Origin of the sequence: Pelomonas cellulosilytica (genome assembly GCF_021353265.1) — a bacterium.
In the GTDB taxonomy this organism is placed as follows: domain Bacteria; phylum Pseudomonadota; class Gammaproteobacteria; order Burkholderiales; family Burkholderiaceae_C; genus Pelomonas; species Pelomonas cellulosilytica.
In genome coordinates this window covers 364,684-476,776 of sequence record NZ_JAJTWU010000004.1, presented here as the reverse complement: position 1 = coordinate 476,776, position 112,093 = coordinate 364,684, and the positions used below count along the sequence as shown (strand labels likewise).

The 112,093-nt window shown below is 68.3% G+C and carries 102 protein-coding genes, 2 tRNA genes and 7 pseudogenes (2 of these 111 running past the window's edge); 52 read left to right on the top strand and 59 right to left on the bottom strand.

Annotated features, from left to right (window positions below; translation table 11 throughout):
- The 4 genes from LXT13_RS13050 to paoC all read left to right on the top strand — a co-directional run.
- Positions 1-249, top strand: partial view of a gamma-glutamyltransferase family protein gene (locus LXT13_RS13050; RefSeq protein ID WP_233372354.1) — the 3' end only. The gene continues 1,521 nt to the left of window position 1, outside the view; 249 of the gene's 1,770 nt are visible here — the last part of the coding sequence; its start codon lies off the left edge, out of view; its stop codon occupies positions 247-249.
- Between the two features lie 87 nt (positions 250-336).
- A complete protein-coding gene (paoA, locus tag LXT13_RS13045) occupies positions 337-978 on the top strand; it encodes an aldehyde dehydrogenase iron-sulfur subunit PaoA (RefSeq protein WP_233372353.1) in 642 nt (213 codons plus the stop codon).
- Complete coding sequence (locus tag LXT13_RS13040) at positions 975-1,931, top strand: FAD binding domain-containing protein (protein WP_233372352.1); 957 nt, start codon at positions 975-977, stop codon at positions 1,929-1,931. Before paoA ends, LXT13_RS13040 begins: the two co-directional genes overlap by 4 nt.
- Positions 1,928-4,126: an aldehyde oxidoreductase molybdenum-binding subunit PaoC gene (gene paoC / locus LXT13_RS13035; protein ID WP_233372351.1), complete on the top strand. Its 2,199-nt coding sequence runs from the start codon at positions 1,928-1,930 to the stop codon at positions 4,124-4,126. Before LXT13_RS13040 ends, paoC begins: the two co-directional genes overlap by 4 nt.
- On the opposite strand, the gene LXT13_RS13030 is transcribed toward paoC, so the two are convergent.
- From LXT13_RS13030 to LXT13_RS12995, 8 genes are read right to left on the bottom strand one after another with little or no spacing between them, the layout of a single operon-like run.
- Positions 4,083-5,396 (bottom strand): MSMEG_0569 family flavin-dependent oxidoreductase, encoded by a 1,314-nt coding sequence (locus LXT13_RS13030; RefSeq protein ID WP_233372350.1) that lies wholly within the window; start codon positions 5,394-5,396, stop codon positions 4,083-4,085. The two genes, paoC and LXT13_RS13030, sit on opposite strands and share 44 nt — an antisense overlap.
- Before the next feature lie 15 nt (positions 5,397-5,411).
- A complete protein-coding gene (locus tag LXT13_RS13025; RefSeq protein ID WP_233372349.1) occupies positions 5,412-5,702 on the bottom strand; it encodes an MSMEG_0570 family nitrogen starvation response protein in 291 nt (96 codons plus the stop codon).
- Positions 5,703-5,711: 9 nt separating this feature from the next.
- A complete protein-coding gene (locus LXT13_RS13020) occupies positions 5,712-6,902 on the bottom strand; it encodes an MSMEG_0565 family glycosyltransferase (RefSeq protein ID WP_233372348.1) in 1,191 nt (396 codons plus the stop codon).
- Positions 6,899-7,918: a sll0787 family AIR synthase-like protein gene (locus tag LXT13_RS13015; protein WP_233372347.1), complete on the bottom strand. Its 1,020-nt coding sequence runs from the start codon at positions 7,916-7,918 to the stop codon at positions 6,899-6,901. The genes LXT13_RS13020 and LXT13_RS13015 overlap by 4 nt, the downstream gene beginning before the upstream one ends.
- A complete protein-coding gene (locus LXT13_RS13010) occupies positions 7,915-8,502 on the bottom strand; it encodes an MSMEG_0567/Sll0786 family nitrogen starvation N-acetyltransferase (protein WP_233372346.1) in 588 nt (195 codons plus the stop codon). Before LXT13_RS13010 ends, LXT13_RS13015 begins: the two co-directional genes overlap by 4 nt.
- A gap of 16 nt (positions 8,503-8,518) precedes the next feature.
- Positions 8,519-9,619 (bottom strand): MSMEG_0568 family radical SAM protein, encoded by a 1,101-nt coding sequence (locus LXT13_RS13005; protein ID WP_233372394.1) that lies wholly within the window; start codon positions 9,617-9,619, stop codon positions 8,519-8,521.
- Between the two features lie 28 nt (positions 9,620-9,647).
- Positions 9,648-10,640 (bottom strand): Nit6803 family nitrilase, encoded by a 993-nt coding sequence (locus LXT13_RS13000; RefSeq protein ID WP_419964670.1) that lies wholly within the window; start codon positions 10,638-10,640, stop codon positions 9,648-9,650.
- Between the two features lie 5 nt (positions 10,641-10,645).
- On the bottom strand, positions 10,646-11,128 hold the full coding sequence (locus LXT13_RS12995; protein ID WP_233372345.1) for an MSMEG_0572/Sll0783 family nitrogen starvation response protein: 483 nt from the start codon (positions 11,126-11,128) through the stop codon (positions 10,646-10,648).
- Positions 11,129-11,418: 290 nt separating this feature from the next.
- On the opposite strand from LXT13_RS12995, the gene LXT13_RS12990 reads away from it, so the two are divergent.
- Positions 11,419-12,807 carry an aminotransferase-like domain-containing protein gene (locus LXT13_RS12990; protein WP_233372344.1) on the top strand — a complete coding sequence of 463 codons (1,389 nt, stop codon included), beginning with the start codon at positions 11,419-11,421 and terminating at the stop codon, positions 12,805-12,807.
- Here the strand turns inward: LXT13_RS12990 and LXT13_RS12985 are convergent.
- Positions 12,794-13,288 carry a disulfide bond formation protein B gene (locus LXT13_RS12985; RefSeq protein ID WP_233372343.1) on the bottom strand — a complete coding sequence of 165 codons (495 nt, stop codon included), beginning with the start codon at positions 13,286-13,288 and terminating at the stop codon, positions 12,794-12,796. The two genes, LXT13_RS12990 and LXT13_RS12985, sit on opposite strands and share 14 nt — an antisense overlap.
- Complete coding sequence (locus LXT13_RS12980; RefSeq protein WP_233372342.1) at positions 13,288-13,755, bottom strand: RidA family protein; 468 nt, start codon at positions 13,753-13,755, stop codon at positions 13,288-13,290. The genes LXT13_RS12985 and LXT13_RS12980 overlap by 1 nt, the downstream gene beginning before the upstream one ends.
- A gap of 225 nt (positions 13,756-13,980) precedes the next feature.
- On the opposite strand from LXT13_RS12980, the pseudogene LXT13_RS28800 reads away from it, so the two are divergent.
- From LXT13_RS28800 to LXT13_RS12965, 3 genes and pseudogenes are all read left to right on the top strand, one after another.
- Positions 13,981-14,259, top strand: a pseudogene (locus tag LXT13_RS28800) (transposase); the annotation flags it as partial.
- A gap of 142 nt (positions 14,260-14,401) precedes the next feature.
- Positions 14,402-14,524 (top strand): annotated as a pseudogene (locus LXT13_RS12970) (transposase domain-containing protein); the annotation flags it as partial.
- 91 nt (positions 14,525-14,615) lie between these two features.
- The gene (locus LXT13_RS12965; protein WP_233372341.1) at positions 14,616-15,080 is read left to right on the top strand and encodes a hypothetical protein; all 465 of its coding nucleotides are present in this window, start codon (positions 14,616-14,618) and stop codon (positions 15,078-15,080) included.
- Positions 15,081-15,399: 319 nt separating this feature from the next.
- Here the strand turns inward: LXT13_RS12965 and mltB are convergent, their stop codons facing one another.
- The 5 genes from mltB to LXT13_RS12940 all read right to left on the bottom strand — a co-directional run bounded on the left by mltB (position 15,400) and on the right by LXT13_RS12940 (position 21,495).
- Entirely contained in the window at positions 15,400-16,479 is a 1,080-nt protein-coding gene (gene mltB / locus LXT13_RS12960; protein WP_233372340.1) for a lytic murein transglycosylase B, read from the bottom strand.
- Between the two features lie 47 nt (positions 16,480-16,526).
- Positions 16,527-17,501: an ankyrin repeat domain-containing protein gene (locus tag LXT13_RS12955; RefSeq protein WP_233372339.1), complete on the bottom strand. Its 975-nt coding sequence runs from the start codon at positions 17,499-17,501 to the stop codon at positions 16,527-16,529.
- A 427-nt stretch (positions 17,502-17,928) separates the two neighbouring features.
- Entirely contained in the window at positions 17,929-18,243 is a 315-nt protein-coding gene (locus tag LXT13_RS12950) for a hypothetical protein (protein WP_233372338.1), read from the bottom strand.
- 229 nt (positions 18,244-18,472) lie between these two features.
- Positions 18,473-20,515 (bottom strand): transglutaminase TgpA family protein, encoded by a 2,043-nt coding sequence (locus tag LXT13_RS12945; RefSeq protein ID WP_233372337.1) that lies wholly within the window; start codon positions 20,513-20,515, stop codon positions 18,473-18,475.
- Positions 20,512-21,495: a DUF58 domain-containing protein gene (locus LXT13_RS12940; RefSeq protein WP_233372336.1), complete on the bottom strand. Its 984-nt coding sequence runs from the start codon at positions 21,493-21,495 to the stop codon at positions 20,512-20,514. The genes LXT13_RS12945 and LXT13_RS12940 overlap by 4 nt, the downstream gene beginning before the upstream one ends.
- A 53-nt stretch (positions 21,496-21,548) precedes the next feature.
- Here LXT13_RS12940 and LXT13_RS12935 point away from each other — a divergent pair, with 53 nt between their 5' ends.
- The gene (locus LXT13_RS12935; RefSeq protein WP_233372335.1) at positions 21,549-22,262 is read left to right on the top strand and encodes a FadR/GntR family transcriptional regulator; all 714 of its coding nucleotides are present in this window, start codon (positions 21,549-21,551) and stop codon (positions 22,260-22,262) included.
- 23 nt (positions 22,263-22,285) lie between these two features.
- Here the strand turns inward: LXT13_RS12935 and LXT13_RS12930 are convergent, their stop codons facing one another.
- Positions 22,286-23,221: an AAA family ATPase gene (locus tag LXT13_RS12930; RefSeq protein ID WP_233372334.1), complete on the bottom strand. Its 936-nt coding sequence runs from the start codon at positions 23,219-23,221 to the stop codon at positions 22,286-22,288.
- A 29-nt stretch (positions 23,222-23,250) separates the two neighbouring features.
- On the opposite strand from LXT13_RS12930, the gene LXT13_RS12925 reads away from it, so the two are divergent.
- From LXT13_RS12925 to LXT13_RS12915, 3 genes are read left to right on the top strand one after another with little or no spacing between them, the layout of a single operon-like run.
- Positions 23,251-24,186 carry a histone deacetylase family protein gene (locus LXT13_RS12925; RefSeq protein ID WP_233372333.1) on the top strand — a complete coding sequence of 312 codons (936 nt, stop codon included), beginning with the start codon at positions 23,251-23,253 and terminating at the stop codon, positions 24,184-24,186.
- Positions 24,187-24,204: 18 nt separating this feature from the next.
- A complete protein-coding gene (locus LXT13_RS12920) occupies positions 24,205-25,497 on the top strand; it encodes a mechanosensitive ion channel family protein (RefSeq protein ID WP_233372332.1) in 1,293 nt (430 codons plus the stop codon).
- Positions 25,498-25,513: 16 nt separating this feature from the next.
- Positions 25,514-27,400 carry a DUF3857 domain-containing transglutaminase family protein gene (locus LXT13_RS12915; protein WP_233372331.1) on the top strand — a complete coding sequence of 629 codons (1,887 nt, stop codon included), beginning with the start codon at positions 25,514-25,516 and terminating at the stop codon, positions 27,398-27,400.
- A gap of 10 nt (positions 27,401-27,410) precedes the next feature.
- Here LXT13_RS12915 and LXT13_RS12910 read toward each other — a convergent pair whose 3' ends face one another.
- Entirely contained in the window at positions 27,411-27,875 is a 465-nt protein-coding gene (locus LXT13_RS12910; RefSeq protein WP_419964669.1) for a GNAT family N-acetyltransferase, read from the bottom strand.
- A complete protein-coding gene (locus tag LXT13_RS12905; RefSeq protein WP_233372330.1) occupies positions 27,872-29,413 on the bottom strand; it encodes a fumarate hydratase in 1,542 nt (513 codons plus the stop codon). The genes LXT13_RS12910 and LXT13_RS12905 overlap by 4 nt, the downstream gene beginning before the upstream one ends.
- A gap of 85 nt (positions 29,414-29,498) precedes the next feature.
- Here LXT13_RS12905 and fumC point away from each other — a divergent pair, with 85 nt between their 5' ends.
- Positions 29,499-30,884 (top strand): class II fumarate hydratase, encoded by a 1,386-nt coding sequence (fumC, locus tag LXT13_RS12900; protein ID WP_233372329.1) that lies wholly within the window; start codon positions 29,499-29,501, stop codon positions 30,882-30,884.
- A gap of 27 nt (positions 30,885-30,911) precedes the next feature.
- Here the strand turns inward: fumC and LXT13_RS12895 are convergent, their stop codons facing one another.
- The gene (locus tag LXT13_RS12895; RefSeq protein WP_233372328.1) at positions 30,912-31,544 is read right to left on the bottom strand and encodes a TIGR00645 family protein; all 633 of its coding nucleotides are present in this window, start codon (positions 31,542-31,544) and stop codon (positions 30,912-30,914) included.
- 118 nt (positions 31,545-31,662) lie between these two features.
- Here LXT13_RS12895 and acs point away from each other — a divergent pair, with 118 nt between their 5' ends.
- Entirely contained in the window at positions 31,663-33,624 is a 1,962-nt protein-coding gene (gene acs, locus LXT13_RS12890; RefSeq protein ID WP_233372327.1) for an acetate--CoA ligase, read from the top strand.
- 57 nt (positions 33,625-33,681) lie between these two features.
- Here the strand turns inward: acs and LXT13_RS28970 are convergent.
- The 3 genes and pseudogenes from LXT13_RS28970 to LXT13_RS12880 all read right to left on the bottom strand — a co-directional run.
- Positions 33,682-33,780: pseudogene (locus LXT13_RS28970) on the bottom strand (FxDxF family PEP-CTERM protein); the annotation flags it as partial.
- A gap of 81 nt (positions 33,781-33,861) precedes the next feature.
- Positions 33,862-34,947: pseudogene (locus tag LXT13_RS12885) on the bottom strand (esterase-like activity of phytase family protein); the annotation flags it as partial.
- A 284-nt stretch (positions 34,948-35,231) separates the two neighbouring features.
- Entirely contained in the window at positions 35,232-35,528 is a 297-nt protein-coding gene (locus LXT13_RS12880) for a c-type cytochrome (RefSeq protein ID WP_233372325.1), read from the bottom strand.
- A gap of 58 nt (positions 35,529-35,586) precedes the next feature.
- Between LXT13_RS12880 and LXT13_RS12875 the strand changes: the two genes are divergently transcribed.
- From LXT13_RS12875 to LXT13_RS12850, 6 genes are all read left to right on the top strand, one after another.
- Entirely contained in the window at positions 35,587-35,847 is a 261-nt protein-coding gene (locus LXT13_RS12875) for a TIGR04438 family Trp-rich protein (RefSeq protein WP_233372324.1), read from the top strand.
- A gap of 76 nt (positions 35,848-35,923) precedes the next feature.
- Positions 35,924-36,742, top strand: a complete 819-nt coding sequence (lgt, locus tag LXT13_RS12870) for a prolipoprotein diacylglyceryl transferase (RefSeq protein WP_233372323.1) — start codon at positions 35,924-35,926, stop codon at positions 36,740-36,742.
- The gene (dnaQ, locus tag LXT13_RS12865; protein WP_233372322.1) at positions 36,739-37,464 is read left to right on the top strand and encodes a DNA polymerase III subunit epsilon; all 726 of its coding nucleotides are present in this window, start codon (positions 36,739-36,741) and stop codon (positions 37,462-37,464) included. Before lgt ends, dnaQ begins: the two co-directional genes overlap by 4 nt.
- A 52-nt stretch (positions 37,465-37,516) precedes the next feature.
- Positions 37,517-37,591: transfer RNA gene (locus LXT13_RS12860), tRNA-Val, on the top strand.
- Between the two features lie 37 nt (positions 37,592-37,628).
- Positions 37,629-37,703: transfer RNA gene (locus LXT13_RS12855), tRNA-Val, on the top strand.
- Positions 37,704-38,354: 651 nt separating this feature from the next.
- Entirely contained in the window at positions 38,355-38,846 is a 492-nt protein-coding gene (locus LXT13_RS12850; protein ID WP_233372321.1) for a helix-turn-helix domain-containing protein, read from the top strand.
- Here the strand turns inward: LXT13_RS12850 and LXT13_RS12845 are convergent.
- Positions 38,835-39,188: a hypothetical protein gene (locus LXT13_RS12845; protein ID WP_233372320.1), complete on the bottom strand. Its 354-nt coding sequence runs from the start codon at positions 39,186-39,188 to the stop codon at positions 38,835-38,837. The two genes, LXT13_RS12850 and LXT13_RS12845, sit on opposite strands and share 12 nt — an antisense overlap.
- A gap of 592 nt (positions 39,189-39,780) precedes the next feature.
- Here LXT13_RS12845 and LXT13_RS12840 point away from each other — a divergent pair.
- Together LXT13_RS12840 and LXT13_RS12835 are read left to right on the top strand one after the other, a co-directional pair.
- Positions 39,781-40,116 (top strand): helix-turn-helix domain-containing protein, encoded by a 336-nt coding sequence (locus tag LXT13_RS12840; protein WP_233372319.1) that lies wholly within the window; start codon positions 39,781-39,783, stop codon positions 40,114-40,116.
- Positions 40,117-40,134: 18 nt separating this feature from the next.
- A complete protein-coding gene (locus tag LXT13_RS12835) occupies positions 40,135-41,346 on the top strand; it encodes a type II toxin-antitoxin system HipA family toxin (RefSeq protein WP_233372318.1) in 1,212 nt (403 codons plus the stop codon).
- 309 nt (positions 41,347-41,655) lie between these two features.
- On the opposite strand, the gene LXT13_RS12830 is transcribed toward LXT13_RS12835, so the two are convergent.
- The gene (locus LXT13_RS12830) at positions 41,656-44,259 is read right to left on the bottom strand and encodes an NHL domain-containing protein (protein ID WP_233372317.1); all 2,604 of its coding nucleotides are present in this window, start codon (positions 44,257-44,259) and stop codon (positions 41,656-41,658) included.
- A 355-nt stretch (positions 44,260-44,614) separates the two neighbouring features.
- Here LXT13_RS12830 and LXT13_RS12825 point away from each other — a divergent pair, with 355 nt between their 5' ends.
- From LXT13_RS12825 to LXT13_RS12815, 3 genes are all read left to right on the top strand, one after another.
- Entirely contained in the window at positions 44,615-46,939 is a 2,325-nt protein-coding gene (locus LXT13_RS12825) for a discoidin domain-containing protein (RefSeq protein ID WP_233372316.1), read from the top strand.
- Between the two features lie 139 nt (positions 46,940-47,078).
- Positions 47,079-47,249, top strand: a complete 171-nt coding sequence (locus LXT13_RS12820; RefSeq protein ID WP_233372315.1) for a hypothetical protein — start codon at positions 47,079-47,081, stop codon at positions 47,247-47,249.
- A gap of 21 nt (positions 47,250-47,270) precedes the next feature.
- A complete protein-coding gene (locus LXT13_RS12815; protein ID WP_233372314.1) occupies positions 47,271-48,065 on the top strand; it encodes a DUF6338 family protein in 795 nt (264 codons plus the stop codon).
- Here the strand turns inward: LXT13_RS12815 and LXT13_RS12810 are convergent.
- The 8 genes from LXT13_RS12810 to LXT13_RS12775 all read right to left on the bottom strand — a co-directional run bounded on the left by LXT13_RS12810 (position 48,059) and on the right by LXT13_RS12775 (position 56,909).
- Positions 48,059-48,637 carry a DUF4337 domain-containing protein gene (locus LXT13_RS12810; RefSeq protein ID WP_233372313.1) on the bottom strand — a complete coding sequence of 193 codons (579 nt, stop codon included), beginning with the start codon at positions 48,635-48,637 and terminating at the stop codon, positions 48,059-48,061. The genes LXT13_RS12815 and LXT13_RS12810 overlap by 7 nt on opposite strands.
- A 3-nt stretch (positions 48,638-48,640) precedes the next feature.
- Positions 48,641-49,135: a dihydrofolate reductase gene (locus LXT13_RS12805; RefSeq protein ID WP_233372312.1), complete on the bottom strand. Its 495-nt coding sequence runs from the start codon at positions 49,133-49,135 to the stop codon at positions 48,641-48,643.
- Positions 49,132-49,938, bottom strand: coding sequence for a thymidylate synthase (locus LXT13_RS12800; protein ID WP_233372311.1), 807 nt, complete (start codon positions 49,936-49,938; stop codon positions 49,132-49,134). The genes LXT13_RS12805 and LXT13_RS12800 overlap by 4 nt, the downstream gene beginning before the upstream one ends.
- A gap of 37 nt (positions 49,939-49,975) precedes the next feature.
- Positions 49,976-50,578, bottom strand: coding sequence for a TetR/AcrR family transcriptional regulator (locus LXT13_RS12795; RefSeq protein WP_233372310.1), 603 nt, complete (start codon positions 50,576-50,578; stop codon positions 49,976-49,978).
- A 14-nt stretch (positions 50,579-50,592) separates the two neighbouring features.
- Positions 50,593-52,050, bottom strand: a complete 1,458-nt coding sequence (locus LXT13_RS12790) for an efflux transporter outer membrane subunit (protein WP_233372309.1) — start codon at positions 52,048-52,050, stop codon at positions 50,593-50,595.
- Between the two features lies 1 nt (position 52,051).
- The gene (locus LXT13_RS12785) at positions 52,052-55,207 is read right to left on the bottom strand and encodes an efflux RND transporter permease subunit (RefSeq protein ID WP_233372308.1); all 3,156 of its coding nucleotides are present in this window, start codon (positions 55,205-55,207) and stop codon (positions 52,052-52,054) included.
- A gap of 18 nt (positions 55,208-55,225) precedes the next feature.
- Positions 55,226-56,422, bottom strand: a complete 1,197-nt coding sequence (locus tag LXT13_RS12780; protein WP_233372307.1) for an efflux RND transporter periplasmic adaptor subunit — start codon at positions 56,420-56,422, stop codon at positions 55,226-55,228.
- A 211-nt stretch (positions 56,423-56,633) separates the two neighbouring features.
- Positions 56,634-56,909, bottom strand: coding sequence for a hypothetical protein (locus LXT13_RS12775; protein ID WP_233372306.1), 276 nt, complete (start codon positions 56,907-56,909; stop codon positions 56,634-56,636).
- 197 nt (positions 56,910-57,106) lie between these two features.
- Between LXT13_RS12775 and LXT13_RS12770 the strand changes: the two genes are divergently transcribed.
- Positions 57,107-57,607: an endonuclease V gene (locus LXT13_RS12770; RefSeq protein ID WP_233372305.1), complete on the top strand. Its 501-nt coding sequence runs from the start codon at positions 57,107-57,109 to the stop codon at positions 57,605-57,607.
- Positions 57,608-57,698: 91 nt separating this feature from the next.
- On the opposite strand, the gene LXT13_RS12765 is transcribed toward LXT13_RS12770, so the two are convergent.
- Positions 57,699-58,229, bottom strand: coding sequence for a GyrI-like domain-containing protein (locus tag LXT13_RS12765; RefSeq protein ID WP_233372304.1), 531 nt, complete (start codon positions 58,227-58,229; stop codon positions 57,699-57,701).
- Between the two features lie 216 nt (positions 58,230-58,445).
- Between LXT13_RS12765 and LXT13_RS12760 the strand changes: the two genes are divergently transcribed.
- Positions 58,446-59,156, top strand: a complete 711-nt coding sequence (locus LXT13_RS12760) for a PEP-CTERM sorting domain-containing protein (protein ID WP_233372303.1) — start codon at positions 58,446-58,448, stop codon at positions 59,154-59,156.
- A 25-nt stretch (positions 59,157-59,181) separates the two neighbouring features.
- Here the strand turns inward: LXT13_RS12760 and LXT13_RS12755 are convergent, their stop codons facing one another.
- From LXT13_RS12755 to mutL, 7 genes are all read right to left on the bottom strand, one after another.
- Positions 59,182-60,981, bottom strand: a complete 1,800-nt coding sequence (locus LXT13_RS12755; RefSeq protein WP_233372302.1) for an ABC transporter transmembrane domain-containing protein — start codon at positions 60,979-60,981, stop codon at positions 59,182-59,184.
- A gap of 58 nt (positions 60,982-61,039) precedes the next feature.
- The gene (locus tag LXT13_RS12750) at positions 61,040-62,086 is read right to left on the bottom strand and encodes a lipocalin-like domain-containing protein (protein ID WP_233372301.1); all 1,047 of its coding nucleotides are present in this window, start codon (positions 62,084-62,086) and stop codon (positions 61,040-61,042) included.
- Positions 62,086-64,644: an ABC transporter permease gene (locus LXT13_RS12745; RefSeq protein WP_233372300.1), complete on the bottom strand. Its 2,559-nt coding sequence runs from the start codon at positions 64,642-64,644 to the stop codon at positions 62,086-62,088. Before LXT13_RS12745 ends, LXT13_RS12750 begins: the two co-directional genes overlap by 1 nt.
- Positions 64,645-65,256: 612 nt before the next feature.
- Complete coding sequence (locus LXT13_RS12740; RefSeq protein WP_233372299.1) at positions 65,257-65,913, bottom strand: ABC transporter ATP-binding protein; 657 nt, start codon at positions 65,911-65,913, stop codon at positions 65,257-65,259.
- Complete coding sequence (gene miaA / locus LXT13_RS12735; protein ID WP_233372298.1) at positions 65,910-66,839, bottom strand: tRNA (adenosine(37)-N6)-dimethylallyltransferase MiaA; 930 nt, start codon at positions 66,837-66,839, stop codon at positions 65,910-65,912. The genes LXT13_RS12740 and miaA overlap by 4 nt, the downstream gene beginning before the upstream one ends.
- Positions 66,824-68,134 carry a pseudouridine synthase gene (locus LXT13_RS12730; RefSeq protein WP_233372297.1) on the bottom strand — a complete coding sequence of 437 codons (1,311 nt, stop codon included), beginning with the start codon at positions 68,132-68,134 and terminating at the stop codon, positions 66,824-66,826. The genes miaA and LXT13_RS12730 overlap by 16 nt, the downstream gene beginning before the upstream one ends.
- A 1-nt stretch (position 68,135) precedes the next feature.
- Positions 68,136-70,001, bottom strand: a complete 1,866-nt coding sequence (gene mutL / locus LXT13_RS12725; protein ID WP_233372296.1) for a DNA mismatch repair endonuclease MutL — start codon at positions 69,999-70,001, stop codon at positions 68,136-68,138.
- A 59-nt stretch (positions 70,002-70,060) separates the two neighbouring features.
- Here mutL and LXT13_RS12720 point away from each other — a divergent pair, with 59 nt between their 5' ends.
- The 4 genes from LXT13_RS12720 to LXT13_RS12705 are packed head-to-tail and all read left to right on the top strand — an operon-like array spanning position 70,061 to position 73,169.
- The gene (locus LXT13_RS12720) at positions 70,061-70,708 is read left to right on the top strand and encodes a DedA family protein (RefSeq protein ID WP_233372295.1); all 648 of its coding nucleotides are present in this window, start codon (positions 70,061-70,063) and stop codon (positions 70,706-70,708) included.
- A gap of 21 nt (positions 70,709-70,729) precedes the next feature.
- Complete coding sequence (locus LXT13_RS12715; RefSeq protein ID WP_233372294.1) at positions 70,730-72,091, top strand: cache domain-containing protein; 1,362 nt, start codon at positions 70,730-70,732, stop codon at positions 72,089-72,091.
- Positions 72,088-72,720 (top strand): response regulator transcription factor, encoded by a 633-nt coding sequence (locus LXT13_RS12710; RefSeq protein WP_233372293.1) that lies wholly within the window; start codon positions 72,088-72,090, stop codon positions 72,718-72,720. The genes LXT13_RS12715 and LXT13_RS12710 overlap by 4 nt, the downstream gene beginning before the upstream one ends.
- Positions 72,717-73,169: a DUF4124 domain-containing protein gene (locus tag LXT13_RS12705; protein ID WP_233372292.1), complete on the top strand. Its 453-nt coding sequence runs from the start codon at positions 72,717-72,719 to the stop codon at positions 73,167-73,169. Before LXT13_RS12710 ends, LXT13_RS12705 begins: the two co-directional genes overlap by 4 nt.
- Positions 73,170-73,181: 12 nt before the next feature.
- On the opposite strand, the gene LXT13_RS12700 is transcribed toward LXT13_RS12705, so the two are convergent.
- The gene (locus LXT13_RS12700) at positions 73,182-73,568 is read right to left on the bottom strand and encodes a hypothetical protein (protein WP_233372291.1); all 387 of its coding nucleotides are present in this window, start codon (positions 73,566-73,568) and stop codon (positions 73,182-73,184) included.
- A gap of 140 nt (positions 73,569-73,708) precedes the next feature.
- The gene (locus LXT13_RS12695; RefSeq protein WP_233372290.1) at positions 73,709-74,605 is read right to left on the bottom strand and encodes a LysR family transcriptional regulator; all 897 of its coding nucleotides are present in this window, start codon (positions 74,603-74,605) and stop codon (positions 73,709-73,711) included.
- Between the two features lie 96 nt (positions 74,606-74,701).
- Here LXT13_RS12695 and LXT13_RS12690 point away from each other — a divergent pair, with 96 nt between their 5' ends.
- The 4 genes from LXT13_RS12690 (at position 74,702) to LXT13_RS12675 (ending at position 79,285) form a co-directional block, all read left to right on the top strand.
- Positions 74,702-75,511 carry a substrate-binding domain-containing protein gene (locus LXT13_RS12690; protein WP_233372289.1) on the top strand — a complete coding sequence of 270 codons (810 nt, stop codon included), beginning with the start codon at positions 74,702-74,704 and terminating at the stop codon, positions 75,509-75,511.
- A gap of 68 nt (positions 75,512-75,579) precedes the next feature.
- Positions 75,580-76,875, top strand: coding sequence for an MFS transporter (gene tcuC / locus LXT13_RS12685; RefSeq protein ID WP_233372288.1), 1,296 nt, complete (start codon positions 75,580-75,582; stop codon positions 76,873-76,875).
- Positions 76,876-77,022: 147 nt separating this feature from the next.
- A complete protein-coding gene (locus LXT13_RS12680; RefSeq protein WP_233372287.1) occupies positions 77,023-79,089 on the top strand; it encodes a carbon starvation CstA family protein in 2,067 nt (688 codons plus the stop codon).
- Positions 79,082-79,285, top strand: coding sequence for a YbdD/YjiX family protein (locus LXT13_RS12675; RefSeq protein ID WP_233372286.1), 204 nt, complete (start codon positions 79,082-79,084; stop codon positions 79,283-79,285). The genes LXT13_RS12680 and LXT13_RS12675 overlap by 8 nt, the downstream gene beginning before the upstream one ends.
- 274 nt (positions 79,286-79,559) lie before the next feature.
- Here the strand turns inward: LXT13_RS12675 and LXT13_RS12670 are convergent, their stop codons facing one another.
- Entirely contained in the window at positions 79,560-80,945 is a 1,386-nt protein-coding gene (locus LXT13_RS12670) for an N-acetylmuramoyl-L-alanine amidase (protein ID WP_233372285.1), read from the bottom strand.
- Positions 80,942-81,331, bottom strand: a complete 390-nt coding sequence (gene tsaE / locus LXT13_RS12665; protein WP_419964668.1) for a tRNA (adenosine(37)-N6)-threonylcarbamoyltransferase complex ATPase subunit type 1 TsaE — start codon at positions 81,329-81,331, stop codon at positions 80,942-80,944. Before tsaE ends, LXT13_RS12670 begins: the two co-directional genes overlap by 4 nt.
- 81 nt (positions 81,332-81,412) lie before the next feature.
- Between tsaE and queG the strand changes: the two genes are divergently transcribed.
- From queG to LXT13_RS12630, 7 genes are all read left to right on the top strand, one after another.
- Positions 81,413-82,492, top strand: a complete 1,080-nt coding sequence (gene queG / locus LXT13_RS12660) for a tRNA epoxyqueuosine(34) reductase QueG (RefSeq protein ID WP_233372284.1) — start codon at positions 81,413-81,415, stop codon at positions 82,490-82,492.
- A 51-nt stretch (positions 82,493-82,543) separates the two neighbouring features.
- Entirely contained in the window at positions 82,544-83,857 is a 1,314-nt protein-coding gene (locus tag LXT13_RS12655; protein WP_233372283.1) for an NYN domain-containing protein, read from the top strand.
- A 74-nt stretch (positions 83,858-83,931) separates the two neighbouring features.
- Positions 83,932-84,540, top strand: a complete 609-nt coding sequence (locus LXT13_RS12650) for a chalcone isomerase family protein (RefSeq protein WP_233372282.1) — start codon at positions 83,932-83,934, stop codon at positions 84,538-84,540.
- A 34-nt stretch (positions 84,541-84,574) separates the two neighbouring features.
- Positions 84,575-85,540, top strand: a complete 966-nt coding sequence (locus tag LXT13_RS12645) for a tripartite tricarboxylate transporter substrate binding protein BugE (RefSeq protein ID WP_233372281.1) — start codon at positions 84,575-84,577, stop codon at positions 85,538-85,540.
- Complete coding sequence (gene xerD, locus LXT13_RS12640) at positions 85,533-86,408, top strand: site-specific tyrosine recombinase XerD (RefSeq protein ID WP_233372280.1); 876 nt, start codon at positions 85,533-85,535, stop codon at positions 86,406-86,408. Before LXT13_RS12645 ends, xerD begins: the two co-directional genes overlap by 8 nt.
- Positions 86,409-86,723: 315 nt before the next feature.
- Positions 86,724-89,090, top strand: a complete 2,367-nt coding sequence (locus LXT13_RS12635) for a TonB-dependent receptor plug domain-containing protein (protein ID WP_233372279.1) — start codon at positions 86,724-86,726, stop codon at positions 89,088-89,090.
- Positions 89,091-89,114: 24 nt separating this feature from the next.
- Complete coding sequence (locus LXT13_RS12630; protein ID WP_233372278.1) at positions 89,115-89,717, top strand: MarC family protein; 603 nt, start codon at positions 89,115-89,117, stop codon at positions 89,715-89,717.
- A 28-nt stretch (positions 89,718-89,745) separates the two neighbouring features.
- Here LXT13_RS12630 and LXT13_RS12625 read toward each other — a convergent pair whose 3' ends face one another.
- Positions 89,746-89,892 (bottom strand): hypothetical protein, encoded by a 147-nt coding sequence (locus tag LXT13_RS12625; protein ID WP_233372277.1) that lies wholly within the window; start codon positions 89,890-89,892, stop codon positions 89,746-89,748.
- Between the two features lie 40 nt (positions 89,893-89,932).
- Positions 89,933-90,484 (bottom strand): GNAT family N-acetyltransferase, encoded by a 552-nt coding sequence (locus tag LXT13_RS12620; RefSeq protein ID WP_233372276.1) that lies wholly within the window; start codon positions 90,482-90,484, stop codon positions 89,933-89,935.
- A 272-nt stretch (positions 90,485-90,756) separates the two neighbouring features.
- Here LXT13_RS12620 and aceA point away from each other — a divergent pair, with 272 nt between their 5' ends.
- From aceA to LXT13_RS12600, 4 genes are all read left to right on the top strand, one after another.
- Positions 90,757-92,055 (top strand): isocitrate lyase, encoded by a 1,299-nt coding sequence (gene aceA, locus LXT13_RS12615; RefSeq protein WP_419964667.1) that lies wholly within the window; start codon positions 90,757-90,759, stop codon positions 92,053-92,055.
- A 122-nt stretch (positions 92,056-92,177) separates the two neighbouring features.
- Entirely contained in the window at positions 92,178-93,017 is an 840-nt protein-coding gene (locus LXT13_RS12610) for a hypothetical protein (protein WP_233372275.1), read from the top strand.
- A gap of 54 nt (positions 93,018-93,071) precedes the next feature.
- On the top strand, positions 93,072-94,001 hold the full coding sequence (locus LXT13_RS12605; protein WP_233372274.1) for an alpha/beta hydrolase: 930 nt from the start codon (positions 93,072-93,074) through the stop codon (positions 93,999-94,001).
- Entirely contained in the window at positions 93,998-94,855 is an 858-nt protein-coding gene (locus LXT13_RS12600; RefSeq protein WP_233372273.1) for a GNAT family N-acetyltransferase, read from the top strand. The genes LXT13_RS12605 and LXT13_RS12600 overlap by 4 nt, the downstream gene beginning before the upstream one ends.
- A 201-nt stretch (positions 94,856-95,056) precedes the next feature.
- Here LXT13_RS12600 and LXT13_RS12595 read toward each other — a convergent pair whose 3' ends face one another.
- Together LXT13_RS12595 and LXT13_RS12590 are read right to left on the bottom strand one after the other, a co-directional pair.
- On the bottom strand, positions 95,057-95,533 hold the full coding sequence (locus LXT13_RS12595; RefSeq protein ID WP_233372272.1) for a GNAT family N-acetyltransferase: 477 nt from the start codon (positions 95,531-95,533) through the stop codon (positions 95,057-95,059).
- A gap of 15 nt (positions 95,534-95,548) precedes the next feature.
- Positions 95,549-96,331, bottom strand: a complete 783-nt coding sequence (locus LXT13_RS12590) for a sulfite exporter TauE/SafE family protein (RefSeq protein WP_233372271.1) — start codon at positions 96,329-96,331, stop codon at positions 95,549-95,551.
- 189 nt (positions 96,332-96,520) lie between these two features.
- Here LXT13_RS12590 and LXT13_RS12585 point away from each other — a divergent pair, with 189 nt between their 5' ends.
- Positions 96,521-96,964, top strand: a complete 444-nt coding sequence (locus LXT13_RS12585; protein WP_233372270.1) for a hypothetical protein — start codon at positions 96,521-96,523, stop codon at positions 96,962-96,964.
- 7 nt (positions 96,965-96,971) lie between these two features.
- Here the strand turns inward: LXT13_RS12585 and tnpC (LXT13_RS12580) are convergent, their stop codons facing one another.
- From tnpC (LXT13_RS12580) to LXT13_RS12570, 3 genes are all read right to left on the bottom strand, one after another.
- Positions 96,972-98,465, bottom strand: coding sequence for an IS66 family transposase (gene tnpC, locus LXT13_RS12580; protein WP_233372390.1), 1,494 nt, complete (start codon positions 98,463-98,465; stop codon positions 96,972-96,974).
- A gap of 103 nt (positions 98,466-98,568) precedes the next feature.
- Entirely contained in the window at positions 98,569-98,901 is a 333-nt protein-coding gene (gene tnpB / locus LXT13_RS12575; RefSeq protein WP_255719436.1) for an IS66 family insertion sequence element accessory protein TnpB, read from the bottom strand.
- The gene (locus tag LXT13_RS12570; RefSeq protein ID WP_233372268.1) at positions 98,898-99,110 is read right to left on the bottom strand and encodes a hypothetical protein; all 213 of its coding nucleotides are present in this window, start codon (positions 99,108-99,110) and stop codon (positions 98,898-98,900) included. Before LXT13_RS12570 ends, tnpB (LXT13_RS12575) begins: the two co-directional genes overlap by 4 nt.
- A gap of 61 nt (positions 99,111-99,171) precedes the next feature.
- On the opposite strand from LXT13_RS12570, the gene LXT13_RS12565 reads away from it, so the two are divergent.
- From LXT13_RS12565 to tnpC (LXT13_RS12555), 3 genes are all read left to right on the top strand, one after another.
- Positions 99,172-99,594, top strand: a complete 423-nt coding sequence (locus tag LXT13_RS12565) for a transposase (RefSeq protein ID WP_233372267.1) — start codon at positions 99,172-99,174, stop codon at positions 99,592-99,594.
- 7 nt (positions 99,595-99,601) lie between these two features.
- A complete protein-coding gene (gene tnpB, locus LXT13_RS12560) occupies positions 99,602-99,943 on the top strand; it encodes an IS66 family insertion sequence element accessory protein TnpB (protein WP_233372266.1) in 342 nt (113 codons plus the stop codon).
- Between the two features lie 95 nt (positions 99,944-100,038).
- Complete coding sequence (gene tnpC / locus LXT13_RS12555) at positions 100,039-101,730, top strand: IS66 family transposase (protein WP_233372265.1); 1,692 nt, start codon at positions 100,039-100,041, stop codon at positions 101,728-101,730.
- A gap of 127 nt (positions 101,731-101,857) precedes the next feature.
- Here the strand turns inward: tnpC (LXT13_RS12555) and LXT13_RS12550 are convergent, their stop codons facing one another.
- From LXT13_RS12550 to LXT13_RS12530, 5 genes and pseudogenes are all read right to left on the bottom strand, one after another.
- Positions 101,858-102,052, bottom strand: coding sequence for a transposase (locus LXT13_RS12550; RefSeq protein ID WP_233372264.1), 195 nt, complete (start codon positions 102,050-102,052; stop codon positions 101,858-101,860).
- A gap of 158 nt (positions 102,053-102,210) precedes the next feature.
- A pseudogene (locus LXT13_RS12545) lies at positions 102,211-102,324 on the bottom strand (transposase domain-containing protein); the annotation flags it as partial.
- Positions 102,325-102,489: 165 nt separating this feature from the next.
- The gene (locus LXT13_RS12540) at positions 102,490-105,981 is read right to left on the bottom strand and encodes a patatin-like protein (protein WP_233372263.1); all 3,492 of its coding nucleotides are present in this window, start codon (positions 105,979-105,981) and stop codon (positions 102,490-102,492) included.
- Between the two features lie 121 nt (positions 105,982-106,102).
- A pseudogene (locus LXT13_RS12535) lies at positions 106,103-106,711 on the bottom strand (IS3 family transposase); the annotation flags it as partial.
- A gap of 413 nt (positions 106,712-107,124) precedes the next feature.
- Positions 107,125-108,369, bottom strand: a complete 1,245-nt coding sequence (locus tag LXT13_RS12530; protein ID WP_233372262.1) for an IS4 family transposase — start codon at positions 108,367-108,369, stop codon at positions 107,125-107,127.
- Between the two features lie 189 nt (positions 108,370-108,558).
- On the opposite strand from LXT13_RS12530, the gene LXT13_RS12525 reads away from it, so the two are divergent.
- Both LXT13_RS12525 and LXT13_RS12520 read left to right on the top strand, forming a co-directional pair.
- Positions 108,559-109,824 (top strand): hypothetical protein, encoded by a 1,266-nt coding sequence (locus LXT13_RS12525; RefSeq protein ID WP_233372261.1) that lies wholly within the window; start codon positions 108,559-108,561, stop codon positions 109,822-109,824.
- Positions 109,825-109,839: 15 nt separating this feature from the next.
- Positions 109,840-110,418, top strand: a complete 579-nt coding sequence (locus LXT13_RS12520; RefSeq protein WP_233372260.1) for a hypothetical protein — start codon at positions 109,840-109,842, stop codon at positions 110,416-110,418.
- 4 nt (positions 110,419-110,422) lie between these two features.
- Here the strand turns inward: LXT13_RS12520 and LXT13_RS12515 are convergent.
- From LXT13_RS12515 to ygfZ, 3 genes and pseudogenes are all read right to left on the bottom strand, one after another.
- Positions 110,423-110,908: pseudogene (locus LXT13_RS12515) on the bottom strand (fumarylacetoacetate hydrolase family protein); the annotation flags it as partial.
- Positions 110,909-111,164: 256 nt separating this feature from the next.
- Positions 111,165-111,413: a DUF4936 family protein gene (locus tag LXT13_RS12510; RefSeq protein ID WP_233372259.1), complete on the bottom strand. Its 249-nt coding sequence runs from the start codon at positions 111,411-111,413 to the stop codon at positions 111,165-111,167.
- A gap of 2 nt (positions 111,414-111,415) precedes the next feature.
- Positions 111,416-112,093: the 3' portion of a CAF17-like 4Fe-4S cluster assembly/insertion protein YgfZ gene (ygfZ, locus tag LXT13_RS12505; protein WP_233372258.1), read on the bottom strand. Its footprint extends 219 nt past the window's final position; the window shows 678 of its 897 coding nt (coding positions 220-897); its start codon lies beyond the right edge, outside the window; the stop codon is at positions 111,416-111,418.

Below are 112,093 nucleotides of genomic sequence, written 5' to 3'. Positions count from 1 at the left end.
GGCGCGTTGGCCTGGGGGCTGCCCGTTCAGCAGGCGGTGGATCTGCCGAACTTCGGCAACTTCAACGGCGCAGCGCTGATCATCGAGCGCGGGGCATTGACTGCGTCGCAGTTGGCCGACTTGCGCGCGCGGGGCCACGCCGTCAACGAGGCTGACCTGACCAGTGGCCTGCAGGTGCTGATGCGCGTGAAGGGCGGCTGGGTGGGCGGCGCGGACCCGCGGCGCGAGGGCGTGGTGCTGGGCGAGTAGCGCGCTCACGCACGGATGGCGCGTTGTCCGACGAAACGGCCCGCATCCCGACCCCTACGCTGCAACGGTTTGCAGCAGGGGTGCACCATGGAAGACTTCGTCGGCAACTTGTCCCGCCGGGAGGTGCTGATCGCCAGCGCCGGCACCGCGGCGTTCAACCTGGCCGACGCGGCCTCACCGGAGCGACCCATGACCGCTGCCCCTGACCTGCCACCGACGATGGGTCGCGTGACGCTGGAGGTCAACGGCAAGACGCAGACCGTCGATGTCGACACCCGCACGACGCTGCTGGACCTGCTGCGCGAGCAGCTGCAGCTGACCGGCACCAAGAAAGGCTGCGACCACGGCCAGTGCGGCGCGTGCACCGTGCTGGTCGACGGCCGTCGCATCAACAGCTGTCTGATGCTGGCCGTCATGGCGCCGGACGCCCAGGTAACCACCATCGAAGGCCTCGGCGCGCCCGAGCGGCTGCACCCGCTGCAAGCCGCCTTCATCAAGCATGACGGCTACCAGTGCGGCTACTGCACGCCGGGGCAGATCTGCTCCGCAGTGGGCATGCTGGACGAGCTCAAGCGCGGCATGCCCAGCCATGTGACGCACGACCTCGCGGTGAAGCCCTTGCTGTCGGCCGACGAGCTGCGCGAGCGCATGAGCGGCAACCTGTGCCGCTGCGGCGCGTACTCAAACATCGCCGAGGCGATCACCGAAGCGGCCGGAGGTGCGGCATGAAGGCTTTCAGCTTCGAGCGTGCCCGCACGCCGGCCGAGGCGGCCGCCGCCGTGGCACAGCGGCCCGATGCGCGGTTCATCGCCGGCGGCACCAACCTGCTGGACCTGATGAAGCTGCAGATCGAGACACCCGGCCACCTGGTGGACGTCAACGGCCTGCAGCTGGACCGCATCGAACCCACGCGCGACGGCGGCCTGCGCGTCGGGGCGCTGGTGCGCAACAGCGACCTCGCAGCCGACGCCACAGTCAGGCGCGACTACCCCGTGCTGTCGCGTGCGCTGCTGTCGGGCGCCTCCGGCCAACTGCGCAACCGCGCAACAACGGCCGGCAACCTGCTGCAGCGAACCCGCTGCCCGTACTTCTACGACACCGCCCAGCCGTGCAACAAGCGCCGGCCCGGCAGTGGCTGCGGCGCGCTGGACGGCGTCTCGCGCTCGCTGGGCGTCATCGGCACCAGCCGCGCCTGCATCGCCCAGCACCCCAGCGACATGGCCGTGGCGATGCGCGTGCTGGACGCCGAGGTCGAGACCGTGAAGCCCGATGGCCAGGCGCGGCGCATCCCCATCGCCGACTTCCACAAGCTGCCCGGCGACACGCCGCACATCGAGCATGGGCTCGCGCCGGGCGAGCTGATCACGTCGGTCCTCCTGCCACCGCCGGTTGCGGGTGTGCACGTCTACCGCAAGGTGCGCGACCGCGCGTCTTACGCCTTCGCGCTGGTGTCGGTCGCGGCTGTCCTGCCGCCGGGTGGCGGCGGGCGCATCGCCTTCGGCGGCGTGGCGCCCAAGCCGTGGCGCATGGAGGCGGCCGAGGCGTCGCTGGCCCAAGGCGTGCACGGCTACTTCAGCCAGGCGTTCGCCGGCGCGAGGCCGACGCAGGACAACGCTTTCAAGCTCCAGCTGGCTGAGCGCACGCTGGCGGGCATCTTCAAGGACTCGGGAGCCAAGGTATGAGATTCGACCAACCCGCCACCACCAACCCCATCGACCAGGGCAAGGTCGTTGGCTGGCCCACGCCGCGCATCGACGGCAAGCTCAAGACGACCGGCACGGCGCCCTATGCGTACGAGCACCACGACGTGTCGCCGCGGCCGGCGGTGGGCTTCGTCGTTGGTGCCGGCATCGCCAAGGGGCGCGTCGCCGGCATGGACCTGAAGGCCGCGCGGGCCGCGCCGGGCGTCATCGCCATCGTCACCGCGCAGAACGCCGGCAAGCTCGCCAAGGGCAGCAAGAACACCGCCAGGCTGCTGGGCGGCCCGGAGGTGGAGCACTACCACCAGGCGTTGGCCGTCGTCGTGGCCGAGACCTTCGAGCAGGCGCGCGCCGCGGCGGCGCTGGTCGACATCCGCTACGAAGCAGCACCCGGCCGCTTCGACCTCGCCGCGCAGAAGCCCGGCGCGCCGATGGCCAAGAGCGACGGCATGGGTGGCAAGGGCGAGACGCGGCACGGCGACTTCGAGGCCGCGTTCGCCAAGGCGCCCGTGCAGCTGGACGCCACCTACACGACGCCCGACCAGGGCCACGCGATGATGGAGCCGCACGCCACCATCGCCTGGTGGGAGGGGCGCAAGCTCACCGTGTGGACGTCCAACCAGATGATCGGCTGGGCCGTGGGCGACCTGGCCAGGACGCTGGGCATCGCCAAGGAAGACGTGCATGTCAAGTCGCCCTATATCGGCGGCGGCTTCGGCGGCAAGCTGTTTCTGCGGGCCGACGTGCTGCTGGCCGCGCTTGGTGCGCGTGCCGCCAAACGGCCTGTCAAGATCGCGCTGCAACGGCCGCTCATCTTCAACAACACGACGCACCGGCCGGCCACGATCCAGCGCATCCGGCTGGGCGCCGGGCGCGATGGCCGCATCACGTCGGTGGCCCACGAGAGCTGGTCTGGCGACCTGCCTGGCGGAGGTCCGGAGACGGCTGTCAACCAGACGCGCCTGCTTTACGCCGGCGAGCATCGCTACACCGCGATGCGGCTGGCGACGCTGGACCTGCCCGAGGGCAACGCGATGCGCGCGCCGGGCGAGGCATCCGGGATGATGGCGCTCGAGGTCGCGATGGACGAGATGGCAGAGAAGCTCGGCCTGGACCCGGTGGAGTTCCGCATCCGCAACGACACGCAGGTGGACCCCGAGAAGCCGCTGCGCCCGTTCTCGCAGCGGCGCTTTGTCGAGTGCCTGAAGCAGGGTGCCGAGCGCTTCGGCTGGAACAAGCGGTCGGCCAAGCCGGCGCAGGTGCGCGACGGCCGCTGGCTCGTCGGCCTGGGCATGGCAGCGGCCTTCCGCAACAACATCGCGATGAAGTCCAAGGCCCGCGTCCGGCTGGACGGCGAGGGCCGCGTTGTCGTCGAGACGGACATGACCGACATCGGCACCGGCAGCTACACCATCATTGCCCAGACGGCGGCCGAGGTGATGGGCGTTGCGCTGGAGCGCGTGCTGGTGCGGCTGGGCGACTCCGAGTTCCCCGTCTCCTGCGGCTCCGGCGGCCAGTGGGGCGGCAACAACTCCTGCGCCGGCGTGTACGCCGCTTGCATGAAGCTGCGCGCGATGGTCGCCGAGAAGGGCGGCTTCGGCGGGGACGCTACCTTTGCGAACGGTGAGGTGCGGGGCGGCGGCAAGACCGCGCCTCTGGAGTCGTTCTCGGGCCTCGTCGCCGAGGACGGCATCGAGTACGGCGACCTCGACAAGCGCTACCAGCAGTCCACCTTTGGCGGCCATTTCGTCGAGGTGGCGGTGGACGCCTTCACCGGCGAGGTCCGCGTGCGCCGCATGCTGGCGGTGTGCTCGGCCGGTCGCATCCTGAACCCGATTTCGGCGCGCAGCCAGGTGATCGGCGCGATGACGATGGGCGTCGGCGCGGCGCTGATGGAGGAACTGCACGTGGACACGCGCCGCGGCTTCTTCGTCAACCACGACCTCGCAGGCTACGAGGTTCCCTCGCATGCCGACATCCCGCACCAGGAGGTCGTGTTCCTCGACGAGGTGGACCCGATCTCCTCGCCGATGAAGGCCAAGGGCGTGGGAGAGCTGGGCATCTGCGGCGTCGCCGCCGCTGTGGCCAACGCGATCTACAACGCCACCGGCGTGCGCGTGCGGGACTATCCCATCACGTTGGACAAGCTGCTGGCCGGGCTGCCGGCCGTGGCGTGACTGCGGCGGCTTCGGCCCGCGCGTCGCCCGCCAGCTCCTGGCCGGCGATGTGCTCCACGATGAAGGCCGCATCCCGGGCCACTCCGGAGAAGCGGCCCGAGCCCCAGGTGTGCAGCCACGGCAGGCCGATGAAGTAGAGCCCTGGCACCTGAGTGACGCCGCGCTCGTGCACCGGGTGGCCGCGGCCATTGAAGACGGGAGCGTCCAGCCAGCGGAAGTCCGGCGCGAAGCCAATGCACCAAACGACCGACGTGATGCCCGCCTCGCGCAGCGACAGCGCCGTGCGCTCTTCGGGTGGCTCCCACACGGGCGTGTAGACGCTGGCCGGCGGCGCCTGCAGGCCGCGCTCGGAGATGTGGCGGTCGATGGCAGCGTTGATGCCGTTGTAGGTCGCATCGGCCTGGTCTAGTGATTTCTTGAGGCCGGGGCGGAAGTGCAGCGTGTCGCCGTCCAGCGCCTCCAGCGCGCCGTAGAGGGCCATGCCTTCCTTGGCGAAGCGGCGCAGGTCGATGTCGCGCCCGCCGTCGCGGCCGGTGACGTAGTGGTTGGTGTTGTCGCGCACGCCTTCGCGCAACGGGTGCTGCGTCACCGGCATGTCGTAGTAGCCCATGTCGGCTAGCCAGTCCACCACGTCGCGACCGCGGTAGAAGCGGGCGCAGCGCGGCGCGTCTCCCACGGCCAGCACGACCTCGCGGCCGGCCAGGTGCAGGTCCTCGGCGATTTGCGCGCCGCTCTGGCCCGAGCCCACCACCAGCACCTTGCCGGGCGGCAGCTGCGCGGCGTTGCGGTAGTCGGCTGAGTGAATCTGCGTCACGTGAGCTGGCAGCCGCTCGGCCAGGCGCGGAACGATAGGCTGGTGGTAGCCGCCGGAGGCGACGACGACATGACGCGTAAGGTATTCGCCGTCGGTCGTCTTGACAGCGAAGCCGCCAGTGGACAGGGGTTGCACGCGCTCCACGGCCACGCCTTCACGCAGCGGCGCATTCACGCGCGCTTTGAAGCCGTCCAGGTAGGCAAGGATCTCGTGCTTGCGCATGAAGCCGTGCGGCTCCGCGCCGTTGTACGAATGGCCGGGCAGGGTGCATTGCCAGTTGGGCGTGACCAGACAGAAGTTGTCCCAGCGCTGTGTGGACCAGGCATGCAAGGCGCGGTGCTTCTCCAGCACGACATGGTCGATGCCGTACTGCTGCAGGTAGTGGCTGATGGACAGGCCGGCCTGTCCGCCGCCAACGATGACGACCTGGTGGTCGAAGGAGGAGGGTTGCGTCATGGAATGCTCCAGGGTTCAGGCGGGCGAGAAGCCCAGCACGCGGATGCGGGCGTCGGGTTGGTGGGCGAAGGCTGCGGCCCGCTTGGTGGTGTCGGCGAGCTGGTCGTTGGCGCGCGAGCAGACAAAGCCGAACTTGGCCTGCACGCGTTCGTTGGCGATGCGGGTCGCTTCGTTCACCCGGCGAAGGAAGTCGTCGACGACGTAGTCCTGGCCGACTTCCAGGAAGTCCTGGATGGCGAGCGACGGCGAGTAGCTGAGGGTTTCGCTGGCATCGGGCCAGCGCAAGCGGTAGTGGATGGCGGGCATGTTGAGAGATCAGGTGAAGGCGGCTTCAGCCGGCTCGGCGTGGGTGGCGAGCGTGCGGCGGTACCAGTCAGCGTGCAGCGCAGCGCTGCGAGCCCAGCTGTGCTCGGTGCAGACGGCAGGCGGCTCGGACAGCTTGGGCCGGGTGGCGGCATGGCGCAGGCCCGTGGCGATTGAGTCGATGGCCTCCGGGTCGCACCACGCCACGCCGGGCACGCCGGCCAGGTGCTCAGTGAAGGGCCGGCGTTGCGAGACGAGGACCGGCGTACCGCAGGCGAGCGCCTCCAGCGCGGCCAGGCCGAAGCCCTCAACCAGGGAAGGCATGGCCAGCAGCGTCGCGCGGCGCATCAGCGCGGGCAAGGCGGCATCTGGCAGCGGGCCGGTGCGCACCACGGGCCGACCGGGGCCTTCGACCAAGCCCAGCTCGGCGAGGGAAGCCTGCCAGGCGAAGCGGGCGGCGCTGTGGTCCAGCATGCTCGCGCCGCCGGCGATCACCAGACGTGCGTTGCTCCAGTCCGGGTCATCGTCGCGCAGGCGGGCGAAAGCGTGAAGCAGCCGCACGGTGTTCTTGCGCGCTTCGACGCCACCCACGAGCAGGCACACGGGGCCGCTGTCGGAAGGCAGGCCCAGGGCCTGAACCGCGGCCGCGTCGCTTGAGGCTGGCTGCTTGCAAAAGCGCGCAAGGTCCACACCGTTGAACATGCGTTCGGCGGCCACGCCGAGCTCGTCGCGGAAGTGCGCGCACCAGCTGTCGCTGACGCAGGCCATACCGTCGGCGGCGCGCCAGGCGCGATCCTGCCAGTCGTTGAGCACCGGCTCGTCGAACCGGTCCAGGTGGTGGACCGTGCGCAGCCACGGCGGCATGCGCTGGCCTGCGGCGCGCAGGCGGGCGAGGGCGTTGCCGCTCAAGCTGTCCTGGGCGTGGATCAGGTCGTAGCTCCCACGTGCGAGCACGGCCGGCAACGCCTGCACCAGGGCCTCGATGCGCTGGCGCACCTGTTCAACGAGCCCGCCGGTGAGCACGGGCAGCGGCACCAGCTCGACCGGCACGTCGACCGGGCGGAACAGCCGCTCGTTCTGCTCCACCGAGGCCACGACCGTGACAGCATGGCCCTCACGCGCGAGCTGGTGCGCCAGCTCCAGCGTGTGTACGACGCCGCCGCGCGGGCGCACCGAGTGCGTGAGCAAAGCGATGCGCATCATGCGGCGTGCCCCAGCGGAGCGGGCGCGGCACCGGCGCCGATGAAGGGCTGCTCGGCCAGGTCCCACAGCGGCGTGCACTCGGCGCCCAGCTGCACATCCAGCCGGGTGCCGGGCACCACGGTGCCGATGTCCGCGCAGGCGATGCCGCGGGCCTCGAAGCGGCGCATCACTGCCTGGGCGTTGGCTTCCCGCACGCTCAGCACGAAGCCGTAGCTCGGGAATGCGGACAGCCAGCGCAGCTGCGAGGCAATGGCGTCGCCGGAGTCGTCCAGCCAGGAGGGCGCGGCATGCGGCCGCGGCAGCTTGGCGAGGTCTACGCGGGCGCCGACACCGGAGCACTCCAGCAACATCAGCAGCGTGCCCAGCACTCCAGCCATGCTGATGTCCTTGCCGGCGTCGCACAGGCCTGCCTCGGCCAGCAGCGGGAGCAGCGCAAGATCGTCGCGCAGGCGTTGCGGCGGAGCGTCCGTGGAGGCGTTCCAGAACGGCCGATCCGCCTGCCATGTGCCGCGCAGGTCCACGGCCATCAGCAGGCGGTCGCCCTCGCGGGCGGCAAAGCTGCTGATGAGGCGGTTGGCCCGCCCCATCACTGCCACGGCGAGCTGGCCGCTGCGGCTTTGCAGGTTGGTGTGGCCGCCCACCAGGGGCACGCCGTAGCGCTCGCAGGCATCCCGCATGCCGGCCACCAGCTGGCCGGCAGTGTCTTCCTCGGCGGCCCAGAGGGCATCCACCACGGCGAGCGCGCGGCCGCCCATGGCGGCGATGTCGCTGAGGTTCACCATCACGCCGCTGTAGCCGGCGAACCAGGGCATGGCCTTGACGAAGTCCTGCATCAGTCCCTCGATGGCGAACAGCAGGTGGCCTCCGTGGCCGTCGGGCAGAACGGCGCAGTCGTCGCCGTTGGGCACGGTCGTCGCGCCTGGCGCAATTCGCGGCAGCACGCTGGCGATGTCGCGCTTGTGGCGAAAGCCCCGGCCGGTCCGAAGGCCGAGGGCAAGCTGCTCCAGATGGCTCATGATGGCCGGCCTCCTATCAGCACGAAGCCGGCGTACGGGGTGGGACAGGGTGGGTAGTGGGCGAGGTCCGCCCGCATCAGCGCATGCGGGTGGCCGTGCAGCGTCTTGGTTTCCAGAACGCGCCAGTTCAGGCGCTCGAACAACGATACGTTCTGCATCTGGACATGGGCGAGGAAGTCCTCGCAGTCCAGCGCACGGGCGCTGCAGACGGCCAGGCGGATGAGGCTGCTGCCGAGCTTGCGGTGTTGGCGCCAGTGGGCATGCACGGCCAGCCGCGAGCCCCACCAAACCCCCGCCGCGGCGCGGTGGATGCGCACGGTACCTACCAGTTCGTCGGCCTGGCCGGCAATGCACGAGAGGGCCACGAGGTTACGCGTCGTCGGCTCGCCGCGGTCGATGGCGTCGCGGTCGTCACCGTTGAACAGCGCCTGCTCCTGGCAGAACACCTGGCGGCGTAGCGCGTAGGCCTGGCGGTTCATCCACGGGTCGCTGGCCCACTGGATGCGGAACTCCGGCTCCGGCTGGTACGCCAGTTCGCACCAGGGCAGCGAAGTGAGCGGGTGGACGTGGGCAGTGGCAGTCATGGCGGGCTCCCGGTTGTCAGGCAGCAAGGGCGGGCGCTTGCGTCGGTGCGTCTTCGTATCGCGACAGCGTGGAGCACGCGGCGCACTTGCCGCAGCCGGCCTTGATGTCACTGGCCCGCAGGCCCGCGGTAGCCAGGCGCGCGCCCAGTGGCTCCAGCACGCTTTGCATGAACGCCGTGCTAGGGGCGGGGTGATCTTCAAGCGGCGTGCCGCTGATGGGCACGAAGGGAACGACGAAGGGGTAGATGCCCAACGCCAGCAGACGGTCGGCCGTGGACAGCAGCAGCTCAGGGCTGTCGCCCAGGCCGGCCAGCAGGTAGGTGCTGACCTGGCCGCGGCCGAAAACCTCCACGGCGGCAGCGAAGGCATCCCAGTAGCGCGCCATCGGCACCTCGGCCTTGCCAGGAAGGATCTGCCGGCGCAGCTCCTCGCCGACGACTTCCAGGTGCATGCCCAACGTGTCGATGCCGGCATCCTTCATGCGGCGAAACCACGCGTCATCGTCCGGCGGCTCGCACTGGCCCTGCAGCGGCAGGTCCACCGAGGCGCGGATGGCCTTGGCGCTGTCGCATAGCACCTTCGCGCCGCGGTCCGACCCCGGCGGCGTGCCGGTAGTCATCACCATATGCTTGACGCCGTCCAGCTCGACGGCGGCTCGGGCCACCTCGGCCAGCTGTGCGGGCGTCTTGTGCGCGATGGTGCGGCCGGCGGCGAGCGACTGGCCGATGGCGCAGAAGCGACAGGCCTTGCGCCGGCTCTCGTAGCGGATGCAGGTCTGCAGCACGGTGGTGGCCAGCACGTCGGCGCCATGCAGTGTGGCGATGTGCGAGTAGGGAATGCCATCGGCCGTGCTCAGCCCGTAGAAGCGCGGCTGGCGCGGGAAGGCGATGCTGGCAATGGGGATGCTGCCGCGGCGCAGCACGCTGCGGCCATCCGGCCCCGGTGTGTCGGCCACAAAAGGCGAGCTGAACGCGCCATGCGTGTGAACCGGCACCATCAGCGTCACACCGTCCACCGTCACGGCCTTGTGGTCCGACGGGCCGGCGCCGCCGCGGCGGCTGGGGGCTCCGGCGCCCGGGTCCTGCAGACGCAGGCCGGTCGATTGCAGCTCGGTCATCAGCGCGCGGCTGGGTTCGGGCAAGTGGTCAAGCATGGTCGGCTCCCAGCGCCGGCCCGGCCAGCGCTTCGGTGTCGGCGCTCAGTGGCCGGGTAGTGCTGGCAGGGTCGCGGCGGATCGCCAGGCTCAGCAGCTCCGGCCGGGCGTAGTGGCCGACCGAATCCATCATGCGTTTGCGCTTGGCGATGAGTGCCATGTCCAGGTCCGCGATGACGAGGCCTTCACCCTCGGTCAGCGGCTCGGCCAGGTACTTGCCCTCGGGCGACACGATGGCCGCATGGCAGCCGCCGCGCAAGGCGCTCTGCAGCTTGTCGTCGGTCGTGATGGACTTGATCTGCTCCGGGCGGAGCCAGCCGGTCGCATTGACGACGAAACAGCCGGACTCCAGCGCGTGGTGGCGGATCGTCACTCCCATTTGCTCGGCAAAGATCGGCCCGACGAGCGAGCCGGGGAACTGCGCGCAGTGGATCTCCTCGTGCTCGGTCATCAGCGCGTAGCGAGCCAGCGGGTTGTAGTGCTCCCAGCAGGCCAGCGCGCCCACCCGGCCGACGCGCGTGGCCACGGTGCGCAGCCCGGCGCCATCACCCTGGCCCCAGACCATGCGCTCGTGGTAGGTCGGCGTGATCTTGCGGCGCTTCAGCAGCAAGCTGCCGTCGGCATCGAAGATGAGCTGCGTGTTGTAGAGGCTGCCGTGGTCGCGTTCGTTGATGCCCAGCACGACGACCATGCCGGCCTCGCGGGCGGCTGCGGCCACCTGCTCGGTCGTCGGGCCGGGCACGGTGGGCGCGCGCTCCATCAGCAGCAGGTGCGCGGGGCCCTGCTGCACGGGCGGCTGCACGAACGAGAAGTACGGGTAGTAGGGCAGAAAAGTCTCCGGAAAGACGATCAGCTCCACGCCCTGACGCGCCGCGTCGCGGATGGTCTCCAGCACGCGTGACAGCGTGCCGGTGTCGGACTCAAGGTCCGGCGCGATCTGCGCCGCGGCGGCGCGCACCGTCTTTCTCGTCGTGGGGGCAGCCATGGCGGTCAGAGGGTCCAGGTGTCGAGGATGAACGCGCCGGCCTTGCGGTGCAGCAGCACAATGTCCAGCACATCCAGCGGGTTGATCGGCCGCACGCCTTCGATCAGTGCGCCTTCGCCGTGGCCGTACAGCGCTTGCAGCGCGAAGCGGCAGGCGTAGACTTTGCCGCCCTCGGCGATGAACTTGGTGATCTGCTCGTTGAAGTTCTGGTGGCCGGGGAAGGCAGCGTCGCCCAGCTTGGGGAAGCCGCGTTTCACGCCCAGCGTCACGCCCGGGCCGTAGAGCAGGATGGATGTCTCGAAGCCCTTGCGCTGCAGGCGGGTGGCCTGCAGCAGGTTCACGAAGCCGATGGAGCCTTCGAACGCGACGGTGTGGAAGGTCACGAGCGCCTTCTCGCCCGGATCGGCCTTGACGTCCTCGAAGACCTTCTCTTCGTAGTCGACCAGGAAATCGCCCTTCTGGGCGGCGGGATGGGTCACTTTCGGCATGTCGTTCCTCACGAGGGGCTAGGGCTTCCGGCGGCTTGCCGGACGCAGCTGTCATTGCGAGGCACGTGCCACCGGGCGGCGCGGCCGGCCGATCAAGGGCCGATCAAAGGGGCGTCGGCGGCCTCGAGTCGTCGCACGACCCGCCACGCATCGTCAGCGCGTCCATTCGGCCTGCGCACCACGGCGGCGACCATCCAATGCAATCAATGCACCCGATCAATGGAGTCACCGCACCGCTTCAGCGCCGCGTCAGGCCGCACGGCGGAGGTGTTCTTCGGCACACTGCCGCCATGCCGTTTACGCACTGGATCTCGCGCATCAAAGGCAGCGCCCTGCCGGCCTACCAGGTCATCCCGGAGCTGATTGCCGAAGACCTGCAGCATGGTCGCCTCGCGCCGCGCGACCGTCTGCCGCCGCTGCGCGACTTGGCCAAGGTGCTGGACCTGAACTACACGACCGTGGTGCGCGGCTTTGCTGAGGCACGCGACCGCGGGCTGGTGGCATCACGCCCGGGGCTAGGCAGCTATGTGCGCGGTTCGTTCATCGGCCTGCCTCTGCGGGCCGGCACCGGTGCCGAGATGACGATGAACCTGCCGCCGGAGATCGAAGAGCACCCGGCCATGCAGCGGCTGCAGGAGCAGGCCGCTGCCGCGATCGTCAACACGCCGCTCCATGACCTGATGCGCTACCAGGACTTCGGCGGCACCCCGCGCGACCGCGACCTGGCCGCTCGCTGGCTGCGCCAATGGCTGGCCAAGGCGGACGCTGACCGTGTGCTGGTGGCGCCAGGCATCCATGCCGCGCTGCTGGGGCTGGTGTCCATGCTCGTCAAGCCCGGCCAGAGCCTGTGCGTCGAGAGCATGGCCTACCCGGGCATCAAGGCCATCGCGGCGCAGCTTGGCACGCCATTGCATCCCCTGGCGATGGACGAGGAAGGCCTGCGACCCGACGAGTTTGAGGCCGCTTGCAAGAGCGCGGCAATCGGCGCGCTGTACCTGTGCCCCAACCTGCACAACCCGATGACGGCCACACTGTCGCTGCGCCGGCGCGAGCAGATCGCCGACGTGGCGTTGCGCTACAGCGTGCCCGTCATCGAGGACGACGCTTACGGCATGTTGCCGGCCGCCGTGCCTCCGCCGCTGGCGGACTATGCGCCAGGCCTCGTCTACTACGTGAGCGGCCTGTCGAAGTGGCTGGGCGCCGGCTTGCGCATTGCCTACGTTCAGGCGCCCACGGCGGCAGCCCACCAGCGGTTGGCCGGCGCGCTGCGGGCGACGACCGTGATGGCCTCGCCCTTCATCAACTCCGTTGTCGCGACGTGGCTGGAGCAAGGTGAGGCGGACGCAGTGCTATCGGCCGTGCGGGCCGAATGCCAGTGGCGCAGCGCACTGATGGCCGAGCGCCTGGGCCGCCATGGGCTGCGCACGCACCGCCAGGGCTTCCACGCCTGGCTACCTCTGGTGGAGGAGGGGGGCGCGCCACGGTCGGTGGCGATGGCAGCGGAGCTGCGCGCTATCGGCGTGCTGGCGGTGGCTTCGACGGCGTTCTCAACAGACCGCCAGCCGCCCGACGGTCTGCGGCTGTGCCTGGGCGGTGGCCTCACCCGCGACGACTGCGGCCGCGCGCTGCAGGCAGTGGAGGATGCGCTGCAGCGCCTGCCGGGCTTCAGCGCTTCGTGAGCACAACCAAGCCCAGCGCCCCGAGAGCGGCGAACAACAGCCCGCTCCACACCTCGTAGGGCAGGCCCAGCAGCGTATAGGCGGCGGCCTCCGAGCAGTTGGCCGTGATCATGAAGACCGAGGGCCACAGATCCTCGAGACCCAGCGCGGTGACGATCTTGTCCGCCAGGCCCATCGCGCAGCTGGCCGTCTGCGCGGCCACTTCATGCTGGAAAACGGCCGCCGTGAGGCCCGCAGCGCACAGCACCAGCACCAGCACGACAACCCCCTGGCGCAGGGAGCGCTGGCGCTGAACCACCCAGCCCACCAGCGTCAGCGCGCCGATGAGCAGGAAGACCGCACGCTGCAGTACACACCAAGGGCAGGGCTTCACGCCGAACTGATGCTGGGCCACGAGCGCGGCACCCACGGCGGCAAAGCATGCGATGGCCATGCCGGCCAGCGCGCGCCCCGGCAGCTTGGAAGGGGGCACGAAGAACATCAGGCCTGGACTTCCGCGATCAGTTCGATCTCGACACAGGCGCCCATCGGGATCTGAGCCACGCCGAATGCGCTGCGCGCATGCTTGCCGGCTTCGCCAAGCACGGTGGCCAACAACTCAGAGCAGCCGTTCGTCACAAGATGCTGTTCGGTGAAATCGGACGTGCTGTTGACAAGGCTCATCACCTTGACGATGCGCACCACTTTGCCCAAGTCGCCCACTGCCGCCTGCAGCGTGCCGAGCAGGTCGATGGCGACGGCTCGTGCGGCCTGCTGGCCCGTGGCGGTGTCCACGTCCTTGCCGAGCTGACCCACCCAGGGCTTGCCATCCTTCTTGGCGATATGGCCGGATAGGAAGACGAGGTTGCCGGTGCGCACGAAAGGCACGTAGGCGGCGGCCGGCACGGCCACGGGGGGCAGGGTAATGCCCAGTTCGGCCAGCTTGGCCTGGATGGCGGAGGAGCTCATGGAGGAAGCGCTGTGGCGCAGGGAAAAAACGGCGGCATGCTACACCCCGACATCCAACGACAAGGGCAGGGCGGGTGGCGGAGCAAGCGGCTAAACGGCCATCGGCTCGCTTTCCTCCGAACTCTCGGTCTGCTATTGGCAGGAGCGGAAATCGTCGGCATCTGGCCGCCTGACGTCGAACAGTCGCTACGCGCGGCGGCGAAGCGAATCGCCTTGCGCCATGGCGCCTCCCAGCAGGAGTTGATCGCCGCCAAGGCGCCGAAGGCCAAAGACAGAACGAATCAGAGGGTCCGAGGCACGGAGCATGTGGCCGACTTGGAGCGCATCGTCAACCGCATCAAATCCAAGACGCGTTCGCGGGTGGAGCACGTGTTCGCCGTGGTCAAGCGCCAGTTCGGCTTCAGCAAAGTTCGCTACAAGGGCTTGGCGAAGAACGCGACGCGAGCGTTCGTGGTGCTGGGCTTGGCCAACATCTACCTGGCGCGCAAGCGCCTGGTGGCATGAGTGCGTCCGCAGTGGGCGCGCAGCACGGCTGCTGCCTCAAAAAGGCCGAAAAACTCGGCTTGGGCAGGGCAAAACGGCGTCAATTCGACCGGGTAGCACGTCTGCACGACGCAGCCTCGAAATCAACGGCTTGTTCAGCGTAGCCCTAAATGGCCACGACCCCTACGGGTACCTTCGCGACGTCCTGACGCGTCTTCCGACTCAACGCGCACGCGACCTTGCTGAACTGCGGCCCTATCGTTGGGGGGCGCCAGGCTCAAAATAGTCCCACTCCGTCTCTGAGCGGTCGCCCGGAAGACCGGTCGCGAACGCCACGGTTCCGCCAGAAACGGTCTCCCTAGTACACGTCCGGCATCATGAAGTCGAACTTTGATTTTGCAGAGGCAGCAGGGGCATTCGCATGCTTCGCAAAGCCATCGGCCTACGTTCAAGCCGACCTCTATGAGCCCGAGCGCGATGAATACGAGCAAATGCTCGGTGGCAAGGCGCGCGAGGAACTCGTCGCTGCAGACTTTGGGACAGTTGCGTGGGGCCCCCTGTGCTATCTAACCCCTTCTGCAATGGCCTATCTGCTCCCACGGCTGATGGAGATCGCCGCATCTGACGCCACAGACAGCATTGGTGATCTATTCATGATGCGGTTCATCAATCGGTTCTCAGCGGGTCCAGTCGGCTTCGAGTTTTCGCTGCTCAGTGCCAAGCAGCGCACCGTCGTCGCATCGTTTCTTGAGTACCTATCCACAGAGCATGCGGAGGTCGTCAGGCAGGAGTGTTGGGAGGACGACCTGGCCGAGGCTGTTCTCAACTGGCGGGCCGCCTAAACCGCTGTCCGACGTCAACCTGACTTCCCAGCACGCTTACGTACCAGCCGCGCAGGATGGCATTGAACCGCGCCGACAGGTCGGCGATTGCAGTCCTTGCTGCGCGACGGGGAGCGCTTCGACGCGGCCCAGCTTCTGGCTGCCGTCCAACCGCTGGCGGGTCTCGTGCAGGCCGGCTCCGACAGCCGGCTTGGTCATCGCCGGTAATGGCAAGCGACCAGGCCGCTAGTGACGCGCTCGTTGCCAGGCCGTCATGCCGGGACTGGCGGTCGGGCAGCGACGGCACGATGCCGAGCTGCAAGCGCGCGCTGGCGTGCTGCTACTGGACCTGCGGCGCCGCGCTGCCCGTAGCGCCGGAAAAACCGTCCGGCCCGGTGCGGCTGCCTGCGGAAGAGACCTGGTAGCGCGTCTTCACTGCCCGGCCCAGCTCGATGACTGCCAGCGCGTAGTAGGCCGACCAGTTGTAGCGCGTGACCACCCAGAAGTTTTCGGTGCCCAGAAGCACCGTCGGGGCGGCGCCGCCGTTCTGTAGCTGGATGACGGCCAGTGGGCCGGCGTGGCCGCGCGCCGCCTCGGGCAGCGTGGCGCCAGCTTCGGCCAGCTCGGCGGCGCTGAACGTGGGCTTGATGTCGGGCGCCAGCAGCCGCGCGCGTTGGGCCGCGTCGTCGGTCAGTGTGACGCCGTCGAAGTGCGTCGGCTGGCCCGGCTTCCAGCCGTGTGCGGCCAGGTAGTGGGCCACGCTGCCGATGGCGTCCACCGGGCTGGCCATCAGGTTGATGTGGCCGTCGCCGTCGAAGTCCACCGCGTGCTGACGCCAACTGCCCGGCATGAACTGCGGCCAGCCCAGCGCGCCGGCATAGCTGCCGCGCACGTCCTCGGCCGCCAGGCCCTGCTCGCGCGTGAGCCGCAGGAACTCGGCCAGCTCGCTGCGGAAGAAGGCCTGCCGCTCGGCGGCGCGCGGGTGGGCGGCCGGGAAGTCGAAGGCCAGCGTGGCCAGCGCATCCAGCACCTTGAAGCCGCCGGTAATGCGCCCGTAGAAGGTCTCCACGCCGATGATGCCGACGATGACCTCGGCCGGCACGCCGTACTGCGCCTCGGCGCGGGCCAGCGCCTCGGCATGCTCGTCCCAGAAGGTGGCGCCCGCGTCGATGCGCTTGGGCTCGATGAATCGATCTCGGTAAGCTGCCCAGTTCTTGGCCGACGGTGTCGATGCCGGCAGGATGAGTTGCTTCACCTTGGGCAGGTCGCTGGCCGCGGCAAGCTGCCTTCGCAGTGTGGCCGCGTCCCAGCCCTCGGCCGTGGCCAGCTCATTGGCAAAGGCGACGAGCGCCGGCCGCGTGCCCAGCGGCTTGGGCGGCGGCTCGTGGCGGGCGGTACGGGGCTTGGCGTGGGCGGTCATTGCGCAGAGCAGGGCCAGCGCGGCGATCGGGGGTTTGCGAGGGTGCTTCACAGGCCCAGCATACGTGCGCTCACTTGGACCGTGATCACCTGCTTGAACAGGTGCTCGCCCGCGCACCGGTAGTCCACCAGCGCGCGCACGAGGGCGTTGCGGAAGAAGTCGACGACGGCCTCGGGCGCGGAGCCGATGACCTCGAAATCCGCCACCTCGACGACCGCGGCGCGCGTCCTGGCGATCATCTTGAAGGTGATCCAGCCGCGCCAGTTGACCGCCCTGGGCGGCTCCGGCTTGCCCATGCGCTCGCAGCGCGCGTCGTTGAACGTCCACTCGGGCACCACCTTGCCGCGCCCCTGTTTCGCCTCGACGTCGATGAAGTGCATGCCCGGTGGCGGGCGGACGGGCAGTTTTCTAGGGGCCTCAGCGGCGGTTATGTTGAATTCGCGCTGGCGGGTGACGGCCTCCTTGACCAACGTCTGCACCAGCGGGCCGTCGGCCAGCGCCTGTTGCAGCGCGGGCGTGGCGTTCGGGCATTGCCGGAGCCAGGCGCGCTTGGCGGCGTCCATGTCGGGGTCGGCCCCTGCGGCTTCCAGCTGCTGGATGACGTCGTTGATGGCCGCGCCCTGCGTCTTGAGCAGCTGACCCATGCGCCGCACGTAGGGCGCCAACAGCGCCGAGCGCTCCAGCGTGAGGGTGCCTGGCTGACAGGCGACCAGGGTCAGCGGCAGCGCGAAGTTGGCGCGCATCCAGGCGGTCGTGCCGTCGTCGTCCGGCTCGTTGATGCGGAGCCGGACGCTTGGGTCGGCCAGCAGCGCACGTACCACCTGCGGATAGCCGTCGCTGGCGGCGGCAATCAGTGGCGTGCGCTCGTCCTCGTCCTTGGCCGTCAGGGACAGATCGCCGGGTGCGCGGGCGATGAAAGCTGCAATCTCCTCGGCGGCGGCGCGCTCCAGGTCCTCAGGCGTCTGCTGCGCTTTCGCATCTTCCAAGTTTTCCCGGATCTGCAGGCCCAGTCGGTCGATCACTTCCCGCGGCATCCGGGGTGTACTGGCCGTGCCCCAGGCGGGGGCCACCAGAACCACGATGCATGTCAGCCATTTGCACAGATGTCTCATCGTTCACTGACCTTGAAAGGAAAACGCCGCAGAAGGGAGGACGTCAAGCGGGCGTCACTCGAGACGGGAAATCTGGTCCCGCCCGCAGTTTCCCGCGACATTCCAGTTTGGCAATCGCCCGGCTGACCGCCCAGGCGAGCGAGCGGTCGGCGGAAGAAGGCATGTCGCCTGACATGCTGTGGACCGTCACGGCAACCGGCAAGCCGGCGCGATTCAATATCGTGGCTCGTACGACGCGGTGCCGCTCGTGGTCAGCCGTGGTCAATTTCGGGCTCGATCATCGTTCGACACCCGCGGTTGGTGCCCCAGGCGTCCAGCGCCGCACTGACCAGCCTCGCTACATGCGGGGCAGGGCGCCTGACGGCCGGCGGGACGCCGTCCAGGTCTGTTGCCAGCTGACCGATATCAGCCGCGCGGGGCCGCAGGCCCAAAGAGGTGGCGTCAGCCTGGCCAGGGTCAGCGGTGCTGCCTTGCCAAGGCTTTTGGCGTTGACCTGCTGCCGCACGGCGATGGACTCCAGTAGCGCCTCCACCATCGACGCGTACCCGTTCATCGCCGCCGAGGCGAGCGGGAAGAGCTTGCCTAAGTCTTGACCGGTTAACGACCGGTCGTCGGGTCGGCTCCCGATCAGCTGGCGGGTGGCGTCGGCCATGCGCTGCTCCTGCTGCCGCTGCTGCCCCCAGGAGGCGCCACGCAGCGCGATCTGCTGGAGGTCGCTGCCGAGGCAGTCCAACGGCAAGCGCGGCTGCGCCGATGGCGTTCACTGTGCAGCGCTCTGCTGCCAGGCCGCCTGAGCCGTCAGGCCGCAGGACAGGCGCTTCAGGAAGCCAAGGGGCATCGGTCCGGTTGCAGAGATGGTGCGGCGCGAGTGTCGTCGCCGATCACGGCTTGAGCAGTCGGGCAGCCCGATGAAATTCACGCCAGTGGGGTACGGCCGCGCCGGCGGCATAGCGTGACCGCTCCAGCCGCTCCAGCCACTGCGCCGCCGGCTCGGCCTTCTGCCCGTGACGCTGCCGCAGCGCTCGCGCCCACGCCGCGGGGCCTTCATGGGTCCCAACGGTTACCCCTGCACGCGCCAGTCGGGCCACGATGCGTGCGCGCTGCCGGCTCCAGGCGTCGTGCGGCCGGCTGCTCCAGCGGATCCAGGCGCTTGCGGCTACAGCCAGCACGAAGATGACGCCGGCGAGCGCCTGGCCGAGTGCTGCCCAGTCGGGCCGCTCGAAGCCGACCTTTTTCAGCAGGTCGAACTGGTTTTCGCGCGAGTAGTTCAGCACCAGCTGCTGCCAGCGGTTGTTGACGGTCTCCCAGCCGTTGCGCAGCGCGCGCCACAGCGTGGGGTTGAGCTGCCCCAGCACGTTGTAGGCGCCCGGTTGCGGTTGCAGTGCCAGGCCCTGGATGACGCGGTTGGGCGCCACCGCGGCGGTCGGGTCGCTGCGCTGCCAGCCCTTGCCGTCCACCCAGAACTCGGCCCACGCGTGGGCGTTGGCATTGCGCACGACGAGGTAGCCGTCCTGCGGCTCGGCGTCCCAGCCCTGGAAGCCGGTGATGATGCGCGCCGGCACGCCCATGGCGCGCATCAGCACGACGAAGGCCGACGCGAAGTGCTCGCAGAAGCCCAGGCGCCGGTCCAGCCAGAACTCGTCGATGACATGGGGTGACTGCTCGCCGTAGCGGCCGGGGGACAGCGTGTAGAGGAAGTCATTGGCGCGGACATGCGCCAGCAGCGCCTCGGCCAGCGCCTCGGCGCGCGGTCCGGGCTCGAGCTGCGCGAAACGCGGCTCGGCGGCCAGCTCGCGCGCCCAGGCCAGCGAGCGCGGGTTGCCGCCGGCCGGCAGCTCCAGGTTGATGGTCCGCTGCAGGCGGTTGAGCCGCAGGCCGGCGCTCCAGCGCACGTGTGCCTCGGCCTTCAGGCGCAGCCGCTCGGTGATGGGCCGTGGCGCCAGCCATTGCAGCTCCGGCCCGCGCACCAGCGTCAGGTCCGGCAGCTGCAGCTCGTTGCCGGCGTCGTTGGGGCTCATCTCCAGCAGCGGCAGTACGGGGATGCGCAGCGGCTCCAGCGTCAGCTCGTAACGCAGCGCCGGGCCGAGCGTCTCGAGGTCGTCGCGCCCGCGCAGCCAGCTCTGGCCTGGCCGGGTGTCCGGGGCGCGCCAGGTCTTGCCGTCGAAGCGGGTCAGCACCGGGCCGCGGAAGTAGCGCTGGTCCGGTGGCGGCACGGCACCGTCGAACTTCAGCCGCATCGCGATGCCGTCGTCGTTGGCGATTTCGTTCATCGCGCCGAACTCCAGCTGGTTGGACAGCCCGGTGCGCCCGATGGCCTCGGTCGGGACGCCCCACAGCGGCGCGATGCGCGGGAACAGCACGAACAGCAGCACCATGACCGGCAGGCCCAGCGCCGTCGTGCCGGCGGCGCGGCGGGCGGCGATGCCGATGCTGGGCAGGCCGCCGGCGTCGGTCGTGGGCATCTGCGCGAGCACGACGGCCGCCAGCAGCCCCCATAGCGACCCGAGCGACCACACCGCCGTCAGCAGCGACTGCGAATACAGGAACTGCGTCAGCACGAGGAAGAAGCCAAGGAAGAACACGACGAAGGCGTCGCGCCTTGCGCGCAGCTCCAGCGTCTTGAGCGCCATCAGCACGGTCAGCAGCGTGATGCCGGCCTCACGGCCGACGAGGGTGCGAAACGTCAGCCAGGTCAGGCCGGCGTAGACGGCGGTCACGCCCAGCAGCCACCAGCGGCTGGGAAGCGTCTGCTGGCGCCAGGCGATCTGCGCGCGCCAGGCGAGCATCAGGCCCGTGAGCGTCGTGGCCCACAGCGGCAGATGGCCGGCATGCGGCGCCATGACGGCGGTGATGACGCCGAGCAGGAAGAGGCTGTCGCGCGTGTCGCGCGGCAGGCGCTGCCAGCGGCCGGCCAGCGCGTTCATGTCGCGTACGCCGCCAGCCGTTCGAGGCAGGCCTGGCGGTGGGCGGCACCCAGCATGGGCGGTAGTTCGTGGCCCGCCAGCCGCAGGCCATAGGGCTGGCCCTGGCGCTCGGCGGCCAGCACCCAGGCCGTCAGGCGCGACAGCCGGGCCTCGACATCGCGCCCCTGTGTGTCACGCCAGTCCAGCCACAGGTCGCGCGCCAGCGGTGCCTCGGTCTCGCGCACCCAGGGCGCCGCGCCCTGGTCCATCGCCAGCGTGGACTTGCGCCAGAGGATGTGCTTCATCGAGTCGCCGCGGCGGTAGCTGCGCACGCCGGAGAAATCGGTACCGGCCTGGGACTGGTGCGTCGATGCGGCCTCGCCGGCGCCGGCCTCGGCCTGTGCAGGGAAGGGTGGCGTGACCGCTTCGGCGCGTGGATAGATCCAGACCTTGGCAGCAGGCCGCCAGTAGCTCCAGGCGCGGAAGAAGCCCAGCGGAAACCGCGTGGCGATGACGAGCCGCGGCAGCGCCTGCAGCCCACGCCGCGGCGCGGGCAGGCGCAGCGTCAGCACCGAATGGCCCAGCGCCGGCACATCGACCCAGGCGGGCGGCGTCTCGCCGTCGTGGAGCTGCGCGCTGACGGCGATGCCGAAGCGTGCCCGCCCTGGGTTGTGCAGCCGCAGCTCCACGGCGTAGTCGTCGCCCGCATGCACGCCCTCGGGTGCCTTCAGGTCCATCTGCAGGCCGCGCAGGTTGGCGTGCGTCGTGTGCATGGAGGCCAGGCCTGCGCCGGTCAGCGCGAATGTGAGGGCATAGCCGAGGCTCAGCTGCTCGTTGATGGACGCCAGCAGCAGCACGCCCAGCGTGCCGCAGAACGCCAGGCCCGCCGCCGTGGGCAGGATGTAGGTGTTGCGCTGGGTCGTCCCGTGGGTGTCTGCCACCGGCTGGCGGGCCTCCCACCAGCGTTGCCAGCGCGAGCGCAGGTAGAGCATCGCGGCCATGCGGCAAGGATATAGGTCCACGGAGCCCGCGGCCGGGCGGTGACAATGCCGGCATGCTTGAACCGCTCAAGGGAACGGACAGCCGGCGTCTGTACCACCAGATCGCCGACCAGTTGCGCGAACTCATCCGCGAGGGCCGCTACCGCATCGGCAGCCGCCTGCCGCCCGAACGCGAGCTGGCGCAGCAGCTGGGCGTGTCGCGCCCGTCGGTGCGCGAGGCGCTGATCGCGCTGGAGATTGCCGGTTGCGTGGAAGTCCGCATGGGCGCCGGCATCTACGTGCGCAGCAGCGGCGACCCCGAGGCCGGCACGACGGCGCTGGGCGAGAGCCCGCTGGAGCTGATGCAGGCGCGCGTAGTGCTGGAAGGCGGGTTGATGCCGCAGGCCTGCACCCGGGTCACGCCGCGCGGATTGGCGGCCGTACGTGAAGCGCTGGACGCGATGCGCGAGGCCATGGAGGCCGGCCGACCGGCGCTCGATGCCGACCGGCGCTTTCACCTCGCGGTGGCGGCGATGGCCGGCAACGCCGTGCTGGAGCGCATGGTGGGCGAACTCTTCGACGGCCGCTACAGCCCGATGTCGCTGCAGCTCAGCGCCAGGGCGGACACGCACCGGAACTGGCGCGACGCGCTTGTCGAGCACGAGCGCATCCTGGCCGCCCTGGAGGCACACGACCCGCTGGCAGCTCAGGCGGCCATGCGCACCCATCTGCTGAATGCCCAGCAGCGCTGGGCCGGCAACCGGCTGGCGGGCCCCAGCACCGGCTGAAGCCGTCGGCCAGGTGACGCCCGTCAGGGCAGCGGAATCGCCTCAACCATCGCCCGCACCTGTTCCCTGGCCCCTCGCCCGGCGCCCGCTCGCGGTTGCAGCCGGTGCGCGATGGTCTGCGGCAGGATGGCCTGGATGTCGTCGGGCGAGACGTAGTCCCGCCCCTGCAGCAGCGCCCGCGCGCGGGAGGCGCGCAGCACGGCCAGCCCCGCCCGAGGGGACAGGCCTTCGACGAACCACTGGCCCGAACGCGTGGCGGCGAGCAGCGCCTGCAGGTAGTCGATCAAGGGCGGCGCGGCGTGGATGGCCTTCGCCGCCGCCTGCACCTCGATCAGCTCGGATGGTGTCATGACGGGCCGCAGCGCCTTCAGCTGCTCGCGGCTGTCGCCACCCATAAGCAGCTCGCGCTCTGCTCCGGCATCGGGATAGCCCAGCGAGATGCACATCAGAAAGCGGTCCAGCTGCGACTCCGGCAGCGGGAATGTGCCGAGCTGCTCGCTGGGGTTCTGCGTCGCGATGACGAAGAACGGCTCGGGCAGCGGGTGGCTGACGCCCTCGATGCTGACCTGGTGCTCCTCCATCGCCTCCAGCAGCGCGCTCTGCGTTTTGGGGCCAGCGCGGTTGATCTCGTCGGCCAGCAGTACCTGGGCGAAAACCGGGCCGGGGTGGAAGGCGAAGCCGTTCTTCTCGCGTTCGTAGACGGACACGCCCAGCAGGTCGCTGGGCAGCAGATCGGCCGTGAACTGCAGGCGCGAGAACTTCAGCCCCAGCGAAATGGCGAGGGCGTGTGCCAGCGTCGTCTTGCCGACGCCGGGCAGGTCCTCGATGAGCAGGTGCCCGCCGGCCACCAGGCAGGCCAGCGAGTCGGCGATCTGCGCCGGCTTGCCCTTGATGACCGTGCTAATCTGGTTTTGCAGCGCTTGCAGTTGCGCTGTCAGCGCTCGTGATGTCGTCGTCATGGGCCTGACCATAGCAAGAGACAACGGTCATGCCCACCGCGTACTTCAGCCCGCCCGAATGCCGCCGCCACGATATGGGGCCGGGCCACCCCGAATGCCCCGAGCGGCTCGCCGCCATCGACGACTGGCTGATCGCGTCCGGGGTGGCCCCGACGCTGCAGCACGAGGACGCCAGCCCGGTCGACCTGAAGGCCGTGGAGCGTGCCCACACCCATGGTTACGTGGCCGAGATCGGTGCGTTGCTGCGCCAGTGCGAGGAGAGCGGCACTCGCGCCGCGGTGGACCCGGACACGTCAGCCAATGCCCACACCTGGCAGGCCGCGCTGCATGCCGCCGGCGCCGCGGTGCAGGCGACGGACCTCGTCATCGACCGCCGCGCCGACAACGCCTTTTGCGCCGTTCGCCCGCCGGGCCACCATGCGACGCGCGACCAGAGCATGGGCTTCTGCTTTTTCAACAACGTGGCCATTGCCGCGCGGCATGCGCTGGACGTGCGCGGGCTGGAGCGCGTGGCCATCGTGGACTTCGACGTCCACCACGGCAACGGCACCGAGGACATCATCGCGGGTGACGACCGCGTGCTGATGGTCGGCCTGTTCCAGCACCCGCTTTATCCCTACAGCGGCGCCGTGCCCAAGGGGACGAACATGGTCAACGTGCCCATTCCGCCGTACACGCGCGGCGCCGAAGTGCGCGAGATCGTCGAGGCCATGTGGCTGCCGGCGCTGGAGCGCTTCAAGCCGCAGATGCTGTTTGTCTCGGCCGGCTTCGACGCCCACCGCGACGACGAGCTGGGACAGCTCGGCCTGGTGGAGGCCGACTACGAGTGGCTGACACTGAAGATCAAGGCCGTCGCCGAGCGTCACGCACAAGGCCGTATCGTGTCGGTGCTGGAAGGTGGCTATCACCTGCCGGCGCTCGCACGCAGCGTGGGTGTTCACCTGCGCGTCCTGGCCGATCTCTAGACTTCTATGCACCAACCTTTGAGCCTGAATGAACTCCAGGCCCTGCTGGCCCGCGTCTTCAGCGCCGCCGCGCTGGGCGAATGGGCGCTGCTGCTGGCCGCGCTGCTGCTGGCCGGCCTCGTCAGCGCCGTGCTGTCGCGCGCCGTCGAGCGGCGCGAGCTGAGCGTGTTGTTCGGCGAACGACTGTTCGACGGCGCGCTGTTCCCGCTGCTGGCCATGGCGTTCGCCTTTGCCGCCCGGCGGCTGCTGCCGGTGTGGGGGCTGTCGCCCGCGCTGGTCAAGCTGGTGCTGCCGCTGCTCGTGTCTCTGGCCGCCATCAGGCTTGTCGCCCGCGTGCTGCGGGCGGCGTGGCCGAAGTCGAACTTCATCCTCGGCGTGGAAAAGCTTGGCTCGTGGCTGGTGTGGATCGGCGCGGTGCTGTGGATCACCGGGCTGTGGCCGATGATGATGGACGAGCTGGACGACATCGGCTGGAAGTTCGGCTCCGTCAAGCTGACGTTGCGCAACGTCATCGAGGGTGGCATCACGGCGGTGCTGGTGCTGCTGCTGGCGTTGTGGCTGTCATCCACCATCGAGGCGCGGCTGCTCAAGCGCGAGTCCATGGACCTGTCCATGCGCAAGATCGCGGCCAGCGCGATCCGCTCGCTGCTGCTGTTCGTGGGCCTGCTGTTCGCGCTGTCGGCCGCGGGCATCGACCTGACGGCGCTGGGCGTGCTGGGCGGCGCACTCGGCGTGGGCCTGGGCTTCGGCCTGCAGAAGCTGGCGGCCAACTACGTGAGCGGCTTCGTCATCCTGGCCGAGCGCAGCCTGCGCATCGGCGACATGGTCAAGGTCGACGGCTTCGAGGGCCGCGTGACAGACATCAAGACGCGCTATACGGTCATCCGCTCGCTCGGTGGCAAGGAAGCCATCGTGCCCAACGAGGTGCTGATCACGCAGCGGGTGGAGAACTCGTCGCTGGCCGACCCGCGCGTGCTGCTGAACACGACTGTGCAGGTGGCCTACGACTGCGACGTGGACCAGGTCATCAAGGAGCTGGCCGCCGCGCTGACCACGGTTCCGCGCGTGCTGAGCGACCCCGGGCCGTCCGTGCAGCTGAGTCGTTTCGCGGACAGCGGCCTGGAGCTGACTGTCTATTTCTGGATCGCCGACCCCGAGAACGGCAGCGGTGGCGTGCGCTCCGACGTGAACCTGGCGATTCTGCACACGCTGCAGCGGCTGGGCGTGGACATCCCGTATCCGCAGCAGGTGCAGCATTGGGCCAAGACGGGGCCTGTCCCCGTGGAGAATCCAGCGGCTCCTTCACATTGACGACCAGGGAGGTCGGATGACTCATCTCATGCACCGGGTGCTTGCCCGCACTGTGCAGGTCGCGGCGCTCGCCGCCGCGTTGCAGCAACCCGCGATGGCCGCTGACGCGCGCATGGCAACCGATCTGCCGGCGCGCACGGAGCTCTACAGCGAGCGCCACGTCGTGGCCGAGGACGGCTCGGAGGTCAGCACCTACCGGCAGGTCACGCGGCTGCTGAAGGCCGACGCCGCCGACGGCGTGCGCAAGGAGGAGATCAGCTACAGCGCCAGCGCCCAGCGGCTGGAGATGGTGGAGGCCTTCACCCGCAAGGCCGATGGCCGCAAGCTGCCGGTGCCCAAGGGCAACTTCCAGCTGCGCACGGCCTCCGGCCAGCGCGGCGCGGCGGCGGCGTTCTCCGACTGGAACGAGACGACCGTCGTCTTCCCGGACCTGCAGGTGGGCGACGCAGCAGAGATCAGCTACCGAATCGTGACGAAGCAGCCGCTGTTCCCCGGCAAGTTCTCGCGCCACAACGAGTTCAGCCGCAGCTACGCGTTCGACTACGTCAGCATTACCGTGGATGCGCCGGCCGGCATGAAGCTGCAGCACGCTGCCTGGCAGATGGACTTCTCGGAGAAGACCGCCGGCAAGCGCCAGCTGCTGACCTGGACGCTGAAGAACCCGCAGCCGACGATCAACGAGCGCCGCGACTACAGCATCTACGAGCTGGGCACGGAGCCGGGTTATGCGGTCTCCAGCTTCGAAGGCACGCGCGAGATTGCGCAGCGCTATGTCGAACGGGCCACGCCCAAGGCCGCCGTGACGCCGCGCGTGCAGGCGCTGGCGGACAGCATCACCAAGGGCGTCGAAGGCGAGCGTGCGCAGGCCCAGGCGCTGTACGACTGGGTGTCGCGCGAGATCAGCTATGCCGGCAACTGCGTGGGCATCGGTGCCGTCGTGCCGCGCGACCTGGCCTTCGTCATCGACAACCGCATGGGCGACTGCAAGGACCATGCGACGCTGCTGCAGGCCTTGCTTCAGGCCAAGGGTATCGCCAGCCACCAGGTGCTGGTCAATTCCGGCAATCTGTTCAAGCTGCCCGAGGTGCCGGTGCTGAGCATGGTCAACCATGTCATCAACTACCTGCCGTCGCTGGGCCTGTTCGTCGACTCGACCGATTCGGACACGCCGTTCGGCCAGCTGCCGATGGTGGTGCAGGACAAGCCGGTGCTGGCCGCTGTGGACGGCGTGCCGCCGCGCACGCCGGCCGACGATGGCCGGGCCAGCCAGCGCGTCGTCACGCGTTACGCGATCGGGGCGGACGGCTCGATGAAGGGCGAGGTGGAGTTCAAGGGTCAGGGGCGCTTCGGGCAGCAGATGCGACTGGGGCTGAAGAACCTGAGCAAGGACCAGATGGAGACGGCCGTCAAGACGTACTTCGAGCGCATGCGCGTGCAGGGCGACGGCAGCCTGAAGTCGTCCGACCCGATGCGTCGCAGCGACGAGTTCGAGTACAGCGCCGAGTTCTCGCTGAAGCCGCTTTTGCGTCTCGGCACGGCCGGTGCGTTCGGCATCGGGCAGGTCCTGTTCAGCACGGCGCCCGTGGGGGCCTACGTGGCCGTGGTCAACCAGCCGGCGGTGCAATACCCGAGCGCCTGCACGTCGTCGCACAGCGAGGAGGTGTTCGAGATCACGCTGCCGGAGAACATGCAGGTGTTGTCGGTGCCGCAGGGCACCGCGTTCAACGGGCCGCTGGTCAGCTACGAAAGCCGCTACGAGCTCGATGGCCGCGTGCTGCGCGTCAGCCGCAGCATCACCGACCGGATGCCCGCCAACGTCTGTTCCGCCGAGGTGATGGCGCAGTACCAGCAGGCGCTCAAGCCGGTGTTGGACGACCTGCGCCAGCAGGTGCTCTACAAGTAGGCGTCCGCGTTCAGGCCACGTCGTGGCCGTAGACGATGAAGCCGTCGTGGCGCGCCAGCCCGTCGTAGAGCGAGCGGGCCGCCGCGTTGGTGGTGTGGGTCTGCCAGTACACGCGGCGTCCGCCCGCGTCGCGAACGGCGGCGTAGACGGCCTCGATCAGCGCGCGGCCCACACCGCGGCCCCGGGTTTCGGGCGCCGTGAACAGGTCCTGCAGATAGCAGGTGGGCTCGATGCGCGTCGTGCTGCGGTGGAACAGGTAGTGCACCAGCCCCAGCAGCCGGCCGTCGGCGTCCTCCGCGACAAGGGCGTGCACCGGCTCGTAGGCATCGAAGAACCGCGCCCAGGTCGAGTCGGTGACGACGGCCGGCAGCGCGGTGTCGCCGCTGCGGCCGTAGAAGGCGTTGTAGCCGTCCCAGAGCGGCTGCCAGGCCGCGCGGTCGTCCCGCGCCACCGGGCGCACGCGCCAGGGCATCATGCGGTCGCGACCGGGATGCCCACCGGCTTGCCGGAGGCGATGCGCTGCTGCCATTCGGCCGGGCCCGTGATGTGGGCGCTGGTACCGCTGGCGTCCACCGCGACCGTGACCGGCATGTCCACGACGTCGAACTCGTAGATGGCTTCCATGCCGAGGTCGGCAAAGCCCACGACCTTGGCGCCCTTGATCGCCTTGCTGACGAGGTAGGCCGCGCCGCCCACCGCCATCAGATAGGCGCTCTTGTGGTTCTTGATCGACTCGATGGCGACGGGACCGCGCTCGGCCTTGCCGACCATCGCGATGAGGCCGGTCTTGGCCAGCATCATGTCGGTGAACTTGTCCATGCGCGTGGCCGTGGTCGGGCCGGCCGGTCCGACGACCTCGTCGCGCACCGGGTCCACGGGGCCGACGTAGTAGATGACGCGGTTCGTGAAGTCCACCGGCAGCGGTTCACCCTTGGCCAGCATGTCCTGGATGCGCTTGTGCGCGGCGTCGCGGCCGGTCAGCATCTTGCCGTTCAGCAGCAGCGTGTCCCCGGGCTTCCAGCTCGCCACCTCGGCGGGCGTCAGCGCGTTCAGGTCGACGCGCTTGCTCTTGTTGTAGTCGGGCGCCCAATTCACATCGGGCCACAGGTCGAGGCTCGGCGGCTCGATGTAGCTGGGGCCACTGCCGTCCAGCACGAAGTGCGCATGGCGGGTGGCGGCGCAGTTCGGGATCATCGCGATGGGCTTGCTGGCCGCGTGCGTCGGGAAGGTCTTGATCTTCACGTCGAGCACCGTGGTGAGGCCGCCCAGGCCCTGGGCGCCGATGCCCAGCGCGTTGACCTTCTGGTAGAGCTCGATGCGCAGTTCCTCGAGCTTGTTCTGCGGGCCGCGCTGCAGCAGCTCATACATGTCGATGTCTTCCATCAGCGCCTGCTTGGCCAGCAGCGCGGCCTTCTCGGCCGTGCCGCCGACGCCAATGCCCAGCATGCCCGGCGGGCACCAGCCGGCGCCCATCGTCGGCACGGTCTTCAGCACCCAGTCGACGATGTCGTCGCTGGGGTTGAGCATGTAGACCTTGCTCTTGTTCTCGCTGCCGCCGCCCTTGGCCGCGACGATGACGTCCACCGTGTTGCCGGGCACCACCTCCATCTGCACGACGGCGGGCGTGTTGTCCTTGGTGTTCTTGCGCGCAAAGATGGGGTCGTCCAGCACGGACGCGCGCAGCTTGTTGTCGGGATTCAAATAACCCTGGCGCACGCCCTCGTTGATGGCGTCCTCGATGCTGCCGCTGAAGCCTTCCCAGCGAACGTCCATGCCGATTTTCAGGAAGACGTTGACGATGCCGGTGTCCTGGCAGATCGGGCGCCGGCCCTCGGCGCACATGCGGCTGTTGGTCAGGATCTGCGCGATGGCATCCCTGGCCGCGGGGCTCTGCTCGCTCTCGTAGGCCCGGGCGAGGTGGGCGATGTAGTCGGCCGGGTGGTAGTACGAGATGTACTGCAGCGCGGCGGCGATGCTGTCGATGAGGTCTTGCTGGCGGATCGTGACGGTCATGGCGAAGTCGGTGGGGGTGGACTGCGGCGCCGATTATCCGGCGCCACCCCACAATGGAGCTGACAACCCGCCAGGAGCCCCCACCATGACCACTCGCATCGAACGCGACACCTTCGGCCCGATCGAGGTGCCGGCCGACAGGCTGTGGGGGGCGCAGACGCAGCGCTCGCTGCAGAACTTCGACATCTCTGGCGAGCGGCAGTCGCCCGAGCTGATCCGCGCACTGGCGACGGTCAAGCGCGCGTCGGCGGTAGTAAACCAGGCGCTGGGCCTGCAGGACGCGAGCAAGACCGACGCCATCGTCGCGGCGGCCGACGAGGTCATCGCCGGGCGGCATGCGGGCGAGTTCCCGCTCGTCGTCTGGCAGACCGGCTCCGGCACGCAGACCAACATGAACGTCAACGAGGTGCTGGCCAATCGCGCCAGCGAGCTGCTGGGCGGCGAGCGCGGCGAGGGGCGGCTGGTGCACCCGAACGACGACGTCAACCGCAGCCAGAGCAGCAACGACGTGTTCCCGACGGCGATGCACGTCGCCGCCGTCGTGGCGCTGCATGAGCGGTTGCTGCCGGCCCTGCGCGCGCTGCGGGCGACGCTGCAGGCCAAGGCCGAGGCCAATGACGGCATCGTCAAGATCGGCCGGACGCACCTGCAGGACGCGACGCCGTTGACGCTGGGGCAGGAGATTTCCGGCTGGGTGGCCCAGCTGGCCCACGGCGAAAGACATGTGCTGGCGGCGCTGCCACACTTGCAAGAATTGGCGCTAGGCGGCACGGCGGTGGGCACGGGGCTGAATGCGCCCAGGGGCTATGCCGATGCGGTCGCCGCGGAGCTGGCGCGACTGACGGGCCACCCCTTCGTGACTGCGCCGAACAAGTTCGAGGCGATGGCGTCCTGCGACGCGCTCGTCCACGCGCATGGCGCGCTGAAGACGCTGGCCGCCAGCCTGACCAAGATCGCCAACGACGTGCGCTGGCTGGCCAGCGGCCCGCGCAGCGGCATCGGCGAGATCCGCATTCCGGAGAACGAGCCCGGCTCGTCCATCATGCCCGGCAAGGTCAACCCGACGCAGAGCGAGGCGGTCACGATGTTGGCCGCGCAGGTCATGGGCAACGACGTGGCCATCAACATCGGTGGGGCGTCAGGCAACTTCGAGCTGAACGTGTTCCGCCCGATGGTCATCCACAACTTCCTGCAGAGCGTGCGCCTGCTGGGCGACGGCATGCGCAGCTTCGACACGCATTGCGCCGCGGGCATCGAGCCCAACGAGGCCCGCATCGCCGAGCTGGTGGAGCGCTCGCTGATGCTGGTGACGGCGCTGAACACCCACATCGGCTACGACAAGGCTGCCCAGATCGCCAAGAAGGCGCATAAGGACGGCAGCAGCCTGCGGGAGGCCGCGCTGGCGCTGGGCCACGTGACGGCCGAACAGTTCGACGCCTGGGTGGTGCCGGCGCAGATGGTCGGCCGGTGATGGCGGCCGGGCCGGCCTGAGGGGCGATCAGTGCTTGTCTTCGCCGTGATGCGGCGGCTGCGGCAGCAGCCGGTCAGTGAACGCGATGGCCATGGCCGACAGCAGGAAGGCGACGTGGATGACCGTCTGCCACATCAGCGTCTTCTCGGCGTAGTTGTCGGCGTTGATGAAGGTCTTGAGCAGGTGGATGGAGCTGATGCCGATGATGGCGGTGGCCAGCTTGACCTTCAGCACCGAGGCGTTCACATGGCTCAGCCACTCGGGCTGGTCGGGGTGGCCGTCCAGGTCCATGCGTGACACGAAGGTCTCGTAGCCACCGACGATGACCATGATCAGCAGGTTGGAGATCATCACCACGTCGATCAGGCCCAGCACGACCAGCATCAGGATGGTCTCGTTGAGATTGGCAATCGGCTCATAGCCGATGACGGCGCCTGCGGCATCCTTGATGGTCATGCTCTTGTAGCCGATGCTCTTGACCAGCAGTTCCAGCGCATGCTGGTCACCGAAGGCCGCTTCGATCAGGTGCACCAGTTCGGTCCAAAACTGGAACACGTAGATGGCCTGGGCGGCGATGAGTCCCAGATACAGCGGTAGCTGCAGCCAGCGGCTGGCGAAGATCAGGCGGGGCAGGGGGCGGAGCTGAGGATCGTGGGCCATGCGGTGCAAGCTGGAAGAATCAGTGGAAATTCTAGGTGCCACGAATGACAGCTCCGCCGTCAGGGCATCGTCAGACGCCCGAAGCACAGTCCGCGCCAATCAACTCGAGGAGACTTCGATGAGTACGCTGAACACCTACGCCCCCAGCCCCGCCTGGGTCGCCAATGCTCATGTGAAGGGCGAGGCCGGCTATGCGGCGCTGGTGGCCGAGGCGGAGAAGGACTACGCGGGCTACTGGGCCCGCCTGGCCCGCGAGCTCATCACTTGGCAGACGCCGTTCACGAAGACGCTCAACGACAGCGATGCGCCGTTCTTCAAGTGGTTCGAGGACGGCAAGCTCAATGTGTCCTACAACTGTCTGGACCGCCACGTAGAGGCAGGCAAGGGCGGCAAGACGGCGCTGATCTTCGAGGCCGACGACGGCTCGGTGACGACCGTCACCTATGCCGACCTGCTGGACCGCGTCAGCCAACTGGCCAACGCGCTGAAGGCGCGCGGCATCAAGAAGGGCGACCGGGTCGTCATCTACATGCCGATGTCGGTGGAGGGCGTCGTCGCGATGCAGGCCTGCGCGCGCATCGGCGCGACGCACTCGGTCGTGTTCGGCGGCTTCTCCGCCCAGAGCCTGCGTGACCGTGTGCAGGACGCCGGCGCCGTGGCGCTCATCTGCGCGGACGAGCAGCAGCGCGGCGGCAAGTCGCTGCCGCTGAAGGCCATCGTGGACGAGGCGCTGGCCGACAACAGCTGCCCGACGCTGAAGGACGTCATCGTCTACAAGCGCACCGGCGGCAAGATCGCCTGGGTCGAGGGTCGCGACCTGTGGCTGCACGAGCTGACCGCGGCGCAGTCCACCGTGTGCCCGCCCGAGTGGGTCGAGGCCGAGCATCCGCTGTTCCTGCTCTACACGTCAGGCTCCACCGGCAAGCCCAAGGGTGTGCAGCACAGCAGCGGCGGCTACCTGCTGCATGCGGCGTTGACGACCAAGTGGACCTTTGACCTGAAGGACGACGACATCTTCTGGTGCACGGCCGACATCGGCTGGGTCACCGGCCACACCTACATCACCTACGGCCCACTGGCGCTGGGCGGTACCGAGATCGTCTTCGAGGGCGTGCCGACCTACCCGGACGCTGGCCGCTTCTGGCAGATGATCCAGAAGCACAAGGCGACGATCTTCTACACGGCGCCCACGGCCATCCGCTCGCTGATCAAGGCGGCCGAGACGAATGAGGCCGTGCACCCGAAGAACTATGACCTGTCCAGCCTGCGCCTGCTGGGCTCGGTGGGCGAACCCATCAACCCGGCCGCCTGGGAGTGGTACCACGCCAACGTCGGCGGCGGCCGCTGCCCCATCGTCGACACCTTCTGGCAGACGGAGACCGGCGGTCACATGATCACGCCGCTGCCGGGCGTGACGACGCTGGTGCCCGGCTCCTGCACGCTGCCCTTCCCGGGCATCACGGCGGCCATCGTCGACGAGACCGGCAATGACGTGCCCAACGGGCAGGGTGGCATCCTCGTTGTCAAGAAGCCGTGGCCCAGCATGATCCGCACGATCTACGGTGACCCCGAGCGCTTCAAGAAGAGCTACTACCCGGCCGAGCTGAAGGGCTACTACCTGGCCGGCGACGGCGCCATCCGCGACGCCGAGACGGGCTACTTCACGATCACCGGCCGTATCGACGACGTGCTGAACGTGTCCGGTCACCGCATGGGCACGATGGAGATCGAGTCCGCGCTGGTCAGCTGCACCGAGCTGGTCGCAGAAGCCGCTGTCGTGGGCCGCCCGGACGACACGACCGGCGAGGCCATCTGTGCCTTCGTCGTGCTGAAGCGTCCGCGCCCCACCGGCGACGAGGCCAAGGCCATCGCCAAGCAGCTGCGCGATCACGTCGCCAAGGAGATCGGCCCGATCGCCAAGCCCAAGGACATTCGCTTCGGCGACAACCTGCCCAAGACGCGCTCCGGCAAGATCATGCGGCGGCTGCTGCGCTCGGTGGCCAAGGGCGAGAGCGTCACGCAGGACACCAGCACCTTGGAGAACCCAGCCATCCTGGAGCAGCTGGGCCAGGCCTACTGATCGCCCTACGCCAGCAAAAGGGCCGCCCGCGGGCGGCCCTTGTATGCGCTACCGGAATCAGCGTTGCTGGCGGCGGCGCGCGATGAAGCCCACGAGGCCCATGCCGCCGAGCATCAGCGCATAGGTGCTCGGCTCCGGCACGGCCGCCACGTTGAGCGCCTGGTCGAGGTGGATCTTCAGGAACTCGGTGTTGTCCGAGCCCAGGTCGCGCCCCCCGGTGCCAGGGTAGTTGTTGTCGTTGGCGACAAGCAGCGTGTGCGAATCCAGGATCAGCACGCTTTCGATCGTGACGAACGGGAAGGTGAACGTCTTGCTGCCGTCGCCGTTGAGGTCGTGCGGGTCGGCGATGTTCATCAGGTCCACGACCTCGGTCTTCACGAGGTTGCCGCTCGCGTCCACCTTGTTCAGGTCAACCGAGAAGATCTTCTTGAACGGCGTGCCGCCGCCCGTGGCGGTGGCGCCGTTGCGCTCGATGACGAGGAACTGATGGTCGTTGATGGCCGTCATGTCACCGATGTTGGTGCCGTTGGCATCGAGCTGGTAGCGCCACTGCTCGCCGGTGTAGGCCTCGGTGTTGACGTCGAAGGCGTTGATGCGCAGCGTCTTGGCCGGATCGCCCGTCACGGAGCCTTCCAGCAGCGTGTAGAGGCGGTCGCCGTTCGGGTTGATGGCCATGCCCTCGAAGCCGCGTGAGCTGCCGAGCGTCGCGCTGATGGTGCCGTTGATGACGGCCGGGTTCTGAGGCGAGGCCACGCCCAGCATGCCGATCTCGCGGCGCAGCACTTCGCCCTGGGCGTTGGTCTTGACGAGGTAGGGGCCGAACTCGTCGCCGAACCACAGGTTGCCGTTCTTGTCCTTGCGCACCGACTCGACGTCGAAGTCCGCACCGGTCAGCAGACGGTCGTTGCGGATGCTCGGGTCGACCAGTGGGTTGGCGGCGTTGTTGTAGTAGCGCTTGTAGTCGGCCTGGATCTTGAGGCTGAGCAGGTTGTTCGGGTCGGACAGGTTGATGTAGCTGCCGCTCGTGAAGCCGCTCATCGCCGCGCCGGTGTTGTAGTTGGCGGCTGACACCGTGCCGGTGCCGCCCAGGGCGGTTTTGAAGTTGGGCGTCACGGCGTACATGCGCAGCAGCGCGTCGGCCGAATTGCCCTGCGTGCCGAAGCCGTTGTCCGGCATGAAGTAGTAGCTGCCGGCGGTCGGGCCTGCCAGCACGGCGGAGAAGCCCTGGACGGATTGCTTGTTCACCAGGGGCAGCGGGTTGCCGCCGGCACCGCTGGCGAACTGGCCCGTCGTCGGGCCGTCGGCGAACGTGTTGGCGGGCATCAGCGCCCAGCCTTCCAGCGAGGCGGATGCGGCGTTCGCGGTGGAGGCGCTGAACAGCGCGGCAAGAGCGGCGGCGGTGGCCGCGAGCTTGTGGATGCGGTTGAGGGTCATGGGGGGCCGTTGGGTCTTCGCGCAGAACGGCCTGCGCGCGGCGCATTCTTGGCAGCCGGCATGACTTGCCCATGAAGGCTTCCCGGTGCTGACCCGTCCCTTTGGCTCATGGCCCCAAGTAAAACAGGCCCCGCAGGGCCTGTTCCATTCAGCCGGATCGGCCGGTTAGTAGGTCACTTGACCGTCAGGATCCACTTGGCCAGCGTTTCGGCCTCGGCCTGGTTGACCTGCGTGTTCGGCGGCATGGGCACGGGGCCCCAGACGCCGGAGCCGCCCTTCTGGATCTTCTCGGCCAGCTTCTTGTAGGCGTCCTTGTCCTTCGCGTACTTGGCGGCCACGTCCTTGTAGGCGGGACCGACGAGCTTCTTGTCGAGCGCGTGGCAAGCCAGGCAGTTCTTCTTCTGCGCCAGCTCCTGGCTGGCGAAGGCGGCGGGGGCGACGAGGGCGAGGGTGAGAAGCAGTGCTTTCATGAAAACCTTTCCTGGCGTTGAACTACAGTGGTGCAAAGATACCTGAAGGAGATGCCGCATGGCGTTTGTGGTGATCGGCGTGCTGTTGGTCGTCTTGCGCTTGGGGGGCTGGGTCCAGTTCCACAAGGACGACGTCTGGGCGTGGGCGATTGTGCTGTCTCCGTTCGGCCTGGCAGCGCTTTGGTGGTGGTGGGCAGACATCACAGGTTTGACGCAGCGCAAGGCCATGGCATCTCTTGACGCCAAGAAGGCAGCCCGCCGCGCCCAGCAGATGGAAGCGCTGGGCCAATTGCGGCCCGGCGATAAGCGCCGCCGCTAACCCGCCGCTAACCCGCCGGCGGGCAGTCGGGGAGGGCTGGCTATGATGCCGGCCGCTTTCGCTTCCGCTGCTCAGCATGCTGGTTCACCCCCAGTTCGACCCCATCGCCATCCACATTGGATCCGGCGGCATCCACTGGTACGGCATCACCTACCTGATCGCCTTCGGGCTCTTCCTGTGGCTGGCCGGCAGGCGCGCGCGCATGCCGCAGCACATGGCCGTTGGCTGGACGAAGCAGGACGTCGACGACGTGCTCTTCTACGGCGTGCTGGGCGTGGTGCTCGGTGGCAGGCTGGGCTACTGCTTCTTCTACAAGCCGGACTACTACATCCAGCACCTGCCGGAGATCATCGAGGTCTGGAAGGGCGGCATGTCCTTCCACGGCGGCCTGCTGGGCGTGCTGTTCGCGCTGTGGTTCTTCGGTCGCAAGCGCGGGCGCAGCTTCTTAGAGGTGTCCGACCTGATCGCGCCGTGTGTGCCGACGGGCATTGCGGCCGTGCGGCTGGGCAACTTCATCAACGGCGAGCTGTGGGGCCGCCAGGCACCGGCCGACCTGCCGTGGGCGATGATCTTCCCGCAGGCGCATGACCCGGCTGGCTTCGCCCGCCATCCGTCGCAGCTCTACCAGGCCGCCGGCGAGGGGCTGCTGCTCTTCATCGTGCTGTGGTGGTTTGCGCGCAAACCCCGCGCGACGGGGCAGATCTCCGGGCTCTTCCTGCTCGGCTACGGCCTGCTGCGCTTCACGGCGGAATACTTCCGCGAGCCCGACGACTTCCTGAAGGACTTCGCCATGCGCACCGGCCTGAGCATGGGCCAGTGGCTGTGCGTGCCGATGATCCTCGGCGGCCTGGCCCTCTTTACCTGGGCCAGCCGACGCAACGCCCGTCCCGCATGAGACAGATCTTCTTTGACACCGAGACCACCGGCCTCGAGGCCGACAAAGGCGACCGCATCATCGAGATCGGCTGCGTCGAGATGGTCGACCGGCAGCTGACCGGCAACAACCTGCACCTCTACATCAATCCCGAGCGTGCCAGCCACGAGGACGCGCTGCGCGTGCACGGCCTGACCGAGGCCTTCCTGGCCGACAAGCCCAAGTTCGCGGAGATCGTCGACCAGCTGCTCGCCTTCCTGGCTGGCGCGGAACTCGTCATCCACAACGCGCCGTTCGATATCGGCTTCGTCAATGCGGAGCTGCGCCGCCTCAAGCGCGGCGTGCTGACCGACCATGTCGCCAGCGTGCGCGACACGCTGCTAATGGCGCGGGACCTGTTTCCCGGCAAGGCCAACTCGCTCGACGCGCTGTGCCGTCGGCTGGAGGTCGACAACTCCAAGCGCACGCTGCACGGCGCGCTGCTGGATGCCGAATTGCTGGCTGACGTCTACATTCGACTGACGCGCGGCCAGGACGCGCTGCTGATGGACGACCATGGGGACAGCGGCGGCGACGCCCATGCCGCCTTCGAGGCTGTCGACCTGAGCCGCTTCGAGCTGCCCGTCATCCGCGCAAGCGAAGCCGAAGCCGCGGCGCACGCCAAGCTGCTGATCGACCTCGACAAGGCGGCCGGTGGAAGTTGCAAATGGCGAGTGCTGGAGCCGGCGCCAGTCGTGGCATAATCGTGGGCTTCCCGGATACGGCGCGTTCATTGCAACGCCCGATGCGTGTTCAGGGCGGTTAGCTCAGCGGTAGAGCACTGCCTTCACACGGCAGGGGTCGCAGGTTCGAACCCTGCACCGCCCACCAGGTGTCACCTGGTCCTGTACACGCAACGCCAGAACCCGGGCGGTTAGCTCAGCGGTAGAGCACTGCCTTCACACGGCAGGGGTCGCAGGTTCGAACCCTGCACCGCCCACCAAGACCAGCACAAGCCTTGCAAGTCATAGATTTGCGAGGCTTTTTGCTTTGTGTCGCGGTCTCCCCGACTGCTCCCGGCCCCCCCTCCGGAATTGCCAGTTCGGCTGGCACCTTTGGTGCATTTGCGCCACTCGCCCCCGAGTCCTGCAACTGACTCGAGGAAGAACGACATGGCATCCACCCGAGCCCTTGGCTACCCCGCGGGAATCTGCCTGCTCGGCCAGCCACCGCTCCTGGTAGCTTCTGACCGTCTTGAGATCAATGCCCGTGAGCGGGGCTATCTCTCTCTAGGGCGTTCCGCGCTCCAGCAACGTCGGGATCGTCGCTCGCTTGTTGGGCTTCAAGACATTCACTCCTTGGCCTTCCATCGGGGAAGACTCAGTTCAATGTGTCCTGCCAACAGGCGCCGGCGGCGCCAGCTCTTACCTCCCGTTCCCGATCAACTCAGGTTGGGGAGTTTGAGGTGGCCATGAGCGGGGGAATTTGGGTGGCCGCCGGGGGCGTTGAGCGGCGCCAGCGGTGACTCACTGGCGCCCTGCGCCTCGAGCTGGGGCCGAGCGCTGGACACACCGCAACGCAGGCCTGCATCCTGGCGGATTCGGCCCGAGGATGATAGAGTGTCAAAAATATTCGACATTTCAGATCCGGCAGCGTGGACCTCTCCAGTCTTGGTATCACGATCCGCCAGCGGCGCGAGGCGCTGGGACTGACGCAGTCCCGGCTCGCCCAGCTGAGCGGACTCTCACGCCAGACGCTCGTGGGCCTGGAGGCGGGCGCGCTGAGCGACCTGGGCTTCAACCGGGTGGCTCATGTGCTTGCAGTGCTCGGGCTGGATTTCGACCCGCCCAGCCAGGCGGCGCGCGCCCGCAAGCGCGGCTTGTGGATGGCAGCCAAGAACGCCAGCGTGAGCTACTCCCGAGAGGTGCCGCCTGATGCGCTTGGCCATGCACTGGCGAGTGGCAGCGTGCCGGAGGGCTATGCGGCCCACCTGGCACACCTGCTGGACGAGGCGCCGCTGCCGTTGGTCGTGATGGCCGTTGAAGAAGCCGCCGCGAACGAGGGCGTGTCGCCCAAGGCGGTGTGGCGCAATGTGGCCCAACTGGCGAAGTCTCTCGCCGTGCACCGGCAAGGCCTATGGGCGTAACGCCGCGTCTGCCGCCTGGCGCCTGGGAAGTCTTGTTCCCTCGCGCGCTACGGCTGGTCGACGAGATCCAGCGATATGGCGGACTTGCCGATCCGTTCTGGAGGTGCACAGGATGCGCCCGGCCTGGCGAGGCAGCCCCATGCTGGCCTGACGCGGGATCTCCAAGCCCGCATCGGAGACCAGCGTGTGCTGGCAGCCCGCGCTCTTGAGGCCATGGGAGATGAGCTGCGCGAAGCGCTCGCGCTCGACGATGGGGCGCAAGGCGACGCGAGCCTGGATGTGACTGGCCAGCGCCGCGTACGGCGCGCGCTCCAGCGAGCCGGCCAGGGTGGGATACCCCACCAGCCAGACGCTGAGCAGGTCGTGCGAGTCGAAGGCGAAGTTCAGGAACGCGGGAAAGTCGCGGAAGAACTCCGCGGCAGGTTCTGCGCCTCGTCGACGACCCAGATGGGCGTGACCCGCGTGTTGTCGGCCAGCTCGTGCACGTGCTGCTTGATGTCGCGCCACAGCGGCTGCGATCTTTAAGCGCCCACACCCTGACCCTCTTGCTCCGACCTTGCGTGCCCGGGCGCCGGTGTCTGCGCGCCTTCACCTGCTGGCCGCTCCTCGCGCCGGGTCAATTCCGATGCGCAAGGATGGGTCAATTCCGGTGAGCGGCAAAGGCAAGGCGCGCCAGCGCCGCACGGCGTGTCGATCCAAGCCGCTGGCGCGCGCGCACCCGCCCCGCGGAACTGCATGAGCTATCCGCGCGGGCTGACGCACTAAGGCTGGCACTTTGCTGCAACATTGCGGTTAACTTTCCGTCCATTAGAGGATAGTTGCGAATTTATTGGACAAATAACTGACCTTTATTGCTTTTCGATGAATTGACCCATGGTGCCATAAAGGATAGATTTATGACCGTTAAATTTGATTACCTTGGTGAAAGGGCAGTATGTTGGACTTTGGCTTCGCAACCGCCGATGAAATTGCTCAGGAACTGGCCGCTCGCTTGAGGGCGGCTCGGCTGACCCAGGGGCTTCAACAGTCTGAGTTGGCGCTGCGTGCTGGTGTGTCCGCAGGCACGGTCAAGGCGCTGGAGAAGAATGGGCAGAGCACCATCACCTCGCTGATTCGCGTGGTGCAGGCCCTGGGGCTGACCCAGGACCTGCAGCAAGCGTTCGTGCTGGAGGTCCGCTCGATTGCACAGATGGAGCAAGCCCAGCGCGCGCAGCGCCAGCGGGCGCCCCGCAAACCCAAAGGCAGTGGCGCAGCGAAGCCCGAGGCCTGACCCATGAAGAAGGTTTCCGTGTACTACGAGGGCTGGGGTGAGCGGTGGCTGTTGGGCACGCTGGCAGATGATGGCCTGCGCCTGCTCTTCGAATACTCCGCCGAAGCGCTGCGGCAGGGACTGGAACTGTCTCCCCGCAATCTGGCCTTGCGGCCGACCGCATATGGCGGCTTCCCCGCCCACCAGATGCGCCTGCCTGGGCTCGTGGCGGATGCTCTGCCCGATGGCTGGGGGCTGCTGCTGATGGACCGACTGTTTCGCAAGCACGGCCGCAATCCGGCCAGCGTGTCACCGTTGGACCGGCTGGCGTTCATCAACGGCCGGGCGATCGGGGCGCTGAACTTCGAGCCGTCACAGAAGATGGATCTGCCAGTCGAGGACGTGGAGTTGCTTGACCTGGCGCAGCAGGCTAGGGTCATCCTTGTGGACAAGGACAGTGACGCGCTTCGCAGGCTGGCTGTGATGGGTGGTTCGCCTCACGGCGCTCGCCCCAAGGTCCTGGTGCACTACAACCCAGCCACCGGCTTGATGAGCACCGTCCCGTTCGAGGGCTCCGAAGCATGGCTGGTGAAGTTCCAGGCCCACGACGAGCACAAGGAGGTCTGCGCCATCGAGGTGCTCTATGCGGAACTCGCCGGCGCGTTAGGGCTCGACATGCCGACCACCCGCTACTTCGACCTGGATAAGAAGCTCGCCGCCTTCGGCATCCAGCGCTTCGACGTGCAAGACGGGATGCGCGTTCCTGTGCACACCCTTGCTGGGCTCATGCACGCCAACTTCCGCCTGCCTTCCTCGCTGGACTACCTCACCTTCCTGCGCGCCACGCGGTTCATCACCCGCAGCCAGGTCGAGGTCGACAAGGCCTTCGAACGCACGGTGTTCAACGTGGTCTTCAACAACCGCGACGACCATGCCAAGAAGTTCTCCTACCGGCTGGGGCGGGACCGCACCTGGCGACTCGCGCCGGGCTACGACCTGACCTTCAGCGAAGGGCCGAGCGGCGAACACCAGATGGACGTCTGTGGCGAGGGTCGCAGCATCACGCGCAACCACATGCTGAACCTGGCCAAGCAAGGTGGCGTCGATGCTGATTTCGCGCAGGCAGTCATGGACCGGGCATTGGTCGTGGCGCAAACCTTTGCCGCGCGCGCGAAGCGTCATGTGATTCGGCCCGCGACGGTCAAGACCCTGCGTGCGGCCATCGAAGCAAATCTGCAACGTATGGCTTGAGCCTTCCCGAAGTGCCGAGGCAGCAGCGTCGCGAGCGCGTGGTCTCTAACGACTCACGGACTACGACTACCCGTTGCGGACCGCCGTTCAATCATCGTGCCGAAGGCCAAGCTTTGCGCCAGATCTGCGCCACGCCCATTCGGGATGCTCCCTTATTGTGGGGGTTCGAGCGGGTCACTCGATCACGCCAAGAAAGCGCGTTTACTCGGCAGGGGGCAGGTTCGAACCCTGCACCGCCCACGAGAACTTCGCAAGCCCGGCCTCGGGCCGGGTTTGTCGTTTCCGGACCTGGTCCCTCGTTGCCATTGCTCATGGCAGCGAGACCAGCATCAAGCCTAGCGGCGACAGCAGCGCCAGCTGACGCCGACCCAGCGCGGCCAGCGCGTCGATGCGGCTCAGGTGGGGTGCATTGCCGTAGACCGGCAGGTCGTTCTGGCCGCCTGCAATGAGCTGGACTGCCGTGGTCGTGCCGGCGGCGATGCGGTAGAGCCCGTCGCTGGCGCCGATGAAGAGATCACCGTCAGGGCCGAAGGCCAGCGGTCCCAGCGGGGCCGAGACCGTGGTGACGGTGCCGTCGGGAGCAATCCGGCGCAGCCCGCCGCGGTCGCTCACCCACAGCGAGCCATCCGGGGCGAAGGCCGGCGACCGCGGTGCGCGGAAGCGAGCCGTGAGGCGCGTGCCGTCGGTGATGGTGCATTGGCCCATCACACCGGCCCAGGTGGTCGTCGTGCCATCGGCCGTCACGCGGCGGATGGCGCAATTGGACGGGTCGGCCACATAGAGCGCGCCGTCGGGGCCCACTGCCATCGACATCGACGACTGGAAGCGGGCGCTGCTGCCGACGCCATCCACCGCGCCGAAGGACGGCGTGCCGCTCGTGTCGCCAAGAAACTGACGGTAGCCGGCGACCAGCGTCGTGTTGCCGTCCGGCGCGATGCGGCGGATTGCGGTGTCGTCGGCCACCCACAGCGTGCCGTCAGGTGCGGCGGCGAGGCCGCTGCCCACGCGCGTGAACTGTGCGACGCTGCCGCTGCCGTCGAGCATGCCGCGGCGCCCGCCCGGCAGGCCGGCGATCAGGCTCACGCTGCCATCGGCCGCGATGCGGCGCACGTCGCCGTCAGCCGCCACGATGACGCGGCCCGCCGCATCGACCGTCAGCGTCTGCTCGGTGTTGCTGGCGAAGGAGAAGTTGCGCTGCCAGATGGGGCCACCGGTCACGTCCATGAGTTCGCTGTTGCCGCCATAGAGCGTGCGCACCGCGCCGCCCGCCTCGATGAGGCGCAGCGCCTGCGAATCGGCGACGAGGTAGCGGCCGTCGGGCAGCGCCGTCAGGCTCCACAGGTTGCCGAACACGGCCTGGCCCAGGGGACCATCGGCGTAGCCGCCGGTGCGGCCATAGGTGCCCGCGTAGGGCGTCGTGCGGCCGGTGTCCAGGTCGATCAGCGTGACGATGCCCACACCTTGCGCCACGGCGAGCGTGTTGCCGCGCACCGCCAGGCCGCGCGGGTCCTCGATCGGCGAGGCGCCCGCCGCCGCGACCGCCGGTGGGCCGGTCATGCCGTTGCCGGCCAGCGTGCTCACCTGGCCGGACGGCGTGATGCGCCGCACGCGTTGGTTGCCGTTGTCTGCAACGAGCAGGTCGCCATTGGGCGCAAAGGCCAGGCCAAACGGGCCGCTGAACTGCGCCGCCTGGCCGCTGCCTTCGGCGTAGCCGCGCGTGCCGTTGCCGGCCACGGTGCTCACCTGGCCTGCCAGCGTGATCCGGCGGACGGTGTTTGAGCCGACGTCGGTGAGGTACAGATTGCCGTCGGGGCCGAAGGTAATGCCACGGGGGCTGTTGAACCTGGCGGTCGTGCCGGGACCGTCGATGTAGCCCGAATCCGTCAAGCTGCCGGCAAGCGTCGTGACCTGGCCGTCGGTGCCGATGCGGCGCACAGTGTCGGCGGCAATCACGTACTGATTCCCCGCTGCGTCATGCGTGACGGCCTGCGTCCCGAGCAGGCCGGCGGTGGCGCGCGGGCCGTCGGACGGCGTGGAGGTGCTGCCGCCAGCGTAGGGCGCGACCTGGTTGAAGTCCGCGCTCAGCCGCTTGAGCTGGTTCTGCATCACGAGCGTGGCAGTGCCGCCGGTGGCGTCCAGATCGATGGCGACCAGCCCGCTGATGTTCGCCTGCGGCCGCAGTCCGGTGACGAGCAGCGGGTCCAGCCTGATTGAGGCCGGTGCCGTTACCGTCAACCCTGCCTCCGCGCTCAGCGTGGCGCTCTGGCCGCTGCAGTCCAGCGCCGCGCGCAGCCGGGCACCGCTGTCGGCGCTGCTCGGCGAGAGGCTGTAGGTCGCACCGGTGGCTGCGGGTATCGCCGCAAAGCCGCCTCCCGGCCCGTTGTTGCGCTGCCATTGCACCTGCAGCGTGCCGGTGCTGCAGGTGCCCGCGACGCTGAACGTGGCCGGTGTGCCGGACGTGACGCTCTGGTCGGCCGGCTGCTGCGTGATCGTCAGCACCGGCGGGGCGGTGATCACGGTCAGGGCTGCCGCGTCGCTGGTCGCGCTGCCGGCACTGTTGGAGACGACGACGCGGAACCTTGCACCGGAATCGGCCGGTGCTGCCGCCGCCAGCGTGTAGCCGGCCGCCGTGGCGCCGGCGATGTCGCTGCCATCGCGCTGCCATTGGTAGCGCAGCGGCGCGCTGCCGCTGGCCACCACCGTGAAGCTGGCGGCCGTTCCGGCCATCGCCGACACGGGCGCCGGCTGGCCGGTGATCACCGGCGGCTGAACCATGGGTGCGGCATCGCTGTCGTTGGCGTCGCTACCGCAGCCGCCCATCAGCGCCAAGGCCGCCGCCGTCAGGCCTGACGCCAGCCAGCGCAGCCATCGGGGCCGACTCGCCGCGCCGCGGCATCCATGTGTTGAGTCCATCTCGTCACCTCGTCATCAACAGGCGGCCCGACGCGAAATACACCAGGCCTTGCCTTTCAGTACGGGGTGGCGTGGCCAGATGCGACATGCCCCCCGAGGACGAGTGGTGGTGTCACGAAGGTATTGCGGCGGGCATCCCGGCGCTGCAGGCGGCCTGGCTGCAAATCCGCCGCTGCTCTACCTTTTGTTCAGCCGCCTCGCATCACCCGAACTGACGGCGTCGCGAGGCGTCGCGAGCTCTGGGGCCGCCTCGCGGCTCTGAGGACCGGCACGGTTCCACATGCGCTGGCAGCGCTGGCCCACAATCGCGAGCCCCGTATCGCGCCCGGCGCCGCCGGCTCTTTCGACCTGTTCCATGAAGTACCGCCTCTCCCAACTGCTGGTCCTCGCCACGCTAGGGCTTGCCTCTGTTGCCCAAGCCGATCGCGGCATTCCTTATGCGCCGCTGCATGTCGTCCAGCCCGGCGACTCTCCCGCCGTCGTGGCCGAAAAGGCCGCCAAGGTGCTGCCGCGTGCGAATCAGGTCGACTGGATGCGTCTGGAGCGCACCTTCTTCCTTCACTTCGGTGTCAACACATTCAACGAGGTCGAATGGGGCAGTGGCCGCGAGGATCCCGCGCTGTTTAACCCCGGCGAGCTGGATGCCCGCCAGTGGCTGCGCGCCGTCAAGCTGCTCGACGGCAAAATGATCGTGCTGGTGGCGAAGCATCATGACGGCTTCTCGATGTGGCCTACCCGTTACACCGGCCACTCCACCGTCGCAAGTCCCTGGCGTAACGGCCGGGGCGACCTCGTGCGCGAGGTGTCCGACGCGGCCCGGGCCTCGGGCGTCAAGCTCGCCGTCTACCTGTCGCCGGCCGACCTGTACCAGCTCAAGACCAACCCTGCGAATCCGGCGGGCTACTACGGCAATGGCAGCCCCAAGCTTAGGAGCACCATCCCCACCGACCCCGCCAGCTTCAAGAGCGACCCGAGCCGCGGACGTGCCGCCGCGCCTGGTTTCGACGGGCCGCGCTACCGCTTCAACTACGAGGTCGACGACTACAACCGCTATTTCCTAAACCAGCTCTACGAGCTCCTGACGGAGTACGGCCCGATCGCCGAGGTTTGGTTCGACGGCGCCAACCCCGACCCGAGCGTCTCGCAAAGCTACGACTACAACGCCTGGTACGACCTGATCCGGCGGCTGCAGCCCAAGGCGGTCATCATGGGCAAGGGGCCGGACGTTCGCTGGGTGGGTACGGAAAGTGGCTATGGCCGCACGACCGAATGGAGCGTCATCCCGCTGTCCACCGCGCCGGAAAACTTCGGCTGGCCCGACTGGACGGACGCCGACCTCGGCTCGCGCGAGCGGCTCAAGCCCGGCGCCCATCTGTGGTGGTACCCGGCTGAGACCAACGTCACACTGCTGGCCAATGGGCAGTGGTTCTGGGCGCGAGACAAGCATCCCCGGCCCGTCACGCAGTTGGTGGACATCTTCTATGCCAGCGTCGGCCGCAACGGCAACCTGATCCTCAACCTGTCGCCGGATCGGCGCGGCCTCATCCCTGACGACCAGATGACCGCGCTCGGTCAGATGTCCGAGATCGTCCGCCAGACCTTCTCCCGCAACCTTGCGGTCGGTGCCCGCCTGACGGCCGGCCATGCGGCCGCCGGCCATGCCGCTGCCGCCGCGGCCGATGGCAGGCTCGCCACCTGGTGGGAGGCTGCACCGGGTCGCACCGACGGTGCCGTGGAGCTGGCATTGCCCCAGCCGAGAACGTTCGACGTCGTGTCGTTGCAGGAAGCCGTGGACGTGCGCGGCCAGCGCGTGGAGCAGTTCGAGATCGACGGCTGGGATGGCGGCGCCTGGGTGCCGGTGCCGCGGATCGCGTCCGATGAAATGACGACGATCGGCCAACGCCGGCTCATCCGGCTGGCCAAGCCGGTGACGACCGACCGCGTGCGGGTGCGCATCACCGCCGCTCGCTTTGCGCCGACGCTGGCGGAGGTCGCCCTGTACAAGCAGGCGCTTGACCTGACGCCCCCCGTCATCGCCAATCGTGATGCTCAGGGGCAGGTCACGATCGACCACCCCGTGCCCGGCCGCATCGTCTACACGATCGATGGCACTGAGCCGACGCCAGAGTCGCCGGTCTATCGGGAGCCTCTGGCTCTGGCCCAGTCGGGCATCGTCAAGGCAGCGCGCGTGCAGCCCGACGGCCGGCTCGGCGTGATCGGCTCGCGCAACTTCGCTGGCCTGTCGCCGCGTGGCTGGAAGGTCGTGGATGTGGACAGCGAGGAGGTCAAGCAAGGCCGCAACGGCGCAGCGATGGCCATCGATGGAGACGCTTCCACGTTCTGGCACACCCGTTGGTCGGCCGACCTGAAGCAGCCGCATCACATCACCATCGACATGGGTCAGGTGCACCGCATCGCCGGCTTCGTCTACCTGCCGCGCCAGGACGGGGTGCTCAACGGCACCGCAGAGCGCTACCGCTTCGAGACCAGCGAGGACGGCAAGACCTGGGTGTTGAACGTCGATAACGGCAGCTTCGCCAATGTGCGCAACAACCCGGACCTGCAGGAGGTCCACTTCGCGCCGGTGCAGGCGCGCTTCTTCCGCTACACGGTGCTACAGGAAGTCTGGAACAACGGCTGGGGCAGTGCGGCAGAGCTGTCGGTGATCCCGGCCCCTTGAAGTCGCGACCAGCCGGCGCCCGTCATCGTGGCCTCGAAAGCCGTCGGCATCGGCTCGCCAGGATAGAAGCCATCGCGCTGGTGTCAGTGCTGCGGCGCGGGTCTCGCTAGAATCGGCGTACTCAACCCTGGATGTCGCGATGAAAGCGCTCAAGAGTGAACTTGCCAAGAAGCTGCTGGCCGACCCGCGTGTGCGGGAGCGGTTGCAGGGCGGTGAGTCTGCCGGGGACGACCGGCAGGTTGTCGTCGAATTCCGTGACGGGGACAAGGCCAAGCAGTACGTCGTTCGGGTCGTCGCCAAGGCGGCCTGACGCTGCGCTGCCGGCCGCCCGATGAATCTGGCGCTGCCGACCGTCGTCGTCTTCATCCTGCTGCTGCCGGGCTTCATCTTCCGGAGCCGCCTCAAGCGCGTCGAGCGCACCTCCCTCGATTTCTCGCCGTTCGGTGCCGTCGTCGCCGAAGCTGTCTTCTTCGCCGCGGTGCTGCATGCTGCCGCACTGCTGCTGCTGTTCTGGGTGACCGGGGCGCTGCCCGACCTGGCACTGCTGCTGACGCTGCTGGCGCCCAGCCCTGCGCCGCTCAACGCCATTCCCGCCATCGGCCAGCACGCCGGCCTCGTGACCGGCTACTTCGGCCTGCTGCTGGTCGCCTCCTGGCTGGTGCCGACGCTCACGCGCTGGCTCATCACCGTCGGGCGGCTGGACCGCCTGGGGCATCCGCTGAGCCCCATCGCGCGTTTCCACCAGGCGCCGTGGTACTACCTGCTGACCGGCGCGGACTTCGCCGCCGATGAACTGCCCGACTACATCCGTGTGACGGCCGTCGTGGACGTGGGCAAAGGCGCCGTGCTGTACCGCGGCACGCTGGAGGAGTGGTTCACGAACCCCGACGACGGACAGCTCGACCGCATCGTGCTGTCCGCCGCGTCACGCCGGCCGTTCGAGCTGGACAAGCCGCTGGACGGCAGCGATGGCGGGGCGGAGCGCTTCTACCCGATCGACGGCGACTACTTCGTGCTGCGCTACGAGCACATGCTGTCGCTGAATGTGCAGTACATGCGCATCATCGAGCAGCCCGACGACGATCTGCCCGACGACGAGGAAGCCGACACCCCCGCCGCTCAATAGTGCAGCCAGGCGGCACCGCCCAGCAGCACGCCCACGCCGCCCACGGCCAGCGTGGCCACCTCCATCCAGCGCCGCTTGGTCAGCAGCGTGATGGCGGCCAGCGCGATGGAGACCTGCAGCGCAGTCGTCGCCTGGGCCCAGCGGTGGTGCAGGTGCATCTGCTCGGCGCTCTGCTCGTCGTAGTGGCGGGATTCCGCTTCCAGCGCTTCGGCCTTGGCCTTGATCTCGTTCTTCTCGCCCTCGTAGCGGGCGATCTTGTCCTTGTACTTGCCCTTTTGCTCGTCGCTCGGGCTCAGGTCAAGGGCGAGCTCAGCGAGGTTCTGCTTGCTGCTCTTGGCCTGGAAGTAGTTCCACTGGTTGCTGGCCTCGGTCTTCTTGATGGCCGCGTCGTTCTTGTACAGCGCCGCGTTCGCCTGCGTCGCGCCGCCCATGTACGAGAAGAACGCGCCCACCGTGGCCAGGATGGCCGTGATGACCGCCAGATGACCCGCGAGCCCCTTGGGCTCATGCTGGGCCGCGTGTTCGAGTTCATGGTCGTGGGGACCGTGGACGTGGAAGCCGCCAGAAGACACGGATTACTCCTTGGATGAAACGTAGTCGACGAAATCGAAGCGCAGGCCGGCGGCGCTGGTGTGCGTCTCGCGGCGGGCTTCGGTGAACTGGTCGCGTGGCCAGGCGGGGAAGTGCCGGTCGGCGTCGGGGAAGGTGGCGTCCACCTCCGTCAAGGCCAGCCGGCTGGCGCGGGGCAGCGCAAGGGCATAGATCTCGGCGCCGCCGATGATGCAGACCTCGGGCTCCGTGCAGGCGCCCAGCGCCGCGTCCAGGCTCGTGAAGACCTCTGCGCCGGGCAGCTCGGGGGTGCTGCGGCTGACGACGAGGTTGCGACGCCCGGGCAGTGGGCGGAACTTCGCCGGCAAGGAGTCCCAGGTCTTGCGGCCCATGACGACCGGCTTGCCCAGCGTCAGCGCCTTGAAGCGGGCCAGGTCCTCCGGCAGATGCCACAGCAGCGCGTTGTCGCGACCGATGGCGCCGTCACGGGCCACGGCAGCAACCAGGGTGATGGTGCTCATACGGCGACGGGGGCCTTGATGGCGGGGTGCGGGTCGTAGCCGCTCAGCTCGAAGTCCTCGAACTCGTAGTCGAAGATCGTCGCCGGGCGACGCTTGATCGTCATGGTGGGGTAGGGGCGGGGCTCGCGGGCCAGCTGCGTCTGCACCTGCTCCACATGGTTGTCGTAGATGTGGCAGTCGCCGCCGGTCCAGATGAAGTCGCCCAGCTGCAGGTCGCATTGCTGGGCCAGCATCATCGTCAGCAACGCGTATGACGCGATGTTGAAAGGCACGCCGAGGAAGATGTCGGCGCTGCGCTGGTAAAGCTGGCAGCTGAGCTTGCCGTCGGCCACGTAGAACTGGAAGAACGCGTGGCAGGGCATCAGCGCCATCTGCGGCAGGGCGGCCACGTTCCACGCGCTGACGATGATGCGGCGGCTGTCGGGGTTGGTCTTGAGGGTCTTGACCACCTCGGCGATCTGGTCGATGTGGCCGCCGTCGGGCGTGGGCCAGCTGCGCCACTGTACGCCGTAGACCGGGCCCAGGTCACCGTCCTCGCGGGCCCATTCGTCCCAGATCGTCACGCCGCGCTCCTGCAGCCACTTGACGTTGCCGTCGCCGCGCAGGAACCACAGCAGCTCCAGGATGATGGACTTCAGGTGGACTTTTTTCGTCGTCACCAGCGGGAAGCCCTGGCTGAGGTCGAAGCGCATCTGGTGGCCGAACACGCTGCGCGTGCCGGTGCCGGTGCGGTCGCTCTTCTGCACGCCATGCTCGAACACATGGCGCATGAAATCTTCGTACTGACGGGGAGGCGTGCTCATGGCACGCATTGTCCGTTGTCCGGCGGGCTGCCCGCCGTCAGGGCGTCAGCAACACCTGCAACACGCGGCGCATGGCGGGCGCCATGTGGGCGCCGCTCGCGCTCATGTCCGGCAGTCGCACGCTCATCACCGTCAGGCCGTTGAAGAGGGCGGCCAGCAGCAGTGCGCGGCCTTCGACCTCGCCGGCCGACAGCCCGTCGGCGGCCGGGCCCAGGCCCTGGCGGATCAGGTCCAGCGCTTTGGCCTTGACCAGTGTCTCCGCGGCATGCACCACCGCCGCCAGCTTGGGATTGCGACCGGCTTCGGCGAGCACCTCAAGCTCCAGCGCCGCGTTGGCCACCTGGCTGTGCTCGTCGATGGCAGCTTCCGTCTGCGCCAGCATGGCCTGCAGCACGTCGGTCTCCCGCTGCAGCTCGCCGATGCGTTGCACGGTCTCCTCGCAATCGCGCTCCACGATGGCCGCGATGATCTCGTCCTTGTTCTCGAACAGGTTGTAGATGTGGCCCGGGCTCATGCCGGCCAGCTTGGCGATCTCGGCCATGCTGGCGGCATGGAAGCCGCGGCGTCGGAAGGCGTCGGAGGCGGCGTCCAGCACCTGCTGGCGGCGGACCTGGGTGCGTTCAGTGGAGGCGGTAGTCATGGTGGCGTCGGCGATCAGCCCGCTGATTGTCGCGGCGCCGTGTCAGCCCCCGTGTCAGCCAACGCGCCGCCGCCCAGCGCCTTGTAGAGCGTCACGCGGTTGAGCTGCTGCGCCAGCTGCACCTGCACCAGCGCCTGCTGTGCGGCGTACAGCGAGCGCTGCGCGTCCAGCGTCGCGAGCCGGTCGTCCACGCCCGCGCGAAAACGCGCCTCGGACAGCTTCAGCGCGTCGGTCGTCTGCGCGACGAGGCGCTGCTGTGCCTGCTGTTGCTGACCCAGCGTCGTGCGCTCGGCCAGTGCGTCGGCCACCTCGCGGAAGGCCGACTGGATGGCCTTCTCGTACTGCGCTACGGCGATGTCGCGGTCCACCTGCGCCGTCTTCAGCTGGGCGCGGTTGCGGCCGGCGTCGAAGATCGGCAGGCTGATCTGCGGCATGAAGCTCCAGGTGCCCGAACCGTTGCGGAACAGGCCGTCCAGCGCGGGGCTGGCGCTGCCCGCGCCGGCGGTCAGGCTGATGCGCGGGAAGAACGCGGCGCGCGCCGCGCCGATCTGCGCCTCGGCGCCTTGCAGCGTGCGCTCGGCCTGCTGCACGTCGGGTCGCTGCAGCAACACCTCCGACGGCAGCCCGGCGGGCAGGGCGGCGGTCAGCGTGGCGGCGTCGGCGCTGCCGGTCACCGGCCAGTGGCCGGCCTGCAGCGGCGCGCCGACCAGCAGCTCCAGCGCATTGCGGTCGGTGGCCACCTGCTGCGTCAGGCTGGCCAGGTCGGCCCGGGCCTGCTCGACGGCAATCTCCGCCTGACGCAGGTCCAGCGTCGACGAGATGCCGCCGGCCTGCAGACGCTGCGTCAGGCGCAGACCGTCCTCGCGGGCCTTGACGGTCTGTTCGGTCAGCTGCAGCCGCTCCTGGTCGGCAGCCAGCGTGAGCCAGCTGCCGGCCACCTGGGCGACCAGGCTGATCTGCGTGCTGCGCCGGCCATCCTCGGTGGCCAGGTACTGCTGCAGCGCGGCCTCGGTCAGGTTCTTGACGCGGCCGAAGAGGTCCAGCTCGAAGGCGCTGACGCCCAGCGTCGCCGTGTACTGCCGGCTGATGGCCCGCTGGCCGGTGCCGCTCAGGCTGCCGGGCAGGCGCTGGGCCGTCTGGCCGCCGCTGGCAGAGACGCCGGGCCATTGGTCCGCCTGCTGCACGCCGTACTGGGCCTGGGCGCGCTGCACGTTCAGCAGCGCCACGCGCAGGTCGCGGTTCTGGGCCAGCGCCAGCTCGATAACGCTGCGCAGCCGCTCGTCGGTGACGAACTCGCGCCAGCCGAGGTCGGCGGCGGGCCGGACTTCGGCACTGCCGGTGGCCGGCGCGTGCCAGTCGGCGGCCACCGGGGCGGCGGGACGCTCGTGGGCCGGAGCCAGCGAGACGCAGCCGGACAGCGCCAGGCTTGCGGCCAGCAGCGTCGGCAGGAAAAAGTTCAGCGTGGGGCGCATGTCAGAGGCCCTCCGGGGAAGCCGCGGGCGCATGCGCCGGCGACGGGTTGGCAACAGGGGTGGCCGTGCGGCCGGGGAAGAAGCGCCGCACGACGACGAAGAACACGGGCACGAACAGCAGGCCCAGCACGGTGGCCGAGACGACGCCGCCCAGCACGCCGGTGCCGATGGCGTTCTGGCTGCCGGAGCCGGCGCCGCTGGCCAGCGCCAACGGCAGTACGCCCAGGCCGAAGGCCAGCGACGTCATCAGGATGGGCCGCAGCCGCAGCCGCACTGCCTCCAGCGTGGCGGCGATGGCATCCTTGCCAGCCTCCATCTGCGCCTTGGCGAACTCCACGATGAGGATGGCGTTCTTGGCGGACAGGCCGACGGTCGTCAGCAAACCGACCTGGAAGTACACGTCGTTGGCCAGACCGCGGCCCATGGCGGCCAGCAGCGCGCCGATGACGCCCAGGGGCACCACCAGCATCACGGCGAACGGCACCGACCAGCTCTCGTACAGCGCCGCCAGGCACAGGAAGACGACCAGCAGAGACAGCGCGTACAGCATGGGCGCCTGACCGCCGGTGAGGCGCTCCTGGTAGGACAGGCCGGTCCAGCTCACGCCCACGCCGGGCGGGAGCTGGGCGGCGATGCTTTGCACCGTCTGCATGGCCGCACCGGAGCTCAGGCCCGGGGCCGGCTGGCCCAGCAGCTCCACGGCGGGCAGGCCGTTGTAGCGCTCCAGGCGGGGCGAGCCCAGCTCCCAGTGCGCCGAACCGAAGGCCGAGAACGGCACCATCTGGCCTGACGAATTGCGCACGCGCCAGTTCTCCAGGTCTTCCGGCTGCATGCGGTAGGGTGCGTCGGCCTGCATGTAGACCTTCTTCACGCGGCCGCGGTCGATGAAGTCATTGACATAGGCGCCGCCCCACGCGGTGGACAGCAGGCTGTTGATGTCGGTGACCGACAGGCCCAGCGCGCCGGCCTTGGCGGTGTCGATGTCCAGGCGTAGTTGCGGCGCGTCCTCCAAGCCGTTGGGACGCACCGCGACAAGGCTGTGATCCTGCGAGGCCATGCCGAGGAACTGGTTGCGCGCGGCCATCAGCGTCTCGCGGCCCACGCCGGCCTGGTCCTGCAGGTAGAGGTCGAAGCCGTTGGCATTGCCCAGCTCCAGCACCGCCGGCGGCGCGAAGGCGAAGGCCATCGCATCGCGGAACTGCATGAAGCGACCCATCGCGCGGCCGGCTACGGCCTGCACCGACTGGTCGCGGCCCTTGCGCTCGGACCAGTCCTTCATCTTCACGAAGGCGATGGCCATGTTCTCGCCCTGGCCGGCAAAGCTGAAGCCGGTGACGGCGAAGACGGAGTCGACGTTCTGCTTCTCGTTCTGCAAGAAGTGGTCTTCGACGCGCTTGACGACGTCCAGCGTGCGGCCCTGCGTGGCGCCGGATGGCAGCTGGATCTGCGAGAACAGGATGCCCTGGTCCTCGTCCGGCAGGAAGGCCGTCGGCAGGCGCAGGAACAGCACCGCCATGCCCGCCACGATGAGGCCGTAGACCACCAGCTGGCGGCCCCAGCGGCGCAGCATGCGGGCCACCAGCCCTTCGTAGCCGGCGGTCGCCGCATCGAAGCGGCGGTTGAAGGCGCCGAAGAAGCCGCGCGTGGCCGGGCCGTGGCCGGGCTTGAGCAGCGTGGCGCACAGTGCCGGCGTCAGCACCATGGCGACCAGCACCGACAGCACCATGGCCGACACGATGGTGATGGAGAACTGGCGGTAGATGACGCCTGTGGAGCCACCGAAGAAGGCCATCGGCACGAACACCGCCGACAGCACCATCGCGATGCCCACCAGCGCGCCGCTGATCTGGCCCATGGACTTGCGCGTGGCCTCCTTGGGCGACAGCCCCTCCTCGGTCATCACGCGCTCGACGTTTTCGACGACGACAATCGCGTCGTCCACCAGCAGGCCGATGGCCAGCACCAGGCCGAACATCGTCAGCGTGTTGATGGAAAAGCCCGCTGCGGCCATGACGCCGAAGGTACCCAGCAGCACGACTGGCACGGCGATCGTCGGGATCAGCGTGGCGCGGAAGTTCTGCAGGAACAGGTACATGACGAGGAAGACCAGCACGACGGCTTCGGCCAGCGTCTTGACCACTTCCTCGATGGACACGCGCACGAAAGGCGTGCTGTCGTAGGGCGTCACGGCCTTCATGCCGGCCGGCATCAGGGCCTCCAGCCGCTGCACCTCGGCTTCCACGGCCTTGGCCGTGGCCAGCGCGTTGGCACCGGCGGCCAGCTTGACGGCCACGCCGGCGGCCGGCTTGCCGTTGTAGCGGGAGACAGTGGCGTAGCTCTCCGCGCCCAGCTCCACGCGTGCCACATCGCTCAGGTGCACGAGGGCGCCGTTGGACTGGCTCTTCAACACGATGCCGCGGAACTGCTCAGGCGTCTGCAGCCGCGTCTGCGCGGTGATCGTCGCATTGAGCTGCTGGCCGGCAGGGGCCGGTGCTGCTCCCAGCTGGCCGGCGGAGACCTGCGCGTTCTGCGCCTGGATGGCGGCAGACACGTCATCCGGCGTCAGGCCGTACTGCGCGAGCTGCGTGGGGTTCAGCCAGATGCGCATCGCGTACTGCGCGCCGAACAGCTGCACCTCGCCGACGCCATCCACGCGGCTCAGCGGGTCCAGCACGTTGGACGACACGTAGTCCGACAGGTCGACCTGCGACAGCTTGCCGTCCTCGGACACGAAGCCCAGCACCAGCAGGAAGTTGATCGTGGACTTGGTCACCGTCACGCCCTGGCGCTGCACCTCCTGCGGCAGCAGCGGTGTGGCGGCCTGCAGCTTGTTCTGCACCTGCACCTGGGCGATGTCGGGGTTGGTGCCGGCATTGAAGGTGACGGTGATGGTGGCGTTGCCCTGGGAGTCCGACGTGGAGGACATGTAGGTCATGCCGTCCAGGCCCTTGAGCTTTTGCTCGATGACCTGGGTGACCGTGTCCTCCAGCGTCTTGGCCGAAGCCCCGGGGTAGCGCGCGTTGATGCTGACCTGCGGCGGCGCGATGCTGGGGTACTGCGACACCGGCAGCGCGCGGATGGACAGCACGCCGGCCAGCATGATGACGATGGCCAGCACCCACGCGAAGATGGGCCGGTCGATGAAGAAGCGGGACATGGTGGTGCTCCTTCGCGATCAGCGGGCCGCCGCCGGGGCGGACGCCGCACCCGCGGGCACGCCCTGGGCCGGCATGCCGGGGCGCAGGCGCTGCAGGCCGTCGACGATGAGCTGGTCGCCCGCGGCCAGGCCGCCCGTCACCAGCCAGGCGCCTTGGGCGACGCCGGCCGTCTGCAGCATGCGGGCCTCCACCTTGCCGTCCTTCAGCACCATGGCCACCGCGTTGCCGCGCGCGTCGCGCGTGACCGCCGCCTGCGGCGCAAGCAGTGCCTGCGCCTGGGAGCCCGTCTGCACCTGCGCACGCACGTACATGCCGGGCAGCAGCTGCCGCTTGGGGTTGGGGAACTGCGCGCGCAGCGTGACACTGCCGCTGGCCGGGTCCACCTGCAGCTCAGAGAACTGCAGCTTGCCTTCCAGCGGGTAGGTGCTGCCGTCTTCCAGCAGCAGCTTCACGTGGGCCGGGCCGGCACCGTCGCGCTGCAGCGTGCCGTCTGCCAGCTGGCGTTGCAGGCGCAGCAGTTCGGCGCTGGTCTGCGTGACGTCCACGTAGATCGGGTCGAGCTGTTGCACGGTGGCCAGCGCGGTCGCCTGGTTGGCCGTGACCAGCGCGCCGGGCGTGACTGCCGAGCGGCCGATGCGGCCGGCGACGGGTGCGCTGACGCGGGTGCGGTCGAGGTCGATCTGCGCGGTCCGCACGGCAGCCTTGGCGGCTTCCACGTCGGCCTGCGCTTGTTGCAGCGCGGCGCGGGCGTCGTCGCGCAGCTGCTTGCTGACGGCGTCGATGCCGGCCAGCTCGTCATAGCGGCCGGCCTTCAGGCGGGCCGTCGTCGCGCTGGCCTCGGCCTTGGCCAGCGCGGCCTTGGCGCTGTCCAGCGCCGCCTGGTAGCTGGCGGGGTCGATCTGGTAGAGCAGCTGGCCGGCCTTGACGTCGCTGCCTTCGGTGAAGGCGCGGGTCTTGATGAGGCCTGTGACCTGCGGGCGCACTTCGGCGGTCTGCGTGGCCACGGTGCGGCCGGCAAGCTCGGCGTTGAGCTCCACGCGCTGCGGCTGCAGCGTGATGACGCCCACCGGCGCGGGGCCCTGGGCCGGTGGGCCGCCCTGCGCGCCGGCCTGGCCGCAGGCGGTGAGGGAGACGGCGGCCAGCACGGCAACGGCCAACGTCAACAACGTGAATGCCGGCAGGCCGAGCGAGGAGCTGGAAGGGAACTTGGGCATGGGAAGCCTCCGGTCGTGCGGCCGGGCGCCGGGCGCTTCCCGCATGCGGGTTGCGCTGGCTTCAACGGCCAAGTTGAAGTGAATGAGCGTTCATTCTAATTTTGAACAACAGGAAGGCAAGGAAAATCTGAATGACCATTCAGAAATGAAAGGTCATTCAGTCTGGTTCGTGACAAGTTGCGCGGATGGCGCCCGAACGGCCTGGCAGGGGTCAGTCGGGAAAGCGTTCCACCTGGGTTTGCGCGCGCCGGCCGAGGTAGCTGAAGTGCCGCCCGCGATCCAGACCGTGTAGCCCACGCAGCCGGCCCGCTGCGTCAGCCCCTTGAACTCCGGGTACATCACCTTTCCTTGCTGTGCGCCGTGGATGGCCGCGCACCGCGTCGGCGTCGAAGGCATCGGCAATGCCCATCTCGGGCCGCTCGAAGCGCAGGTCCAACGTATCGCCGCCGGGCATGTAGCAGGTGGCGCGGCCGGCGCGGTAGTCCACGTGGTACGACTCCACTGGCACGCTGGTCAGCCGGGCGGCCACCTCGCCGAAGTGGAGGCGCCCTCGGCTGGAGGCGTGCCGCCGGCGTCGGGAAGTCCACAGCACCGGCGAGCCAGCCCGAGCGCTGCATCGGCGGCGCCCCTTAGGCGCCCCGCGGTCACCGAAACTGCGGGACAGACGCTAACTCCCGAGCTTTCATGAAACTCGCCATCGCCGTTCACCTCGCCGGCTCGCAAGCGCAGGTCGCTGCCATCGCATTCGACGCCTGGGATTCGCCGGAAGCGACGAACACCTACCTGTCGCCCATCGCTCAGGTCGAGAAGCCCAGCCGCGGGGAACTCGACCTGCGCGAGCTGACCTGCGTGATGCAGCTGCTGCGCGAGCACCGGCTGCAGCCCGAACTGATCCTCATCGACGGCTTCGTCCATCTGGATGCCGACGAGACGCCGGGCCTGGGCCAGCACCTGTTCCGCGCGCTGGGCGGCGCCACGCCGGTCATCGGCGTCGCCAAGACCGGCCGGCCCGGCCTGTCAGCTCAGTTCGAGGTGATGCGGGAAGACGAGGCCAAGCCGCTGATCGTGACCTGCGCGGGCCTGGACATCGGCGCGGCCAAGGCGCGCGTACGGGCGATGCACGGGCGCAAGCGCGTGCCGACGCTGATGAAGCTGGTGGCGCGGCTGGCGAAGAGTGCGGACTGAAGCGACCTGGCCGGTTGCTGTCGCTGCAGGTTGGGGTCAACAGCGTGACCCGACGAATGCCGCCGGCCTCGCGATGTCGGGGTTCGCAGGCTTACCCCAAAGTACGGTGCGAAGCGGCCTGCCGTTGGTGCCCCGCTTGGCCGGCAAGTTGGGCATCGTTCAGGCTGGAGGCCACAGGGATGTAGGCTTCCATCCGCGACGAGGGAACTGTTGGATCGAAGTCCGCGCCATACCTCTCGAACAGCGGAGATCCTGCCTGGGTGTACCTGGACGAAGGCAGCCAGTTGTTGAATATGAAATCGAACGACGAGCCGATATCCGACAAGGGGAACTCAAAGACGGCGTATTGCCCCGCCGGAATGGTGACAGCGCTCATGCCGGCCGGAACAAACGCAGTTTGATCTGTAACAGATAGACCCGCCAGGTAGCGCAGCGCGCCCGAGCCGCCGACTTCTATCTGCATGACGCCATAGGTGACGCGAGGGTCCAGAACGCCGCTGATCTCGTGCTCGCGCTGCACGAAGCGCGACCAAAGCTCAGGAATCTGTGGTGACATGGGTTTGGTTTCGATCTGCATGCCGACCACGCAAAGCGGCGTGCAGGTAACGATCATGGGTTTCATCGAGTGCTCCTTGAGCGTGACGCCGCATGTGCCTTCGCCCCGCAATCAAGGGGGACGACCCTGGCGCGCCGCCATTCCTGCGTCGTCTTTGACAAGGGGGCGTTTTGCAAACGGCATGACGCCCACCAGGTGGCGGCGGCACAACGGTTGAGGTCATGACCTCCGAAGTCGGGCGGCTGCCGTGTATCGGCATCTCGCCTAACCGAAGGGTGAATGATGAACTTGATCTCTTCTCTGCGCGGCGCCGCCGCCGCTCTGGCCGTCTTCGCAACCCACGCCCATGCCGGCTTGCTGTACCAGCAAAGTGCAGCCCCGAGCCCCGGGAGCTCCTGGACATCGCACTTCGCCGCTGGCGAGGGTGGCTACCAGACCTTCGACGACTTCAGCGTCGGCAGCAACGCCCGGGTCGACCACGTTGCCTGGCATGGAACCTATCTGACAGTAGAAGCGGGCGGCTTAAAGGGCGCGGCGCCGAACACCGATTCCTGGACGGTGGAGTTCTGGTCGGGCGATGCGGCGGGGCCGCAGAACAAGCTCTACAGCCAGGACATCAGCACGGCGCTCGTGACGAGCAGTTCCAGCGGCAGCGTGCCTTGGGGCGGCACCACGATCGACCTCTACGACTTCTCGGTCGATCTGCCGACGCCCTTCGAGGTGGCGGCCGATGATCGCTACTGGTTTTCGGTGGTGTCGAAGGCGGGAGCGTTTTTGCCCTTCTTCTCGTGGACCGATGCCGAGGCGCCGGGGGACAGCCAGCAGCGCATGAGCGACGGTTTGGGCAACGTCGTCGCCGGCTTCGAGCGCGGCGGCAACCGTGCCTTCGCCCTCAGCGGCGCCGAGGTGCCCGAGCCGGGATCGATGGCGCTGGTGGCGGGGGCGCTGGTGGCTGCGGCGCTGGGTGCCAGGCGGCGCGCACGGAAGGGCTAGCAGCCTGGGCGGGCCTGGACCCGGTTCAGTCCTGCGCGCCGTCCTGCAGGCCGAACTGCATCGCCGCCAACTTCGCATACAGCCCGCCGCGTGCCACCAGCTCGTCGTGCCGGCCGATGTCCACGATGCGGCCGGCCTCCAGCACGACGATGCGGTCGGCCTTCTGGATGGTGGCCAGCCGGTGCGCGATGACGAGCGTCGTGCGGTGCTGCATCGCTGCTTCCAGCGCCGCCTGCACGACGCGTTCGCTTTCGGCGTCCAGCGCGCTCGTCGCTTCGTCCAGCAGCAGCAGCGGCGGGTTCTTCAGCATCGCGCGTGCGATGCTGATCCGCTGGCGCTGGCCGCCGGACAAGCGCACGCCGCGCTCACCCAGGAAGCTGGCATAGCCCTCGGGCAGCGCACGGATGAAGTCGTCGGCGAATGCGGCCTTGGCCGCGGCGATGACCTCGTCGTCCGTCGCATTCGGCCGGCCGTAGCGGATGTTCTCCATCGCCGTCGTCGAGAAGATGACGCTGTCCTGCGGCACCAGGCCCACGCTGGCGCGCAGGTCGGCCAGGCTCAGCTGCTGGGTCGGCACGCCGTTGAGGCGGATCTCGCCACTCTGGGCGTCGTAGAAGCGCAGTAGCAGCTGGAACACCGTCGTCTTGCCGGCGCCGCTGGGGCCCACGAGGGCGACCGTCTCGCCAGGCGCCACCGTCAGGCTCAGGCCGTCCAGCGCCGCGGTCTGCGGGCGGGATGGGTAGTGGAAGGCGATGCGGTCGAACTCCACGCGACTGCCGCCGGTCGTTGCCGGCAGCGCAACGGGCGAGGGCGGGTCCGCCACCGGCGAGCGGGCTTCCATCAGTTCCACCAGCCGTTCGGTGGCGCCGGCCGCGCGCAGCACATCGCCCCACACCTCGGCCAGCACAGCCACCGAGCTGACGAGCAGCGTCACGTAGACGACCGTCTGGCCCAGGTGGCCGGCGCTGATGTTGCCGGCGATGACGGCCTGCGTGCCCTGGTACAGGCCCCACAGCATCGCGCCGAAGACGGCCGTGATGATGAAGGCGACGAGGAAGCTGCGCACCTTGGTGCGCTTGCGGGCGGTGTCAAAGGCGGCTTCGCTGGCGGCGGAGAAGCGCTCGCTCTCGGCGCGTTCCTGCGTGTAGCTCTGCACGACGGTGACGGCGTTCAGCACCTCTGCGGCGATGGCCGAGGTGTCGGCCACGCGGTCCTGGCTGGCGCGCGATAGCTTGCGCACGCGGCGGCCGAAGTACAACGCCGGCGCGACGATGAGCACCAGGATGCCCAGCACCTGGCCCATCACATAGGGGTTGGTGACGACCAGCATCACCAGCGCGCCGATGCCCATGACCGTGTTGCGCAGGCCCATGGACAGGCTGGAGCCGACGACCGTCTGCACGACCGTCGTGTCGGTCGTGATGCGGCTCAGCACCTCGCCGGTCTGTGTCGTCTCGAAGAACTCGGGGCTCTGGCGCAGCACGTGGCCGTAGACGGCGTTGCGCAGGTCGGCCGTCACGCGTTCGCCCAGCCACGTGACCATGTAGAAACGCGACGCCGAGAAGACGCCCAGCGCCGCGCCGACGCCGAACATCGCGAGGAAGTGCTCGCGCAGTGCCATCAGTCGCTCACCCGGGTTGCTGGCGCCGAAGCCGGCGTCGATGAGCCCGCGCAGCGCCAGCGGGAAGGCCAGCGTGGCCAGCGCCGCCAGCAGCAGCGTGATCAGCGCGACGGCGATGCGACCGCGGTAGGGGCGCAGGAAGGGGACGAGGCCGCTCAAGGAGCGGGCCTGCTTGGAGGCCGGGCGGTCGGAGGTGGAACTCATGTCGACAGTTGGTTAGGCGTGACGTGCCGGCGCGTTCTCGGGCCGCCGGCGGCGCGGATTAGACCAGTGGTGGTTTGCCGGCGTAGCCGGTCAGCTCCAGATAGCCCCAGCCGAGTTGTCGACCCTGGGCGTCAAGCAGCCGGGCGGCGCCTTCCCAGTAAAGCACGCCGCTGCCGGGGCGGCCGTCGTAGCGGGCGTCGATCTCCTGGGCGTCGAATGCGGCGACGAGCCGCAGGTCGCCCGCCGGGCTCTTCAGCCGCCATTCCACCGGCCAGCGCCCGCCGGTGGCCGGGCTGGTCCAGTGGCGCAGCGGCGTCATCTCCACCTCCTGCGGCGCGAAGTTGCGGTCGGTCTGGCCCGGCGTGCGCAAGCTGCCGCCGGCCCAGTCGCGCGAGCCGTCGGCGCGGCGCAGCTGGAACAGCGTCAGCGCGCGGCCGTCATGCAGGTTGATGCCCAGCCAGTCCCAGCCGGTCGCGTTGCCGAGGTAGTTGTCGCTCCACTCGTGGTCCAGCCACGCACGACCGGCTAGGCTGTGGCGGCGGCCGTCCACTGTCAGCGCGGCCTGCGTGACGAGCTGCGGCCGCGAGTAGTAGCGGCTGAACTGCTCAGGCTCCGGCCCCTTGCGCGAGATGCCGGCGTCGCCCTGCAGCAGCGGCGCGTCAGGCGTGGCCAGTTCCAGCTCGGCGCTGAAGCCCGGCCCGGTGAAGGCGGCGCGGTAGCCGTCGCCGTCGCGCTTGAGCGTCCAGTCGCGCAGCCGCAGCTCGCAGTCGCCCACGCGGGCTTGCACGGCGCCGGGCACGGTGCGAAGCAGGCGCTGCGCATGACGGTGCCGGCCGGCGGTGAGGTCCGACAGCGCCACATGGCCCAACAGCATGCCCTTGGCCGCGAGGCCGCTGGGGTGGTCGGCCGCGGCCGGGCCGGGCAGGCGGAAGAAGGTGAGCTGGAAGCCGTAGCGCGGCGCGGCACCATCGCGGTCGGCGAGCAGCCCGGTCAGGTACCACCACTCGATGGCCTGCGCCGGATGCGCGCCGAAATCGTGCGGGAAGTTCAGCGCCGCGCGAACGGGTAGCGGCAGTGCGGCGAGGAGCAGGGTGCGGCGCTTCATCAGGCGTCCTCTCTGACGGCGCGGACGGCATCGGTGCCCAGCGCCCGGCGGCCGGCCAGCAGCGACGCGCCTACGGCCGCGGCAAACGCAAGGCCCACCAGCGCCGACAGCCGGGCTACTGGCAGGCTCAGCTCCATCGTCCAGTGAAAGCTCTGCGGGTTCACGACGTAGACCAGCACGACGCTCAGGGCCAGGCCCAGCGCCAGGCCGGCGAGCGCGCCGGCACCGCCGGTCAGGCTGGCCTCCAGCAGCAGCAGCTTCATCAGCGCCCGGCGCGACAGGCCCAGGTGGCGCAGCAGCCCGAACTCGCGGCGCCGGGACAGCGCCTGAGCCGACTGGCTGGCGATGACGCCGAACAGCCCCACAGCCAGGGCGACGGCCTGCAGCCAGAGCGTGATCGTGAAGCTGCGGTCGAAGATCTGCAGCGACATCGCGCGCAGCTCGCCCGCCGCGGCGGTCTCGACGTCGCTGCCGCCGAGCCGGCGCACGGCGTCGCGCGCGGCGTCCAGCGCCTGGCCGGGCGCCAGCCACAGGCCCAGCTCGGTGGACGTCGAGTCGCCGCTCAGCCGGCGGTAGTCGGGCAAGGCCATCCACAACGCGGTGCTTTGGCGCGAGTAGTCGCGCCAGACGCCGCGTACCTGCAGCCGCACGACGCGACCGCCGTCTGCCAGCGCGGCATCGAAGACGCGGCCCGGCGCGAGGCCGTCGCGGTCCCGCGCGGCCTCATTGACCCACACGCCCACGGCGTCTGCCGCCGTCGCGCCGGTCCATCGCTCCATCAGCGGCAGCGTGCCGGTGTCCAGCTCGCGGGCCGTCAGCGCGACCGGATCGGCGCCGGGCGCAAGCCGCAGCCGCGTGGTGCGCTGCGGCGAGGCGCGGGCAAACGCCGTCTGGCGTCGCAGCTGGTCAATGAGGGCCGGCGCCAGCGGCGCGGGCAGGCCGTCGGCGCCGCGCAGCGCGGAGCGAACGTACAGGTCGGCCGGCAGTGCCTGGTCCAGCCAGCGGGTCAGCGACTCGCGGAAGCTGCCGATCATCACGGTCATTGCGACCGCCAGCGCCAGTGCCACCAGCACGCCGGCCAGAGAGCGGCGTGCCTCGGTCGCCTGGTCTCGGCTGCGTTCGCGGGCCAACAGCAGCAGCGGGCCTTCGAGCGACGGCCCAGGCAGGCGGCTCAGCGCCGCGGTCATGCCGCGCACCAGCGCCGGCACCAGGGCCAGCCCGCCGATCAGCAGACAGAACATCGACGCATAGGCCGCGACCGGTGTGTCGCCCCAGACCGGCGGCAGCGCGGCGAGCACCGCACCCAGCGCCATCAGCGCCAGGCCCGCCCAGGCTGGCAAAGCGCGCCCGGCTGGAAGCCCCAGGCCCTTCAGCACCAGGGCCGGCGCGATGCGCCGCACCGTCAACGCCGGCGCAAGCGCCGCCACCACCGCGGCCGCGAGGCCCAGCAGCCCGTAGACGAGCGCCGGCACGAGCAGCGGCTGGTTGAACAGCAGCTCGGCCGACGAGCCACTGGCACCATGCAGGCCGAGGTCGCTGCCCAGTAGCGTCAACGCGCCGGCGGCCAGGCCCACGCCCAGCGCCAGGCCCAGCGCGGTGCCGATGGCGCCCAGCAACAACCCCTCGACGAGGATGAGCCGCCAGCGCATGCGCGCCGACACGCCGAGCACGCCCACCAGCGCCCATTGCGGCAGCCGCTGCGCGGTGGCCAGCGACAGCACGGCGTAGACGAGGAAGCTGCCCGTGAAAAGCGCCATCAGCGCCAGCAGCCCGAGGTTGACTCGGTAGGCGCGTGTCAGGTCCGACAGCCGTGCGCCTTCGTCCTCCGGCGGCGCGGCCCGCCAGCGCTCCGGCAGCCGGGCGGCCCAGTCGTTGGCGTCGATGCCAGAGGTGAGCTGCAGGTCGATGCGGTCGAGCGCGCCGAGGCGGCCGAACATCTGCTGTGCGTCGGCGATGTCCAGCACGCCCAGGGGCGCGGTGCCGGCGGCGATGCGCCCGCCGATGGTGAGCTCGATGTCGCGCGGCTCGGCGCCAGGCGGCGCGATGCGCAGCGTCAGCGTCTTCGCGTCGGCGGGCAGCAGCGAGCGGGCCGCGGCGTTGAGGTGCACCGTCTGCGCGCCGAGAAGGGCGACGGGGTCGTTGCCGTCGAGTTGCGGCGTCAGCTCGGGGGCGAGCGGCTTGCCGGCCTGTGCGGAGGCGAGCAGGGCCAGCGGGTCCAGGCCGATGAGCCGGATCGTCTGCGCGCGGCCATCGCGGCCGGTGTGGCCCGGCCAGAGGGCCTGGGCTTCGACGATGGGGTTGGCGGCGGCGACTTCGGGGCGGGTCAGGATGTCGGCGAAGTCAGCGTCGGTCAGCGGCCCGGAGCGGGCACGCAGCACGAGGTCGGGCTGGCCGTTGACGCTGCGGGCGGCCCTGGCGAATTCGGTCAGGGCGGCGCCGTTGAGGAGATGGACGCCGAAGGCGAGGGCGACGCCGAGTGTGACGGCGAGAATGGCCAGCAGGACGCGGCTGGGGTGGTCGCGCCAGGTGGGCCAGGTGAGGTGGCGCCAGAGGCTCATGGGGCGGGCGCGCTGCGCTTTCGTTGCTGCGGCTTGCTGGCAAGGCCCATGCGGGGACTCGCCACCGCGGGCGACCCACCTTCTTGGACGCCCAAGAAAGTAGGCAACGAACCCGCCCCGACAAAGCCGCCCTGCGGTTTCCCTGCGCCGCTGCCCGGACAGCGAGGCCCGCGCAAAACTCCCTCCGCCACGCTGCGGTCAGGCAGTTGCGCAAAGTCAGCAGTTGAAGCGCGCTGCGCGCGCGCCTCGCTGTCACGTGCAGCTCGGCGGCCTTCAAGGCGGAGTTCCGAAACAGCCAACAGCCACACGGCGCAACGCTGCGCTCGCACCGGATCGAGGGTCGGCCGTGCCTTCACACCCTTTCCAAACCGTCGAGAAGTGCAGGAGCCCGGGGCGCGAGCGCAGTTCGCTTCAACGACTGACTTTGCGCCCCCTTGTTTGAGCGGAGCGTAGCGCAGCGAGTGGGGCGCGGCCCTGGGCTTCGAGCATCGCAGGGCGCCCGGGCTGCGCGTGGGCGGTTTTGCAGGGGCGACTATTTGCCTACCCTTTGGTCGCCCAAAAAGTAGGTGGCCCGCCGGGATGAACTCCCGGCATGGGCCGTGGCGCCACGCCTTACTCGCCATGCAACCCCTGCGCATCCAACCGCAGCCGCCGATCCGCCGCCTGCGCGGCTACCTCCGAGTGCGTCACCAGCAGACAAGCCGCCCCCGCCTCATGCGTGCACCGCCGCAGCAGCTCCAACACCTCTGCCGCATGCCGCGCATCGAGGTTGCCGGTCGGCTCATCCGCCAGCACCAGCCGTGGCCGGTGCACCAGCGCCCGCGCGATCGCCACGCGCTGCAGCTGGCCGCCCGACAGCTGCCGCGGCATCCGCCCCGCCAGCGCCGCAAGGTTCACCGCCTCCAGCATCTGCACGACGCGTCCGTTGTCCCGCTGGCCCAGCAGCCGCAACGGCAAGGCCACGTTGTCCGCCACGCTCAGATGCGGCAGCAGGTGGAAGGCCTGGAAGATGAAGCCGAGCTCCTTGCGCCTCAGTGCCGACCGCGCCTCGTCGTCCATCGCACGCAGGTCCGCGCCGGCCAGTGTGATCGAGCCGGCATCGGCTTCATCCAGCCCGGCCAGGCAGTTCAACAAGGTCGACTTGCCGCTGCCCGACTCGCCCAGCAGCGCGACGATCTCGCCGGGCGCTAGCTCCAGGTCGATGCCGGAGAACACCGGCGTGTCGGCATAACGTTTCGCGAGCCCGCGGGCAGAGAGAACCACCGTCATCCGTTCAACACCTTTTGCAAGCCGGCCAGCAGTTCGGCAATCGGCTGCGCGCCGTCGCAGGCCACGACGCGGCGCCGCGGCATGCTGCGCAGCCACGTGACCTGCCGCTTGGCGAGCTGGCGCGTCGCCGCGATGCCCCGCTCGCGCAGGTCGTCGAAGCGGCCCGCGTCCAGCGCCTCCCACACCTGCCGGTAGCCCACGCAGCGCATGGACGGCAGCGCCAGGCTCAGGTCGCCGCGGGCGCGCAGCGCCTTCACCTCGTCAACCAGGCCTTGCTGCAGCATCACGTCAAAGCGCTGCGCCAGCCGCTCGTGCAGCCAGGCGCGGTCGCCAGGCTCCAGCGAGAACAGCGGCCAGTCGACGCCGTCACTCCGCGACGCCGCATGCAGCGCACTCATCGGCTGGCCGCTCAGGCGGATCACCTCCAGCGCGCGCTGGATGCGCTGGCTGTCGTGGGGTGCCAGCCGTGCGGCCGTCTCGGGATCCAGTCGCGCCAGCTCCGCATGCAGCGCTGGCCAGCCACGCCTGGCGGCGTCGGCGTCGATTTCGGCGCGCAACGCGGCATCGGCCTGCGGCAGCGCGGACAGCCCGTCGAACAGCGCCTTGAAGTACAGCATCGTGCCACCCACCAGCAGCGGCAGCTTGCCGCGCGCGGCGATCTCCGCGGCGAGGCGCTTCGCGTCACGCACGAACTCGGCGGCCGAGTAACTGTCCGTCGGGTCGAGGATGTCGATCAGGTGGTGCGGCACGGCGGCCTGCTCGGCCGGCGTGGGCTTGGCCGTGCCGATGTCCATGCCGCGGTAGACCAGCGCCGAATCGACGCTGATGACCTCCACCGGCAGCACCTCCGCGATCGCGAGGGCCGCCGCCGTCTTGCCGCAGCCGGTCGGGCCGGCGACACAAATGGGAGTCAGAACCGCTCCCACGGTGCGAGGTAGCGCCACTGGCCGGCCGGCAGGTGGCCCAGCGGAATGCGACCGATGCGCACGCGTTTCAGGCCCACGACTTTCAGGCCCACGAGCTCGCACATGCGGCGGATCTGCCGCTTCTTGCCCTCGCGCAGCACGAAGCGCAGCTGCTGCTCGTTCTGCCAGCTGACCTTGGCGGGCTTGAGCAGCTCGCCGTCCAGCGCCAGGCCGTGGTTCAGTAGCGCCAGCTTGTCGGGCGTCAGCGCGGCGTTCGGCAGCGTGCCCTCGGGCACCGGCTCGGCACCGGGCACGCCGACGTACTCGACGCGCACGAGGTACTCCTTCTCGATGTCGGAGTCGTCGCCGATCAGCGCCTTGGCGATGCGGCCGTCCTGCGTCAACACGAGCAGGCCGGTGGAGTCGATGTCCAGCCGGCCGGCGGGTGCGAGGTGGCGGTGATGGTTGGGGTGCGGTTTGATGCCAGACGGGTCGTCCTTCCAGCGGTTCTCGGGCAGGAACAGCACGACGGCGGGTTCGTAGCCGTCCTCGGCCTGGCCGGAGACATAGCCGATGGGCTTGTGCAGCAGCACCGTGACGAGCTGCGACTGCGCCTGGCGGGCAGCCGGGTCGATGTCGATCTGCACGTCGCCGACGACGCGCTGGCCCAGCACCGCCACCTTGCCGTCGACGCGCACCCAGCCGGCGGCGATCCATTCGTCGGCCTCGCGGCGTGACGCGAGCTTGAGTTCGCTCATGCGTTTGGACAGGCGGTCACCGTCCTCGCTGTCGACGTGGCGCGCGGGGTTCAAGCGCTGCTGAGGACGCAGTGGCGGTTCGAAGCCAGGTCCGCGGTTGGACGCGCGGCGCTGGTCGACGCGCGGCGGTCTGTCGTCACGCGGGCGGTCACTGGGCCGCTCATCCCGGTGCTCGTTGCGCCGAACCGGCTCGCCCCGCTGCGCGCGGGGCGGTCCGTCAGGATGGAAGCCGCCGGGACGCAGGCCCGGGCGGGCCGGGCCGTCATCGCGACGGAAGCCTTCGCCGCCCTGCGGTGAGCGCTCGGGTTTGAAGCCCGTTGGCTTCGGGCGGGCAGGGCGCTCGTCGCGGCGGTCTTCACGTGAGGGCGCCGGCCGCTCGTTGCGCTTCTGCTGTGCCTGCTGGTAGCGCTCCTCGCGCTCGGCGCGTTCGGCCTGCGCCTTGGCAAGCGTCGGCCGGGGCTTGGAGACGCCTTTGCCGCGCACCGGGGCGCGTTTCTCGCCGTCGGCGTTGCGGGTCTTGGCCGCGGGCTTCTTGTTCTTGAGGGTCAGCGTGGCCATGTCAGCGTCCGCGTAGGAAAAGGGCATCCAGGTCGCGCATGTCGAGCTGGCGCCAGGTGGGGCGGCCGTGGTTGCACTGGTCGGCTCGTTCGGTGGCTTCCATGTCGCGCAGCAGCGCATTCATCTCGTCCAGCGTCAGCTGCCGGTTGGCGCGCACGGCACCGTGGCAGGCCATCGTGGCCAGGATCTCGTGTTGCGCGCGTTCCAGCACCGAGCTGGCGTCGAACTGGGCCATCTCGGCCAGCAGTTCGCGGGTCAGCGCGACGAGGTCGCTGGCGGCCAGCAGCGCCGGCCGCGAACGCACGGCCAGCGTGCGCGTGGACAGCGGCGACACGTCCAGGCCCAGCTTGGACAGCGTGTCGGCATGCTGCTCGGCGGCGGCCACTTCCTCGGCCGTCGCGGCGAAGCTGATCGGGATCAGCAGCGGCTGGCTCTCGATGGTTGTCGAGCCCAGCCGGGCCTTCAGCCGCTCGTAGACGACGCGCTCGTGGGCCGCATGCATGTCGACGATGACAAGGCCGTGCCGGTTCTCGGCCAGGATGTAGACGCCCTGGATCTGCGCGATGGCCCGGCCCAGCGGCCAGTCGTCGCGGGCCGGCGGCGGCAGGTCGAGGTCGAGGTCCGCGGGCTGCGTCTCCTGGGGCAGCGACGTGGCGACCACCGGCTTGGCCGGCTGCCACAGAGCTTCGTGCTGCACGAGCGACAGCCGCACCTGCTCGGCGGTCGGTGGCACCGGCGGCGTGTAGGGCGCCGGGGCCGGGTAGCTCGAGCGCGGCTCGGCGACGTACAGCGTGGCCGGCATCGTCGGCTCGAAGGCCAGCGGCGCCATGGCGGACTCGACACCCTCTGCCTCAGCGCTGCGCGAGGTGGCCAGCGCGTCGATGAAGGCGCGGCGCACCGATTGATGGATGGCACGGCCATCGCGGAAGCGCACCTCGATCTTGGTCGGGTGCACGTTCACGTCCACCAGCTCGGGCGCGATCTCGATGAACAGCACATAGCTCGGCTGGCGCTGACCATGCAGCACGTCCTCATAGGCCGAGCGGATGGCGTGGCTGATGAGCTTGTCGCGCACGTAGCGGCCGTTGACCCAGACGTACTGCTGGTCCGCGCGCGAGCGCGCGGCCTCGGGCAGGCCGGCGCGGCCCGTCAGCGCCAACGGGCCGGCGCTGTGGTCGAAGGCGCGGCTGTCGGCGACGAAGTCCTCACCCAGCACGTCGGCGATGCGCTGCTCTGATGAGCAGGCGCGCCACTGGTCGACGAGCTTGCCTTCGTGCCAGATCGCAAAGCCCACGTCCGGCCGCGCCAGCGCATGGCGGCGCACGGCCTCCACGCAATGGGCCAGTTCCGTGGCGTCGGTCTTCAGGAACTTGCGGCGCGCGGGTGTCGAGAAGAACAGCTCGCGCACCTCCACGCTGGTGCCGCGCGAACGGGCCGCAGCCGACAGCTCGCCGCTGCGCGCGTCGAGGCGATGCGCATGCGCCGCGTCGGCCGTGCGGCTGGCGACGGACATCTCGGACACCGACGCGATGGCCGCCAGGGCCTCGCCGCGGAAGCCCATCGTGCCGACCGACTCCAGCTCGGCCAGTGACGCGATCTTGCTGGTGGCGTGGCGCTTGAGCGCCAGCGGCAGCTGCGCGACGGGGATGCCGCAGCCGTCATCCTCGACGACGATGCTGCGCACGCCGCCAGCCATCAGCTTGACGAGGATGTTGCGCGCGCCGGCGTCCAGCGCGTTGTCCACCAGCTCGCGCACGACCGAGGCCGGTCGCTCGACGACCTCACCGGCGGCGATCTGGCTGATCAGCTCGTCGGGCAGCTCGCGGATGACGCGGGGCGGGGCGAGGTCGGGCAGGGACAAGTCCATCCTCGCGATTATCGGGCGGCCCCGCGGCTGTCACGAGGCTGCCGGGATAATGCCCGCCCATGGACCTGCTGCACTTCCTTCTCGACTTCATCCTGCACGTGGACCAGCACCTGGCCACCTTCGTGCAGGCCTATGGCGCCTGGGTCTACGCGCTGCTGTTCCTCATCATCTTCGTGGAGACCGGCGTTGTCGTCATGCCGTTCCTGCCGGGCGACTCGCTGCTGTTCGTCGTCGGTGCGATGTGTGGCGTGGGCCTGATGGACCTGGGGCTGTCCATGGGCCTGCTGACGGCCGCGGCCATCCTCGGCAACCAGTCCAACTACACGATCGGGCGGTACTTCGGCCCGCGCGTCTTCCAGTGGGAGGACTCGCGCTTCTTCAACAAGGCCGCCTTCGACAAGGCGCATTCCTTCTACGAGAAGTACGGCGGCTTCACGATCATCGCGGCGCGCTTCATGCCCTTCCTGCGCACGTTCGCGCCGTTCGTCGCCGGCGTGGCGCAGATGACCCGCCGCAAGTTCACCTTCTACGACGTGACCGGCGGTGCGCTGTGGGTGTGCGGCGTCACGCTGGTGGGTTATCTGTTCGGCAACGTGCCCTGGGTCAAGGCCAACCTCGACAAGATCATCTGGGCCATGATCCTCATCCCAGGCGTCATCGTCATCGCCGGTGGGTTGAAGAGCAAGTTCAAGCGCCAGCCGGGCTGAGGCCGGCGCGGCGAATCCGGCATGCCGCGGCTGTCGCTCCGCGCCAAGCTCGTGCTGCTGGCACTGCTGCCTCTGCTTGCATCGCTCGCGCTCATCGCGCTGGCCGTGCGGCAGCAGGAGGTGTCGCTGGCCGAGCGCGAACACGCCCTGGTGCGCGCCAGTTACATGGACGCGCGGCGGACGGAGCTCAAGCATTACGTGGATCTTGCCGTCAGCACCGTCAAGCCGCTGCTGGCGGAACCTGGCGGGCCGGAGAAGGCACTGGCCATCCTGCGGTCGCTGGATTACGGGCCGGACGGCTATTTTTTCGTCTATGCGCTCGACGGTCGCGTGCTGACGCACTCGCGCCAGCCCGAGTTGATCGGCCAGAACCTGTGGGAGCTGCGCGACCCGCAGGGCCGACCCACCATCCAGCAGCTGATCGCCCGGGCCAGGTCGGGCGGTGGTTACGTGGAGTATTTGTGGCGCAAGCCGTCCAGCAGCCAGCTGGCGCCCAAGCTGGGCTACGTCGTCGCCGTGCCGGAGTGGGGCTGGATGCTCGGTACGGGGCTTTACTTGGACGGCATTGAGGCCACGATGGCCGAGCTGGAGCGGGGGGCGCGGCAGAACATCCTGGCCACGCTGCTGTGGGTCGGTGCGGTCGCCGTATTCGGCATCGCTCTGATCAGCGCCGGCGCGCTGGCGTTGAACCTCAGCGAGCACCGCAGCGCTGAGGCCAAGCTGCGCGCGCTGGCCCGTGAGGTCGTGCAAAGCCAGGAGGACGAGCGGGCCCGGCTGGCGCGCGAACTGCACGACGGCGTCAGCCAGGCGCTGGTCGCGACCAAGCTGCTGATCGAGTCCGCCCAGCAACAGCCGGCCGGCGCCGACCGGCTGCAGGGGCTGGCGCTGCAGCGGCTGAACAGCACGCTGGCCGAGGTACGACACCTGTCGCATGCGCTACGCCCGGCGCTGCTGGACACGTTGGGCCTGCCTGCAGCGCTGCAGCATCTGGCCGGCGAGTTCGACGCCGCGGGCGGCACGCGCTTCACGGCGCGCATCGCCGGCGAGGAGGTCGATCTGCCCGACGCGGTGAAGACGGCGCTGTTCCGCATTGCGCAGGAGGCCTTGAACAACGCCGCGCGGCATGCCGGGGCGTCGGAGGTCGACGTGCGGTTGGGTTTTGCCGCGGATGGCGGCCTGGCGCTGGAGGTGATCGATGACGGCCACGGCTTCGATGCCGACGCCGCCCAGGCCGTGGCCGACCGCGGCTTGGGGCTGCGCAGCATGCGCGAGCGGGCCGACGCGCTGGATGCGCGTCTGACGCTCGCCACGTCGCCCGGCACGGGTTGCCGGCTCACGGTCACACTGTCGGCTGCCGACCTCGCCCGCGCCGCCACCGCATGAACCCGCCCATCCGCATCCTGCTTGTCGACGACCACCCGATGGTGCGGGAAGGGCTGGTCGCGCGGCTGGCGGCCGTGCCGCGCTTCGAGGTGGTTGGCGAGGCCGGTGGCCGCACCGAGGCGCTGGCCGAACTGGCCCGCACGCGGCCCGACGTGGTGCTGATGGACGTCGGCTTGAAAGAAGTCAGCGGCATCGCGCTGGGTGCAGAGATGCTGGCGGCCCAGCCCGCCATCAAGCTGCTGATGTTCAGCATGTACGACAACCCGGAGTACGTGCAGCGCGCGCTGCAGGCAGGCGCGCGCGGCTATGTGCTGAAGGACGCGCCGGCCGCAGAGATCGTTTCGGCCATCGACGCGGTGGCGGCGGGCGGCACCTTCCTCAGCGCCGCCGTGTCCGGCCGGTTGTTCCGCGGCCAGGCGCCGAAGCCCGTGCTGACTCCGCGCGAGAGCGAGATCCTCAGCCTGCTTGGGCAGGGCGCTTCCAGCAAGCAGATTGCGCGTCAGCTGGACCTGTCCGTCCGCACGGTGGAGGCCCATCGCCAGAGCATCAAACGCAAGCTGGACCTGGACGGCCAGGCCGAGCTGATCCGGTATGCCGTGGAGCATGCCCGGCAAGGAGACCATCCATGAACACAAGCGTCATCTGGCTGACCGGCCTGGCCCTGGGGTTGGCTGCGGGCGGCTGCGGAGCGCAGATCTACAAGTGGACCGACGCGCAGGGACGCGTCCACTACGGCGACCGCAAGGACGCCGCCGACGGCAAGCCGACCCAGCAGGTCAAGGTGGCGCCCACGCCGCCCGTGCCGCCCGTGCCGCCCAGCGCTGAATCGCCGGCACCACCTGGCTGGAGTTGGCCGGCGCGCAAGGCTTCAGCGCCGGCGGGCGCCTCCGCGGGGCCGCAGGCCGGCCCGTCATCGCAAGGCTCCGAGTCCGGTGGCAGGGAGAACGGCAGTGACGCGTCCCGCTGCGCGCTGGCCCGCGACGTGCTGGATGGCAAGCTGCGGCACGGCAACGGCGCGCCGATCGACGGCTACGACCGCGAGGTCGCGCAGGGCGACGTCAAGCGGTTCTGCCGTTAGGCGCGGGCCGCTTCAGCGACCGCGGCGCGGGCCTTCGCCGTCCCAGTGCTCGTGGCGCTCGCGGCGCTCATGCTCCCAGCGCCGGTCGTCCCACCGGCGGTCATCCCAGTGATGACGGTCCCACTGACGGTACGAGGTCTCGTAGACCACACGCGGCGGGGGCGGCGGGGCGTAGTAGACCTCGCGCTGCACATAGCGCGGCGCGGGCACGTAGACGACGGGCGGCGGCTCGTAGTAGACCGGCGCGGGGGCCACGTAGCGGGGGGCGTTGGTCACGACGATGTCGGCCGGGGGCAGGTTGATGCCCACGCCGATGGACCAGTGCGTGCCGGCCTGGGCGCCGGGAGCGGCGGCAAGTGCGGCGGTCATCACGGCGGCGGTGGCGAGGGAGCGGATCATGGAAAACCTCCTGCAGCGCCCGGCAAAAGAGCCTGGCGTGAGGGAACAACGCCAGCGGCCGCCGCACGTTGACGGCCGGGCCTGCGGGGTCGTAAGCAGGTGTTCCGGCGCGCGGGGCGGGGACGGCCGCCCCTTGCCGCTCAGGCCTCGAATGCGTCGCGCAGCAGCGGAACGAGGCGCTGCGCCAGCGGCGTGAGGCGCCGCGACGCCGACCAGCACACGGCCAGTGCCCGGCTCAGCGGGCGACCTTCGAGCGAAAGCACGCGCACGCCGGCCGGGCCGGGTGCCACGGCCAGCCGGGGCACGAGCGCCACGCCGAGCCCGGCGGCCACCAGGCCCAGCACCGCTTGCAGGTGCGCCGCCTCATGGCGAACGGTGAGCTGCAACCCCAGCCGCTTGAGCTGCGCGTCCAGCAGCTGGCGGTTACCACTGGCGCCGCCCAGGCCCACCAGCGGCTGGTCGATCAGCTCCTCCAGCCGGGCGGCGTCGCGCGTGGCCCAGGGGTGGTTCGGGGGCAGGGCGAGGACATAGGGGTCGGGCCCCAGCGGCGCGGTTTGCAGGCCGGCGATGGGCGCATCGTCGAAGCAGATACCGAGGTCGGCCTGCCCACCCAGCACGGCCAACGTCGTCTCCTGCAGCGACCCGTCCATCAGCCGCATGCGCACGCCCGGGTAGGCGTCCGCCAGCCGCACCAGCGCGCGCGGCACGAAGCCGGTGGCCGCCGACGGGATGGCCGCGACGGTGATGCGGCCCTGGTGACCCGAGGCCAGCTCATGCACGCCCAGCACCGCGCCATCGAGGTCTTCCAGCACGCGGCGGACACGGTCGAGAAACGCTTCGCCGACGGACGAGAGTTGCACCGAGCGCGACGTGCGCTCCAGCAGCCTCGCGCCTACACGCTCTTCCAGCCGTTCAATGCGCCGGCTCAGCGCCGGTGGCGACAGATGCAAGGCCTCCGCCGCCTCTCGGAAGCTGAGGTGGTCCGCCACGGCGATGAAGGCGCGGAGCTGGTCCAGATCAAGACCGTTGCTTTCCATGCATCGATCGTACTAAACATTGCACTGGAGTTTCTCTTTGGCACCGCCCAAGATCGTCGGGTCCCCAGTCCACGGCGGTGTTTCCGCGTCACAACCATGTCTTTGCTGTCCGCTCCTCTTGCCGTTCGTCGCGCTGCGATGGGGTTGTTGCTGACGGGCTTCGCCGCAGCCGGCGCCGCGGCGCCGGCCGTGGCGGACGACGGCCTGGTCGTCGTGTCGTCGGGTGGCTTTGCCGAGGCCTTCAAGGCCTTGTCACCCATCTATGAGACGCAGGCCGGTGCCGTGCCGGTGAAGCAGGTGTTCGGCCCGTCGATGGGCGACACGGCAGGTGCCATTCCCGCGCGGCTGGCCCGCGGCGAGGCGATCGATGTGGTCGTCATGGTGGAGCCGGCGCTTGACCACCTGATGGCCGATGGCTGGCTTGTGCCTGGCAGCAAGCGACGGCTGGCGTTGTCCCGCATCGCCTGCGCGGTGCCATCCGGTGAGCCCACCGTGCCACTGGACGACGTGGCGCAGGTGAAGCAGGCGTTCCTGCAGGCGCCGTCGGTCGCGTGGTCGGACAGCGCCAGCGGCCAGTACATCCAGGGCGAGCTGCTGGCCCGGCTCGGCATCGAGGCCGATGTGAAGGCCAAGGGCCGGCAGATCCCGGCCACGCCGGTCGGTGAGATCCTGGCGCGGCATGAGGCGGCGTTCGGCTGCCAGCAGCGCAGCGAGCTGCAGCCGGTGCGTGGCATCGACATCGTCGGCGACCTGCCAGCCGAACTGCAGCGCGTGACGCCCTATGCGGCCGCTCGCGTGGCCCGCAGCCGCCGGCCGCAGGCCGCCGAGCGCTACCTGGACTTCCTGACCGGCCGCGACAGCGCTCCGGCCATCCGCGCCGCCGGCCTGGAGCCCGTCGTGCGCTGACGCCGCCCGTTCCCCACCACCCAAGGCCCGCGAAGACGGTGCCGATCCCCGATCCCCCAGGAGACACCATGACCTCTCAACCCTCACGTTCGCGCCTCGGTGCAGTGATCCGCGTGACCAGCGGCAACTTCATCGAGATGTACGACTTCTTCCTGTTCGGCTTCTACGCGACGGCCATCGCGCGGGCCTTCTTCCCGGCGGGCAGCGAGTTCGCGTCGTTGATGCTGACCTTCGCGACCTTTGGCGCCGGCTTTCTGATGCGGCCGCTCGGCGCCGTGGTGCTGGGCGCCTACGTGGACCGCGTCGGGCGCCGCCGCGGCCTGCTGGTGACGCTGGCCATCATGGCCGCCGGCACGGCGCTGGTGGCCTTCGTGCCGGGCTACGACAGCATCGGCCTGCTGGCACCCGCGCTGGTGCTGCTCGGTCGGCTGCTGCAGGGGCTGTCGGCGGGCGTGGAGCTGGGCGGTGTGTCGGTCTACTTGGCCGAGATCGCGCCGCCGGGCCGGCGTGGCTTCTTCGTCGCCTGGCAGTCGGCCAGCCAGCAAATGGCCATCGTCGTCTCGGCGCTGCTGGGCTTCGGCCTGAACACCGTGATGGACCGCGCCGCGCTGGACGCCTGGGGCTGGCGCATCCCGTTCTTCATCGGCTGCCTGATCGTCCCGGCCATCTTCGTCATCCGCCGCCAGCTGCAGGAGACCGAGGCCTTCAAGGCCAGCACGCACCGGCCGACCTTCCGTCAGACGCTGCAAGGCCTGGGCCTGCACTGGCGCGTCATCGGCCTGGGTACGCTGCTGGTCGTCATGACGACGGTGTCGTTCTACCTGATCACCGTCTATACGCCCACGTTCGGCAAGGCGGTGCTGAAACTGTCCACGACCGAGAGCCTGCTGGTGACGCTGGCGGTGGGGCTGTCCAACCTGCTGTGGCTGCCCGTCATGGGCGGCCTGTCGGACCGCATCGGCCGCGCGCCGGTGATGGTGGTGGCGACCGCGCTGACCGTGCTGACCGCCTACCCGATGATGGCCTGGCTGGTCAGCGGCCCCAGCCTTGGCCGCATGCTGGCGGTGGAGCTGTGGCTGTCCTTCTTGTACGCCAGCTACAACGGGGCCACCATCGCGGCGCTGACGGAGGTGGTGCCCGCGCATATCCGCACGGCGGGCTTCTCGCTGGCGTACAGCATCGCGACCGCGCTGTTCGGCGGCTTCACGCCGCTGGTGTGCACCTGGCTGATCGACACCACCGGCAACCGCGCGGTGCCGGGGCTGTGGATGTCCGGCGCGGCGCTGCTGAGCCTCGTGGCGACGCTGTGCGTCTACGGTTGGCGGGTGCAGCCGCGGCGCCAGGCTGTCGCAGCGCCGGCCTGAACGGTCCGGGATCGGGGTTGACCCTTAGGTGATGCCGCGCGGCGGGCCTGCGTGGCATGGACGATGTGCCGGGCGCGCAGTTTGCCGAGACTGTCCGGACGGCCATACGCCCCCGTCGAGGCGTGCGCCGCACAGGAGACAAACCCCATGAATCTGCGCCGCCACCTTGCCTGGGCGGGCGTTGCCATCCTTGGCGCCGTATCGTTTGCCACCGTGGCCCTGAGCCGCGGCGAGACGATCAGTGCGCTGTGGGTGGTGGCCGCCGCGCTGTGCACCTACCTGATCGCGTACCGCTACTACAGCCTGTTCATCGCGAACAAGGTGCTCGGGCTGGACGCCAATCGCCAGACGCCTGCCTGGAAGTACAACGACGGGCTGGATTACGTGCCGACGAACAAGCACGTGCTGTACGGCCACCACTTCGCAGCCATCGCCGGCGCTGGCCCGCTCGTGGGCCCGGTGCTCGCGGCGCAGATGGGCTACCTGCCGGGCCTGCTGTGGATCCTGGCCGGCGTCGTCTTTGCCGGCGCGGTGCAGGATTTCATCGTGCTGTTCATCTCCACGCGCCGTGACGGTCGGTCGCTGGGCGACCTCGTCAAGCAGGAGATGGGCACGGTGCCGGGGCTGATCGCGCTGTTCGGCGCGTTCATGATCATGATCATCATCCTTGCGGTGCTGGCGCTGATCGTCGTGAAGGCGCTGGCCGATTCGCCGTGGGGCCTGTTCACGGTCGCGGCGACCATCCCAGTCGCGCTGTTCATGGGCGTCTACCTGCGCTTCATCCGCCCGGGCCGCATCGGCGAGGTGTCGGTCATCGGCTTCGTGCTGCTGATGGCGGCCATCTTCGGCGGCCAGGCCGTCAGCGAGAGCCCGACGCTCGCACCGCTGTTCACGCTGACGCCGGTCAACCTGGTCTGGGCGCTGATCGCCTACGGCTTCATCGCCGCCTGCATTCCCGTGTGGCTGCTGCTGGCGCCGCGCGACTACCTGTCCACCTTCCTGAAGATCGGCACCATCGTCGCGCTGGCCATCGGCATCGTCATCGTCGCGCCGCCGCTGAAGATGCCGGCGCTGACGCAGTTCGCCGCCGGTGGCGGCCCGGTCTGGGCGGGGAACCTGTTCCCGTTCCTGTTCATCACCATCGCCTGCGGCGCGGTGTCGGGCTTCCATGCGCTGATCTCGTCGGGCACGACGCCCAAGCTGCTGGAGAACGAGACGCACGCCCGCTACATCGGCTACGGCGGCATGTTGGCGGAGAGCTTCGTCGCCGTGATGGCACTGGTGGCCGCCTCGTGCATCGAGCCGGGCGTCTACTTCGCGATGAACAGCCCGGCTGCGGTGGTCGGCAAGGATGTGGCGACCGTCGCGCAGACGCTGTCGACCTGGGGTTTCGTCGTCACGCCCGACATGCTGACGCAGACGGCCGCCGACGTCGGCGAGAAGACCATCCTGGCCCGGGCCGGCGGCGCGCCGACGCTCGCCGTGGGCATGGCCGAGATCCTGCACCAGGTCATCGGCGGCAAGGCCATGATGGCCTTCTGGTACCACTTCGCGATCCTGTTCGAGGCGCTGTTCATCCTGACCGCCGTGGACGCCGGCACGCGCGCCGGCCGCTTCATGTTGCAGGACCTGCTGGGCAGCTTCGTGCCTTCGCTCAAGCGTACCGAGAGCTGGGTGGCCAACCTCATCGCCACCGGCCTGTGCGTCGCGGCCTGGGGCTATTTCCTGTACCAGGGCGTCGTTGATCCGCTGGGCGGCATCAACACGCTGTGGCCGCTGTTCGGCATCGCCAACCAGATGCTGGCTGCCGTCGCGCTGCTGCTGGGCACGGTCGTCATCTTCAAGATGAAAAAGGACCGCTATGCGTGGGTGACGGCTGTTCCCGCGGCCTGGCTGCTTGTCTGCACGATGTCGGCTGGCTGGCTGAAGATCTTCTCGGCCGACCCCAAGCTGGGCTTCCTGGCGCACGCGGACAAATACGCTGCCGCGATTGCCGAGGGCAAGGTGCTGGCACCGGCCAAGACGCTGGACGCGATGTCGCGCGTCGTCTTCAACGACCGGCTGGATGCGGCGCTGTGCGCGCTGTTCATGGGCGTCGTGCTGAGCGTGCTGGTCTACAGCATCAAGACCATCCTCGCGGCGCGCCGCACCGGTCGCCCGACGGCCAAGGAAAGCGATTTCGTGCCGATGCCGGCGGAAGCCCAACATGCGTGAGCTGCGCCGTGACCTGGCCGAGGCCGGCCGCTACCTGACGCAGAGCCTGCGGCTGATGGTGGGCGTGCCGGACTATGGCTCGTACCTCGCGCACCATCAGGCGACGCATCCGGAGCGGCAGCCGATGACTTACGAAGAGTTCTTCAGGGAGAGGCAGGCGGCGCGCTACAGCGCGCGAGTCGGGAAGTGCTGCTGAGATCCAGTGGCAGAACGCCGGAGATGCCGGCTTTTCCTGACGACGCCTTGCCTGAAGGCTTACAGCGGCCTTGTTTCCGTGTCTCTTCGTTCTCTGCTCGCGGGGATCTTGGGCTGAGTCGCGACGGCGGCTCTGTGTGGTGCTGGGCTTGCCGTGAGTCCCGTCCTTCGCGCCGGACTCGCGGCAACCTCAGCACCGCGTCAATGAACCGGATCCCAACGATCCCAACCGGGTTGCCCAACCAACGGGAACCTGTGCTCGCCCGTCCACACAGTCACAACGTCGTACTTCGCTTCCTCACCATCGGCGGGTTCTTCGCAAAGTACTTCGCGATACCCGACGCCAGCGCGTCCACCAGCTTGTCCTGGTAGTCCGGGTCCGCCAGCTTCTTCTCTTCCTCTGGGTTGGAGATGAACGCCGTCTCCACCAGGATGCTCGGGATGTCCGGCGCCTTCAGCACCGCAAAGCCCGCCTGCTCCACCTTGGCCTTGTGCAGCTTGCCGACCTTGCCGATCTGCCCCAGCACCTCGCCACCCAGCTTCAGGCTGTCCTTGATCTGGGCCGTCGTGCTCATGTCCAGCAGCGCGCGCAGCACGTTGGCGTCGTTGGTGGCCGCACCGACATTGACGCCGCCCACCAGGTCGGCCGCGTTCTCCTTGTTGGCCATCCAGCGCGCGGCGGCACTCGTCGCCGCACCGTCGCTGAGCGCGAAGACCGACGCGCCGCGCGCCTGCGGCGTCAGGAACGCGTCGGCGTGAATGGACACGAACAGGTCGGCCTGCACGCGCCGTGCCTTGCGCACGCGGTCCTGCAGTGGCACGAAGAAGTCGGCATCGCGCGTCATCAGCACGCGGATGTTGGGGTTGGCTTCCAGCCGCTCGCGCAGCTTCAAGCCCACGGACAACACCACGTCCTTTTCCTTCAGACCGGAGGGGCCGACGGCGCCCGGGTCTTCGCCACCGTGGCCGGGGTCCAGCGCGATGACGATCAGACGGTCCATCGTGGCGGCCGCCGCGGCCGGCACTGGCGGGTGTGCGGGCCGGGTCTCGGGCGATGACGCCGGCTTGGGCGCCGCGGCTACCGGGGGCGGCACGGGCGCAGCGGCGGGCGGCGTGGGCGGGCGCTCGATCTTCTGGATCAGCTCCTCCAGCGCGTCGTTGACGGCGCTGGCCGCGGCCTCTGCGCGGTGCGCGGCGGCCGGCGGCTTGTTGTTCTCCTGGGCCAGCGCCACCAGCGGGTCGGCCTCCACGCGCGGGCGCAGGTCGAAGACGAGGCGATGCTTGTAGGCCGCCACCGGCGCGAGCGTGAAGATCTGCGGTGCGACGGCCTGCTTCAGGTCCAGCACGATGCGCACGACGGTGGGCGTGTTCTGGCCCACGCGCACGCCGGCGATGTAGGGGTCGTCGGCCTTGACCTTGCCGATCAGCTCGCGCAAGCCCGGACTGAGCGTGAGGCCGTCGACGTCGATGACGAGGCGATGCGGCGAGTCGACGAGGAAGTGTCTGGCCGCCAGTGCCTGGTCCGACTCGATCGTCACGCGCGTGTAGTCGGTCGCGGGCCACACGCGCACCGCGACGATGCTGGTCTGGCTGCCGGCAGCGAGCGATGTAGGCGCCTTCAGCAGCAGGGCCAACGTACCTAGCGTCGTGCGGCGCTTCACTTCAGCGCCTCCACGAGCCGGGCCTTGCCCACGGCGCGCACGCGCCGCGAGTCGTCCGGCAGCAGGTCGATGAAGAGCTGCAGGTCGGCCGGCGGCAACTGGCCCGCGGCTTTCTCGGGCCACTCGCAGAGCTTGAGGCCCGGCGCGGCGAACACATCGCGAAAGCCGGCGTCCTCCCACTCGCGCGGGTCGCCGAAGCGGTAGAAGTCGAAGTGGCTGGCCGTGCCTGCGCCGCCCGGCAGTTCGTAGCTTTCCATGACCGCGTAGCTGGGGCTCTTGATGCGGCCTTGCACGCCGAGCGCGCGCAGCAGCAGCCGCGTGAACGTCGTCTTGCCGGCACCCAGCGGGCCGTGCAGCTCGATCAGCGCGTCGGGGGAGGGGAGCAATGCCGCCGCGAGACGTTCGGCGGTCGCTTGGGCTGCGGCCTCGTCGGGCCATCGCGCTTCGGTTTCTAAAATCGCAGGCAAATGCAAGAGGTCCGGTCCACTGTCGATGCGCCCGCGCTGCTCAAGCGCTTGCGGGGCTGGGCTCGTGAGCTGGGATTCTCACAGATCGCCGTAGCCGATGTGGATCTGCGCAGCGCGGAGCCCGGGCTGCAGGCCTGGCTGGACGCGGGCCACCACGGCGGCATGCATTACATGGCCGCACATGGGTTGAAGCGCGCGCGGCCGGCCGAGCTGGTGCCGGGCACGCTGCGCGTTATCACGGCGCGCATGGACTACCTGCCGCGCAGCACCGAGCCTGGCTGGCAAGCCGTCGAGTGGGCCGGGCTGGCCACGCCGTCGCAGGCGCAGGTCTCGATCTACGCGCGTGGTCGGGACTATCACAAGGTGTTGCGCAACCGGCTGCAGAAGCTGGCCGAGCGGCTCGCCGCCGAGGTGGGCCCGCTGGGCTTCCGCGTGTTCACCGATTCCGCCCCCGTGCTGGAAGTGGAACTGGCGTCGCGCTCGGGGCTGGGCTGGCGCGGCAAGCACACGTTGACGTTGCACCGCGAGGCGGGCTCGATGTTTTTTCTAGGTGAGATCTTCATCGACCTCGCGCTGCCGCTGACCGAGCCGGTGACCGCGCACTGTGGCGAATGCCGCGCCTGCATCGACGTGTGCCCCACGGCCGCCATCACGGCGCCTTACCGCGTCGATGCGCGGCGTTGCATCTCCTACGTGACCATCGAGCATGACGGGCCCATCCCGGTCGAGCTGCGACCACTGATCGGCAACCGCGTCTACGGCTGCGATGACTGCCAGCTGGCCTGCCCGTGGAACAAGTTCGCGCAACCCGCCGTGCTGGCCGATTTCGACCCGCGCCAGGGCCTCGCAGGCACGTCGATCGCCGAGCTGCTGCGCTGGGACGAGGCGGAGTTCCTGCGGCGCACCGAGGGCTCGGCGATCCGTCGCATCGGTTTCGCGCGCTGGCGACGCAACCTGGCCGTCGCGGCCGGCAATGCGCTGCGTGTGCGGGACGACGCCGGTCTTCGGGCCGCGCTGGCGCAGGCGGGGCAGGGCGCCGATGACCTCGTGCGCGAGCACATCGACTGGGCGCTGGCCTGATCGTCGCTCGAGTACGCTGCCCACCCCTTTCGACCGGAACGCGACCCGCCCATGAAGAGCGCCCTCTTCGTTGACTTCGACAATGTGTTCTCTCAGCTGCGCCAGTTGCAGCCCGAGGCGGCCGAGCGCTTTGCCCGCCAGCCGACCGAGTGGCTGAACTGGTTGATCGCGTCGCTGGCGTTGCCCGAACCGCACGAGCCTGGCGCACGTCGGCGTTTGCTGGTGCGGCGCTGCTATCTCAACCCCAATTGGTACCAGAACTACCGCCACGCCTTCCTGCGCGCGGGCTTCGAGATCGTCGACTGCCCGCCCGTGACGCAGCAGGGCAAGACGAGCACCGACATCCACATGGTGCTCGATATCGTCGAGCTGCTGCAGCATGAAACGCACTACGACGAGTTCATCGTCTTCTCGGCAGACGCTGACTTCACGCCCGTGTTGCGCAAGCTGCGGCGCTACGACCGCCGCACCACGGTGCTGGCCATAGGCTTTCCGTCGGCGGCCTACCAAGCGTCGGCCGACCTGATGATCGACGAGCGTTTGTTCCTGCGGGAGGCGCTGGGCCTGGGGCAGCCCTCCGCGGAACTCGAACCTGTCGAGGCGCCCGCTGCGGAACCCTCGTTGCCGAGCGCCGTGGTGGCTGCAGCTGCCATGGTGCCTGTCTCGGCCGGCGTGGTGCCGCGGCCGGCCACACCGGCCGAGCTGGCGGACATCGCCTCGCGCATCTGGACCACGCTGGAGGCGTCGCCGGAGCCCGTCAGCGCCGGCAGGCTGGCGGCACAGCTGAGGCTGGAGCATCCCGCCGTCGTGGAGAACTGGAACGGCTGCGGCAGCTTCAAGGGGTTCTTCCGTTCGCTGGGCCTGTCGCGCGTGGTGTGGCTGAGCGGCTCCGGCGGACGCCTGGCCGATGCCACCCGGCACGACCTGGGCGAGGTGATGCCGGAGCAGGAAGCCGACTCACCGTGGGCCGGGCCGGACGGCAGCTTCGCGCTGATCCGCGAGGTCTGCACGCTGACCGGTGCGCCGATGCTGGCACCCCGCCACCTGCGGCAAGTCATTTCGACGCTGGCCGAGGAACTGGCCAATGCGCCGTTTGACCTGGCGACGACCACCCAGCGCGTCAGCGACCGCTGCCTGGACGACCTGGGCCTGCGCGTGCGGCGCCGCGACGTGACTTTCATCGTGCGCGGCATGCAGTTGAATGGTCACGTCTTTGGTCAGGGCCGCGATGACACGCTCACGCTGACGCAGCGGCTGCTGCATCAGATGCTGTTCCTGTGCGAGCGCGAACAGAAGCTGCTCACGGCAGGCGAGGCCGAACAGATCGCGCAATGGGTGGGCGCCGCTGACTCGCTGACCCGCTGATGTCCTGCAATGGCAGTCAACGGCCGGAGGGCCTGCTGCGCTATCGTGACAGCCTCGTTGTTGGAGCCTCCTGCATGTCCTTGCTTCGCCGTGCCTTGCTGCTGACCGTCGTCGCCGGCCTCGCCACGCCTGCCTTTGCCTTGCGCTACGAAGGCCAGGACTTCGCCGACACGTTGCCGCTGGGCGGCAGCACGCTGCAGCTCAATGGCGTCGGCGCCAAGGTGTTCGTCATGCGGTATTCGGCCTATGTCGCTGCGCTCTACCTGCCGCAGAAGGCCGGCACGGCCGAGGCGGTCTACGCGCAGACCGGCCCCAAGCGCGTGGAGCTGCGCATCACGATCCCCCTCGTGAAGGACGTGTCGACGCAGGAATTCGTCAAGGCGATCAACAAGGGCGTCAGCCGCAATTCCACGGAGGCCGAGAAGGCGGCGCTGGAGGAGCGCCTGAAGCAGTTCAACGCCGCCATCACCGAGGTCGGTCGCGTGAAGAAGGGGGACGTACTGGTCATCGACTACCTGCCGGCCCAGGGCGGCACGGTGCTGACCGTCAACGGCAAGGTGTGGGGCAAGCCGGTCGAGGGCCACGACTTCTACACGGCCTTCCTGAAGGTCTTCATCGGCGATCACAACAGCGACGGGAAACTGCGCGCCGGGCTGCTGGGTCAGCCGGCCCAGCCGGGCTAGCATCGCGCTCCTCAAACAAGAGGAGACCGACCCGATGCAACGCCGTTCCGTCCTCCAGGCCGCCGCGCTGGCCACGCTGAGCCCGCTCGCTCGGGCCGATGGTTACCCAGCCAAGCCCGTTCGCCTCATCGTGCCGTTCGCCCCGGGCGGTACGACCGACATCATTGCCCGCATCATCTCGGAGCGCATGCCCACGCTGCTGGGCCAGACGATGGTGGTGGACAACAAGGCCGGGGGTGGCGGCACGGTCGGCGCGACCGAGATTGTTCGCGCCGTGCCGGACGGCTACACGCTGGGCGTGGCGACGGTGTCGACGACGGCGGCCAACCCCGCCATCAACCCCAGGATCACCTACAACCCGCTGACCGACTTCACGCCGATCATCAACGTCGCGGCCACGCCTAACATCATCGCGGTGCACCCGAGCTTTCCGGCGAGGGACTACAAGGGCTTCCTGGCCGAGCTCAAGAAGAACCCGGGCAAGCACAGCTACGCCACGTCCGGCACCGGCGGCATCGGCCACCTGCAGATGGAGCTGTACAAGTCGCTCGCCGGCGTGTTCGTGCTGCACATCCCGTACCGCGGCGCGGGGCCGGCGCTCAACGACACGGTGGCCGGCCAGGTGCCGATGATCTTCGACAACCTGCCGTCGGCGCTGGCCTTCATCAAGGACGGCCGGCTCATTCCCATCGTCGTGGCCGCGCCGCAGCGCGTCGCCGCGCTGCCCAACGTGCCGACCTTCAAGGAGGTGGGGCTGGAGCCCGTCAACCGGATGGCCTACTACGGCATTCACGGCCCCAAGGGGCTGCCCAAGGAGGTCGTGGACAAGGTGCATGCCGCGATGAAGAAGGCTGTCGAGATCCCCGACGTGAGAAAGCGCATCGAGGACACCGGCTCGCTGATCCTGGCCAACACGCCGGCGGAGTTCGCCGCGCAGATTGCCGCGGAGTTCGAGGTCTACAAGAAGGTCGTGGCCCAGCAAAAGTTGAAGCTTGACTGACCCCGCGATCGAGTCCTTCATCGAAGCGCTCTGGCTGGAAGACGGTCTGAGCGCCAACACGCAAGCGGCCTACCGGCGCGACCTGGTGGCGCTGGCCCGGTGGCTGGCGCCCACGCCACTGGACGCGTGCACCGAGGCGCAGCTGTTCGAGTACGCAGTAGCCCGACCCGCCGCCAAGGCGACCAGTGCGAACCGGCGGCTGTCGGTCTTCAAGCGCTATTTCCGCTGGGCGCTGCGCGAGGGGCGCATCACGGCGGACCCGACGCTCAAGCTGACCGCCGCCCGCCAGCCGCTGCGCGTGCCCAAGCTGCTCAGCGAGGCGCAGGTGAGCGCGCTGCTGGCTGCGCCAGACGTCAACACGGCGCTCGGCCTGCGCGACCGCGCGATGCTGGAGCTGATGTATGCCAGCGGGCTGCGCGTTAGCGAACTGGTGACGCTGAAGAGCGCGCACGTCGCGTTTAAGGACGCCGTGCTGCATGTCACCGGCAAGGGCAGCAAGAGCCGCCTCGTGCCCTTCGGAGAGCATGCGCGCGACTGGATGACCCGCTACCTGCGCGAGGCCCGCCCTGAGATCCTGGCTGGCCAGAGCAGCGATGACTTGTTCGTCACCGCGCGCGGTGCCGGCATGACGCGGCAGATGTTCTGGACGCTGATCAAGCGGCATGCGCTGACGGCCGGCATCACGGTGCCGCTGTCGCCCCACACGCTGAGGCACGCGTTCGCGACACATCTGCTCAACCATGGTGCGGACCTGCGTGCGGTGCAACTCCTTCTGGGGCATGCCGACCTGTCCACGACGCAGATCTACACCCATGTGGCGCGCGAGCGCCTGAAGGCGCTGCACGCGCAGCACCATCCCAGGGGCTGACCCCCCCCTCGCCCAGCCTCGCTCCGCTACACGCGGGCGACTCTCGTCGGTCCCCGCGGGGACGCCGATCCTTGCGACGCTGAGCCGCAGGCACCGCCGTCACGGGCCGGCTTGGGAGTAGCAAGGTAATCGGCCCCCACTACGCGGGTCGACGATGCGCTGCCCAGGACCAGGCACGGTTTTCGCGGTTCGGGTTGTGCCGCGGCTTCGTTCGCTCTGTTGGTTTCAAGCTGTCTGCCGCCCACAACATGGGTCTGCGCAGGCGCGACGCCGCGGCGCAAACTCCGCCGCCATCAAAACTTCACAAGAGTTCCCATGCAAGCCATCCGCCTGTCACCCACTGCCCTGGCCGTTGCCTGTCTCGTCGCTGCCTCACCCGCGCTTGCCCAGGAGGCCACCAGCCTCGAACGCGTCAGCGTCGTCGGCTCGCGCAGGACGCTGCCGGCCGCCTCCAGCACCGACACGCTGGTGCCGGTCGACATCTACTCGATGAACAAGGCGGCCGAGGGCGGCGGTCAGTTCGACCTGGCGCAGACGCTGCAATACCTGTCCCCGTCCTTCAATTCCACGCGGCAGACCGGCGCGGACGGCGCCGACCTGATCGACTCCGCCTCGCTGCGCGGCCTGGGCTCCGACCAGACACTGGTGCTCGTCAACGGTAAGCGCATGCACACGGTCGCGCTGGTCAACATCTTCGGCGCCCGCAACCGAGGCGCCACGGGCACCGACCTGAACACCATCCCGTTGCTGGCCATCGACAACGTGCAGGTGCTTCGCGATGGCGCGGCAGCGCAGTACGGCTCCGACGCGATTGCCGGCGTCATCAACATCCAGCTCAAGAAGAAGCCGGGCTGCGAGGCCGTGGCCGGCTACGGCCAGTACTCGGCCGGTGACGGCAAGAACTACCTCGCCACGGCCTACTGCGGCGTCAAGCTCGGCGACGGCACGCTGGGTGTCACCGGCGAGTGGCAAGACCGCGGCCGCTCCAACCGCGCGCGGCCGGAAGACTTCCCCCGCATCATTGGCGACACGAAGGTCAAGAACAAGACGCTGTACCTGAACGGCGAGTTCCCGATCACCGGCACCGACAAGCTCTACGTGACGGCCGGCGCGCAGAACCGCGATGCGTCCTCGGCCGCCTATGGCCGCGGCGGCGTGGACTCCAGCGACATCCCATTGCGCAACTCGGCGGCGATGTACCCGGACGGCTTCGTGCCCTTCATCAACGGCACCATCGAGGACCGGGCGCTGATCGTCGGCTGGCGTTCGCAGGTGGCCGGCTGGGACACCGATCTGTCGCAGACCTACGGCTCCAACCGGCTGCACTACGACGTTTCGAACACGTTGAACGCGTCCATTGCCAACAAGGACCTACTGGCTGGCGGCAAGGGCATCAGCCCGGACCATTTCGACGCCGGCGGCTTCGAGTTCAAGCAGGCGACGACCAACTTCGACGTGAGCCGCTTCTTTCCCGAGCTGCTGGGCGGCAGCAACATCGCGTTCGGCGCCGAGTACCGTTCGGAGCGCTACAACATCTTTGCCGGCGAGCCCGGCTCCTACATCGATGCCGATGGCCTGAATTTCGGCGGCAATGCGGGCAGCCAGGGCTTCCCCGGCTTCCAGCCCGCTGACGTGACGAACCGCCGGCGCAACAGCTATGCGATCTACGGCGACTGGGAAGCGAGCCTCTCGCCGGTGTTGACGATCGACGCCGCGTTGCGCGCCGAGCACTACAGCGACTTCGGCTCCAGCACCACCGGCAAGCTCTCAGGCAGCTACAAGTTGACGCCGGAATGGCTGTTGCGCGGTGCGGCAAGCACGGGTTTCCGTGCGCCCAGCCTGCAGCAGCTGTATTTCTCGTCCACGTTCACCGACTTCATCGGTGGCCGGCCGGTGCCGGTGCAGCTCGCGCCCAACGGCAGCGCCATCACGAATGCGGCTGGCGTGCCGCCGCTGAAGCAGGAAAAGTCCAAAAGCTTCTCGCTGGGCACGACCTTCAAGGCCGGGCGCGACTTCGACTTCACGGTGGACCTCTACCAGATCAACATCCGCGACCGCATCGTGCTGTCGGGCCGCTTCGACGCCAACAACTATCCCGAGCTGGCGCCGCTGCTGAACAGCCTGGGCGTCGAGCAGACGGCCTTTTTCGTCAACTCGGTCAACACGCGCACCCGCGGGTTGGACCTGACGGCGGCGTACCGCAACAAGCTCGGTGCAGGGCAGCTGAACACCTTCCTCGCGCTGAACGTCAGCCGCACGCGCGTCACGGCCGTCAATGCGCCGTCCAAACTGCAGCAGTTCACCGATGTGCTGCTGTCCGAGAAGGAGCGGCTCTATATCGAGCAGGGCGGCCCGCGCGCCAAGGCGACGCTGGGCTTCGAGTACAGCCAGGGCGCCTGGACGGGCGAAGCCAAGGTCATCCACTTCGGCAGCCAGACGCTGGGCACGTTCGACGGCCCGCCGGTGCCCAATGCGTACTACAAGCCCAAGACCTCGATGGACCTGGGCCTGTCGTGGCAGGTCACGCCCGCGCTGAAGTTCAGCGTGGGTGGCAACAACGTCTTCAACGTCAAGCCCACCAAGCAGGACCCGAACGAGACCGACAACAGCTTCCTCTATGAGAGCGTGCAGTTCGGCCTGAACGGGGCGTCCTACTACGCGCGGGCGCACTACCGGTTCTGACCGCGTCCCGGACAATCAGGGCGGATGGACCACAGTTTTCTCTCCGCCCTGATCCTGTTGCTGCTGGTGCTGGACCCGCTCGGCAGCCTGCCCATCTTCATTCCCATCATGCGGTCGGTGCCGCCGGAGCGCCGCACGCGCGTCGCTTTGCGCGAGGTGGGCATCGCCTTCAGCGTGCTGCTGGCGTTCATGTTCCTTGGCGACAGCTTCCTGCAGGTCATGCACCTTTCGGAGCGGTCGCTGGAGGTGGCCGGTGGGGTGATCCTGATGATCATCGCCATCCGCATGATCTTCGGCAGCTCCGGCGAGTCGGCCTACGGGCTGGAGCCCGGGCGTGAGCCGTTGATCTTCCCGCTGGCCGTGCCGCTGCTGGCCGGGCCTTCGGCGATGGCGACGGTGCTGCTGCTGGCGTCCCGCCAGCCGGACCGCATCGCCGAATGGGTCGGTGCGCTCAGCGCCGCGATGCTGATCTCGGGGCTGACGCTGGTGTTGGCCGACCGTATCCGCAAGCTGCTGGGGGACTCGGTCGTCTCTGCCATCGAGAAGCTGATGGGCCTCGTGCTGACGGCCATCGCCGTCGAGATGGTGCTCGCCGGCCTGAAGCGCTATTTCATCGGCGGGCTCTGACCGGGGTCAAGCCCGACAGCCCGGCGGGCTACTTGTTCTTCTTGGCTTCCTTGCCCTTCGGAATGACCGCGGTCATGGGCGCTACCGGCCGGTCGCTGCCTGCTGCTTTGCCCGGGCCGGTGTCCTTCTTCGGCTTCTTCGCCATCTTGTTGCTGCGCTGCTCTGTATTGGCCATGGGATCTCCGTGTGGGGTGAGAAGAAGCGGATAGCTGCGACTATGCCTCAGCGTCGTACGACGTCTTCGCGGCGCTGGCCTCCCATTCACGGGCGGTGATGTCATAGCGCTTGCAGTCCATGTCGTACCAGCGGCCGATGCCGGTGAACTGCATGCCGAGCCGTTCCATGACGGTCGATGAGGCGGCATTCGCCGGGTCGCACACGGCGCACACCCGCTCCGGCTTCAGCGTCGCAAAGGCCCAGCCGACCATGTGCCGCGCGGCCTCGCTGGCATAGCCCTGGCCCCACGCGTCGCGACGTAGGCGCCAGCCGGTTTCCAGCGGGCCGGCGGGGTCGCGGTTGAGGTGCTGGATGCAGCCGCTGCCAATGAAGGCGCCGTCTTCGCGCCGGATGAAACCCCACCACGAGTAGCCGAACTCGGCCCAACGGGACTTCACTTTGTCGATCATCCGCTGCGTGTCTGCCAGCGTGTCCGGCCGGCCGGTTATGTAGCGCATGACCTCCGGGTCGCGGTTCACCTCGTGCAGGCCATCCAGGTGGCGGTCATCCAGGGGCTCCAGCCGCAGTCGGGGCGTCAAGAGGATGGTCATGTGGAGGTCGTCGTGGGCAGCAAAACGTCATTGTCCCCAGCCAGTTCTCGCCATTCGAAAGTCACTTTTTATCTTGTGAAATGCACCCATGCTGCGTCGCCGCAATTTTTCTCATTATGGTGAATGTGATTTCATTATTTGGAAGTTGCAAGTTAACTTGTTGATTTTAATGAATAAGATTTTGTGTCTTCTATAAGACTTTGATAGCCGCAAAGCGGGCTGTGAAGACTACGCTTGTTCCATCTGCCGTTGATGTTCTTCAAGGAGTTGCCATGACCCGCCTGACCCGTGACCAACAAGCCGCCGCCCTCGAAAAGGACTGGGCCGAGAACCCGCGCTGGAAAGGTATCCAGCGCGGCTACAGCGCCGCCGACGTCGTTCGGCTGCGCGGTTCCGTCACCATCGAGCACACGCTGGCGCAGCGCGGTGCCGAGAAGCTGTGGGCGCTCGTCAACACCGAGCCCTTCGTCAATGCCCTCGGTGCGCTGACCGGCAACCAGGCCATGCAGCAGGTCAAGGCCGGGCTGAAGGCCATCTATCTGTCGGGCTGGCAGGTGGCGGGCGACGCCAACAGCAACGGCGAGATGTACCCCGACCAGTCGCTGTACTCGGTGGACTCCGTGCCCAAGGTCGTCCGCAAGATCAACGCGACGTTCAAGCGCGCGGACGAGATCCAATGGAGCGAAGGCAAGGACGACATCGACTACTTTGCTCCCATCGTGGCCGATGCCGAAGCCGGCTTCGGCGGCGTGCTGAATGCCTTCGAGTTGATGAAGGCCATGATCGAGGCCGGGGCCTCGGGCGTGCACTTCGAAGACCAGCTCGCGAGCGCCAAGAAATGCGGCCACATGGGCGGAAAGGTGCTGGTGCCCACGCGTGAAGCCGTCGCCAAGCTCGTCGCTGCGCGCCTGGCAGCCGACACGATGGGTGTGCCCACAGTGCTCGTGGCCCGTACCGACGCCGAAGCCGGCGACCTCGTCACCAGCGATATCGACGACAACGATAAGCCCTTCTGCACCGGCGAGCGCACCGTCGAAGGCTTCTACCGCACCCGCAACGGGCTGGATCAGGCCGTGAGCCGCGGCCTGGCCTACGCGCCTTATGCCGACCTGATCTGGTGCGAGACCGGCAAGCCCGACCTGGCCTACGCCAAGGCCTTTGCCGAGGCCATCCACGCCAAGTTCCCGGGCAAGCTGCTGGCCTACAACTGCTCGCCCAGCTTCAACTGGAAAAAGAACCTGGACGACGCGACGATCGCCCGCTTCCAGCGCGAGCTGGGCGCAATGGGCTACAAGTTCCAGTTCATCACGCTGGCCGGCTTCCACAGCCTGAACTACTCGATGTTCAACCTGGCCCACGGCTACGCGCGCAACCAGATGAGCGCCTTCGTGGAGCTGCAGGAGGCCGAGTTCGCCGCCGCGGAGAAGGGCTTCACCGCCGTCAAGCACCAGCGCGAGGTCGGCACGGGCTACTTCGACGCCGTCACCACCACCATCGAAGCCCAGGCCTCCACCGCGGCGCTGAAGGGCTCCACGGAGGACGAACAGTTCTTCGACGCCAAGCACGGTTGACGCATCCCCGTTGATCAGAGTCAGCTTCAACTCCTGACTTTTGGGCTCGCCGCTGGCGAGCCTTTTTTTCGCGGCAGCGAGGTGTCACGGTGCCGTCATGTTTTTGTCAAACACTGGCTGCCATGAACAACACAACAACAACAAAGTTCAACGCTGCCGCGCGGCTGGGCGCCTGGTGGGCCCGGCGGCGGGAGCCGGCGCGGCGCGAGGCGCTGCGCAGGCGCTGCCGGTCGGCCACTCTGGCCGCGATGCAGATTCCCGAGGCGGTGCGCGCCGCCTGGGCCCATCACGGCGGCGATGAGTTTCCCGGCCTGCGTCTCGACGGCGACACCTGGCTGCGCTGCACGCTGGGCCTGGCGCAGTTCTTCGAGGCCTGCCGTCTTCAACCCGGAGCATGCGCGCTCCCGAGCAAGGCCGCCGATTCGGTCTGGCATGTCTGGCTGGCGCTGGACCCGCAGGGGCTCGCGGCCTGGCAGCAGCGCTGCTTCGGCCGCGTCGTCGACCATCGGGAGGCGCAGGGGCTCGGGGTACCGCTCGACGAGGCGCTGGCGCGTACGTGGGTAGGCGCCTGCCGCAGCGAAGGGGTGAGCCCGCTGGGGCCGCGGCTGCCGCTGCTGTTCGCGCTCGATGGCCTGCTGGGGTTGCCGACCGGCTGGGCCTACCGGCATGAGGCCGGGCAGCTCGTGCACCGGCAGATCGACGGCTTCGGTCGCGCCGGCGGCAGCGCCGTCGTTCATGCCGCCGCCGGCGGCGGCAGCCTCGTCGCGCTGGGCCTGCTGAGCCACGCCGAGTACCAGGCGCTGCGGGCCCGCCGGGAAGGTGACAGCGGCAGCGTCGACGGGGACTTCTCCGCCAGCACCGGCGAAGCCGGCAGCGGCGATGGCGGCTGTGACGCAAGCAGCGACGGCGGCTGCAGCGGCGGTTCGAGCTGCGGCTCCAGCTGCGGCGGCGGTGGCGACTGAGCTGCCGCCCGCGACCGGCACTGGTCCCGGCAGGCCGTCGACAATGCGCCGGTCATGACGCCTCCCACCTCGTTGCTGACGCCCCGCATGGCGGGCGTCCTCGACCGCATCCACCGTGCCAACCGGCCGGCCTTTCACACGTTGACGCCCCGCGAGGCGCGCATCGCCTACCGCATGGGTGCCGAGATCCTCGACCTGCCGCGCGCACCGCTGCCGCGGGTGCAGGATCTGCAGGTGGCCGGCCGGCCCGCGCGGCTCTACGCGCCCAGCGATGCACGACTGCCCGTGCTGCTCTACCTGCACGGTGGCGGCTTCACGATCGGCGACCTGGAGACGCATGACAGCCTGTGCCGCCAGCTCAGCCTGCGCAGCGGCGCCGCGGTCGTCGCGCTGGACTACCGGCTGGCACCCGAGCACCGCTTTCCGGCCGCCGTCGACGATGCCTGGGCCGCGCTGGCCTGGCTGCACGACCACGCGGCGTCGCTCGGGCTGGACGGCGATCGGTTGGCGGTCGGCGGCGACAGTGCCGGCGGCACGCTGGCTGCGAGCTGCGCCTTCTTCGCCCGCGACCGCGGACTGCCGCTCGCGCTGCAGCTGCTCATCACGCCCGGCACGGCCAGCGGGGCCGATACCGCGTCGCACCGGCTGTTCGCCAACGGCTTTCTGCTCGATGCCGCCGGCATCGACTGGTTCTTCGGCCACTACATCGACCGCAGCCTGCGCCATGATTGGCGCTTCGCGCCGCTGGAGGCTGACGACCACGCCGGCCTGGCGCCTGCCTGCGTCGTGCTGGCTGAATGCGACCCGCTGGTCGACGAGGGGTTGGCCTATGCCGACATGCTGCGCGCCGCCGGCGTGGCGGTGGAACTGGAGCTTTTTCGCGGCGTGACGCACGATTTCATCAAGATGGGCCGCCACATTCCCGAAGCTTTGACGGCGCTCAATGCCTGCGCCGTCGTCATGAAGAAGCATCTGCAGCCATGAAACGCACCGACTTCCGCCACCTGGAACCCCTGCGCGTGCGCGGGGCCGAGATCGATGCCCAGGGCATCGTCTTCAACGGCCATTACCTCGGCTATGTCGATGCCGCGCTCAGCGGCTATTGGCGGGCGCTGGCTGTGCCCTATGCCGAGACGATGCGCAGCCTGGGGGGCGACTTCTTCATGCGCCGCTCCCTGCTGGACTACCGCGGCCAGGCCCGCCATGACGACCGGCTGGACGTGGGCATCCGCTGCCGGGAGTTCGGCAACAGCTCCATGATGATGGACGCCGCGGTCTTCCACGGCGACAAGATGCTCGTGCAGGCGGAGCTGATCTACGCCTTCGCCGACCCCGCCACGCAGACGCCGCTGCACCTGCCCGACGTGCTGCGCAGCCTCATCCAGGACTTCGAGGCCGGCCGGCCGGTCGTCGACGTGGCCCTGGGCGCCTGGGCTGAACTGGGCGAGCCGGCTACGGCGATCCGGCGCCAAGTGTTCATCGAGGAGCAGCACATCCCCGCCGACATGGAATGGGACAGTGCCGACGCCGGCTGCCAGCACGCGCTCGCGCGCAATCGCTTCGGCAAGCCACTGGCCACCGGCCGGTGGCTGGAGCATGTGCCGGGCGTCGCCAAGATCGGCCGCATGGCCGTGTTGCGCGCGATGCGCGACACCGGCATCGGCCGCCAGGTGCTGGACGCCTTGATGGCCGAGACCCGCCGCCAGGGCTACCGAGAGGTGCTGCTGCATGCGCAGCTGTCCGCCGAGAGCTTCTACCTGCGTGCCGGCTTCCAGCGCCGGGGTGAGCCGTTCGACGAAGCCGGCATCCGGCATGTGGAGATGGTCCGCGCGCTCTGACAGCCTCGGTCTGGTTCCGCTGAAAACTGTCTTGAGCTAGTCCCCCAGGGAGCTCCGGCCGGCGGAAGCAAGACTCCTAAATTGCCTTGAGCCACGGAGCCTTGGTGCGCTAGCAACTCTAAGAAGGTTGTCTTGAGCTATCGCCTGCAAGCACTTGTAGGGCGCCGGGGGGTAAGCGGCCGGCGATGTCACCTTGACAGGTCAGCGCACCGTCGCATCGGCCTCTAGGTTACGGCCGGCTGTACGACGACGCATTTCAGCCGGGTAGCTCTCGAACCCAAGCGATGCATATAGCGGTCGTGCGTCTGCTGTGGCGCCCAAGTTGAACTCGCGGACTCCGAGGGCTTCGCATTGGGCGAGGACCCGGTTTACGAGCGAACGCGCGATGCCCTGGCGGCGCCATGAATCGTCGGTGAACACATTGACGATGCGCGCCATTCGGCCACTTGGATTGGCCCTAGTTGGACCCCAGTCGAGAAGAACTGCGCCTGCGCCGCCTACGACGCCGCCCTGGATGACCGCAAACCAACCGATGTAGATGCCCGACTCAATGCGCGTCCCAACCCACGCCGCGTATCCAGCCTGTCGCTCGACATTGGGCATCGCGTAGTGCCCATGTGCAGCAATCTGCTCGGCGTCAGCGGCGGCGACTGACCGCATGTCCCACGCTTGTTGCATGTCCCGTTCTCGCTACTACTTGTGTCGCCAGACCTTGACCGCCGAGATGACGAGGATGGCGGCCAGCGCGGGCAGCAGTACGCCGTCCGGAACCACGCCAAGCAGTTGTCCACCAACCGCTGCGCCGACGACTGAGCCGACGGCCATGGCGAGTACGAAGCGACGGTTGTGGTGCAGCACCTCGAAGGCGATGTCCCGACTGAAGCGGATGAAGCCGACCACCATCGTCGGTAGGCTGATGGCCACCGACAGGCTTCCAGCGAGCTTGATGTCAGCGCCGAAGAGAAGGATGAGGGTGGGGATGAGGAGCTCGCCGCCCGCCACGCCCATCACTGCAGCGACGACGCCAATGACGAAGCCAGCCACCAGCCCGGCCACAACCTGAGCCGGGCCATGCAGCAACGCGCCATCCGAGTGGACGCCATGCGCGAACACCAGCACCACCGCGATGGCGAGCAGCATGATGCTGATGACCTGGTAGAGCCGCCGGTTGCTCAGCTTGGTTGCCCATCCCGCACCCAGCCATGCGCCGACCAGACTGCCGGCCAGCAGGTTGACGATGCTGGGCCAGTTCGCCGCAATCTCGTGCGCCGGTACGGTGCCCATGCGGAAGAACAAGGCGCTGGTGACCACGATGAGGCTCATGGCCTTGTTCAGGATGACCGCGTGAAGCGCGACGAAGCCGAACAGGCCAATGAGGATGGGCAGACGGAACTCGGCACCGCCCAGCCCGATGAGCCCGCCCAGGATGCCGACGGCAGCGCCGGCAAGGGAGGCGCTCAGTATGCGTCCGGGCATTACGTCCCGACGCATCTCACGGCTATGCAAAGAAGTCTGGCAGACTCAATCTCCTAATCGGATAGGGAGGACTTCATGCGCGTGTTGCCACGAGTCGGAATAGCTGCGATTTGCATGGCGAGCGCACCATGCTTCTCCCAATCCGGTGAGGCGGCCTCATGCGAGGCACTGCTCAAAGAAGTAGCACCGGTGGCTATTCAGATGCCGTACCGCGAGTTCGATCAGTCTCCGAACGGGTTTCGTAAGCTTGGCAACTGCTGGTTGGAGTCGGCCCGACTGCTCAAGCGTTACGCAGACAAGCAGGCGTACGAGGCGCGTGCCGTCCGTTGGCATCTGGCGCAGGCACTAGCGATGAGTGGCGACGCGTCGGCAGCAGCCGAGTCGGCACTACTGTCACTGAATCCACCAGAACTGGAGCAGAAATCCAGCTTCAGCTGGAACACCTATGCGCTCGCAACAATTGCGTTCCTGCGGAACGACCGCGCAGCATTTGACACGCAGTTGGAGGCGCAGCGCGCTGCAGCCGAAAAGCATCCAGAAAACCAAACCAATCTAAACGTCCTGAAGAACTTGGCGAGCTGTTTTGGTAAGCCTTACGCGGACTCGTACCCGGTATGCCGAACGGCGCCTTAGAGCACCGTCAACGCCATGAGCTGTTCGGATGCCACGTGTGGGGCAGCAAATCGCCGATTCGACTGGCCGGCTTCGTAGGCAGCCGATCCAGCACATCGCGCAGATACGCATACGGATCAAGCCCGTTGAGCTTGGCCGATTGGATGAGGCTCATCACTGCCGCGGCTCTCTTGCCCGCACGCAAGCTGCCGGCGAAGAGCCAGTTCTGCCGCCCCAGCGCAATGGGTCGGATGCGGTTCTCCACCCAGTTGTTGTCGATGGGCAGGTCGCCGTCATCGAGGTAGCGGGTCAGCGCCGCCCAGCGCTTGAGGCTGTAGTCGATGGCCCTGGCGGTGGCTGAGCCATCCGGCACGCGCTGGCGCTGCTGCCGCAGCCACTGGTTCATTGCATCGGCCAGCGGCCGGGCTGCTCGGCGGGCTTCAAGCCTGGCTTGGCTGTCGGCGTTGGCCGCAGCTCGCTCCACCTCGTAGAGTTGGCCGAAGAACTTCAGCGCCTGCTCGCCGACCTGACTGCCGTGGTTGGCCCAGAGCTCATGGAACTTGCGCCGCGCGTGCGCCATGCAGCCGACTTCAGTCACGCCCAGCTCGAAGCAAGCCTTGTAGCCTGCGAAGTCGTCACAGACGAGCTTGCCTTGCCAAGCCGGCTTGCTTGGCGTCCCGGGCAGCCCGAGGAAGTCGCGTGCGTGCTGGCCGCCACGGCTGTCGGCGAAGTCGAAGACGACGGCCTGCAGCGGGCTGAACTGCGTGGTGCAGTAGCTCCATAGGTAGGCGCGGTGTGTCTTGCCGTTGCCGGGCTTGAGCATGGCCACCGGCGTCTCGTCGGCATGCAGAACGGGCTGGCGCAGCAGTTCCGCAGCCAACGCGTCCACAAGCGGCTGCAGCTGCACGCCGCACTCGCCGACCCACTGCGCAAGTGTGGAGCGAGCGATGACGTGGCCGGCACGCTCGAAGATCGCCTCCTGCCGGTACAGCGGGAGGTGGTCCAGGTACTTGGCGATCAGCACCTGGGCCAGCAGGCCGGTCGTCGGCAAACCCTTGTCGATGATGTGCGGGGCGACTGGCGCTTGCACGATCCGCTCGCAGCACTTGCACACCCACTTGCCGCGGATATGGCGCTCAACCGTGAAGACGCCGGGCTGGTAGTCGAGCTTCTCGGCGACGTCTTCGCCGATGCGCTGCATGGCTTGGCCGCAGCCACAGGTGGTGTTCTCCGGCTCGTGGCACACGTCGCGGCGCGGCAGATGCGGCGGCAGCTTCTCGCGGCGGGGTTGTTGCCGATCACCAGCGGCGCGACCTGGCTGCAGCGCCTCAATCTCGGCGGCCACGGCCGCCAGGTCGCTGTCCAGCGTCTCGTCCAGCAGGCTCTTCTGCTCAGCGCTGAACCTCTCGCTCTGCGCTGCGAACTTCAGCCGCTTGAGGATGGCGTTCTCGTGCGTGAGCTTCTCGATGACGGCCTGCTTGAACGCGGCATCGGCGCGTGCGGCCCGAAGGGCATCGCGCAGTTGATGGGCATCGAGCGAGTCGAGGTCGTCGGCAATCACGAGTGGTGATGCTGCCCGCCGTGCACCTCGCCGCCCATCGGCAGATGCCGCAATGGACGCGGAGCTACAGCAGCGTGATGACGCCGGCCTCGCCGACGTGCTGCCAGGGCAGGCCGAGCACCAGGGCGTCGAACTGAGTGCGGCTCAGGCTCAGCGTGCCGGTCACGTCGCGGGGCCAGACGAAGCGGCCCGCGTTGAGGCGGCGAGCTGCCAGCCACACGCCGATGCCGTCGTGCACGAGCACCTTCATCCGGTTGGCCCGGCGATTGACGAACAGGTAGGCGTGGTGGGGCCGGGCAGCACCGAAGACGGCGACAACGCGGCGCAGGGCGGCCTCGGTGCCGGCTCGCATGTCCAGAGGCTCAACCGCCAGCCACAGCGCGTCGACCCGGATCAACGCAGCATCTCGCGCAGCCAAGCGGCACAGGCCGTAGCGCCACTCATCGGCCAGCGCACGCGGACGTGGACCAGGCCGCGCTGCAGCTCCAGTTCGATGGATTGCGGCGGATCAGATGGCGGGACTTCCGCGACGACCGACACGGGGACGAAGGCGGGGTGAGCGTCCAGGGACACCACCTTTCGCGCTGATAGCGATCGCGTGAACATGGCGTCCACCTGATTTTGGTGGACACCTATGCATCCCAATAGTCGGCCAGGCGCGAGGCGCGTGCATTCGGCGGAGTTCAAGGCGAAGGTCCTGGCGCAGTGCGCGCAGCCCGGCGCGTCGATCGCTGCGGTGGCGATGACCAACGGACTGAACGCGAACCTGGTGCGCAAGTGGCTGGCGGGCCGAGGCCTGAAGCGCGAGGGCCTGACGCAGTCCGGCGCAGGCCGGCCGGCGATGTCGCTGGGCGCTGCCGCGCCAGCGTCGTTGCCGGCGATGCGCTTCGTGCCGGTGGAACTGGCTGACACGAGCCGCGGCGATGACGCGGGCGTGGTCCCAGGCCCTGCGCCCACGACCGAAGCGGCGCACATCGAGGTCGAACTGCGCCGCGGCGCAGCGAGTCTGGCCGTGCGATGGCCGGCATCCCAAGCGAGCGGCTGCGCGGGCTGGTTGCGTGAGTGGGCCGGCGTGCTGCTGCAGGGATGAGCCGACCATGATCCGCATCGATGCGCTGTGGCTGTGCACGCAGCCGCAGGACATGCGCGCCGGCGCCGAGCGGCTGCTGGCGACGGTGGTGAACACGGTGGGCGGCGCTACAGCCCATCACGGTTACCTGTTCGCCAATGCGCGGGCCACGCGGCTGAAGCTCGTGGTGCACGACGGCTTCGGGGTGTGGTGCGCGACGCGGCGACTGCACGCCGGGCGCTTCGTGTGGGCGAGCACAGCCACGGCCGGCGCGGCGCCGCTGCAGCTGACGGCGCCGCAGTTCGAGGCGCTGGTGGTGGGGCTGCCATGGCAGCGGCTGCCCGAGCTGGGGGTGATCCGTCGTGCGTGAGCTCGACGTCGCAGTCGTGACCGTGATCGTGTCGATGATCGCAACGGTGCTTGCGCCAATGGTGAGGGCGTGGCGCAGGCGGCAAGATGCCGGACATGCTGGGTCTGAGCGACATGCCCGATATCGACGAGCGAGCGCTGCCGGCGCCGGTGCAAGCGGCACTGGCGCAGATGCGCCAGTACATCGAGCGCCAGGCCCACGAGATCGACCAGCGGGGCGCCGAGATCGAACGCCGGGACGACGAGATCCGACGCCGGGACGCCGAGATCGAGCGCAAGCAAAAAGAGATCGCCTGGCGCGATACCCAGCTGGAGAAGATCAAGCTCGAAGTGGCCCGGCTCAAGCGCTGGCAGTTCGACGCCAAGAGCGAGGCGATGACGGCGCAGCAGCGCGCGCTGTTCGCCGAGACGCTCGCGGAGGACGAGGCCGACTTGCGCGCGAAGCTGGCGGCGCTACAGGGCAAGCTGCCCGCCACGCCGGCGGTTCCCAAGGATCCGCTGCGGCGGCCGCGCCGCCAGGCGCTGCCCGAGCATCTGCAGCGCGTGGAGCACCGCCATGAGCCGGCCGACACCGCCTGCCCCAACGCGGGGTGCGGCGCGCCGATGCAGCGCGTGGGCGAGGACATCAGCGAGAAGCTGGACATCATCCCCGCGCAGTTCTTCGTGCACCGCCACATCTACGGCAAGTGGGCGTGCCGGTGCTGCCAGACCTTGACTCAGGAGCCGGCCGAACCCGACGTGATCGATGGCGGCATCCCGGCCAGCGGGCTGGTGGCGCACACGCTGATCAGCCGCTTCGCCGACCACCTGCCGTACTACCGGCAGGAGGCCATCAATGCGCGCTCAGGGGTGCACACGCCGCGCTCGACGCTGGCGGCGTGGGCTGGGGCGGGCGGCGCGGCGCTGCAGCCGCTGTACGAGGCGCACAAGCGCTTCGTGCTCGGCGCGGCCGTGCTGCATGCCGATGAGACGCCGGTCCCACTGCTCGATCCGGGCTCGGGCAAGACCAAGAAGGGCTACATCTGGGCCTATGCCCGCAGCGTGCTGGAGGGGCCGCCTGGGGTGATCTACGAGTTCTGCACCGGCCGCGGGGCGCAGTTCCCGCGGGACTTCCTGGGCGGGCGCTCCCCGCCTTATGCCGAGCCCGCGTGGAAGGGCACGCTGGTGTGCGACCAGTACTCGGGATACGGGCCTGTGCTCGACCCCATGAACCACCCTGGACGCCGGGCGGCCGGGTGCGCCGCGCATGCCCGACGCAAGTTCGAGGAGCTCGCGCAGCGCAATGCTGGTGCCAGCCCCGTGGCGCAGGAGGCGCTACAGCGCTGGGCGAGGATCTACCACGTCGAGAGTCAGCTCGTGGAGCTCAGCCCCGAGGCGCGCCTGGAGGGGCGCCAGCGGCTGAGCCAGCCGTTGTGGGAAGAGATGCAGGCGTGGCTGCAGCTTGAGCGGGGCCGTGTGCTCGACGGCAGCGCCATCGCGCAAGCCATCGACTACAGCCTCAACCACTGGAGCGAGCTGACGCTGCATCTGGGTGATGCGCGCGTGCCGATGGACAACAACCTCATCGAGCGGCAGATCAAGCCCTGGAAAGTGGGCTCGAAGAACTGGTTGTTCTTAGGCAGCGAACTCGCCGGACAGCGCGCGGCCGTGGTCCAGAGCTTGGTTCAGTCAGCCAAGCTCCACAAGCTCGATCCCTGGGCCTACTTGCGCGACGTGCTTGGGCGTATCCACAGCCATCCGGCCCACCGCATCGACGAGCTGTTGCCGCATCGCTGGCAACCGAGCTGAGGTCGCGCGCGGCCCCATCGACGACGTCAGGCCGCCGGGACTGTCCTGCGGTCCTGCGGTCCTGCGACCTGGGGGGCAGACATCCTCCAAGGCTTGACGCCGCGGTCAATGTGGCTCAACCAGACGCTCACAAGGCGGGTGCGCTGCGAACCTCTCCGTCGTCAGCAGCCAGGCGCCGCCACTTGTGAACGAGATTGGCGTTGAGGCCGTAGCTCATCGCCACTTGGGCCACGGACGCGCCTGGGGCTGCGCATGCAGCGATGACTTGCCGCTTCAGCTCTGAATCGTGACGCCGGCGGCGGGCCGGCTTGGCGTCAGACATGGTGTCCACCTAACTTGTTTGGTGGGCACCATCGTGTCTGCCGGCCACGCGCCGTTCAAGGTGAGTTGGCCGGACGGATACGGCGCTCAGGATGCGTTGCGGGCTCTCAGCAATGATGGTCGTCATGGACCAAGATTGTGAAGTGCCCTGAAGGACGTCTACCTCGCCCAACGATGCGGCAGCAACTCGTCGATGCGACTGGCGGAGTGCGTGGGCAGGCGCTCCAGGACATCCTTGAGATAGGCGTAGGGGTCGTGCCCGTTCAGCCGCGCTCGGAGTTCCGGACCTTGCAAGGTACCAGTCTGCGCTTGAAAAGACTGCAAGCTAGGGACGGCCGTGAAAAACGTCCTCGCTGCCTGTTGCGGCGGCGCTCGGCGAGCATTGAGACCTCCGCGTCGTCCAGTCGATGTGCTCAGGTTTGATCTTCGGCGCAGGTGTCATCGCAACATGCCACAAACTTTGCCAACGGCTCCCTTGGGTTGGCTAGCGGAAGAGGAGGGCCCACATACAGCGGCACTGCCTTGCTCTGAAAACACGAGCACTCCAAAGGCTGCAGGTAGTAGCAGCGCCAGCGCTAGAAGCACGCCAGCGACTACTTTCCCCGTGTGGCCCTTACGCGCCGCATCGCGTAGCAGTAGCGTCACCAGATGAAAAAGGACCGTCACTCCAAGGGCGCTGAGCGCGGCGAAGCGTAGGCCAGACTCACCAAAGAGTAAGGCGATTGCGAGCAACAGCAGCTCGAACCCGTAGACCATGGGCAAGAGATGTCCGAACAAGCGCTGGCCAAGCGTTCCAGGTACGGCCACGACCATCGCGCCCTGCAGGACCATGCCCAGCCGAGCCGCCCAACGGGCCGCTGGCACGACAGACGGTGCGTCCGACAAGCTGACACCCTCCAGCACGCGGCCGGTGACAGTCACAGCTCGTGCCGCGTTGTGGAGCGTGCGATCCATGGGTGGCTGCGGGTCGAACGTCGGCTGTGTGCTGGCATATAAGCGCAGCTGGTCTGGATCAAGCAGGCCAGCCAGTGCTGCGGCGAGACGGTCGCGAGCGGCGCCTGGCTTCACCTTCAGCTCTGCCAGCAGACGGTTCAGCTTGTCCTGTGCGGTGATGCCGCCAACCTGTTTGAGCGCCGTAGCCAGCCAAGCTGTGAGTTCAACCGAGGCATTGCTCTTCAAGGTCTGGGTCAGGATGTGCCCGTGCGCTAGTCGGATGAGCTCTTCCCGCACCACTTGAGCATCTGCACTATCAGCCGGCAGGATCGACTGAATCAGACGCTCTGCGCCGTCCAAGCGGCCCCACATGATGTCGTTCCGACGCCAAGTCTCGTCCAAGAATGCGCCGAAGTGGGCCAAGCTCGTTCCTGCGAGCTTGGATTGGTCCGCGCGATACGCGCGCAAGGTGGTCGCGTCTTCTGGGCTAACTCGTATCACGTCGACATTGGCCGGTTCGCCGGTCCCGGTGTCGAAATAGAGCGTGTATCGGGTCTGGTCGAAGGAATCGAAGTTCAGGAACCATTCGCCAAGAAGCAGTCTTAGGCAGTGGGAGAGCTCGGCCTCAAGACTGCCCGCTACAAGCTTCTTGTCGCGAACAACGTGCAATCCAGCTTCGTGAGATGTGCCGGCCGCTCCTTCGGCGGCGGGCTTGCTGACCACTTCTAGCTTGGGTTGGCCGATGAGATTCCAAACTTGGGCCAGCAGCGGTTTGAAGCTGGCGCTATGCGTAGCGCCATCGTCAATGCGGGTGGCTTCCAAGGCCTTGCAAAGGGCGTCCCAAAGCATCAGCGGGCGCTGGCCTTGCGACATGGAACGATGCAGCCACTGCTGCACGCGATGCATGACGCTGTCTTGTAGGCTGTAGTTGCCGGGCCCTGACTGCAACCACTCCAGGTCTTGTGGGATGTCGACCCATTTCCCATCCATGTCGCGAACCTGGCGGTCCTCAGCCATCGAGCTGGGTGGCTGCCCGAGCAGCATGCCCAACACGTTCTCCATTTCGCGTAGAAGCTCGGCGTCCGCGCGTACGAACGGCCGAATGACAGAACCGTTCGTCCAGTCCCGTCGCGTGGCCATGCTGTCCCGATAGATTCGGCGCAGCTTGGATTTCAGCTCTCGCAGCTGCTTCAGCACCGCGTCTTGCACGTCGGGTCGCTTAGGCTGCAAAGGATCTAGCGGACCGAACACTCGAACGAGCTTCTTGGCCAGCAGTTCTTCGAGCTCTGAGCGAGGGTCATCCGGTCGACGGATCAAGCGCGTCATCTGGTCGACGCGACGCATCAGAAACGTCAGGCGGCGGAGCCGATAGTCAAGGTCGTGCTCTTGCAAGAAGGCGTTGATACTGCGGCGCTGGGGCTGGAGTTGCGGACTATCGAGCTGGGGGTTGTCTGTGAAGAGCCTCTCTCGCCAAGCTCGCACCACGGCGCGCAGGGCATAACCGCGGTCAGACTCACAGTCGACGCCGAAGGCAGAGGCCAGCTGTTGTGCCATCCAATCGCTGACCGCATAGACCCGCAGGCGTCGGTACGGTGCGAAACCTGGCCCGTAGTAGGTCAACATGTCGTCAAGCGACAGGTCCTTCCAGGCAGGAATCTTGCCGTCAGGCAAGGCGACGCGGGCGAACCCGTCACTCTGACGTTCAACATCCTCCTCCGCCAGTCGCGCGATGCGCTCCACGCGATCAATGCGGCGATTTCGCTTGAGGACGGTATTCAGGTCCTCGCGGATCGTCTCGTACTGTGGGATGCTGAGCAGGGCGGACAGTGCGTTCTGAACTGCGTTCGGAACGGGAGGGCGAGCGTCTTCTTCGGGCTGCAACGGCTCCGGACTTGGCTCGACGTAGATCAACTTGCGCTGCGCTGGCATGTCGCCAAAACGCTGGGACAGTGCCTCGGCGACGTAGCTGAACGGCTTGTTGTCGAGGTAGCCACCATCGCCAAACGGACGGCCGTCAACGCCGAGCGCGGTCAATCCATCAAAGTAGCCTTGCCATAGCTTTAGCTGGTCGCCGGTGACATTGGGACTCATCTCGCGCATGCGCTTGAGCGTCATCGGCTCGAAGGCGAACGGGAACGAGGAAGTGCAACGCGCTGCGAACGCCAGGAAAGGATGATTCGCCTGAGAGAAATCGAAGTCGCCAACAGCGGGCGAGCCCAGGGCATCTTTGATCTGGGATGGGTAGCTGAAATGAAAGCGCTGCTTGTGGCGCCTTTCATAGACCACCTTGTCAAACAGCCGCAGAGGAACAGGCGCCCCGCTGATGTCAGTGGTGGTCACGTAGAGGTCAAGCTCCTCAATCAATGGGGATCCCGCTTGGCCGTCACCGCTGCCTGGTGGCGGCACCATCTCTCCGAAAGCACTCAGCAGCTTCAGGTACATCCGATCGCTTGACAACAAGGACGCTGGAGGTCCCTGCGGTTTCAAGCCTGCTGGCAGGCCGTTCCAAGCTTCACGATCGTTGAGTAATGCGCCGATGTCTCCTTCGTCGACCCACAGCTTGCCCAGTGAATCGAAGCTCTGAGCCTTGGCAAGAGCCTTGGCCAGGAAGATGCCGTTGATGCCACCTGCCGATGTGCCCGCAATCACGTCGACCACGAACCGAGTGGTGCTGGCATCGACGCCCGAGCTCTGACTCACGTCCTGCCAAACGTCGTCTGACCGGTTCGGCCGCCCCTTAAGCAGCGCTGCGTAGCGGCTGACGAGTTGTGCGTCGCTCGCTAAGAGCGACAGCCGACGGTAGACCTCACGGGTGCTATCAACGGCATCGTTGTCGCCAGGTGAGCGGCGCCCATCGAGCGGCGTCGCGCATGCCAGCTCGAAGATTTCATTGCTCACGCCGTAGATGTAGATCGCCAGCGAAACGCCGCCGTACATGACGACGCCAAACCGCAGTTCCGCGTCGTATCCCGCCGGCAGGATGGTCGGCTTAGCCATAGATGTCTCTCCTCCCTAGCCATGCCTCGTCTCATAAGGCATATTCATAGCCTAGCTTTGAGCCGCTGATCTATGCAAGGACTGACCTTGCCCCTGTTGCCCGTAGTTCTTAGCAACCTTGTTACGCGGCGTCTTTGAGCTGCGCCGCGAGCCAGCTTTCCTCGAACTTCATTGGGCTGACGTAGCCCAGTGACGAGTGGAGTCGCCGGTCGTTGTAGAACGTCAGCCAGGCAATGACCTCGTCCATCGCCTGTCGTCGTGTGGCGAATTTTCTTCCATAGAGCCTGCCTACTTTCAGACTGCCCCACAGGCTTTCCGTCGGCGCGTTGTCCCAGCAATCGCCCTTGCGACTTATCGACGAGCGCATGCCGTAGCCGCTCAGCAGGCCACGGAATTCTCGACTGCAATACTGGCTGCCCCTATCGCTGTGCAGGATCAGTCCGGGCGCGGGTTGCCGTCTGAACCAAGCCATGCGCAGCGCGTCCGTGATCAGGCTGGTTTGCATGTGCGGCTGCATGCTCCAGCCCACGACCTGGCGACTGTGCAAGTCGAGGATCGCCGCCAGATACAGCCAGCCTTCAGCCGTCTCGATGTACGTGATGTCGCTTGTCCACTTCAGATTCGGCGCCTCGGCGGAGAAGTCCCGCTGCAGCAGATTTGGCGCCAGCGGCAGGCCGTGCTCGCTGTCTGTGGTCACGACAAACCTGCGTTTGCCTCTGGCACGGATGCCACTCGCTTCATCACCGGTCAGAGCCTGCTGGTCGACGGCGGATTCAACATCGCTGGCGTTCGGTGAAAAAAGCTCTACCTCAATATCAGAAATCAGACGAGCCCACACAGCGCTGATGCGTGCTCCAGGCGTTGTGGCGGGCGGATGGCGATGGGATGACGATGGGGGCTAGCGCAATACCGTTAACTTAGATGATGAACGATCCACCCGGCCGCCCCTTTGACCATGCCCTTCGCAAGCGCGTACGACCGGGCGGGGCGGCAATCATCGGCGCAGCAGCTTGCGGCGTGAAGTCGATGGGCACACGTCGCGGTGCGCCCCACTGAAACGCCATGTGCCGGGAGTTCCGGCGCTTGACCATGCGCGGTGAACTGCGGTTGATGGTCCGGCTGGCGCGCAAGGTGGCCGACACCTCAAGCAGCGCCTGGAACCACGACGCTCGCTTCCTCGTGCGCTGTGGGGGGGAAGGCCCCGGACAGGGGCTGCTGTTGGCGGATGAGTTGCACGTGTCCGACAAAGGACAAGTCTTCGTGCGGTATCCGGTGCCGGGCAGCACCCTGGTGCAGCAGCCAACGCACGGTGTAGTGCATCAACACCCAGCCGAAGAACTCCTGGCGCACAAGTTCCGGCGTTCGGCTGCGCAGCACTCTGCGGTTTTGCACCAGGTGCGTCTTCAATTCGTCGTAGATGGACTCCATCGCCCAGCGGCGGTGGTACAGCTCGGCCAGTTCCAGCAGCGGCGCCGCCGTGTCGTCCAGCAGCGTGGTCATCAGCCGGTAGTGGGGTTGGCTGTCGGGCATGTTGGGCAGGGTGTAGTCGATCACCCGCACCTTGATGGCCCGGACCTTGGCCTCGGCGGCGCTCACGCCAGTGGGCCGGATGGTGCTGAGGTAGCTGCCGTCGGCCAGCACCTTCTCCACCGGCAGATTGCGTGTGCTGCCGCAGCGCCAGAGCAACTGCGCGCCAGTGGCGCGGGCCTGCTCCCAGTGTTCGAAGCCGTTGAAACCTCGATCTGCCATGCACAGCATGCCCGGGCCCAAGCGGGCCAGCAGCGGCTGACACAGCGCCCACTCGCCGCTGCCGTACGGGCCCAGGTTGGCGCCCAGGATGGCGTGGGTGCCGCACTCGGCCAGCAGCACGCAACGCGCCTGCGGGTAGCCGGCCTGGCCTTGCCGCCCGCCGGGGCGACCGAACTCCTGCTCTATCGCCGGATCGTCCGCCAACTCGAAGGTGCTGCCATCGACCGCGACGAGCCGCAGGCCACGGTAGAAGCCTGCCGGGTGCACGGCCGGATCGGCCAGCGGCACGCAGCACCGTTCCACGAGGTCGGCCAACGGCTGGGCGCCGATGCGCGAGCGCAGCAAGCTGATAGCCACCTTGCTGACGCCCGCAGGTTGGGGCGCACCAGCCTCCCAGGCCAGGCCCTGCGAAACGGCCGAGAACACCGCCTCGTACGACGCCTCCGGGTACAGGCTGAGTGCCATCACGTAGTACACACCGGCCACTGCGGGGAACGCCCGAATGCGCCGGCTGTTGCGGCCATGGGCATCGAGCACCTCGTGGACGACTTCGGGCGGTACTACGCGGGCCATCAGGCTGGCGTTCAAGAAGTCCGCCAGCCTCGCGCCGGCACCCAATCCCGCCTTGGTTCTGGCCATGTATGGCTCCCATCGGAAGACGGGAAGCGATCATACGGCAATCGCGCTAAATTAACGGTATTGGGGGCTAGCGCGTCCCCGAAGTAGTGAACTATTGGCGTATTCCTAAGGCTGCCGGCGTCAGGAACGTCCTGCTTTAGAGAATGGGACATCGCGCAGACATAACATCGAAAACAAAGGGAGAAGAGTATGTCTATGCCAATCGCGCTTGCGCTGTTCGCCGCTGTACTTGTCGGGCTGACCGTCTGGTATTTCAGAAGGAAGCCGTCGAGGTCCGAACAGTCCTCATCTAGTGGCCTTGCCACCATCGGGTCGCAGTCGGCGAGGGAAGCGGCCACTGAGGACGCGCCGGCCAGGCTCGTGATCGGCAGCGACGCTTCCCATCCTGTCGTTGCCGTGGAGATGCTTGTCGACGTCACACGCTTCCAGCGGGCCGAGCCAGTTGATGCCAGCGACGTGGGCATAAGCCGGCTGTCGGCTCTACTTCAGGCGGTGCCGTCGGTTCTTACCGCTGGTGAAGCTAGCGGAAAGAGGTTGATGGAGGTTGTCGTCAACGGCAACCTGGCTCAGGCTGCTGATGGGAACGGCATGCGCGGCTTTGTTCTTGGGGCGCCAGGAATCAAGGAGCACGCCCGGCTGTTCGAAGCGGACAAACTCAAGCACATGATCAACGCTGCCGCCGTCTGGCAGATTGCGAGCGTGATCGTCGCCCAAAAGCATTTGGCCGACATCAATGCGAAGCTCACGGAGCTGGCCGACGCAGTGAAGGGGGTCTCGGAGTTCTTGGAGTTGGAACGGCGTAGTGTTCTGAGCGGAACCTTGGACTACCTGTCAACGGTCGCGAGGGCAGTTCAGGCCGGTGAGCTGCCGTCCGCTGTTCGCGGCCAGCTCGAGGCCTCAGAAGGTGAGCTCACGAAGGTTTTCCGTCACCTATACGCAGAGTACGGAAAGGTCGTCGGACAGGGCGTGGCAGACACCGACACCGTCGGTTCGCAGGCTGTGACTGAAGGCCTCGTTCGAAAGATGCAAAGGCTTGAGCGGATTGCGTCAGATATCGCGCTGTGCTTGCGCACACGCGCTGCCGCGTGGCACGTCCTATGCCTGTATCCCGGTGAACCTCAGCTGAAGAACGCAAGGCGCGACGCAATCTTGGCGCACGTTGAAGCCGCCCGCAGCCTGCCTGGTCAGCTGGATGCAGTGCTGGGGCAAGACCTTGAGCGCATCAAGTCGATGTGGAACAAGCAGGAGACCTTGGACGCTCGCAAGGGCGAAGTCCGCAGGGCTGCCACGAGCGCGAACCAGCTCGTCTATGACAAGACCGACGAGTGCCGCGACGCAGTAGCTCGGACGGACCAGTTGATGCTCGCCCAAAGTCAGCCGATGCGTCTACTCTTCGAGGTCGACGGATCGGAGATCGTCGGCGTTCGCCGTGAAGCACTGCCGTTGGCAGCCTAGTACCGGAGAGCCGACGTGGACGCTGTATTTACGCTTCCGTGGCCCGAACTGGTGGTCGCTGGACGGCTGCAGGAGCTGTTCCGCAAGAAGGACGGCTACTCGGTATTCATCCCGACGGCACGGCAGGAGAAGGGCGTGGACTTGGCCCTGCTTCGAAAGAGACCCGAGGGCGCATCGCGTGTGGCCACCATCCAAGTCAAAGCTTCACGTACCTACATTCCGAATCCGCCCGTCAGGCCCACGACGGAGCGCTTCAAGTACTACACCTGGTTTAACCGGTTTCTGGTGCCTGACGACGCCGACTTCTTCATGCTTGTAGGCTTCTATCCGCGCGATCTCGCCGACACGGACAGGGGCAAGACTCCAGAGAGGTACCGGGAGGTCATCCTCCTTCTTAACAACTCCGAGATGCGCGAAGTGATCAAAGGTTGTGTGACCGTCCGGGAGAGCAAGGAAGACCGCTATTTCGGCTTCGGATTCGACGATACGAGCAAGATCGTTCAGACCCGCGGGAAGCGGGGAGCAGACTTCACTCATACTCAGCTAAGTCATCGGAGGGAGCTGCTCGCCAGCTTCCTCGGCGAGCCAAGATAGTCGATTACGCCACCAAATTCTCAATGACGCCAAGGCCGTCGACCTCGATTCGAACGACGTCGCCAGGCTGCAGCCAGCGAGGTGGCTGCAGCCCCATGCCCACGCCCGCCGGAGTTCCCGTCGCGATGACGTCTCCCGGATAGAGCGTGATGCCGCGAGGGACCGTCTCAATGAGCGTTGGGAAATCAAAGATCATCTGCTCAGTCGCTCCGTCCTGGCGCAATTCGCCGTTGACACAGCAGCGAACTCGGGTATGTCGGCCGTCCAGCTCGTCGGCGCTGACGACCCAAGGCCCCATCGGACAGAAGGTGTCGAATGATTTGCCTAGGTCCCACTGGCTATGACGCATCTGGACGTCACGCGCAGTGACGTCATTGACGATGGTGTAGCCGAAGACGTGCTGCATCGCGTCCGCCTTGGCGATGTCCTTCCCACCTCGCCCTATAACGATTGCGAGCTCGGCCTCGTAGTCAATCTGTACGGAGATCTGAACCGCCCCCCAGGGCGGTTCAGTTCGTGGAAGGAAGACTAAGAATTCAAGCCCCTTGGCGCAGTTCTTTGGCGCGTCGGTTGGAAATCGCTGTGCGCAGGTGGCACTAGCGCTGGTGCGGGTTTCAAGGGCATAGCTCAACACTCTTTAGGAGTCTTGTCGCGGAGGAGCTTCTCGAGAGGGCCGCCAGCTCAAGACACCTCCCTGGCTCAAGACAGTTTCCGAGAGCTCAAGAGACTTTTCTTTCAAACCAAGGTCAGCCCAACATCTCGAACCGCTCGACCCGCCTTTCCGTGGCCAGCCATGGCGCCATCGCCGTGGCCACCAGCGGCTCCCGGTGGCCCCAGCCTTCGGGGTAGATCTCCATCCACGTCCAGCGGCCTTCTGAGTCGGGTTCGGGGCGTTGCAGCAGCTCGATGGGCGCCTCCACGCGGGCCTTGCGGAAGGCGGTGAGTGCGCCGTCGGCCTTGTCGGCCTCGACGCGGTAGTACACGTACAGCTGCACGCTCAAGCCTGCGCGGGGATCTGGTAGGGCAGGGCGCGCGGCTTCAGCGGCGCGCCATCGGCGGCGCCGAGGTGCAGCGTGCCGGCCTCCATCGCGGCCAGCTTGACCTCCGCGGCCACCAGCGTGCGGCCATCGCGCGTGCCGCTGCCGGCCACGACACCGGCGGGTTGCGACGGGTCGGCGCTGTGGAAGATCTCCTGGCCGATGGCGGCCGCGGCGTCGGTCTCGAACACCTGCAGACGGCGCTTCAGCGTGCCGCGATACTGGCTGCGAGCGACGACTTCCTGGCCGGGGTAGCAGCCCTTCTTGAAATTGACGCCGCCGAGCAGCTCGAAGTTGATCATCTGCGGCACGAAGGCCTCGACGGTCGCGCCGCGCACCCAGGCCATGCCGGCCTCGACCTCGGCGGCGGCCCAGTCCTCGGGCGAGGCGGTCGTGCCTTCTGGCGCGGGCGCGCTGGCCGGCTGCACGCGCAGTGCACGGCTGGTGCCGGCGGCGGGCAGCGCGATCTGCACGGCATCGCCGTCGCGGGCCAGCGTCCAGGCGTCGGCGGCCGGCGTACCCAGCAGCCCATAGACGGCAAATTCCGCGCTCGCGTCGTTGAGTTTGCATTTGGCGCGCAGCACGAACATCGACAGGCGTTTCAGCGTGGCGGCCAGCGTGTCCAACGGCAGGGCCAG

Bases quoted from the DNA above. Each gene is read 5' to 3' on its own strand.
- LXT13_RS13040 (WP_233372352.1), top strand. From the start codon at position 975: ATGAAGGCTTTCAGCTTCGAGCGTGCCCGCACGCCGGCCGAGGCGGCC.
- LXT13_RS12740 (WP_233372299.1), bottom strand. From the start codon at position 65,913: ATGACGGTGGTTCTCTCTGCCCGCGGGCTCGCGAAACGTTATGCCGAC.
- LXT13_RS13005 (WP_233372394.1), bottom strand. From the start codon at position 9,619: ATGACCGAGCTGCAATCGACCGGCCTGCGTCTGCAGGACCCGGGCGCC.
- aceA (WP_419964667.1), top strand. From the start codon at position 90,757: ATGACCCGCCTGACCCGTGACCAACAAGCCGCCGCCCTCGAAAAGGAC.
- LXT13_RS12950 (WP_233372338.1), bottom strand. From the start codon at position 18,243: ATGGCCGACGCCACCCGCCAGCTGATCGGGAGCCGACCCGACGACCGG.
- LXT13_RS12780 (WP_233372307.1), bottom strand. From the start codon at position 56,422: ATGCCCAAGTTCCCTTCCAGCTCCTCGCTCGGCCTGCCGGCATTCACG.
- LXT13_RS12525 (WP_233372261.1), top strand. From the start codon at position 108,559: ATGTCTATGCCAATCGCGCTTGCGCTGTTCGCCGCTGTACTTGTCGGG.
- LXT13_RS12570 (WP_233372268.1), bottom strand. From the start codon at position 99,110: ATGTTCACGCGATCGCTATCAGCGCGAAAGGTGGTGTCCCTGGACGCT.
- mutL (WP_233372296.1), bottom strand. From the start codon at position 70,001: ATGGACTTGTCCCTGCCCGACCTCGCCCCGCCCCGCGTCATCCGCGAG.
- mltB (WP_233372340.1), bottom strand. From the start codon at position 16,479: ATGACCGCCCACGCCAAGCCCCGTACCGCCCGCCACGAGCCGCCGCCC.
- LXT13_RS12880 (WP_233372325.1), bottom strand. From the start codon at position 35,528: ATGAAAGCACTGCTTCTCACCCTCGCCCTCGTCGCCCCCGCCGCCTTC.
- LXT13_RS12875 (WP_233372324.1), top strand. From the start codon at position 35,587: ATGGCGTTTGTGGTGATCGGCGTGCTGTTGGTCGTCTTGCGCTTGGGG.
- LXT13_RS12805 (WP_233372312.1), bottom strand. From the start codon at position 49,135: ATGAGCACCATCACCCTGGTTGCTGCCGTGGCCCGTGACGGCGCCATC.
- LXT13_RS12935 (WP_233372335.1), top strand. From the start codon at position 21,549: ATGCTTGAACCGCTCAAGGGAACGGACAGCCGGCGTCTGTACCACCAG.
- LXT13_RS12980 (WP_233372342.1), bottom strand. From the start codon at position 13,755: ATGAGCTCCTCCGCCATCCAGGCCAAGCTGGCCGAACTGGGCATTACC.
- LXT13_RS12795 (WP_233372310.1), bottom strand. From the start codon at position 50,578: ATGACTACCGCCTCCACTGAACGCACCCAGGTCCGCCGCCAGCAGGTG.
- LXT13_RS12715 (WP_233372294.1), top strand. From the start codon at position 70,730: ATGCCGCGGCTGTCGCTCCGCGCCAAGCTCGTGCTGCTGGCACTGCTG.
- LXT13_RS13030 (WP_233372350.1), bottom strand. From the start codon at position 5,396: ATGACGCAACCCTCCTCCTTCGACCACCAGGTCGTCATCGTTGGCGGC.
- LXT13_RS12675 (WP_233372286.1), top strand. From the start codon at position 79,082: ATGCGTGAGCTGCGCCGTGACCTGGCCGAGGCCGGCCGCTACCTGACG.
- LXT13_RS12610 (WP_233372275.1), top strand. From the start codon at position 92,178: ATGAACAACACAACAACAACAAAGTTCAACGCTGCCGCGCGGCTGGGC.
- tcuC (WP_233372288.1), top strand. From the start codon at position 75,580: ATGACCTCTCAACCCTCACGTTCGCGCCTCGGTGCAGTGATCCGCGTG.
- LXT13_RS12695 (WP_233372290.1), bottom strand. From the start codon at position 74,605: ATGGAAAGCAACGGTCTTGATCTGGACCAGCTCCGCGCCTTCATCGCC.
- fumC (WP_233372329.1), top strand. From the start codon at position 29,499: ATGACCACTCGCATCGAACGCGACACCTTCGGCCCGATCGAGGTGCCG.
- LXT13_RS12995 (WP_233372345.1), bottom strand. From the start codon at position 11,128: ATGCCGAAAGTGACCCATCCCGCCGCCCAGAAGGGCGATTTCCTGGTC.
- LXT13_RS13020 (WP_233372348.1), bottom strand. From the start codon at position 6,902: ATGATGCGCATCGCTTTGCTCACGCACTCGGTGCGCCCGCGCGGCGGC.
- LXT13_RS12765 (WP_233372304.1), bottom strand. From the start codon at position 58,229: ATGAAACCCATGATCGTTACCTGCACGCCGCTTTGCGTGGTCGGCATG.
- LXT13_RS12600 (WP_233372273.1), top strand. From the start codon at position 93,998: ATGAAACGCACCGACTTCCGCCACCTGGAACCCCTGCGCGTGCGCGGG.
- LXT13_RS12605 (WP_233372274.1), top strand. From the start codon at position 93,072: ATGACGCCTCCCACCTCGTTGCTGACGCCCCGCATGGCGGGCGTCCTC.
- LXT13_RS12635 (WP_233372279.1), top strand. From the start codon at position 86,724: ATGCAAGCCATCCGCCTGTCACCCACTGCCCTGGCCGTTGCCTGTCTC.
- LXT13_RS12620 (WP_233372276.1), bottom strand. From the start codon at position 90,484: ATGACCATCCTCTTGACGCCCCGACTGCGGCTGGAGCCCCTGGATGAC.
- LXT13_RS12895 (WP_233372328.1), bottom strand. From the start codon at position 31,544: ATGGCCCACGATCCTCAGCTCCGCCCCCTGCCCCGCCTGATCTTCGCC.
- LXT13_RS12550 (WP_233372264.1), bottom strand. From the start codon at position 102,052: ATGTCTGACGCCAAGCCGGCCCGCCGCCGGCGTCACGATTCAGAGCTG.
- paoA (WP_233372353.1), top strand. From the start codon at position 337: ATGGAAGACTTCGTCGGCAACTTGTCCCGCCGGGAGGTGCTGATCGCC.
- LXT13_RS12830 (WP_233372317.1), bottom strand. From the start codon at position 44,259: ATGGACTCAACACATGGATGCCGCGGCGCGGCGAGTCGGCCCCGATGG.
- LXT13_RS12815 (WP_233372314.1), top strand. From the start codon at position 47,271: ATGAATCTGGCGCTGCCGACCGTCGTCGTCTTCATCCTGCTGCTGCCG.
- LXT13_RS12790 (WP_233372309.1), bottom strand. From the start codon at position 52,050: ATGCGCCCCACGCTGAACTTTTTCCTGCCGACGCTGCTGGCCGCAAGC.
- LXT13_RS12645 (WP_233372281.1), top strand. From the start codon at position 84,575: ATGCAACGCCGTTCCGTCCTCCAGGCCGCCGCGCTGGCCACGCTGAGC.
- acs (WP_233372327.1), top strand. From the start codon at position 31,663: ATGAGTACGCTGAACACCTACGCCCCCAGCCCCGCCTGGGTCGCCAAT.
- LXT13_RS12680 (WP_233372287.1), top strand. From the start codon at position 77,023: ATGAATCTGCGCCGCCACCTTGCCTGGGCGGGCGTTGCCATCCTTGGC.
- LXT13_RS12655 (WP_233372283.1), top strand. From the start codon at position 82,544: ATGAAGAGCGCCCTCTTCGTTGACTTCGACAATGTGTTCTCTCAGCTG.
- LXT13_RS12650 (WP_233372282.1), top strand. From the start codon at position 83,932: ATGTCCTTGCTTCGCCGTGCCTTGCTGCTGACCGTCGTCGCCGGCCTC.
- LXT13_RS12720 (WP_233372295.1), top strand. From the start codon at position 70,061: ATGGACCTGCTGCACTTCCTTCTCGACTTCATCCTGCACGTGGACCAG.
- LXT13_RS12820 (WP_233372315.1), top strand. From the start codon at position 47,079: ATGAAAGCGCTCAAGAGTGAACTTGCCAAGAAGCTGCTGGCCGACCCG.
- LXT13_RS12840 (WP_233372319.1), top strand. From the start codon at position 39,781: ATGTTGGACTTTGGCTTCGCAACCGCCGATGAAATTGCTCAGGAACTG.
- LXT13_RS12690 (WP_233372289.1), top strand. From the start codon at position 74,702: ATGTCTTTGCTGTCCGCTCCTCTTGCCGTTCGTCGCGCTGCGATGGGG.
- dnaQ (WP_233372322.1), top strand. From the start codon at position 36,739: ATGAGACAGATCTTCTTTGACACCGAGACCACCGGCCTCGAGGCCGAC.
- LXT13_RS12915 (WP_233372331.1), top strand. From the start codon at position 25,514: ATGACTCATCTCATGCACCGGGTGCTTGCCCGCACTGTGCAGGTCGCG.
- LXT13_RS12760 (WP_233372303.1), top strand. From the start codon at position 58,446: ATGAACTTGATCTCTTCTCTGCGCGGCGCCGCCGCCGCTCTGGCCGTC.
- LXT13_RS12530 (WP_233372262.1), bottom strand. From the start codon at position 108,369: ATGGCCAGAACCAAGGCGGGATTGGGTGCCGGCGCGAGGCTGGCGGAC.
- LXT13_RS12905 (WP_233372330.1), bottom strand. From the start codon at position 29,413: ATGACCGTCACGATCCGCCAGCAAGACCTCATCGACAGCATCGCCGCC.
- LXT13_RS12925 (WP_233372333.1), top strand. From the start codon at position 23,251: ATGCCCACCGCGTACTTCAGCCCGCCCGAATGCCGCCGCCACGATATG.
- LXT13_RS12800 (WP_233372311.1), bottom strand. From the start codon at position 49,938: ATGAGCACGCCTCCCCGTCAGTACGAAGATTTCATGCGCCATGTGTTC.
- LXT13_RS12625 (WP_233372277.1), bottom strand. From the start codon at position 89,892: ATGGCCAATACAGAGCAGCGCAGCAACAAGATGGCGAAGAAGCCGAAG.
- LXT13_RS12630 (WP_233372278.1), top strand. From the start codon at position 89,115: ATGGACCACAGTTTTCTCTCCGCCCTGATCCTGTTGCTGCTGGTGCTG.
- LXT13_RS12940 (WP_233372336.1), bottom strand. From the start codon at position 21,495: ATGGCCGCGATGCTCTACCTGCGCTCGCGCTGGCAACGCTGGTGGGAG.
- LXT13_RS12745 (WP_233372300.1), bottom strand. From the start codon at position 64,644: ATGAGCCTCTGGCGCCACCTCACCTGGCCCACCTGGCGCGACCACCCC.
- paoC (WP_233372351.1), top strand. From the start codon at position 1,928: ATGAGATTCGACCAACCCGCCACCACCAACCCCATCGACCAGGGCAAG.
- LXT13_RS13025 (WP_233372349.1), bottom strand. From the start codon at position 5,702: ATGCCCGCCATCCACTACCGCTTGCGCTGGCCCGATGCCAGCGAAACC.
- LXT13_RS12945 (WP_233372337.1), bottom strand. From the start codon at position 20,515: ATGAACGCGCTGGCCGGCCGCTGGCAGCGCCTGCCGCGCGACACGCGC.
- LXT13_RS12930 (WP_233372334.1), bottom strand. From the start codon at position 23,221: ATGACGACGACATCACGAGCGCTGACAGCGCAACTGCAAGCGCTGCAA.
- LXT13_RS12590 (WP_233372271.1), bottom strand. From the start codon at position 96,331: ATGCCCGGACGCATACTGAGCGCCTCCCTTGCCGGCGCTGCCGTCGGC.
- LXT13_RS12540 (WP_233372263.1), bottom strand. From the start codon at position 105,981: ATGGCTAAGCCGACCATCCTGCCGGCGGGATACGACGCGGAACTGCGG.
- LXT13_RS12785 (WP_233372308.1), bottom strand. From the start codon at position 55,207: ATGTCCCGCTTCTTCATCGACCGGCCCATCTTCGCGTGGGTGCTGGCC.
- LXT13_RS12700 (WP_233372291.1), bottom strand. From the start codon at position 73,568: ATGATCCGCTCCCTCGCCACCGCCGCCGTGATGACCGCCGCACTTGCC.
- LXT13_RS12910 (WP_419964669.1), bottom strand. From the start codon at position 27,875: ATGATGCCCTGGCGCGTGCGCCCGGTGGCGCGGGACGACCGCGCGGCC.
- LXT13_RS13000 (WP_419964670.1), bottom strand. From the start codon at position 10,640: ATGGCTGCCCCCACGACGAGAAAGACGGTGCGCGCCGCCGCGGCGCAG.
- LXT13_RS12730 (WP_233372297.1), bottom strand. From the start codon at position 68,134: ATGGCCACGCTGACCCTCAAGAACAAGAAGCCCGCGGCCAAGACCCGC.
- lgt (WP_233372323.1), top strand. From the start codon at position 35,924: ATGCTGGTTCACCCCCAGTTCGACCCCATCGCCATCCACATTGGATCC.
- tnpC (WP_233372265.1), top strand. From the start codon at position 100,039: ATGCTGGGTCTGAGCGACATGCCCGATATCGACGAGCGAGCGCTGCCG.
- LXT13_RS12595 (WP_233372272.1), bottom strand. From the start codon at position 95,533: ATGCAACAAGCGTGGGACATGCGGTCAGTCGCCGCCGCTGACGCCGAG.
- LXT13_RS12990 (WP_233372344.1), top strand. From the start codon at position 11,419: ATGCCGTTTACGCACTGGATCTCGCGCATCAAAGGCAGCGCCCTGCCG.
- LXT13_RS12965 (WP_233372341.1), top strand. From the start codon at position 14,616: ATGAAGTCGAACTTTGATTTTGCAGAGGCAGCAGGGGCATTCGCATGC.
- LXT13_RS12750 (WP_233372301.1), bottom strand. From the start codon at position 62,086: ATGAAGCGCCGCACCCTGCTCCTCGCCGCACTGCCGCTACCCGTTCGC.
- LXT13_RS12985 (WP_233372343.1), bottom strand. From the start codon at position 13,288: ATGTTCTTCGTGCCCCCTTCCAAGCTGCCGGGGCGCGCGCTGGCCGGC.
- LXT13_RS13010 (WP_233372346.1), bottom strand. From the start codon at position 8,502: ATGACTGCCACTGCCCACGTCCACCCGCTCACTTCGCTGCCCTGGTGC.
- LXT13_RS12825 (WP_233372316.1), top strand. From the start codon at position 44,615: ATGAAGTACCGCCTCTCCCAACTGCTGGTCCTCGCCACGCTAGGGCTT.
- LXT13_RS12755 (WP_233372302.1), bottom strand. From the start codon at position 60,981: ATGAGTTCCACCTCCGACCGCCCGGCCTCCAAGCAGGCCCGCTCCTTG.
- tnpB (WP_233372266.1), top strand. From the start codon at position 99,602: ATGATCCGCATCGATGCGCTGTGGCTGTGCACGCAGCCGCAGGACATG.
- queG (WP_233372284.1), top strand. From the start codon at position 81,413: ATGCAAGAGGTCCGGTCCACTGTCGATGCGCCCGCGCTGCTCAAGCGC.
- LXT13_RS12770 (WP_233372305.1), top strand. From the start codon at position 57,107: ATGAAACTCGCCATCGCCGTTCACCTCGCCGGCTCGCAAGCGCAGGTC.
- LXT13_RS12710 (WP_233372293.1), top strand. From the start codon at position 72,088: ATGAACCCGCCCATCCGCATCCTGCTTGTCGACGACCACCCGATGGTG.
- LXT13_RS12705 (WP_233372292.1), top strand. From the start codon at position 72,717: ATGAACACAAGCGTCATCTGGCTGACCGGCCTGGCCCTGGGGTTGGCT.
- LXT13_RS13015 (WP_233372347.1), bottom strand. From the start codon at position 7,918: ATGAGCCATCTGGAGCAGCTTGCCCTCGGCCTTCGGACCGGCCGGGGC.